We start from the raw sequence: 115,343 nt of genomic DNA on the forward strand, positions 1-115,343 counted from the left end.
GGCGAAAACCCAAATCCAAAATAGGCTCCCCTTTCAAGTAGTCAACCATGTGCTTATGTCCCTGCTCTTGCGATTGATGCGAGAAAAAAGCATACTCAACCACCAAGGGCTCAATGGCGTGTGCAGCCAACAACGCCGAGGTGGTTATAAAGCCATCGGTAATAATAACCATCCTCCGAGCAGCTGCCTCAAGCATTCCCCCCGCGATAGTGGCGATTTCCAAGCCTCCAAATCGAGCTAGGTTTTCAATTGGGTCTTCTGAGATACCGTGTTTATCAATGGCCGCTCTTATTACGCGTGTTTTATTCTGAACCCCATCAGGTGTTAAGCCCGAACCCGGGCCAACGGCATTCTCCAGATCTAACCCTGTTAAAACGGATAACAACGCAGAGGCAGGCGAAGTATTTCCAATACCCATTTCTCCAAACCCCAACACATTCGTCCCTTCTTTGGCCAATTGAGCAACAATTTTCCGACCATTATTCAATGCATGCAAACACTCATCAGAGGTCATCGCCTGCTCTTTTAGAAAGTTGCGCGTTCCTTTCCTCACTTTGGCATCAATAAGTTTAGGATGAGGCTTAAAATCATAATCAACACCCGCATCCACTACCCGAAGATCAAAACCAAACTCCTGCGAAAACAAGCCGATTCCTCCGCCTCCGTCGAGAAAATTAAGACACTGCTGCCAGGTTATTTCAACAGGACAAGGGCTAACTCCTTCTTCACAAATATGATGGTCAGCAGCCACTGTTAGCATCACGGGTTTGCTCAATGCCGGAGACAAGGTCCCCTGAATCATTCCAATCTGTCGGGCCATTCGCTCCATTTGACCCAAGGAGCCAATTGGCTTTGCTTTCTGATCGATTTTGTATTGAAGTGCCTCACCCATTTCATGATGAATGGGCTGTATATTCAAATTATCCAGCTTTATCATAGTTATATTATTAAGTACCTGATTACAATCCCCAATAAAACACTGCAAAGACAAACCAAATGATTCACCCTTGCAGCAATATATACATCTTGCTGAGTTAACAGGCGGTCGTTTTCTCCTATAAACGGCTTATCAACTAACTGACCATGGTACACGTTGGGCCCACCAAAGCGCACATTAAGAATACCTGCTAAGGCCGCTTCCGGATAGCCTGCATTGGGGCTACTGTGCTTGCTTCCAAATTTCACAATAAAGCGCAAGGCCCGGATAGAAAAAACAACCATTGCCATTAGAAATGCTGTTATGCGGGCTGGCACATAGTTTGCCACATCGTCGATATAAGCGGCTACCCGACCATATAGTAAGTAGCGCTCGGATTTATACCCAATCATCGAATCCAAGGTGTTGATCATTTTATAAGCCATCATACCCGGAATACCCAATAAGGCATACCAAAATAGGGGAGCTACCACGCCATCACTCAGGTTTTCGGCCATGGTTTCGAGAGCAGCCTTTTTAATTTCCTGTTCGGTTAATTGAGAAGTATCTCTCCCCACGATTCGACTAACTTGCTTGCGTCCCGCAGCAACACCTCCAAACTCAAGCGCTTTAAAAACATCTATGCACTCTGTTATTAGGGTACGATTTGCCAGGCCATAAAAGAAAAAGATGGCAGTTAGTAGTGCATACAACCAAAGACTTGCCTGGAGTGACCACATCATTAAAAAATGAAACAACAGGAAGACCGTTACTATTAAAGATATACTGGAGAGCATCCCCTTCACTAACCGACTCTTACCTCGATTCATTCGTTTCTCAGTAAAAGAAATTGACTTCCCAAAATACACTATCGGATGTGGCAGTTTAACCGGATCACCCACTAACAAATCAAAAATATAGCCCACCAACACCGCTATTCCCGATAGCAAACCAACATTCTCCATCATTAAAAAATTGATTTAAAAGCTTGCACGAGCTGCGTATTTTTTTCGCGAGAGAGTGTGGCCAGGCGGATATGGTAATCACTCAATGTTCTGAAATTACTGGCATCGCGCACCAGAAGCCCATATTTTTCGATTAGCAACAGCTTTAATTCAGCTGCCAGCATTGGCGTTTTTACTAAAAAAAAGCCGGTAGCCGAAGAGCCGACCTCCAGCCCTGCAATGCCACTAAGCTCGGTTCTAAACTCTTTTGACAAACTCAGGTAGGTTAACAAGGCCATCTCATCAATTAAAGGCTTACTCAGGGCAAACGCTCCTGCTTTAAGCGCCAGGCTGTTCACCGACCATGGTGGTCGACAGGCACGAAGCTGAGAAATGAGGCTTTGATGACCAAGTACATACCCCAACCTTAGGCCAGGCACGCAGAAATTTTTAGTCATCGACTTTAGCACCAGCAAATTCTTATACTTACCAATCATTGGAATCATCGAAACATCTTCGATACAGAAATCTGCATAGGCTTCATCGATTACAAAAGTGGTTTGTGGATTATTTTTCACCAGGCCCTGCAACAGTTCTTTTCCAAAGATCTCTCCGCTAGGATTATTGGGGTTGCAAATCCAGAATAACCCTTGAGGTGTATTCATTCCTTCAGACAAAAAGCCAGCACCACAAAAACTAACTTGGTGCCCATAAACCTGACAAGCATGCTCGTACTCTGAGAAAGTGGGCGAAATTATCCGGCTATGGGATTTGGTGTGCGACTGAGCTATGTAAAAAATGGCATCGGCCGTACCATTGCATACTAACACCTGATCACTGGCAACATGATGATGATCGGCCAGAGCTGCGGTTAAAGACTCGCTTTGAAGTTCAGGATAATTAGCTATACAACCGAGCTCCTCTTTCAAATAATCGAGCAAGGCCGGGTCCGGCCCCTGATACCAGGTGTTGGTACTAAAATCTGCAAAAATATCATGATGAAATCGATAAGCATCGTTTCCATGGGCAAATTGCCCTGCTTTATTGAGCTGCAATACCGGCATTTTTATATATAGCTTTTATATTAAGGTGTTGACGCAGGTGATTCGCCAGGCGATCATATTCCTGTTCTTTAAATTCATGATATGAAAATGCGTTTCCAGCAGCAGAAGTAAAACTGGCCACAAGGCTGTCAATAACTACCTGATTATCGAGTATGCCGTGCATATAAGTCCCCCAACATTTATCATCCAGATAAATACCATCAGAATGGCCATCTTGAGTTTTAACCAGGGGCACAACCGCATTTCTGGCAGTGCTTTGCCCCATATGAATTTCATATCCCAGGCAAGGCAGCTTCTCATCTAAAAAAGTAAACTGCTGTTGAACGGTTTTCTTCTCGGCTGTAATCACGGTTTCCATCGGCAATAAGCCAATACCTTCAATGGAGGAAGTGTGGCCTTCTATATTCTCAGGATCCTTAATCTGTTCACCCATCATCTGGTAGCCACCACAAATGCCGATAATTGCTTTTCCATCATTACGCATTTGTCTCAACAGCTTGGGAATGCCTTTTTCTTTTATAAACTGTAAATCTTTGATGGTACTTTTCGAACCCGGCAAAATTACAATGTCCGCCTTTTCAATTTGCCCCGGATCGGATGAATAGTAGACATGCACGCGCTCATCAAACTGCAGGGCATTAAAATCGGTGAAGTTGGACATCTGTGGCAACCTCACTACTGCCACATTAACTTTTCCTTCAAGGGCTGTTTTATTGCGCGTTTCGAGCACTACGGAGTCTTCATCCTCTATGTAAATATCTTTCAGGTAAGGAACCACGCCAACAACCGGAATTCCTGTCAATTCTTCAATAATTTGCCGCCCTTCATCGAATAAACGCACATCGCCGCGAAACTTATTGATAATAATCCCTTTAATCAGCTTGCGTTCTGCTTCATCCAAAAGCATTACCGAACCATACACACTACCAAACACGCCACCTCGCTCTATATCGGCCACCAAATACACATCGGCACCGGTTCGCAAGGCCATACGCATGTTAACAATATCCCGTTTTTTAAGATTAAGCTCCGAAATTGAGCCAGCTCCTTCCATTACAACAGGCGTATAACGACTTGCCAGGCGCTCAAAAGCGGCGTAGGCCTCATCAAAAAGCCGGGCATTATCCTCTTTGCGAAAATATTCGTAAGCCGAGCGGTTACCTATCGGTTTCCCATTTAGTATCACCTGCGACATCATTTCACCACTGGGCTTTAGCAACACCGGGTTCATATCCACATGGCAGGGAATTCCACAAGCCTCGGCCTGAACAGCCTGGGCGCGACCTATTTCGAACCCTTCGTGAGTAGCATAGCTGTTTAATGACATATTTTGAGCCTTAAAAGGCGCCGGTGCGTAACCATCCTGTTTTAAAATACGACAAAAGCCAGCATTTAAGATACTTTTGCCTGCATCGGAACAGGTACCAACAAACATTATCGGCTTCAGCTGTTTCATAAGAGAGGGGTAAAAATTTGGCCAAAGATAGCAATTAATGAAAAGGAGGACTGCTATTGGTTCAGCTAATATTTGATTTTTGAACACCGTATGTCATTTGTCAAAATGGCAATAAGATGTATTTTTATGGCCATTCTAATCCCTCTTACTTGAAACTATGACTGAATCTAACCAGCCAGTTGAGCCCGAATTCATCACTTGTAAAAACTGTGATCACCAGTTTAATGGTAAATTTTGTTCCAACTGCGGACAATCGGTTAAAGAGCTGGAACGCCCCATCCGTTTTATGATTGCCGACTTTATGGGAACCATCATCACCTTCGACACACGATTGATGAAAACCCTGGTGACCATCCTCTTTAAACCCGGTCGTCTAACGCTTGATTTTTTAGAAGGTAAACGCGCACGCTACATGCCTCCGTTTCGCTTTTACCTGTTTATTAGCTTCGTAATGTTTTTGCTCATGTCTGTTGTAACCAATAACTCCATTAGCAGCAACTACCACCAGGCAAAAAACACTCTGGAAACGGGAGGGAAAGAACTAGCCGCTCTTGTTGACTCCGTTAACACCAGTAACGACTCAATATACGTGGCTACAAGGGCTAAACTAAAGGCAGAACTGGATAGCACTGAGCTGGATTCAACCGATATAGACCAACTGGATAAACTGGTAGACAATTTCAAAAACACCCTGGAGAATGACCAATCTAAGTATGCCAAAACCTCAAAAATGATCAAAGACTATCCGGAACTGTACATCAATAAACTGTATCAGTTTACCTCATGGTCCCTGTTTCTTTTTATGCCCATTTTTGCCTTTTTTTTATGGATTAGCTTTTTCAGAACCCGAAAACTCTACATTGGGCACCTGATTTTTTCCTTAAACATTCATTCTTTTATTTTTACGATAACAGTCATTGTAATTGCCGTCAACCTTATTTTTAAGAACCAGTCTGTGAGCTGGATAGGATACCTTTATCTTTTAGTACCGGCCTACCAGATTATTGGCGCGAAAAAGCTCTACCACCGAAAATGGCTCAACACCTTCTTTAAAATGACACTGGTTTGGATGATGTATAGCTTTGTTTGGCTGGTGGGACTCATTGCTCTGGTAGCACTTACCTTCTGGGGACTGGTCTAGGCAGAAAAACAGCACAATGATAAGTCCCGGTAAAACGATATGAAATGACTTTAAGCTATTTTTCTATCTTTGCACCACTTTAATTTTAAAATGGCGCGATGATTCAGATTGATGATAAGATAATTAGCACAGATATTTTTGAGAAGCGATTTGTTTGTAACCTTGATAAATGCAAGGGGGAGTGTTGTGTAGAAGGAGAATCTGGCGCACCACTTGAAGAGGAGGAAACAGCCATTCTTGAAGACATTTATCCGCTTATAAAGCCTTATCTCCTGCCAAAGGCCATTGAAGAAATTGAAAAACAAGGCAAGTGGATTGTTGATTCGGACGGCGATAAAGTCACCCCAATTATCAATGGCCGAGAATGCGTGTATACGTATTTTGATGATAAAGGCATTTGCAAGTGCGCCATTGATAAGGCCTATCAGGATGGGCTTATCGATTTTAAAAAGCCTGTTTCTTGCCACCTCTACCCTATCAGGGTAACCAAATACCCCGATTTTGAAGGCCTTAACTACCACACCTGGCCTATCTGCCATCCTGCTCGTGAGTTAGGGAGTCACCTGGGAGTTCCTGTGTATAAATTCCTTAAAGAACCCATCATCCGTAAATATGGTGAAGCTTTCTATGAGGAAATGGAAGATGTTGAGGAAACTCTTCGGAAACAAGGGATGCTGAAGTAGCCTGCTCACAAAACAACTACCGTTTTGTGTAACTCATCTGCTACTGCAGGGCAACCATCAGGCTAATCACTTGCGTTCATCAGCCAGATAATCTGCGTACGAATGAAGAAAACGGAACACCATTTCAATACCTGAGTAATACAGGAGCGCAAATGGTGCCTTCTTCATTGTAGGCATTTAAAACAGTCACCCGTATCAAAAACTCCTCCGTGCTTTTCGACTGTCTTTTAGGCAGTTTATATTTTGATTTATAGCTCACATCGTAAATAAAATCAGGATTATCGGGTTGAAATGCATCTTTAGGGTGATATTTATAGATCAGATACTTCAAGGGCTCACCCTTGTTGTCTCCCACATATTTCCACTTAATTCGTCGTTTGTTGGCTTTAAGTTTTGTTACTTCGCCATTAACGGCCTTCGCCTCACCTGATGCGCCTGAAGGCACAACAGACTTGGATTTATAAAAGTTTGTCATTAACGAATCTTGCAGCCCCAAAAGGTTGCGCTTTAGATGTTTATAACTAAAGAAAATACTTCCGGAGAGATTGGACGCATTTCGCACCACCTCCATTTGTTTTGGCAGTTGCCGCTGGTCCTGCCAATCGGGCTTATCACTTCCAATCTTATAAATTCCGTGCCCAATATAAACTGGCACATCGTAGTGGTTATTATTCCACCAGGAAGCTAATACATTGTAGTTGGCCAGTGGATGTGATGTCCCCCAATAAATTTGCGGAGCGATGTAGTCCACCCATTTATTTTCCATCCATGTGAGAACATCGGCATACAAGCCATCGTAATTGGATGTACCAGCTTTTGTATCAGACCCACGTGGATCATCACTGCGATTGCGCCACACACCAAAAGGACTGATTCCGAACTGCACCCAAGGCTTAGTCGACTCTATAGTGGCATGTATAGAACGGATTGTATTATTAACATTGGCCCGACGCCAATCATTGATTTGGTCAAACGCTCCCTTACCATAGCGCTGATAGTAGGTTGAATCAGGAAATTGCTGCCCTTGAATAGGATACGGGTAAAAATAGTCATCCATGTGCAGACCATCAATGTCATAATTGAGCAACAGCTCTTTAACAACCCGGTTAATGTGGATATTGGCCTTAGGATGCCCGGGGTTGTAATACAGCTTGTTACCGTATTCAACAAACATCTCGGGTGTTGTATGATAAGGATGCTCCTGTGGCAAGTCATCTGTCAGGTTCATAGACGCCCGATATGGATTAATCCAGGCATGCAACTCAATCCCTTGCCGATGGGCCTGTTTCACCCAGTATTCCAGAGGATCGTAGCGGGGGTTTTTGCCTGCCTGTCCGGTTAATACCTTTGACCAAGGCTCCAAAACGGAGGAATAAAGAACGTCTGAAGCCGGCCTTACCTGAAGAAAAATTGCATTAAGTCCCAACTGCTTGCAATGCATTATTATTTCATTGGCTTCCCGTTTTTGTTGTTTAACAGATAGTCCCGGTTGACTTGGCCAGTCAATGTTAGCCACAGTGGCGACCCAAACACCTCTCATTTCATGCTTTGGCGCATTGGATTGCCCATGCACGTGGCCAATGGAGCAGAAAAAAAACAGGATTAAAAAAAAGCAACAGCTTCTGAAACAATTCATAGTAGCACTTAACAAGGTTGTTTAATACGGTTTTCAAAAATAACAAAGCCACATGAAGAACAAACTAATAAAAGCATAAACCGTTATAATCAATTAACCGTTTTTCAGGCGCTTAAATTGTTCGTATCTTTATGGGCCAAATATAAAAGAAAACTTTACCTCATGGGGCATCTTAATTTAGGGGGAGTGGCTAATTCAATACAAAAGAAAGTTGTAATTGCATTTGCCATTATAATACTAATAATGTCTGTAGTTTCCTTTCTCAGTATTAAGGGTATAAGGCGCCTTTCATTTGTTGTGGACAGCACAGAGCAAGTTAATCAACTACAAAATAATATCTTTCACCTTCGCTTAAATGAGAAGCGGGCCATCATTTCGGGCGACACAGCACTGATAAGAAATGTTGATTCATTAACCTATAACATCAGCACGCTTTTACAGAACATCAATCAGTCCGAAGCCAACCCGCAAACCAAGCAGATACTTAATCCCATGCTGGATTTAATAACTGCCTTCAATAAAGATTTTAAGCTATATGCGTCGCTTCACAGCTACCGGATCAAATTGACTGGAAAAACAGACAGCGTTTATAATGCCATTAAACAAGAAGAGCCTCAACGGCAAAAACTTATCGAAAACTGGGCTAAAAAAGTTAGAAAGCCAAAAAACAACACATTAGAACATTACAACCAGGCGCAGGCCCTGCTTGTGGCCATTCGCAATATGGAGAGCCGTATTGAGAATGATAATTTTGGGGTGGTTAAACGCGACTCCCTGGAAGTATGGTTCGACAGCATCCTGAATCAAACATTTATTATTGAGAACCACGTCAATAATATTGAGGCCAGAAGTGTCATGAGAGAATTCAGAGCTGACCTGCGCCATTACGAGCAAGGCATTATGCGAACACTTGATTTGATGAACAACATCAAAAATGTTCAACTCTCCCTGCAAAACAACGCCTTGACTCTGCTGCAAAATGCTGAAAAAGCAGCTGCCAGCCAATCGCAAATGCTCAGCAAATGGGGAGAATTAAGCCTCCGTTTTTTAGTGGTTTTAGTAGCTGTTGCAATCATTTCCGGCCTCTTGGTCATGCGCTTCTTTATTTTTACGATAACCTCCGATGAACGAAAAAGGCGCCAAACCGAAACAGCCATTGAAGATAACAGACGTTTGCTGGAAGACATCATCAACAACTCCAAAGCCTTAATTTATGTGAAGGATCTCGAAGGCCGCTACTCACTGGTCAACCAAAACTGGTGCGACGAGGTAGGCTTAAAAGAGGAAGAGGTAATCGGGAAAAAAGCCGAATCGCTGTTCCATAGAGAGCCTGTAGAGCAGTGGCGCGAAGTTGACCTACAAGTTACTAACAGCGGAGTACCGGTACATTACGAAGAGGAAATAGAGCTCAGAACAGGTAAACGCTATTTCTTATCGAATAAATTCCCCATTAGAAACAAACGCGGAGAAGTACAGGCCATCTGTGGGATATCGACCGATATTACGGAGCTGAACAAAGCCTTGCGGGATTTGGAAAAAAGTCGCGAAAACTATCGAAACATCGTGACCAATGTTCCGGGAATTGTATACACCGGGTTAGTTGACGATAGCCGAACCATGCTGTTTTTGAGCAGCGGATTCAGCAAAGTAACTGGCTTCGAACCAGAAAATTTCTTAGATGGTGTTCAATCATTTACCAACTTAATTTTTGAAAACGATCGCGAACGTGTATTGGACACCATCAAGCAGGCTGTTACAAAAAACCGCTCGTATGAAGTTGAATACCGCATTACCGATGTGCGGGGAGAAATGCGCTGGCTGCACGAGAAAGGCATGTCGGTTAAGCAGCGGGAAGGGGGTCATTATCTGCAGGGAGTAATGATTGATGTAACCGCCACCAAGGAAGCCATCTCTGAGGTGATGTTGCGCGACCGTTTTCTGGAAGGGGTTGCCGAAGCTGTTAAAGAACTCATCGCCAACCAGGATTCGGCAGAAGCCATTCGCAAATCACTGCGGATAGTTGCGCAAAGCGCCATGGTCGATCACTCATTTATTTTTAAAAACGAGGTCATCAATGATAATCAGCCAACAGCATCGCACTTCTATGAGTGGCAAAAAGATGAGATACAGCCAATTGAAAGAAACAACCTGAACGAGATAAAATACAGCCAAATTGGCTCTCGCTGGTTCCACTCTCTATCCGATAAAAAAGACATCAGTGGGTTTAAAGATGATTTTATTGAAGAAGAGCAATTCCTGTTTAATGAAATGGGCCTTGAAAGCCTGCTGGTAGTGCCTGTATTTGCCCGCAACACCTTCTGGGGATTTATTGGTTTTGGTAACACCGATAAGGGCATGCCATGGGTCGAATCCCACAGAGCTATTTTCAGAGCTTACACCGTAACGCTTGGGATTGCTATTGCTAAAGAAAAAGATGCCGCCCTGCTTAAAGAAGCTAAAGATGCCGCTGAAGCTGCGACTAAAGCCAAAAGTGATTTTCTGGCAAGAATGAGCCACGAGATAAGAACTCCTATGAACGCCATTGTAGGATGGACACACCTGGCAATTGAAAAAGAAGTTAACCCCGGCCAAACCGACTATCTTAAAAAAATACAGGGAAGCTCTAAATCGCTCCTCGGCATTATTAACGACATACTGGACTTCTCTAAAATTGAAGCAGGCAAGCTATCAATAGAAAACATTGGTTACGATTTAGAACAGGTATTTGACGACCTGAGCAACATGGTAGCCTATAAAGCACATGAAAAAGGGCTTGACTTTATTTATGCGCTGCATGCCGATGTTCCGCTTAACCTGATTGGCGATCCCCTGCGCCTTTCTCAAATACTGGTTAACCTGGTTAACAATGCGATTAAGTTTACTAATAGCGGTGAGATTATCACCAGTGTTCTGGTACTACAGGAAGATGATAACGAAGTAGAACTACTTTTTGAGGTAAAAGACTCTGGCATAGGCATTAAAGAGGAATTGCAGGAATACCTGTTTGACTCCTTCTCTCAGGCTGATGTTTCCACCACACGTAAATATGGCGGTACTGGACTGGGCCTCGCCATATGCAAGCGTCTGTCGGGACTAATGGGTGGCCGCATATGGGTTGAAAGCACCTATGGAGAAGGCAGCTCCTTCTTCTTTACCGTAAAAGCCGGTAAGCAGGCTGCTCAAAAACGCGACCTCCTTATTCCTCCTGCCGACCTCGAAAACAAGCACGTCCTTTTACTTGATAACCAACCAGTCACCTCATCCATCACCAAGGATATGCTGGAGCTGTTAAAATTTAAGGTGACCTTGCTCCGACGCTGTGACGCTGCAGTAATAAAGCTGGTGGAAAGTCATCAGGACGACTCAATAGACCTGATTATTGCAGATTGGAATATACCCGGGGATAAGTTTAAGCATGCCATTCAGGATTTGTACATCAACAATACCAAACAAATTCCGATTCTCGTGCTCATCAACGCCTTTGGGCAGGATAATGACCTCCAGTCGTTCATCAACAATAAAGACGTGGGCTCAATTATTAAGCCGGTTAATTTCTCCACCCTCCATGATGCGTGCCTGGAAGCATTTGGCAAAGAAAAAACCAAATCTGCCTGGCGTAAAAAAGAACCTGGGCTCTACCTCAATGAATTACGAAAACAGCAGGATGTGAAAGTTCTGCTGGTGGAGGATAATGAAACCAATAAGCAAATTGGGATTGAGCTGCTTGAACTGGCAGGCGTTCAGGTAGATGTTGTATCGAACGGCAAAGAAGCCATTGCTGCCGTTAAAGATAGTGGCCCCAACTACTTCGACCTGGTTTTAATGGATATTCAAATGCCAATAATGGACGGGTTTGACTCAACCAAAGGCATATTAGCCATGGAGGAACACGCCAGTTTGCCAATTATAGCCATGACAGCCGATGCTATTGGAGGAATCAAAAAGAAATACCTCAATGCTGGCATGGTAGATATGATTGCCAAACCAATCGATCCAGAACAGGTCTATAAAAAAATTCTTAAATGGGTTGAAAGACGAAGAGGGAGTGCTCAGCGAAAGCGAAAACCCATTACAATTGTAGAAAAGCCAGTGATTGAACTGCCGGTCTCAGCCAATAACCTTCCTGAAATTAAAGGAATTAATGTGAATGATGGCGTTAAGCGCTTCGCCAACAGGTGGGACTTTTTTAAACGACTGCTGCAACGCTTTTACTTCGACCACATTAATTTTATTGCTGAGTTCAACAATGTGCGGGAAGCAGATAGAGAAGTAGCAGAACGAATGCTGCACTCCTTTAAGGGCATTGCCGGCACCATCTCAGCTTCTCAACTCTACAAACTGGCCATTCAGGCTGAGCTGGATTTTAAACATGAAGCACCGGAGTTCAATGAACATTTTAAGGAATTATCGGTAGAATTAGAAACTATTTTACATGAATTAAGTACAAATAAAGCAGTTGATATTGAGGGATTTGATAAAACTAGATAAGCTATATGGTAAAAAACTTTAATTGGATACTAACAGGACTGCTGCTATTAGCGCTATCTGCGTGTCAAAAAGATGAACCCATCAGCAACCCGCTTATTGCTTATCACTTCAACAATACTCTAAAAAATGATGGAATGGTTAAAACAGCGATCTACGGACCACAAGCTGTTTCCTACGCCTATACCAAAAATGACACCTCACTGGATTTGTCAATTAATGCCACTACGCGTCAGCCACTGTCCATAAAACTCAAGAACAACTCACTCCTAAGCGATTACCAAGGCTATACCATTGCTTTCTGGGTAAAGAAATACCCTTCCGACCCAGAGAGTTACACCATTATCTCGCACACGAGTACCGACTCGGTTGGCACCCAAGGGTGGCAAATTAAAACACCAGCCAATGGAGCTTGGCAGTGGTGGTTGTCCGATAGCAATTCCACCTGGGACTATGCACCCACCCAAAAACAAACGATTAATGATGGCAACTGGCATTTGCTGGCTTTTTCCTACGACCTCAACCACGAGGAGGCTCGCCTTTATTACGATGGGAAAAATGTTGCTGTTCTATCACTGCAAAACAACCAGTTAAATATTCAAAGTCCGTTAATCCACCTGGGAGTTAGTAGCAATAATCAGCAGGCCAAAGATTTGTTTAACGGAGAACTGGACGACTTAATGGTTTGGTCAAGGGTTATTACCGCCAACGAAATAGAAGCTTTATATCGAAAAAGAGAACAAAAGTGCCTGAGCGCTCCAAAAGCAGGGGAGCAATTCAAGGTGATGACCTGGAATATTTGGGATGGCGGTAAGCAAGATGGCCGTTTTGTTGGCTTGCAGCGCATTACGAATGTAATTTCTCAGGAAGATCCTGACATTGTCTTACTGCAGCAAAGCGGTGGCAAAGCAGCTTTTATTGCTGACGCTTTGAACTACACACTCTATCAGAGAAACACAAACTTATGCGTATTGAGCAGGTACCCTATCATCAATACTTCTAACATTTTTCAGCCTGAAACCATCGGTTGCATCGAGATCGGTTTAGCTACTGACCAATCGCTTATTGTGTGTCCGATACAACTGTCGGCAACACCCGATTTATCGGCCTACATCCAGTCCGGAACAGCTGAAACCGATTCCATACTTGCGTGGGAATCAATGACCAGAGGAAAAGAAGCTCAATTTATTTTGAGCGAATTAAAACACCACATTGATAAAGCTAATGAAAAGCCAATAATTGTTGCCGGCGACTTTAATAGTGGCTCGCACCTCGATTGGACTAGCAAAAACGCCCGACACAACTATGGGCTCGCTATCCAGTACCCAACAAGTCTCCTCTTTGAAAGGAATGAGCTAACAGACACCTACCGAAGTATTCATCCTGATGAAACCCAACATTTCGGATATACCATCTCTCCCCGCTTCGACAGCATAATGAAAAACCGTACCAACTTCATCTACTATAAGGGCGAACGCTTGTCGCCGCAAATGAGCTACCTGATTGATGAGCATGCAAATGGGTTCCCCTCTGATCATGCAGCTTTAGTAACAGTTTTTGGTTGGCTACAATAATCTCCAGCAAAGCTATTTACACCCAGAAGCAAAAAAAGTTGTAAATTGAATAAGGGAAAAACCTGACAAACATGTCCTTTAATAAACTAGTTGCAGATGACCGGTCAATTGGATTCAAATACACAGGACAAAGTGCTTTTGAAAAGAATCAAAGCAGGTGATGAGCATGCTTTTGAATTAGTTTTCAAAAACTACTATCCGCATCTAGTACTATTGGCGCAGAAGTACCTGGGAGATCAGGATTTATCTGAAAGTATTGTTCAGAGTGTATTTGTAAAAATGTGGGAAAAACGCTCTGTTATGGACATCCAATCGTTGAGAGGTTTTTTGGTTGTAGCTGTGCGCAACCGCTGTACCAACGAACTAAAGCACCAAAAGGTAGTGCGCGAATACGAAAAAGCTCATATTGAAACCATTGAGCCCGTGCGGATGTCATTTAACGAAAATGTATATCTGCAAAAAATAAACAGCGTAATTGACGAACTGCCCGAGCAACGCAGGCGCATATTTAAAATGAGTCGCATGGACGGTTTAAAATACAAAGAGATAGCTGAGAAGCTCAATATTTCGCCTAAAACAGTTGAAGTACAAATGGGTAAAGCACTTAAGTACCTGAGAGAACAGCTGCATCCATTAAAAAAGCAATTGTTGGCATCCCTGATAATAATGATAATGCTTTAATTGTGAGAATGATGAAGAAAGAAAATGAACATATAAGCTGGAGCCTGTTGGCTAAAGATGTTTCGGGAGAGCTAAGCACAAAAGAGCATGAGCTTCTTCAAAAAGAGCTGGCCAACAACCCGGATATTGAAAAGCAGGTTAAAAAGCTATGGGGAGATACCCATTATGCCCAGGCACTTAAAAGTATTGATACTGATAAAGCATGGAGTAAGGTAAAATTACAAGTGCACGCTTCGAAAAAATCAATCGTATTTAAGAAATATGCCAGCATTGCTGCAACTGTGGCTATCATCCTGACATCGATTACACTCTTCAACATCTTTATCCAGCAAAGAGAGAACATTGTAACAACGGCTGAAACGGTAGAACAAATTCACTTGTCCGATGGCACATCTGTTGACCTTAATTTTGGCAGTACCCTCTCCTTTCCAGCTAAATTTAAAGGAAAAACCAGAGTGGTTAAACTCACTGGAGAAGCCTTTTTTGACGTACAAAGAGATGAAACTACGCCGTTTATCATAGAAACAGAACAGCTTACAATAAAGGTACTGGGAACCTCTTTTAATGTTAAAGCCTATAAAGGAGGTGCCATTACCGAAGTGGTTGTTAGCAGCGGCAAAGTGAAAGTCAACTCCAAACTAGGTGAAGATAACGTCATCCTCGAAGCCGGCGATGCAGTGAATTATTCCACTCTTTCGAACACCTTAAAAACACGGAAAATTACCACAGGCAACTACAAAGCCTGGAAAACAAAAGAGTTAGAATTCAATAACACAGCACTAAGTGATGTAATACGTTCAATTGAGGCTACCTATCACATTAACATTGAGATAAGTGCAAATGTTGAAACAAAAGATAAGGTATTAAATGCCACCTTCAGTCAGTACTCGCTGGATCATGTTTTAGAATCCGTATGCACATCATTTAATCTGCAATACAAAAAGCAAGGTGGTGTATACCTGATAGAAAACACCCAATAACCCAAACTCGATAAAGGATAAAAGCTGTTTTCCAGTGAAGGTTTGTTAAAATAAATCTATACATTGTAATGTAGTAACACAGACAATAACCCCAAAAAAACTTCACCAATGAATAAGCAAATTTTAAGTAAATACGGACTTACACTTTGCTTTATTTATTTACTATCCAACACCTACGGGCAAATTACATCCATCACACAAGAGCGCATTACTATCGAAGCCCTGTTCGATACATTAACCAATAAAACCGCAATAGATATTGCATACGACGTTAATGCGGTGCCACACGATAGTGTGGTGAAGGTGAACTACCATAATAAACATGCCCTGTTAATAGTGCAAGATGTATTACAGCTAAATGCTGTTGATATAAAATACCTGGATGGACAAATTATTATCAGCAAAAAGATACCTGAAGCGGGGCCATCGCGAAACATAGTTATCAGAGGAACTGTTTACGACCAAACAAATAAAAAAAACCTGCCTTTGGTTAATATTGCAGTGATCAATAAGCCGCTTGGCTCAATTACCAATTCAGAAGGGCAGTTTGAAATCAAGTTGCCCCGCCCTTACTCTGGCGAACAATTAGCCTTTTCATTTTTGGGCTATAGCACTAACTTCATCACTGTTCCACCAGCCGATACAATTATTAACATCCCCCTTTCACCTACCACAGTGCAGCTGAGCGAAGTGGAAATAACCTATAAAAACCCACAACACATAATTGACCTGCTCATTCGCAACCACAATAGCAATTACTTTGAGCAACAAGCCTTACTTGAAGGCTTTTTCCGTGAAACAATTCGCCAGGATGAAGTTTACGTGCAGGTATCGGAAGCAATCATCAATATCATAAAACCTGGCTATAGAAATCCGGCCAGCCTTGAGCGCGTGCGTTTTATAAAAGGGCGCAAAAAAAACGACCTGCGTTCCATGGATTTTATCGATTTCAAACTAGAAGGAGGCCCCTTTCAGTTTTCGCGAATCGACATCGCTCGCTATCAGGACTTTTACCAGGCAGACAGGTCACTCTATAAATACACCTACGATGGCATTGATATATTAAATGATGAAATTGTGTACAAAGTAAAATTTAAACCCATCCATGACAATGGCGACTTACTTTACAATGGCACTCTGTATATCCACTCTCAAAACTTTGCCCTTGTCAGGAGCGAATTTAAACTCACTAACAAAGCTTTGAAATCAAGTGGCAAAACGCTTATTAGAAAAGCCTCCAAAAAAATTAAGGTCAAACCTTTGGATGCTGTTTACTATATCGACTACCGGCTATTCAACAATAAATGGATCCTTAACCGTGTTAAAGGTGAGATTGTTTTGCGCATCAACGATAAAAACCAGAAAATCAACTCCCTGTTCACTGCTACCAGCGAACTGCTAATCAGTCACTGCGAAATCAACGAAAAGTACAAGCTAAAGCCATCCGAAACATATAAATCCAGATACATTCTGGCAGATCAAATAAAAGAAACAGACGAGGAATTTTGGAAAGACTACAACATCATCCGACCCGACGATGAACTTGAAAAAGTTTTTAAAAAAACAAAGGTTGTTTCCAAATAAGTTGATGGGACGATAAAATGAGTGGTTTTATAGTCTTGTTTGGAAACAACCTCATGGGATTGGTCATTGAAAAATTTCAGGCACAATGCTTCTGTAAATAATCAATCGTTGATTTAACAGAGGTCAATTGCGGTATCTCATCGTTTTGAATAGCCAAATCGAAACGTGTTTCCAGGTAAAATAAGAAACAATTCATATCTAAATCATCAACAAAAAGTTCATCACGTAGCGAGGCTTCTTCACTAATTCGGTTCTTTGGCACACCAGTTTTTCTTAAAACTTTGTACAAATTACGCCTTATCGCTTTAGCATTCATATCAATTTCATTTTTGTTTACACTAGTTAGACAAACATACCAGCCTGTGGACGTACATTTTTTTTGAATTTTTCCGAAAAAAATTCCATTCCATCAATAACATTACCATTAATCACTGAATAACAACACCTTACAATAGTAAGATTTTCTAATTTTTTCTCCCTAAATTTGTGATCAATACCATTACAGATAAACTACACTTGTGAAAAAGCTATTTCTATCCGCATTCATCATCGCTTCAATTACCATTCATGGTATTGCTCAAGTAGACTCGCTTGGTAATAAAATCCTAAATAATTTAGATTCGCTTCGGTTTGCAGAAATAAATAAACGCAGCTTTAAGCTCATGCCTTATTTAGCTCCCAGCTATACACCCGAAACCCAATTTTTGTTATCTGGCGGTGGCCTTATCACTTTTAAAACTTACAAAGACAAACTTCTGAATTTATCCTCAATCCCTTTCTCTGTTGGCTATAGCTCCAACGGCTCGTTCACTGTGCGTGCCGTTAATGTTATTTACTGGAAAGACGACAATATCCGTTCCATCGGAGAGTTTCAGTTAAGAGACATGCCAGACAATTACTGGGGTGTTGGCTACGACAGGGCTAACGAGTTATCAACACCAGATTCAACAACCGCCTATTCTCGCAATCATTGGCGCTTCTATCAAAGACTTCTATTTAGAACCAATGGTAAAATGTTTATTGGGGCTGTGGTTGACATAAATCAAACACAGGCCTCCAATGTCAGCGACTTTATGGCCAGTGATGCGAATATTATTGCCGATGGAACAGATATTTTTAACACCGGCATAGGGATTGAAGTAAGCTATGATACCCGCGACTTTGTTCAAAATGCCTACAAAGGCCTATTCATAAGTGGTATTTTTACCAGTTTTGCAACATTTTTGGGAGGCAATACCAATTACAACATTGTGGATTTGGACTACAGGCAATATCAAACAATTCGAAGAGAAAGAAGAACATTGGCCTGGCAAATAAAAGGGCGCTTTACATTAGAAGGCAAGCCCCCCTGGACGGATAAAGCCATGCTCGGAGGAGTTGATAATATGCGCGGCTACACAATTGGACGATTTAGGGACGACAATATGCTGTTTGGGACTCTCGAATATCGCCACATGTTTATGCGAAAAAAACTTAATAAAAAAAATAACTACAACAGCCGGTTTGGTTATGTAACCTGGCTGGGAGCAGGGGCCGTTGCTCCCTCTGTCGATTTACTTAAAAACTGGCTGCCAAACGCAGGAGTTGGACTCAGAGCTGAAATTCAACCCAGAATGAATATTCGGGTAGACTATGGCTGGGCAAAAGGAGAAAGTGGCATCTACATTACCTTTGCAGAAGTTTTTTAAGCCATTAACAACTCTATATCAATCATCAACAACACCTCTTCATAAAACATTTACCTTTTAACAAATATCGGTTTTGGCATGAGTCATTCTGTTTTATCTTTGTCTTATAAAAAAATATTGCCATGCAAAACTTATTTGAGTGTAAGGTCAAATACGAAAAAATTGACGAACAATCCGGAAAAGAAAAAAAAGTTAGTGAAACCTATTTAATAGATGCTGTTTCATTTACCGAGGCCGAATCCAGAATATACAAAGAAATGGAATCGATGATACGTGGCGAGTTTATGGTCACAAATATCCGCAAAGCCAATTATACCGAGATTTTTGAAAACGAAGATGGTGACATCTGGTATAAAAGTAAGATTTCATTCGCATCGGTTGATGAAAAATCGGGAAAAGAAAAAAAAGTAAGCAATCAGATATTAGTGCTGGCCAGCAATGTAAAAGACGCTTACGATAAAATACACCAAGGCATGGGAGGCCTCACGGTTGACTTCGACATCAATGCCATTGCAGAGAGCCCCATACTTGATTTCTTTCCTTATTTTAAGGGAGATGAGCTCAATGAGGACATCCCTTCGCACCTAAAGCCAATTGAATCAACCAATACCCAAGAAGAACTACCTGCTACCGACATTGAACCGGAAGTGGAGTAATCGCTCATGGCCTCAGCAGCACTAAAGTTTCTGAGGCCATTATTGTAATACCCCCTTGATTTTATTATCGAGCTGTTGCTGATCGCTCACAAAAGCATATAATCCGGCCTTGTTTAGTAAGGTGTCTATGCCTAGCTGATAATTTTCAATTTTTCCAGCCCACTTCATATGTAATGGAATTTTCCCGTCACTTTTAAGGTGGTTTAACTCATTCTCGTTCCAGTCTGGAAAAATATCATGGCAACCATACTCATGAAACTGCTCAACCAACTCACTCACAGAAATAGGCACCTTGTTTGACAAACGCATTGCAACGTCCTTTTCTTGCTTACTTGCCTGCCACAAGTGCTTCAGATTAAATTGCCTGGCGACATTTTCATCCACCCAATGAGTATTATGCACGATACCTGAACCTGATGGCATTGCCCCGTCGGCTTGAGCTCCTTCAACCACTTTTAAGGGAATGGTCAGCACATCTGTTCCTGCCAGTTTTATTAGCTGCTGCGGCTCTCTGATACTTGCGGCAATCAACTTGGTATTGGCATAGCCCCGTTCATTTACTTTCCGTAAACACTTTTGAGTTTCTGCGGTCACCTTCTCCCCAATATCCATGTCTCCACCTAAATTATTTGTTCTAAAGTAGGCGCTTATCCGACCAACAAAAACATTACAATAAGCTGGCTTAGCAACCAAACTGGCAATCACATTCTGCCGTACACTAAAGCCAAGGGTTAAATTAACTGGTATACCAGCTTCATGTAATTGACGGGCCCCAATCAGTCCTGCAGCTGTAAAGGGCACCTTAATAATAAAGTGTTGTTTACATAGTTCAAATAAGCGCTTGCCAGCTTGAAATGTTTCTTCTGCATCATCCGCATAATCGGTATGCAGCTCAACACTAACATTACAGTTAAAGAGCTTGGCCAGCCGTAAACCGTGTATTGCATTGATACAAAATGCTATCTCCTTAACAGTCTGCTGCTCATCACTGCTCTTAAGCTGGTCTGATAAAAGGGCAAACAGCTTATCATAGCTTCCTTTCTGCACCTCTGCATTGAGCAAGGTATTATTAGTTGTTAGAGCCGAAAATTCATTGGTCCATAACTCTCTTACACTTTCAATATCGCCGGTATCCATCCAGATATGACTTCCTGAGGATAAAAAGTGTGCCCAGTAACTGGAAGACACGGTTGCATGCGGGTGGCGATCAAAATTAGCAGCAAGGTCGTAAAGGAGTTGATTAGGAATTAGTTGTTTCATGATGTGGAGGATTGATTACTCTAAAATTAAGGCATAAATTTCTGTATTTCAAGGCTGATAATCACCCAAAACAATAAACATCAGTTATTTCCATAATAAAGTTATTGAGGATCTAATGATGCCAAGCTTTCACTACATTTGCACTTATAAACAGATAACGGTATGATGGAATCAATTAAAGAAATATATAAAATTGGCAGTGGCCCATCAAGCAGCCACACCATGGGCCCCAAAAAAGCGGCTGAAATGTTTATTAAACGCCAGCCTGAGGCAGCCAAATATAAAGTAACTCTATACGGAAGCCTCGCTGCAACAGGGAAAGGGCACCTCACTGACTACGCGATTGAGCAGGTTTTTAAAAAGAAGAATTTCCCGCTCTCGGTTGAATGGAAACCCAATGAATTTTTACCCCGCCACTCCAATGCCTTAACTTTTTATGCCTATGATGGAGAAGATAAAGAAATAGACAGATGGACTGCCTACAGTGTTGGGGGCGGCACTGTTGTGGATGACTTCACCAAAGAGGAAACCGTTTCTATTTACGAACTAACTACACTCGAAGATATTCTAAAATGGTGCGAAGTTAACGGCAAACAGTTATGGGAATACGTTGAAGAAGTTGAGGGCCCAGAAATATGGAAATACCTGGGAAAAGTATGGAAAACAATGAAAGCATCGGTTAGCAAAGGCCTCGATGAAGAAGGTGTACTACCAGGCTCTCTTAAGCTGGCGCGTAAAGCCGCATCCTATTATACCAAAGCCAAAAACTTTAGCGGTAAAATGGAACGACGCTCCATGATCTTTGCTTACGCGCTGGCTGTATCAGAACAAAATGCCTCAGGGGGTACCATTGTAACTGCACCAACCTGTGGCGCAAGCGGCGTATTACCTGCTGTATTAAAGTTTGTGGAAACTTACTATGGGGCCTCGGATAAAAAAATATTGCGGGCATTGGCAACTGCAGGATTAATAGGTAACCTTGTTAAATACAATGCTTCCATTTCAGGAGCCGAAGTGGGCTGTCAGGGAGAGGTAGGAACAGCTTGTGCAATGGCTTCTGCTGCAGCTACACAGCTTTTTGGTGGCACTATTTACCAGGTTGAATACTCAGCTGAAATGGGCCTTGAACACCACTTAGGACTCACCTGCGATCCAATTGCCGGCCTGGTTCAAATACCTTGCATTGAGCGCAATGCCTTTGCTGCCGCCCGGGCTTTAAATCATAACACCTACGTTCTGCTGTCCGATGGTCGCCACCGAATAACCTTTGATGAAGTGGTGAAAGCCATGAAACAAACCGGACATGACTTACCAAACATCTACAAAGAAACATCAACAGGTGGCCTTGCCATTTTTCACCAGGCAAGAGACATCATGAAGAACTCATAATAAGTTAATAACCAGAGAGGTCTCTAAACAGGCCTCTCTTTTTTTTATAATTCCATAATATAGTTTTGTTTGCGCTCACAATTATGTTTATATTTAATTAACTGAACCAACATAACACAATTATGGAAATCCTATCCAACGCAGCTGTCATCTGGTTTATAGCCGGTGCTGCCCTGCTCCTGCTCGAATTCATAATTCCGGGAGTTTTTATCTTATTTTTTGGCATTGGAGCCTGGGTAACAGCCTTATGCATATACCTTTTTGACCCGTCACTGCCCGTCCAGTTTATTATTTTTGCATTAACATCGGTCATATCGCTCCTATTATTGCGCAATTTTCTACTCAAGAAGATCTATAACATGCCCGATCTGGTTGATGACCCCGATGAAGAGTTTATTGGTGGTATTGGTCAATGCGTCGTCAATATCCGTCACGATTCGGATGGCAAGGTAGAATTTAAGGGGACTACATGGAATGCCTCCTCAACCACTGCCATTAACGCCGGGGCTAAAGTAAAAATAATCAGAAAAGTAGGCCTCATACTTAAAGTTGAGCCAATCTAATAATCGTATACTAACCCTTTACTTAAAAACTCATGGATGCACCTAGTATTATCCTGATTGCAATAATTGCAGTTATTATTATTGTTCTTTTATCCTGTATTAAAATAGTACCTCAACGCTCGGCATATATAATTGAGAGGCTGGGGAAATACAATGGGACCCTAACTGCAGGTTTTCACTTCCTTATGCCATTTTTTGATAAAGTTGCCTATAAGCATACACTCAAAGAAGCAGCTATTGATGTTGCTTCACAATCGTGCATCACCAAAGACAACATTGCCGTGGAAGTAGATGGCGTTTTATACCTTCAGGTAATAGACCCTAAAAAAGCCTCCTACGGCATTGATAATTATATTTTTGCTGCTATTCAGATAGCCCAAACAACCATGCGCAGTGTTATTGGCCGTTTAGATTTGGACAAAACATTTGAAGAAAGAGAAACCATCAATACCAGCATTGTGGAGGCTGTTGATAAAGCAAGTGAACCCTGGGGTGTAAAAATCACCCGCTACGAGGTCAAGAACATTACACCACCACAAAGCATTAAAGATGCCATGGAAAAGCAAATGCGCGCTGAACGGGAAAAACGCGCCATGATTGCTCAATCGGAAGGACAAAAACAGGCTAAAATAAACGTAGCTGAAGGTGACAGACAAGAGTTAATTGCACGCTCGGAAGGCGAAAAACAAAAACGAATTAATGAAGCCGAAGGTAAGGCGGCTGAAATTGAATTTGTGGCCACAGCAACCGCAAAGGGAATTCGTGAAATAGCAATGGCCATTAATGAAAAAGGCGGCATCGATGCGGTTAATCTGCGTGTGGCAGAACAGTATTTAAACGAATTTGGCAAGCTTGCTCAAACTAATAACACAATGATTATCCCATCCAATATGTCGGATATCTCGAGTATAATTGCTACAGCCACTTCCGTGCTGGAGCAATCTAAAAAATAATTCACCAATTATTTTATTTAGAAGGAGGCGGAGTCTGTTCGCCTCCTTTTATAATTTAAACAGCCGCCCTCACTTTCCACCTTTAGTAACTACCAGTAATCATTGCAGGGAACCAATTTCGACACAATACTTTTTAAACCAAGCCGCTAACAAGCCACAGTTATATACAAACCAGCCTTTTAAACCTTCAGTAGAAACTGATTATTAAAATAAACCTGCACCAATTGGCAACTACCCAGTATTAAGTCTAACCAACAGAAGAGACGATCAAAACCAGGTAAAGCTCAACCCTTTTAGATTTTTGTTTATATTTCGCGTTGGAAAGATTCTAAAAAGAGTGCCTTTCCACCCTTTAAACGATGGTACCAAACCAACAAGTAGCAACCACACAAAGAAGCGTGAACTGCCGGCTTACTTGAGTGAAACTGTATCTCAATATGAAGCAATTGACAATGCTACATCAGCCTGAATTATTTGTGACATTAAGAAATATTAAAACAAAACACAGTGAAACTACATCAGTATTTAAAAACAGTATTAGCGGCGTTAGCATTCAGCACAATGCTTACTTCGTGTGGTCAAAAATCCGCAAAACAACAACAGCAACAACAACCAAATATCATTTACATTCTGGCCGACGATTTAGGTTATGGTGATTTAAGCTGCTATGGCCAAAAAAAGTTCTCAACCCCAAATATTGACAAACTGGCGGAACGAGGTATGCGCTTCACGCAGCATTATTCAGGCAGCACCGTTTGTGCACCATCACGAAGTGCCCTAATGACTGGTCAACACACCGGACATACTTACATCAGGGGAAATAAAGAGCGACGCCCGGAAGGCCAGCATCCACTTAAAGCAGAAGCTTTCACCCTTGCCGAACTCTTTAAACAAGCCGGCTACACAACTGGTGCATTTGGTAAATGGGGCCTCGGCTACCCGGGTTCGGAGGGTGATGCCAACAACCAGGGCTTTGATACGTTTTTTGGTTATAACTGCCAAATGCTTGGCCACCACTATTACCCTTACTTTTTAAGATCCAACCAGGATAGTTTGGTGCTGGAAGCCAATGCCGGGCAACAGGCAGGAATCTATGCCCCCAACCTGATTCATGATAAAACCCTTCAGTTTATTGATGATAACAAAGATAAGCCCTTCTTTTTGTATGTACCATCCATCATCCCCCATGCCGAGTTATTTGCTCCCGAAGAATACATGGAACGCTTTAGAGGTAAGTTCGACCCTGAACATGCTTATAAAGGAGTCGATCAAGGCCCTGGTTTTAGAAAAGGTGGATACGGTTCTCAGCCCGAATCGCACGCAGCTTTTGCTGCAATGGTGACGCTCCTGGACGATCAGGTGGGCGAAATAATTGATAAAGTGGAAGAACTTGGCTTGAGTGACAACACCATCATCATTTTTACCTCCGACAACGGTCCGCACCTGGAAGGCGGTGCTCAACCTGACTACTTTGACAGCAACGGTCCGTTTAAAGGCTATAAGCGCGATTTATACGAAGGCGGTATCCGAGTACCATTTATTGCAAGCTGGCCTGGTAACATTCCGGAGGGCACAACATCCAATCACATCTCCGCTTTTTGGGACATGATGCCCACTTTTGCTGAGCTTATAAATACGGACACATCTCAGAATATTGACGGCATCTCCATGCTTCCGACTTTAACAGGAAATGGAACTCAAAAAGAACATGATTTTCTTTATTGGGAATTCCATGTGCTAGGCGGTCGAAAAGCTATCAGAATGGGAAAATGGAAAGCAGTTCAATATGGTGTCAGTAAGGACCCCAATGCCCCAATTGAACTGTATGACTTATCGGCAGACCCAGGTGAAACAAATAACATTGCCGACCAGCATCCTGAAATTATCAATCAGGTAAAAAGCATTTTCAAAACTTGCCGAGTGGAATCTAACATTTTTAAGTTTTAATTGGCCACAAGCAAACACCTGAACAATGTATTTCATATGATTTCACAATCAAGCAAAATGCAAAAATAAAAACATAACGAAAGTCATGTGATTTTCATTTCATTTTTAAATTTAAGTAATGTATTTTTACAACAAGATAAAAGTACTTTTTACTTTTAACAATCATGTTAGATCTGAAAAACTATGCTAAAATCTGGTATATCACTCATATGCATTCTTTTACTGGGACTATTTGCGGCCTGTACAAACATGGGGCAAAAACACCCGAATATTGTTATCATCTATGCTGATGATCTGGGTATTGGAGATGTTAGCTGCTATCAGGCAGGCACGCTCCACACTCCTGGTATTGACCAAATGGCGGCGGAAGGACTGCGTTTTACAAACGGATACGCTACCGCAGCCACGTGTACCCCAAGCAGGTACAGCCTGCTGACCGGAGAATATCCGTGGCGAAATAAGCGTGCAGCTGTACTGGCAGGAAATGCTCCCCTGTTAATAGACCCAGCAGCAAGCACCTTGCCAAAACTTATGAAAAAGAAAGGATACGCAACGGCTGTTGTTGGGAAATGGCACCTGGGCCTTGGCGATGGAAACATCAACTGGAATGCCCATATCAGCGAAGGTCCCCAGGAAGTAGGTTTCGACTACTCATACATTATGGCCGCCACCAACGATCGTGTTCCCACTGTTTTTGTTGAAAATGGACAAGTAGTCAACCTGGATGAAAACGACCCGATAGAAGTCGACTACAAGAAAAACTTTGAAGGAGAGCCTACTGGCAAGGATAATCCTGAATTACTAAAAGTTCACCCCAGTCATGGGCACAACATGAGCATCTCCAATGGAGTTTCGCGTATTGGCTATATGAAAGGTGGAAAATCAGCTTTGTGGGTGGATGAAGACATGGCCGATACTTTTTTACTTAAAGCCAAACAGTTCGTAAGCCAAAACAAAGAAAACCCATTTTTCTTATTTTATGCCCTCCATCAGCCCCATGTGCCAAGAGTGCCCAACCAGCGCTTTGCCGGAAAATCAGGAATGGGACCAAGAGGCGATGCAATACTGGAAGCGGACTGGTGCATCAGTGAGTTTTTAAAAACACTGGATGAGCAAGGCTTATCAGACAATACTTTAGTGATCTTCTCAAGTGATAACGGACCTGTTTTAGACGATGGCTACCAGGACCAAGCCGAAGAATTATTAGGGGAGCACACGCCTTGGGGGCAGTTCAGAGGCGGGAAATACAGCCTGTACGATGCCGGCACACACATTCCGTTTATTGCCAGATGGAAAGGGCAAATCAAGCCAGGAGTGTCTGATGCATTAATTTCACAGGTCGATCTCTATGCGTCCATAGCTGCTTTATTGCAAATTGAAAACACAAGGCCTGACAGTCATAACCTACTGGATGCTCTAACCGGGAAAGCTTCCGACGGACGCGACCATCACATTACCGAAGGCCTGCAAGGCCGGCTGGGCTACCGCGAGGGCCAGTGGATATTGATACCTCCGCATAAGGGTGGTAAAAAAATTAGCTGGGGAGTGGATATGGAAACCGGATTCTCTTTAGAGCCTCAATTATACAACATAGAAGAAGATCCTGCCCAGCAAAATAATCTGGCAGAAGAGAATCCTAAGAGAGTTGAACAGATGATGAAAAGCTTTGAGGTAATTAAATCGCATAAATAAATGGGACTATCTTATTTATTAGAGATAGTAATCCTAAAAAACTAACTAAAATGAAAAAACTCCTTTCAATTCTTCTGCTTTTCCTCGGTATTCATATCGTGGCCCAGGAAACTAAAAATAAACCCAATATTATCCACATATTGGCCGATGATGTTGGATATGATGATTTGAGTTGTTTCGGCTCAAAAGATATTTCAACGCCTAACCTGGATGCATTGGCAACCAAGGGCATGAAATTTACAAGCTTCTATGCGCCACATGGCACCTGTACGCCTTCAAGAGCAACCCTTTTAACGGGCCGTTACTCGCCCCGGATCAACAACAATGAAGGCTTGTTTGTCTTGTTTCCTCACTCCACGCACGGCCTTGAGGATGAAATGGAAACAACCATCGCGGAGCTATTAAAAGAGCAGGGATACACAACCGGTTTATATGGAAAATGGCACTTAGGTCACCTGCCTCAGTACCTGCCTTGCGTACATGGATTTGATAACTTTTTGGGCATTCCCTACCCAAATGATCATGGCCCTGAGCGCATTGGAAACAGTGGTTGGCGCCCCAATGGAATCAGCGATCCGGCCATACCTCTTATTGAACAGGCACAAATTATTAAGCGCTGTGACAATAATGATCTGGCTGAACTACCTGCTTTGTTTACACGCGAAGCCTGTAAGTTTATCTACAGGGCTGTTAAGGAAGATAAAAAGCCGTTTTACCTGCAGTATGCCAATATAGAAACACACACGCCCTGGTTTGTACCCAAGGGTTTTGAAGGACGCAGTAAAGCAGCTGCTTATGGCGATGCCGTTGAATATCTGGACACTTCTGTTGGCATCATTATGAATACGCTGAAACGTCTGGGGATCGAAGACAATACCATCATCGTTTTTTCATCCGACAATGGTCCGTTAGTGCATCGGGACGAGGAGCTGGAAAACTGCTACGGAAAATTCGGATTCACAGACCCCGACAGAACACATGTTTTGCGTGAAGGAAAATATCAGGAACGCTACGATGGTGGCATCCGCGTTTCATGCATCATGACCTGGGAAGGGCAAATACCAGCCGGAACCAGCTGCGATGAACCCATTGGTGCCATGGACTTATTCACCACATTTGCCGAACTTGCCGGGGCCTCAATTCCTGATGACCGCATAATTGATGGCAAAAACATCTGGCCACTAATGAGCGGACAAGCAGGAGCCAAATCGCCACATACTGCTATTTATGGCTTCAAACCCAAAGGTGGTATTTCAAGTGTGCGTTTTGAAAATTGGAAATTAGTATTGGCGGGCAAACACTGGACCGGTGATCTCAACGAACATCACCTTTTTGACTTATCAACAGACATTGGTGAAACAACCAACGTAGCCGATAAGCACCCTAAATTGGTGAAACAATTAGTTAAAATGGCCAATGAAGCTGCCGAAGCAGTGCAGAGCAATAAAGAATTAAAATAACTCCAAAATCGATAAAATTATGGCATCCAACAGACGAGCATTTCTAAAAAACATGGCCTTGGGAGCTGGCGTAGTAACAGCTGCTCCAATCGCAGGTTGTACAACCAAACCTAATGAAAATGAACAAGTCGCCTATATTAGGGAACGAGCCGAAAGAGTGCCCAAAATGCATTTCAACATGTGCGGGTATGCAGCACCTAAATTGAACACCGTGCGTGTAGGATTCGTTGGAATTGGCGATAGGGGAACCCCTGCTGTTAAGCGCATGACACATATAGAAGGTGTTGAAGTAACTGCTATATGCGACACCCGTCAGGCAGCTCTGGATGGAGCTCAGAAAATATTGAGTGAGGCAGGCTTACCCAAAGCAAAAGAATTCACCGGCAGCGATACCGCCTTCAAAGATCTGTGCAACAGTAACCTGGTCGATCTGGTATACATTGCTACTCCATGGGAATGGCATGTACCGGTAGCTATTGCTGCCATGAAAGGCGATAAGCACGCTGCTGTAGAGGTATCAACAGCCAAAACCATGGACGAATGCTGGGAAATGGTAGAAGTTTCGGAGCAAACTAAAAAACACTGCGTTATTCTTGAAAACTGTTGCTACGACTTCTTTGAGCTGCTGACTCTAAATATGGCTCGTCAGGGCGTATTTGGCGATTTAGTGCACGGCGAAGGTGCCTACATCCACGATCTGGACTACTGGCACTTCAACAAACCTCAAGATGACAAGCCGGGTGGCGATGGTGCCTATGACAAATTATGGCGTCTGCACGAAAATACCCGTAAAGCCAATGTATATCCAACACACGGCTTAGGACCTATCTGTCAAGCCATGGATATTAACCGCGGCGACCGGATGGATTACCTGACGGCCATGATGTCGGATGACTTTACGCTGGCCAGTCGCATTAAAGAGTTAGCCCCTGATCGTCCGGACCTGCAGCAGTTTGTAGGAAAGCAGATGCGCGGCAACATGGATATGCAGATGATTCGCACGGTGAAGGGACGAACCATCATGATTCAACATGACATTAGTTCGCCACGCCCCTATTCGCGCATTCACATGCTGAGCGGCACGAAATGTTTCGCACAAAAATGGCCACTGCAGCATATTGCATTCGGACACGATGTTGCCGATGATGCCAAAATGAAAGAGTTATGGGATAAATATACGCCGGAGATAGTGAATCGTGTTGGTGAAATGGCTAAAAAAGTGGGGGGCCATGGTGGCATGGATTTCATTATGGACTGGCGCCTTATTGACTGCTTGCGCAACGGCCTGCCTGTTGATATGGATGTTTATGACGCTGCTGCCTGGAGCTGCATTACGCCATTGAGTGAATGGTCAATCGCCAATGGCTCCAAACCAATTGATATTCCAGATTTTACCCGTGGAGCATGGAAAACCAATCAACCGATAGAAATAACCCTCAAAGGAGGAGGTACAACTGGCGTGAGAAATATATCTGACGCCGACGCTAAAGGACAGCTTTCTGTTCACTAAAACTTAATAGGCAGCAGGCTGTAATTAGCTTGCTGCACATTATTGATACACACAGTTTAAACGATTTTGTCCGGTTAATATTGGAAACCGGTAAACATAGCACAATGACAAAGCACTTATTAATAGTATTTGCCCTTGCAGCCTGCGCAAGCCTATGGTCTGCATCGGCTAAGGATTTAAAGGACTGGGAAAACCCAAAAATGTTTGACCAGAACAAAGAGGCGCCACATGCGTCTTTCATGACTTTTGCCAACATGAAGGAGGCCATGACCAAAAAACACCAGGCATCTGCTTTTTACAAAAGCCTTAACGGCACCTGGAAATTTAATTGGGTGAGAAAGCCGGCCGATCGACCAGTCGACTTTTACAAACCCTCTTTTGATGTCAGCCAATGGGACAATATTAAAGTTCCTTCCAACTGGGAGCTGGAAGGCTATGGCGTGCCCATTTACTGCAACCATCAATACGAATTTGCCAGCTACAAAGCGCCCGTTTCTGATGAAATCAAGTTTGTTGAAAAAATCTATCCGGCCAATCCCGGACAAGTGCCACACGATTACAACCCGGTTGGCTCCTATCGCCGCACTTTTACCGTTCCACAAAGCTGGGATGGCCGACAGGTGTTTATCCAGTTTGGAGCTGTTAAATCGGCCTTCTACATTTGGATTAACGGGCAGAAAGTAGGCTATAGCCAGGGCAGCAAGACCGAAGCGGAATGGGACATTACCAAATACCTTCAGAAAGGCGAAAACACAGTGGCCATTGAAGTGTATCGCTGGAGTGACGGCTCTTATCTGGAGTGTCAGGATTTTTGGCGCATCAGTGGTATTGAGCGCGATGTATTTATCTACTCAACCCCTAAAGTACGGGTGCGCGATTTCTTTGTTAAAGGTGATTTGGATGAAAAATACACCAATGGAATTTTGAAGCTGGACGTTGACCTGAAAAATCATACCAAAGGCCTTCGTTCGGGTAATTACAAACTCACTTATTTACTGTTTGACAGCAACAATAAAATAGTTGCTCAAGAAACAGCAAATGCGAAAATCAATAAGAAAGAAAATCTTCAACTACACTTTGAAAAACACATTGAAAATCCTTTAAAGTGGACAGCTGAAACGCCTAACTTATACACCCTGGTATTGCAACTGGAGGATGCAAAAGGCAATAAAGAATACGTTTCTACCAAAACCGGTTTCAGAAAAGTAGAAATCATTGATGACATCTTCCACATCAATGGGGTGGAAGTACTGATAAAAGGTGTGAACCGCCATGAGCATAATCAAACAACCGGCCACGTGGTTAATGAAGCAGACATGCTGCAGGAGATTAAACTCATGAAACAGTTCAACATCAATGCTGTTCGTAACTCTCATTACCCAACACACCCACGCTTCTACGAGCTGTGCGACGAATATGGCCTGTATGTCACCGATGAAGCGAACATTGAATCGCACGGAATGTATTACGGCAAATACTCACTGGCCAAAAAACCGGAATGGAAAGAGGCACACCTGGATCGCAACATTCGCATGGTGGAGCGCAGCAAAAACCACCCAAGTATCATTGTTTGGTCAATGGGCAATGAAGCGGGCGATGGCGAAAACTTCACCGCTGTTTATGACTGGATTAAACACCGCGACCCATCGCGCCCTGTTCATTACGAACGTGCCGAAATGCGCGAAAATACAGATATTTTCTGCCCTCAATACCCTGGCGTTCGCTACCTGAAGCAATATGCTTCGAAGCACCAAAAGAAACCGATGATAATGAGCGAATACTCACATGCCATGGGCAACAGCACAGGGAACCTCTCCGATTTGTGGGATGTGATTTACGATCGCAGCAACCGCCAGTTGCAAGGTGGCTACATCTGGGACTGGATTGATCAGGGACTCCTGGAGCACGATGAGGAAGGACGCCCCTACTGGACCTATGGTGGTGATTATGGAGAGAACATGCCTACAGATGGCAACTTTGTGTGTAATGGCATTATTTTCCCCGACATGACTCCTCAGCCCTCTTTATGGGAAGTTAAGTACGCCTACCAATACGTGCGTTTTTCTAACGAGGGATTACCTGTTGGTCAGTATAAAATCACTAACTACCACGATTTTATCACACTGGATAACTACGACATCCGTTATAGCATCACGGAAAACGGGAAAGAGATTCACCATGGATTCGTTGATGTAGAGCTGAATCCACACGATAGCAAGGTACTTGAAATTCCGGCAGTACCAGTAAAAGGTCAACCCAACTGCGAGTACTTCATCGACTTCTCGGTTCGTCTGAAAACAGGTGTGTCTATCTTAAAAGAAGGTTTTGAAGTAGCTCATGAGCAGTTTAGCTATCCGGTGCCCGTGCACCCATTAGCAACCTTTGAACAATACACTGATCTTCAGCTGAATGATCGTAATGAAGAAATCAGTGTTGACGGTGCAAATTTCAATATCGTATTCAGCAAAAAAGCAGGAACCATATCGAGCTGGACGGTTAATGGCACGAGCCTGATCCAAAACGGACCAGAAGTAAACTTCTGGCGCGCACCTAACGACAACGATAAGGGGAGCAACATGATTAAGCGTTTGGGCATCTGGCGCGAAGCAAGTCAATCGCTAAAAGTAGCCGATATTCAAGCCGAACAAGTTTCCAACTACAAGGCAGTGGTGAAAGTTACCTATGCCATCGAAGCCATCGCTTCTACCCAAACCATTAGTTACGAAGTATTGGGCAATGGCAAAGTAATGGTTACAAGCCAGATTCAATTAGGAAAAGAAGACCTTCCGCTGTTGCCGCGCTTTGGCATGCGCATGGAAATGCCGGTGGAATTTGATAACCTGAAATTCTTTGGCCGTGGCCCGCATGAAAATTACTGTGACCGTAACCGAAGTGCATTCGTTGGTGCTTACGAAAGTAAAGTAGCCGACCAATACGTTCCTTATGTACGTCCGCAGGAAAATGGTTACAAAACAGATGTCCGCTGGTTTGAACTGAGAAACAATAATGGTTGGGGATTAAAAATAAGCGGATTACCTACCTTAGGTTTCTCTGCTCTGCACAACCCCATTGAAGATTTCGATCAGGCAACACATCAGGAGTTCAAACACCTCAATGATATCGTTAAAAAGGACGGTGTTTACTTAACTTTTGACCTGAAGCAGATGGGGGTAGCAGGTGATAACTCATGGGGTGCAACACCATATGAGCAATACACTTTACCTGCTCAGAACTATGAATTTAAATTCAGCATTGAGCCTGTATTTTAAGAAATAGACAAACAGTTACATATTTCACAAAAGGGTCTGGTTTTATTAAAATCAGGCTCTTTTGCAATTATAAATAGGGGTTACACCCTTTGCAGGTGTTATACTGTGGGAGACTCTATGCAGATAAATAGTATTTTTGAACGGTACATAGATTAGTAAAACATGAGAAAAGGGGTGGTTCTATTAGTAATGACTGGCATGGTGCTCGGGCTGGTAAGTTTTTTAATGATAAAAGCAGACCAATACACCTCATCTGATGCCTATTGCAACAGCTGCCATGCGCATACACATGCCTATAGCTCGTGGAAACTATCTCCTCATAACCACACATGCGAGCAAAACGTTCATTGCATTGATTGCCATTTGCCCCCAAAAGAGCAGGGCTTTTACAAAGAAAAAGTCAAGGCTGGACTGCGTGATTTACATGCCTACTATTTTAAAGATTCCACCGATTTTAACTGGCAACAAAAGTCGCAGGTTGAATTTGCCAGACGACACACTTTTAAGGAGGCCTGTATCCACTGTCATCCAAAACTATTCCCTACCGGTCTGTCGGAAAGCGGCGATTTGGCCCATTGGCATTATCAACAAAACATGGAGGACATGCACTGCATTCAATGCCACCTGAATGTCGGGCACGGAACTGGGGAGAAAGCCAGTCAAAACCTCGCTTTGTTTAACAGCTACCACCCTACTGACACCACCTATACACATGCAGCCAACATCAAAGCATTCAAACCCTTTACAGAAACCATCCCGGGAAGCGACATTTCATTTAGAATGCTGCCCGTACAAGCACCATCACGTCAAAGCAAGGACACCACATCAATTGAGGCATTTTTTATAGGCGAAAGTGAAGTGAGTTGGGATGAATACCTGCTATTTCTCTCAGAAACAGAAGCAGAAGGCCGTTCTGAGCATGCCGATGTTGATGGCCTATCAGGCGCTACTCCTCCCTGGGGAAATCCTGACCAGGGCTGGGGACTGGGCCAACGTCCGGCGATTACCATGACGCACCACGCTGCCACTGTTTACTGCCAATGGCTATCGCACAAAACCGGTAAACACTACCGTTTGCCAAGCGAAGCAGAATGGGAGCACGCTGCCAGAGAGGCGATTAAAAATCACCCCCTGAACCATCAGCTGGTTAATACAAACAAAACACAAACCCTCGAACCCGATAAAATTCAACCCGATGCGATTGGTACCCGACACCTGTTTGGCAATGTTAAGGAGTTCTGCGCTGATAAGTTTGAAACAGGCAGCCCTGAATTTGTGATTAAGGGAGGCTCCTTCAAATCAGATATTAGTATGTTATCGCCCACGTTCCGCGAGTCAACCCAGCATCGGAAGTGGCTGAAAACCGACCCGCAAATTCCTAAAAGTATCTGGTGGTATTCCGATTGTAACGATGTGGGCTTTAGAATCGTTTTAAGCCATCAACCCAGTAAAACCAATTAGTTATGAGCAAGCATACACGTCGCGATTTTATTAATAAAAGTCTTTTGGCTGGCGGGTTAACACTGGCAGCCGGAGCAATTAGCTGTCGCCAGAAAAACCAGGCTCAGCCTCTGCGCCAATCGGCACCTGATGGTCCCGTTCTCAAAGCCGGGCTGGTAGGATGTGGCTCACGCGGAACAGGGGCTGCTCTCAATTTTTTAGATGCGGGCCCCTCGCTGGAACTGGTTGCATTAGGCGATGTGTTTGATGACAAGCTACAAAAATGTCGTGCCAATATTAAAAAAGAACGAGGGATTGAAATCGATTCAGAGAGGTGCTATGTGGGCTTTGATGCCTTTGAAAAGGTGATTGATGCGGGTGTGGATATCGTTCTGTTAGCCACCCCACCCTACTTTCGACCACAACATTTTGAAGCAGCCGTTAAAGCAGGAAAGCATGTGTTTATGGAAAAACCTGTGGCGGTGGATCCGGTTGGGGTACGCTCCATCCTGATTAACGGCATGCGTGCCCAAGAGATGGGACTTTCTGTTGTAACTGGCACCATTAAGCGGCACCAGGAAGACTACCTGGCCACCTACCAAAAAATTCAGCAGGGAGCGATTGGTGAAATTGTGGCAGGCAATTGTTACTACAACCAGGGCAAGCTGTGGCACGTTAACCCCAGAGCCGAATGGAGCGAACTGGAGGCCATGTTGCGCAACTGGGTAAACTGGTGCTGGCTCTCGGGCGACCATATCGTAGAACAACACATTCACAACCTCGACCTGATGAACTGGTTCATAGGGGCTCACCCCGATAGAGCCACTGGTTTTGGAAGTCGCCAGCGTCGCAGCACAGGCGATCAATATGATAATTTCAGTGTGGATTACATCTACCCCAACAATGTGCATGTTCACAGCATGTGCCGTCAGATAAACGGCTGCTCAACCAATGTAAGTGACAGCATCAGAGGTACACATGGCTACACCAATTGTGAAAACACCATTTTCGACACGCACGGACAAGTGCGATGGAAATACCCCTTAACCGAGGAGCAACAAAACGACCGCTGGTATTTCTTCTGGCGAGCCTTTGCCCAGGAACACATCGACTTGGTGACGGCCATTCGAACTCATCAACCAATCAACGAAGCACAACAGATTGCCGAATCATCATTAACTGCCATAATGGGACGTATATCGGCTTACACGGGTAAAATGGTGAGTTGGGACGAGCTCCTGAACAGTGAACTAAAACTCGGCCCCAAACACTTCGTAATGGGCCCGGTAAACATCAATAAGTCAATACCAATTCCAGGTCAGTAATGGACAAAATAAATCTAATTACCTGCGAGCAGTGTAAGGCCTGCTTAAATAAAGATGAGCTGTTACGCAGCTGCTGTAACTGCTTTTGTTGCACCGGCTGCGAAATATACATCTGCAGCAACTGCCAGCAGGAAATCGTTGTTCAGCCAAGGGGACAAGCACCTCAATACACTCGTGAGCGCGAATAGCCAAGCCAAAATCAGCCAGAAATCAAGTGCCCTTTTTCGCATTGCCTGAAAATAACTTACTTATTACATTTTTTTAACGTTTATCACCAAGCCAGTCATAAACTTAATTCCCAACCACACGTTATCTTTTAGGCAGTTAAATAAAGATGAATAGATAGGATGGAACCTTTTAATTTCCTGTTAATTTATCTATTTTTGCGCCGTTTTGTATGACGATTATCAAGTAAAAACAGAAAAAGATTAAAATATTATCACATGAGCAAGAAAACGATTTTGATTATCCTTGATGGATGGGGATATGGAGACCATTCAAAATCAGATGGTATCTTCACTGGTGAAACACCATATTTTGATAGTCTGGTAAAAAATTATCCAAACTCAAAGCTACAAGCTTCGGGTGAAAACGTAGGTTTACCTGACGGACAAATGGGTAACAGCGAAGTTGGCCACTTAAATATTGGTGCCGGACGCGTTGTCTATCAAGATTTAGTAAAAATCAATCGTGCATGTGCCGATGGTTCTATTGCTCAAAACCCTGAAGTGGTTAAAGCCTATTCGTATGCTAAAGAAAATGGCAAGCAAATTCACTTCTTAGGCCTGTTATCTAAAGGTGGCGTTCACTCAAGCCAGGAGCACCTTTATAAATTATTAGATATTGCCAAAGAATACGGTATTGAAGAGCGCGCGTTCGTGCATGCCTTCATGGACGGCCGTGACACTGACCCCAGAAGTGGAAAAGGTTTTATGTCAGAGCTGCTTCAGCACATGGAAAAATCAGGTGGTCAGGTAGCTTCTATGATTGGCCGTTACTACGCAATGGATCGCGATAAGCGCTGGGAGCGTGTAAAAGAAGCCTACGATTTGATGGTGAACGGAACAGGCAAAGCGACTTCTGATATTCTTTCTGCTATTGACGAGTCGTATGCCGAAGGTGTAACTGACGAATTTATCAAAGCAGTTAGCCACGTTGATGCCAATGGCAAGCAGGTAGGTACTATTCAGGAAGGTGATGTAGTGGTATTCTTTAACTTCCGCAACGACCGCGCTCGCGAAATTACGCAAGTTTTAACACAGGAAGACATGCCTGAGCAAGGTATGAAAACCATTCCGTTGCACTATTGCACCATGACACCTTATGATGCAACTTTTAAAGGTATGCACATCCTTTTCGACAAGAGCAACGTTACTAATACCATTGGTGAAGTAGTTGCCAGCAAAGGCTTGAAGCAACTGCGTATTGCCGAAACAGAAAAGTATGCACACGTAACCTTCTTCTTCTCAGGCGGCCGCGAGGCAGTATACGAAGGCGAAGACCGCATCTTGGTAAACTCTCCGAAAGTAGCTACTTACGATCTGCAACCTGAAATGAGTGCCCATGAGGTGAAAGAAAAGATTGTAGCTGAGCTCAACCAGAATAAATATGATTTTATTGCATTGAACTATGCCAATGGCGACATGGTGGGACACACCGGTGACTATGATGCAATTATGAAAGCCGTTAAAGCGGTTGATGACTGTTTGGAAGCTACCGTTGAAGCGGCTAAAGCCAATGGTTACGAAGCCATTATTATTGCTGACCACGGTAATGCCGATAATGCAATAAATGCTGATGGCTCACCAAACACGGCGCACTCTCTAAACCCTGTTCCATTTATCTGGGTAACTGAGCGCAAAGGAGAAGTAAAAGACGGTATCCTGGCCGACGTGGCACCTTCATTGCTCCATTTGATGGGTATTGAACAACCTGAGGAAATGACGGGTCAGCCTTTGATTGATTTGAAGTAATAGCCTAAATATTATACGATTAAAAGGGAGTTGTCTGAAAGCAGATAACTCCCTTTTTTATACCAATATCTACGGGTCGTTCTTACCCCTCAATGCCAAATAATATCTTGTTTGTATTTAAGGCACGAACCTTCTCAATGCACTGATGGACTGTCCATTAATCATATTTAACAAGCAACTCCAAACAATCCCTCTCCATTGGTGTTTCATACAAAAATAAATGATGAACCAGCATAAACGAAAAGCACTCAACGCTGTTAAGGTAATCAGTAACCAGCTGCTTACCGAAGGGGTGCACTACATACAACTTGAAAAACTGCATGAGTTCCAAGCCGGCCAAGTTATTGCTTTGGCTATGCACCCCAATGATGAGCCCCGCCTCTATTCAATTGCTTCAGGCACACAGCGGCCTTACCTGAGTATTCTTTTTGATGTTAAACCCGATGGCGAATTAACGCCTCCACTTTCCAAGGTGCAAATCAATGATACTGTTTACATATCGGAGCCTTTTGGTAAGTTTCTGTGTAAAGAGCAACCGGCAACCTGGATTGCTACCGGCACCGGCATTGCACCCTTCATTTCATTGGTTGAATCGGGCTTAGCGCAAAACATTCAGCTCCTGCATGGTGCCCGCACCATCGATAAGTTCTATTTCCAGGATGTATTTCAAAAAGAACTTGGCACCAACTACCTGCGCTTTTGCACCACCCAATCGGGGCAACACATTATTGAAGGGCGCCTAACTACCTATTTGAAAAACAGCACGAATCTGTCAACCAATAATAAATACTATCTTTGTGGCGGCCCGCAAATGGTAATTGATGTGCGAGAAATACTGATTTCCAAAGGCGTGTCTTATGACAATATTATAGCAGAAATTTATTTTTAGAGATGAGCAAAGAGGCACTATACGGTAAAACACTAAGTGAGTTAAAGAGTTGTGTGACAGAGTTGGGTTTACCCGCGTTCACCTCCAAGCAAATAGCCGACTGGTTGTATAAAAAACATGTCACCTCCATTGAAGACATGACCAACCTCTCCAAAAAGGCCAGAACACAGCTCACGGAGCATTATGAAGTTGGCTTAACCCCTCCCCAGTCTTTTCAGGAGTCTGTAGACGGAACAAAAAAGTACCTGTTTCAAACCAGCAACAATCAGTTTATCGAAGCTGCCTATTTGCCAGAAGAAAATCGTAACACACTATGCATCTCATCGCAGGTAGGCTGCAAAATGGGTTGCCTGTTTTGCATGACGGCGCGACAAGGCTTCCAAAAAAATCTGACAACAGGCGAGATATTGAACCAAATAGCCAGCCTGCCTGAGCGCGACACTTTAACTAACGTGGTGTACATGGGTATGGGCGAGCCAATGGACAACATCGACAATGTCCTTAAGAGCCTTGAAATCATCACCTCTGAATGGGGCTATGCCTGGAGCCCACGCCGCATCAATGTATCCACCATTGGCGTGGTACCTGCCATGCGCCGTTTTATAGAAGAGTCGGAAGCCCACCTGGCCATCAGCTTGCACTCGCCATTCAATGAAGAGCGCAAACAGCTAATGCCCATCGAAAATGTTTATACGGCCGAGAAAGTGATGGAAGCATTACGCGACTACGACTTTGGTCGTCAGCGCCGAATTTCCTTCGAATACATCATGTTCAAGGGCGTCAATGATTCACCGCAGCATGTCAAAGGGCTCCTTCAATTGCTTAATGGCATTAAGTGCCGTGTAAACCTGATTCATTTTCACCCCATCCCTAACTCGCCACTAAAAGGCAGCGACTACAAAACCATGGAAATGTTCAGGGATAAACTGACACAAAAAGGCATTACCACCACCATTAGAAAATCGAGGGGAGAAGACATCTATGCAGCTTGCGGTCTATTATCAACCAAAAAGCTGATACAGGAAGATACAGACAGTGACTATTAAACAATAGTTTTTACTGCTATTGACATTCAAAATAAAGCTTATTAGATTTATCAATAATTTTTTTCTTATAACTAAATCTAAACAAATGCTGAAACTTATTTTGAATGGAATGCTTGGCAAAGACGCTGAGGTTAAGGAGGTAGGAAACAGAACAGTCATCAACTTTGATGTAGCTGTTTCGATGGACTACAAAAATGCTAAAGGTGAAAAAGTTGAACGTACCGAATGGGTGAGAGCGGCGATGTGGCGGAACGAAAAGCAGAGCACGAAAATAGCAGATTTCCTGAAGAAAGGTCAAAAAGTACTGATTGAAGGTACCCCAGGCAGCGAAGGCTATCAATCAAAAGATGGCCAAGTTAAATCACAGATACACGTCAATGTAAAAGACCTGGAACTGCTGAACTAAAACATTAATAACAAAGGCTGCGATATCTTTCCTTCGCAGCCTTTGTTCGTATTTCATTACATCGGCCTGTAAGCATTGAATAAATCTTCGTATTTTTGGTGCAAAACACAATTTGATATGAAGCTATTTTCAACCATATTAATTACAGCATTGCTATGTATTTCGTGTGGGCCCAATAAGCAGGAACTAGCCAAGGCCAGATACAATAAAGCTGAGCAGCTATTTGCCGAAAAAAAATTCAATGATGCCAAACTGGAGATTGACTCCATAGCAGAGCTATATCCCGATCAGATTGAATTTATTACCCGCGCTAATGATCTCTTACGCCAGATTACAATTGAGGAACAAAACCAAAACCTGGTATTTCTCGATAGTATGCTCACCGCCAAACAAGCCGAGCTGGAACCACTCATGAAGAATTTCATTGTATCGGATGACTATGGTGAAAAACAGATTCTGATTCATAAGCGTCAGAAACCCGAAAACTCATATAGCCGTGTTTACTTAAGAGCTCACCTCGATTTAGAAGGAAACTTTTACATCTCAAGCCGATATACAGGTGCTGAAAGAATTTACCACGACCAGATAAAAGTTTATTTCAGCGGCAACGAAGCCCTTAGTGAGGTTGTTCCCGAAGATGGATTTAACAACCGCTACTTCGAAGATGGTGAAATGACATGGGAAGTAGTTAAATACAAAGATGGTAAAGACAATGGAGTAGTCGATTTTATTGCCCGCAATGCTAGTCAATCGCTCAAAGTCCAGTTCAGAGGTAAAAAATACTACTACATCGTAATGGAAAAGTTTGATAAGGAGGCCATACGCGATGGTTATGAAATTTCCTTTGTACTAAAAGAAATTAAAAAAATTGAGGAAGAATTGGGTAAGGTGAAGGCAGAGCTGAGCCGTCTAAATGTCTAAAACAACATCGTCACGCTTGGCAACGAAACTTTCATACCTCTTAAATAAACAGTAAACGAAGCATTATTGAAGAGGTTTAAAGGTGGTTACCATAAAAAATTAAATTTTCTTCTGGCGTCAGATAAAAAATTTTCCGCTGAGTCTAAGGAAGTTCCATCAAGAAACAAATTACATTGGTTCAATCTGCTAAAATTAACCGCTCTCTATTGAAAATATTAGCACGATTGAGTCGCCTATTTTATTACTTTTGCGGCAATGAATGAGTCGTTTTTAGTCTATCACGAGCCCGTATTCCGTCCTCCTTCAGAGGCGAATTCAGTTATTCTTCAAGTAACGCATGGATGCAAATGGAACCAATGTACTTTTTGCGAAATGTATACCAGCAAGAAGTACTCTGTTAAACCCTTTAGTACCATTACCAAAGAAGTTAGAATTCTCTCGGAGATTCATCCTACAGCCAAACGATTGTTTATTGGCGATGGAGACCTTTTTTCGGTGGAATTTCCACTCATCTTAAAAGTTCTTGAGTGCATTAAAAAAGGTCTTCCGCAGATTAATAGAATATCAACCTACGCTTCGACACGAACTTTAAGCAAGTTCACAAGCGAACAATTGCAGGCAATTAATGAGGCGGGCTTGGATCTGCTCTATGTGGGGTTGGAGTCGGGAGACGACAATGTGCTTTCACTCATCAATAAAGGGACAACAGCAGCCCTGCAAACCGAAGCCTGTTTAAAAGCTAAAAATGCCGGATTCAAACTGTCGGTAATGATATTGAGTGGATTAGGTGGTAAAGTACACACAGAAAACCATGCACTCAACTCGGCTAAGCTTCTGAATGCTATTCAACCCGATTTATTAGCCTTACTGGTAATATCGTTCCCATTTGGCTATGCGCATTTTCAGGAACGCACCAAGGCGCACTTTGAACCACTCTCCCAGCTGGAGATGTTAAAAGAGATGCGGCTCTTATTAAGTAACCTGAATCTTAAAAGCACGGTTTTCAGAAGCGATCATGCCTCCAATTACCTGGTTTTTAAAGGTGGGCTTAATAGAGACAAGGAAACATTTATTCAGCAGCTTGATGATATTATTGAGCATACGATACATGTACCCAGTCCGCACTTAAATGTAAGGCAGCATTTATAACTGACACTATTTACGAGGCATCTTCAACACAAAAGGAATCGATAACAAAGCGAAAACTCCTACAATTTTGTAGGTTAGCTCAAGGCTAAGGTAATCACCCATTAGCCCAACTAGCATTACCATTACGGCGCCGATAAGAAATGTAGTCGTCATAAAAACAGCATTAACAAAATTACTGTAGGCTGTTTTATACTCGTTAACTATGGCCAGAAAAACCGGTCCGGTTGCGAATACAAAAAAACCAGTAGCAATCAACGAAACCATTTGCAACCAGCCACTGGTATATAAAAAGACATAAAATAACACGGGCGCGCCAACAGTTGCAATAAGTAGAGTATTACGACGTCCAATTTTATCAGACATAGTACCCGCAAAAAAAGTTCCGACCACGCCGGCGGCCTGCAAAATAGATAGAGCAATGCCTGCAAACCACAGGGATTCGCCACGAGCCTTTAAAAAGACGGGTAAATAAAAGGTTAAAGCCGATTTCATTGCAGCTCTAAAAAACAAAATCAAGGCAATACTGCTAATTAAAGGGAAAAAGCTTTTGAATGTTTTAAGGTATTCTAAACTACCTCCCCCCTTAACACTCTCAGCAATTGAAATATCCTTCAACTTAAAATACAGCAAAGTAGAAGCCAAAACTCCTGTTGGTATAAAATAGGTTACACCCTGAAGCCCCCATAACTCAACAGCCCCCAGCACGGCAACGGGTCCGGCCGAACGAGCCAACTCTCCTCCAACCATATAAAAACTCATTCCCATACCAACCCGGCTGCCAGATACTTTGCGCATCATTACAGGTGAAGGAACATGAAAAAACGAACTACTAATACCGCTAAACAGCACTAAAATAACCAGAGTGACCTTATTAGGCGCCACCGGTACAAGACTCATTGCAACAGCCGTAAGAGCCGGTGTGAAAATAACAAAATACCGGGCTTTGGTGCGTTCTGCCAGTATCCCTACGAAAGGATTCAGTAAAGTTGGCAGGCGTTGCACAACCGATAAAAAACCAGCAAAAGTCAGGCTGATCCCCATCGTCTCGCGCAGAAGTGGCAAAAGAGGTGCAAGAAAGGCCGTATAGATATCGTGAAAAAAGTGGGCCACCGTCAACAGACTTACTTTGCCCAACTGAAATTTAGCTGGTTGCTTCATGTATTGATAGTCGCGTTTAATTATGAGGTGAAGACTGGAACATTGCTCTTAATCACTGCACGTTTATAAATGAACTGTGCCAGTCAAACAGGCACTAACTAATAAAAAAATCCCGAACACAGGGTTCAGGATTTTGAATATATTAGAATGGTAAATCTTCTTCGGGGCTTGCAGGTGGAATATCCGCTTCGTTAAACGCAGGAGCTGATGCATCTGGCGGTAATGCCGCCTCTTCCTTCTCTATTCTCCACGCTTCAAGATTAGAAAAATAGTTTACGCGTCCATCCTTTTCCCATTTACGGCCACGGATATTAAAGTTCACTTTAATTTGATCGCCCACTTGAATAGGGTCAAGTAAGTTACATCTGTCTTGAGTTAACTGAAACTTGATAAAATCATTCCAGTCTGAATTGCGCTCATTGAGCACCTCAATTACAAACTCCCTCTTTTTAAAGTTTGCACTAATATCCTGAACATCTTCTTTTACAATAACGTTTCCTGAAATTTCAAAATTCATTCCTTGCGTTCTATTCGTTTACAACAATTTTAATTATTTCATCGCCCTGGCGAATATCGTCTATTACATCCAATCCTTCAACTACTTTACCAAAACAAGTATGCTGACGATCAAGGTGCTGAGTATTTTCACGTCCATGACAAATAAAAAACTGTGACCCGCCAGTATTTCTTCCAGCATGTGCCATCGACAACACGCCTTTGTCATGGTACTGATTATCACCATCCAACTCACAATCAATACTGTAGCCAGGACCTCCGGTACCTGCACGAGGGCTGTTTCGATCGCGTGAATGCGGACATCCACCCTGTATCACAAAGTCAGGAATTACACGGTGAAAAGTCAACCCGTCATAAAATCCCTCTTTAGCTAATTTAATAAAATTATCAACCGTATTAGGGGCATCATTCTCATAAAACTCAACTTTCATTATGCCCTTCTCTGTATGAATTTCTGCTGTTTTCATCTAGATTAATTTTATAACTATTAACAACCGGATTACTTCGTTAACTATCTTATAACCAATACCCCTTAAATAGAGGACATGTCCAATCCGGATAGCTTTAATTCTATTTTATCAAACAAAAGTACGATAAATAGTTGAAGCATCACAACCGATCTTTTTGAAATTGTAATTAAGAAAGCTTGCTCTATAAAACACCCCATTCAGCATGTGCCACTCATACCGGCAGACACAGAAAGCAAGTTGATCGCCTGTTCACTTCCGTACACCACTTTGTTACGAGAGCGGTCAAATATAAAAGACCCAAATCTCCGTTAATATCTATATACATCTATTATTCAGCCTATTGCAATCATTGGCACGTCAATTGATAATTCATTAGCAACAATAATTAAAAAAAAATTGTCATGAAAACTTCTAGTCAACTTATCAACAGCAAATCAATAATAAGTGTATTTTTTATCACATTGGTTTTATCATTAGGCTTAACAGCTCAAACATCAATAAGTAATGAGTATTCCGAAGGTGATTCTGAACTTTATATCGAAGAATGGATGACCGACCTCGATGCATATACATTTGAAGAAAACCACATGGAAACAGAGCAATGGATGACCGATTTGGACGCCTATGTAACTGATGAATTTGAAATTTCAGAGGTAGAAAGCTGGATGTGTGACTTAAACGCTTTCCAAACTGAAGATTACAATATGGAAATCGAACAATGGATGACTGACCTGCAATCATTTAACACTTCAGATGAAGCGCCACTAGCCATTGAAGCCTGGATGACCAGTCTTGAAAAATTTAACCATGATTTATCATTTGATTTTTATGCCGATGCTGAAGACAGAATGAAAGTGGAAGCCTGGATGACTGGTTTAAACATCTTCAACCGAGCATCTGTAAAAGAAATTGAAAGTATTACAACAATTAATTTGGACATTGATTGCCAAAAGCTGATTGCCCTTAAAAACTAGGATTGATTTCATGACAATTAGGAATAACTTCATGCCGGTATAACAGCCGGCATTTTTTTTAGAACGAACGGATGGACTGAACGGCTTTGTTCCCCTCTTTCTTTTTCACTTTTTTCTTATTAAAACGCCTGTGTCGGTTGCGCCTAATTAGGTCTTCGCTATCGAATGTGAGCGAAACTTCATGGCTGCCCAGCCCAAAATTAACCTTTTCACCCACTGCAAAATCGTAGGAATACCCAATTGCCAGTTTCTCTGTCAATTGCACATTAAGAATGGCTGCAACCGTGCTATTTGTGCGGTATGAAGCCCCAACCCAGAAAAGATTTCGATACATCATTTGCAGGTTAAAATCGAATGCACTGCTGGCTGAGGCTCTCAGGCGACCGAGAAAGGAAGGTTTCAAATAAAAGTCGTTATTCATGCTAAACGTATATCCCGCAGCTAGATAAGCATTAGTAAATTGCTCTAGCACAACTCCACCTGTTTCTTCCAATGACAGTTTACTCTTTAGAATTTTGGGCGCCGAAAGGCCGATATAAAAGTGAGGTGAATACAGAAATACTCCGGCACCAAAATTAGGTTTAAAAGCATTTTCAACATTCTGGCTAAAGCTGGGATCATCACTATCAATTACATCCAAAGAACTTAGTCCGATATTAAAATGATTAACTTGCGCACTAATGCCAAGCGAGACAAACATATCATGACTCAAACGGAGCAGATAGCTGTAGGCAGCAGTGAGTTCACTTTGCTGAATAGGCCCGCTTTGATAATGTAACACACTGGCGCCCAATGAGGCCATTTTACGGTTTAGCGGGGAGTGAATACTTACAGCATAGGTCGACGGTGCATTATCAACCCCCATCCACTGCTGACGAGATAGTGCATTAATACTAAATGCATTTCGAACACCAGCATAAGCCGGATTAATCATCAGCTGTGAATTCATGTACTGTGACGACAGCATATCTCCTTGCGCTATCAGGGCCTGTGGGGCAAATAAGATACCAGCCAGGAGCGATAGCCTGCGCAGAACCTTTATATGCTTTATGTTTTCACTTAGCCACATACACAAATCCGGTTATTCTGTCTGATATACCATCTACAGAAATAATATAGTAATAGGTCCCAGAAGAAACCAGTTTCCCATTACTCGCTCCTGCATTAGCAATCCCATTCCAATCATTCTGGTAGTTGTTATTTTCATAAACCACACTTCCCCACGAATCGACTATTACAATGCGAATACCTTCATAAGTTGAAAAATCGGGAATATAAAACCTATCATTAATACCATCGCCATTGGGAGAAAAGCCCTCCGGTATATAAAAGTCGATATCACCACCATGGCGCACATCAAAATACATCCGCGCCTGACTACAGTCATTATCTATATCGCAAATAATGTAATCAAGTGAGTCTTTCCCAACAAATCGTCTTTCAAACTCCACTTCCAACTCATTATTACCATTTAGGTAGCACTCACCTTGCGCCAACTCTCCCAGCAGTGTAATAGTAACGGGGTCGTCCCCATCGATAGTATCGTTGGATAGAAAATCGATGACCATAGCGTTACCATGCAAGTAGGTGATTGAATCGTTGACGGCTTCAGGAATAAAATCAAAATCTTCAATTTCGACAAATACGGTAGCCTTGCCGCATTTCCCATCCACATTACACACTTCGTAAACAAACTTATCGGTACCAACAAACGAGCGATCGGGCGTAAAGGTAATGGTATGATCACTTTCGACAACGGCAACCCCATTACTGGCTTCATCAACAATTATTAAACTGGTAACGCCACTTAATAGTCCAAAGTCATTATTTAGTACAGGTATATTTTTTTGAGTGTTCTCTAATCCTTTGATTTTATCATCATAGGCATACACATCCTCCTGTCCTTTCAGGGAAAAAGAAAAGGTTAAATAAAGTAGAAATATTGCTGTGAAAATGCGCATGAGGCCTTATTCTGATATTCTCAGTCATCAAAAATAGCATTATTACACCTTTATCCAATAGAGTTAATACAAGCTCTATAGTTTTAATCGCCTAATCGCCTTGTTCCTTTTATTACGATCTCGCTCTGAACAAGGGATTGATCGCTTAGATTTATCCTTGCAAATACGGTACTTAAGAATTAGCTGATAGGCACTCCCATAATCCAGCTGAGCCCCGGTTAATCCGGCCTGATACTCCAGGCCAACCATAAAGTTGCTAATTTGTATACCTGCGGTGGCCCCCATGCCCAGGCTTTTTCCAAAATTATGGTCCATAGTTCGCCGGTAACTTATTAGGCCCCAAAATGACAAATTGGGATCCGGAGTTGGAAAAAACCCCTTAACACTTAAATCAACCTTACTGTCAACCAACATATTCCGTCGATACATCACCAATGGCTCCAGGTAAATATCGCGGTCAGACACCTTAAAAGTCGTTCCGGCATGAATATGAATGTCTGAAGTTAAAGCTGGTTCGTTCTCATTCAGGTACATGGGGTTATTCTGTGGCAAAATATTAGTTACCGAAAAGCCGGCATGATAATCGTTATACTTAAATAACAAGCCAGCATTGGCATTGAAGCCCCAACCACTCTCGTTAGCTCCGGTAAGTATAGGATCCAGAAGTGCCCCATCGGTTAACTCTGACTGATTAACAGAACTTTGCTCGGCATTTATGGACATTCCAAATGTTAATGAAGCAGTTCTTTTCCGTTTTTTCGAAAACATCACTTCGTAAGAGAGAGATGTTTGAAACCCCATCTCCGAATAGTAACCATTTCTATCGTTATAAAAATAGGTGCCAATCCCCAGGCTTTCGGTAAGCGGTCCCTGAAAACTAACAACCTGGGTAGTTGGCGCCTGTTCCATTCCAAACCACTGCTTCTGGTAATAGCCGCTAAACTCATAACACCCCTTATAAAAACCCGCACCAGCAGGATTCATTAAGTATAAATCATACAGGTACTGATTGGTGATATAATATTTTTGCGCATCCACACAGAATACAGTTGCCAAAAAACATGCTATACAGAATAATCTCTTCATATCTTACCAACTACCTCTTAAGCGTTATATGCCCTTTCAACATTTTCTCCAATGGCAACACTTCTATAACATACCAGTAAGCATCTGAAGGAACAGGTTTACCCAGGTACTCCCCATTCCAACCGGGCTCTGATGCTTTGTACTCAATGAGTAGCTTACCAAAGCGATCATAAATTTTGATAATTGAATCCGGAAACTTCTCCATTCCATCGATCTCCCACCGATCATTGAATCCGTCGTTATTAGGTGTTACAAAATTTGGAATATCAATATCAACTAGTGTATTTAGAAGAACCGTATCCATTGCCATACAGGCATTAACATCCTTAACCTGCACAATGTAAGTACCATTTTCCAACTTTTTAAACACATTTTCGTCTTGCCACTCCTCATCGTTGATGGCATATACATAAGGTTCTGTTCCTCCTTGCGCCAACACTCCTATTTGACCATATATTAGTGTATCCAACGTGGCAATTACTGGTGTTTCATTAAATATAACCGTGGTGGTATCCTGCAACCAGAAGCAACCATCCAGCACACTTACCCAATACTCTCCAGGCTCTTTAACTGTGTAGGTAGGCAATCGGCTATCGTCAAACCATCGATAATCGACATAATCGTAGCCGGCTTCAAGCAACAATGAATCACCCATACACACAGCTGTGTCAGGACTTAATTCATAGTCGGGCGCTGGCAAAGTATGCACCATCTTTGTATCAAAGCCCCAACAACCATTAGCATCGCGTACCGAAACAATATTCACCGTATCTGAAAAGTTGGCGTAGGTAAAACGGCCAACATCTCCGTTATGCCATTCGTAATATTCGAAACCGGCGGTGGCTTCAAGCGGAACCACATCAATGGGACAGATAGCCGTATCGGCACCAATACTTACATTGGGAACCGGATGCCAGTTGACCTTTGCCTGGGCAGTTCCTACGCAGCCTTCTGGGGTCTCGGCACTTAAAGTGTAAGTGCCTTTTGTAACAGTGATGGATGGTGTATTAGCTCCATTTGACCAACGGTAATTTGTTAAACCTGCAGGAGCTGACAAAGTACCAAGCTGCCCCGAACACTCAAAAACATCATCTACAGTAAAGCTGGGTATTGGGTTAACGGTAATCTGCACATCGTCCATTACAGAACATCCGAACTTATTAGCAACATCTACCTGATATCTGCCACTAGTTGTAGCAACTATATAAGGAGAGCTAAGATTAACATCACCATTCCACTGGTAATTGGTGTATGAAGGATCGGTTTTTAAGATGATAGAATCACCCTCACACATTTCCCGATCGGGTCCCAGCTCGATTTGAGGCACCGGCAATGTATTTATTGCCATGGTATCAGTCACCAAACAGCCGTTAACATCCGTAACAACCAGTTTATACAAACCTGCCTGATTAGTTGTCCAAGGGGCATCTGTAACGAGGTGCACATCGCTTGCAGCTGTAATGCGATACCAGTCATACTTCTGCGCTGTTGTTTCCGAGTTTGTTAATACAATATCAACATTTTCACATGTTTCATCGGCTGATGGTAATCCTAAGGAGGTCAGCGGATGTTCTGTTACTGTAACATTATCGGTTGCCGAACAGCCATAAATATCAACGGCTTCTACCGAATAGGTACCTGCTTTATCCACCTCCAGGCGCGCTGTTGTCCAATCGCTAAACCGTTGTGGTGAGGTGTTCCAAGTCAGGTAGGCAAAATCGCCAGCACCAACCACAAAGTCTTCAACTGTTATAATTTTAGTATCATTGGGACAAATGTATTCTCTATCAATAAGGCTAACAGAAGGCTTGGCATGCTCTTCAACAGTAATGGCACTCTCTTTAGTACATCCACTTATAGTTGCCTCTACTTCATACACTCCAGGCTCATCCACAACCAATTCGTGTTGTATCCCTGAGCTAATCTCAACTCCTAGTTTTGACCAGGTATAATTTGCATAACCACTTGTTACAAATAGCGTCACCTCTTCACCCGAACATAAATTTTCACTTAAGTTTAATTGAGGATCAGGTACATCAACAAACGTCACCATCACATCATCAGCTACCGCACAACCTTCCCTATCAATAGCTGTTACATAGTAACGTCCATTATCATCTGGACTGGCTGAACTAATTTCGTAGGCCCATTCGGGTGTCGGCTGCGGTAAAGTCTCAATGACGCCCGTACCATCTGGCTGAAAACGCCATTCGAAATTTGAATAATCACTTCCCTGTTCAATGGTTAAAGTGATACCCGCACACTCTTCTCTGTCTTCGCCCAAATCGAACGGTGCCGGAGGCAGAAAACCAAAATTAAATTCATCACGACTCGTACAACCATTGTTATCGGTAATTTCTAACCAATAATCACCAACCGTATTAATTCCTAAACTCGAATTGCTGGAGTTATCGGACCACAAATAGGTATAACCGGCTCCTGTAAGAGGTGCATCAACCGTTGTGGTAGCTGCCACACATCCCAATTGATCTGCTATTTCAAAATCGGGCAAATCATTTACCTGAACAGTAAAACTCTCTGACACAGGACAGCCTTCGTCTCCCCAAACGGTTAGAGTATAGGTGCCCGATCTCTTGGGTTCTATAAAGTTTTGAGTTTGATCTAGATTGAGCACCTCGCCATTATGTACCCACTCAAAACGAACAATGTCGGTATCATCGGCTACGATGCGCTCACCTGCACACACTTCTTTTGTATTTAGAACGATAACTGGTAGTGGATGGGTTGTAACTTGCTTTCTTTCCGTATTAGAGCAGTTTAATTCGTCAGTCACGGTCAACCATACGTCTTGCGTTGCTCCATCAGTTAAAACCACCGAGGTTGAATTACCGGTTGTTCCATCAAACCACTCATAACTACCTAAATTATCAGGCACCTGAAAAGAGACGGTTTCATCGGGACAAACAATCGTATCAGGTCCCAAATCAAATTCGGGCAACAAAAACTCCACCTCAATACTATCGGTTTGTACACAACCTCCAAAGTTAACTTCAGCCGTTACCCAATAAGTTCCTGACTCACTCACTGCAAATGTTGGAGCTGTTGACAGAACGGTTTCTCCTGTATGCTCAGAAAACCAATTATAGCTCTTCATTGGCTCTGTCGTGCTCAATACAATCTGATTTCCATGACACTCCTGCGTTGGTCCTTCCAGACGCAACTGCCCATATGACGAAAAGTAACCATAACTCGTACTTCCTTGATTTTCATCTAAGATACTCATATGAAACAGGCCACTGGTATTTTCAATGGTATGTGGCGATCCCGTAGTGATATCTAACTGAATAATACCACTGTACCAGGTTTGTTCAGGTGAACCACCATCGGTACCCTCCACCTTTTTCCATTCAACAGCATCCAGATCGTTTAAGACGTTTCCGTTTTGATCTCTGAATACAAAGGCATTCAGGTTTTGTTCTTGCGTTAGAAGCTGTACCCAAAACTCGAGTGTAAATGTTCTCACAAAACTAACAGTACGCGAACCGGTACAGTTGACACTTGGCAGAATAGCACTTCCCATCTCATTACCACTTCGGTTCCAAAGGCTACCTAATTGATAGGCATAGATGGGCTTATCTGCTTTAATGTACAAGGCATTCCCTTCTATATCCAAATCAAGCTGCTCACCCCTGTTCAGGTGCTTCACCATGGTTCGGGACTGGTAAATAAGCGTAACATAGGTATCATCTTGGGTGGCCAGTACATATACCTTATTTATAGTACGCTCATCGGGGTTGGTATTAACCGCTATATATTCTGTGCCAATCACTGATGTTGGAATTAACTGATCACCGATCAGATCATACGGACCAAAACCTTCTCCCTGCCAAATACTGTCGTCACTAATAGTTACGGCAATATCCTTGTCAGAAGAAATGTAGGTACCAGCTAAGGAAGAGACTGGAGAAGAATCGTTCCTGTTCTCAATACAGTAAGTTTGACCTCGGTTCAATGTAATGGTATAGGCCACATTAGCAGCATGCCCAACAACCGTCTCTGTTGGCACAATTGTTATCGTGGTATTATCCTCGGTTGCAACAATATCGACCTTTTCATCAGCAATTTGCCGGTGCGGCTTATTTTGATAGGTATTTTGTGAAGGGACGTAAAACTCTGTTCCTAACCCATTACTACCTTTAAGGGTAAATTTGTCGGGGTTAACGCCATTGGCCACCTCGTAGTACACCGAGATATCGGCATCTGAGGTGATCAGAATGCCTTTATTATTAATCCGGTCAGAAGGCCTGTTCTCAACCATGTCCTTACTCAGATCGATGCGCTCCTGAGTTTGAGCACTAATTCGTATATTTTCAATGACTCTTCCGCCATCAGCAGGCATGCTTACCGTTACATTCGCATCGGTATCAATAGCGGTAACCCTGAAAACAATCGGTTCATCTCCATGCTCATAAGTAACATCCGGGGCTACAAACCAAAACTCTCTTCCTACCTGCGAATATGCACAGATACAAAGAAATAATAACGTACAAAAAATAAATAAGCGCTTCTGCATGGTTTAAAAATTAGGTCCTACTTCTTAAAGCCTGTAAAAGAATACACGCGTAAAAAAACCAAAAGCCTTTGACAGTTGCCACTCTCAAATTTTGCTTTCTAACCTGATTTACTTTAATCAAAAAAACACTTATTGGCTAAATAATTTTTTTACGGCCTTTTTTGAGCTTAAGCTATTCTTTAATACTGTTAATATTTGAATAAGGTTGCAAAAAAGTCCAATTATTTAACTAAATTTTCATTTATAATTGAAAATTGAAATGTCTCCTTTTTTGAACATCTACTAAAAACAAACTGAACTTTTAGAATTCTTTCAATTCTACAATGATAAAAAATGCTACATTTAGGTCGAAAAAATTAGGAATGCACTCACAACCACCGCACTTCAATAACATAAATAAGTCTGGCAAAGGACTATACGAATGCTGGATCCATTAATTTCCTCCCCTTTGAAATTGAATAATCTTCAGCTAGCTGTTTGATTTATTTAACAAAACAGTATTGCTTGCCACATATGCATCACTTAGGGCATTAGGAATCTATTCAATCCTAAAAGAGTTATTACTTACATAATATTTCTATGTGGAAAGTATAATATACGTATACAAAGAGTAGTCATTACAAGCAAATTAAGTCAATACAATAAAAATCTACCCAATGTACAAACATTTAATGTGCCTAATAGTAGGCCTAATACTATTCACTGCGTGCAATAAGCATCTGGAAACACCCGAACAACTATTTAAGACATCAACCAGCATCTCTGTCCAGAACATTCCCAGTGATACTTCCCTTTACAATCAATCGTGGCTGCTTCTATTTGATCAGCCCATCGATCATCAGCACCCCGAAAAAGGCAGTTTCAAGCAGCGCATCTGGTATTCTCACAGAAGCATTGATGCACCAGTTGTTATGATCACGGAAGGGTATTCGGCAAACCGCAACTATACTTCTGAGCTGGCAAGGCTGGTTAAGGCTAATCAAATTATTGTTGAACACAGATATTTCTCAGAATCAAAACCAGACAGCCTAGACTGGCAATACCTGACTGTGGAACAAGCAGCTCATGACCATCACCGGATCATTCAGTTCTTCAAACAACTATACAAAACAAAATGGGCTACTAGTGGCATCAGTAAAGGTGGTCAAACAGCCATATTTCATCGTGCATTTTTTCCAAACGATGTGGACTTAAGCGTGCCCTATGTCGCACCAATAAACCTGGCAAGAGAGGACCAACGACTATTTGATTTCTTCCATACGGTTGGCAATGAAGCTGACAGAAAGCGCATACATAACTTTCAGGAGGCCGTGCTAAAAAAACGGGATGATATCATGCCGCTTTTTAAAGCATATGCCAGTGATAAAGGCTTGTCTTTTCGCATGGGATTGGATAAGGCGTTCGACCTGGTGGTACTCGAATATCCATTTTCATTTTGGCAATGGGGAAGTTCAACTGCTTCAATTCCACCTTCAACGGCGACGACCGAAGAGCTATTTAACCATTTAAAAAACGGCAGTGACATTGGCTATGTATCCGATCAAAGCTGGGAAAGCATTAAACCATTCTTCTACCAGGCCTACAAAGAGTTGGGATATTACGCTTATACACCTGGACGACTCAAGCCGTTATTGAAAGGGTTTCATGCTGATACCATAAGCAGCTCGATGTTTGCGCCAGGTGGCGACACCCTTCAGTTTATGCCAACCATGCAAGTTATAATGGCGAAACTTGAAGCAACAAACCCGAATATTATTGCAATTATTGGTGAAAAAGATCCTTGGGGTGCTACCTCGTTAAACAGCGAAAAACTGACTAAGACGATAAGAGCTGTTGCTCCTAAAGGCTCGCATAAGACCCGTATCAATACCCTTCCTGAAGGTATTCGAACGCAAGTAATTGATGAGATAAACAGGGCGCTTAAAGATTAAGTAACGCCTTGGAGCAGTTCTTTTTACCTGCTTTTCAAACTATATATACCAACCAAAAAAGGCTTCCTTATCGGAAGCCTTTTATTACTACGTGGTTTCTACATTTGGGTTAGGTAGTAATGGATATCTTTTATTTGCAAGAAATTAGATAGTTAGTCAACACGTCAACCGTTGCTTTACTATTTCCAACAAATATTTTATCATCAATTATGAAAACAGGCCTTTTTAAAAAGGTATACTCTTCTTCGAGAAACTGCCTGTAATCCTTCTCTGTCAGGTTTTTTTCTTTCAACACCAACTGCCTGTACTTTTGGGCTTGTTTATTGAAAATCTGCTCGTATCCACCTGCCTTCTCTGCTAAGTCATCTATTTCACTTTTACTCAAAGGCTCTTTCTTAATGTCCCGCACATCGAACTCGCGATGCGGTGCAACCTGCTTGAATATCCTTTTGCAGGTACTACAACTCTGCAGTAAATACACTTTTCCTTTCAACACACCTAATAGGGTTTTCGGTTTTGCAATTTCAAAGATAGTAAAGGTCTACAAAACAGCTGATTAAATTAATGAATATTAATTTGCAATTTGGTGAACGCTCGGATTTAATAGATGAATCCCCTCTTTTTATAGACAACGGTGTTTTTTGACCCAAAAAAGGTCCGCTAATAGCAGCGGACCTTCCAAAACGTTTCCGTTAATTTCTTTTTATTTAGAACCGGCAGAACCAAATACCCAACGGATGTTAAGCCCAAATGAGTCTGCACCAAAACGGGTATCATCGAAAAGCCAAAATGTTGGACGCCAATCAACGCCAAGGGCCAAGGGGACCTGAGAAAATTTGTATTCTAATCCGATTTCACCTGACGCACCCAACCAAAATTCATCTCCAATAAGAATTGAGGGGCCAACACCCACATACCAGTTAAAAGCTTCTTCACCGAGCGGACGGTAAATAAAATCCCATAAGGCATCAACGCCCATATAGCTATCCCAAAAAGCAAGATCCGCATGTACCCGGCTAAACTGGCCCATTGAAAATACTCCATCAATGGCAACTCCACCCAATCCGTTTGAACCGCCAAAACGTAATCCAACTTCTTGTGCATTACTACTTAATGCCATTCCTGCAACTAAAGCAACTACTAATAATAGCTTATTCATAATTTAGTTTTTAAAGTTATCAACATAATTGTTTTACAAAAGTAAAAACATTCGCTATACCAAATTATTAATATTTCCTAAAACTAATTGACCTGAATTATAACCGTTTTATTAGCAGATTGTTTCTCCTACAGGTAAATATTAGGACTGTTGGCTATGTAAATGCACACATCACACTCAATGGTCTATAACCTATCTGAGCATTAAACGAAATCTAAAAACAGGTTAAATAATTAGCTTAATCAGCTATTAAATTTAGCTGCTATTTATTTATATTTCAACACCTACACCTCATTTTCATAGAAATAATGCATTTACCATGCCGGCTCATCACTAAACATCAGCTTGCCAACTCCAATTGCAATGGCCACCTCATCTGTTTATTCATACGATCGAAGGCCACACTCGCGGAATCTCTAAGAATATTAATGCCTGCGAAAAGACACTCTTTAAAGTGAATTATATTGTTGCTGGTTCTGCTAACCCTAATTAAAAAAACGGCATGCAAGCCAATATCAAGACTTCAATATCAATAAAATAATAGTTACATTTGCACAGTACTTAATACATTAAATCATAATAATATGGCAAGTGTTAGAGAATTAAAAAAAGACATCAACTTCCTGGCATCAGAATTAATTACTGAGGCTTACGTTAAACAATTGGTGAAAGATGATGTGGACAATGATAAAATTGCCGAAGTGATGGTTAAAGCGATTGATTTCAGAAATGAGTTAGTAGCCAGAGCCAACCACCCTGATGCTAAAGATAATCCCCAAAAGGTAAAAGCTTATTATAGAAACTTACGAAAAGACATGATGGATAAGTTTTTAGCCATTGCGAATGATACCAATGCTTTGTAAGTAATTTACTAAACAAAGATTTAACTTCTGCTACTCTGTGGCAGAAGTTTTTCTACCAATATCTTGGGAGGTCATCGTCTCTCCCCTTCATGCTTTCCTTCACAAACCACTAACAGTCAAATCACAAAACATTCTTCCCACTGTTTTTTCACTGTTTTTCATTTGCAACATTTACCTACTTTTAGGGATTTCTGAAACTATACCAAAGAAGTAATTTTGTACCGAAACAATTAACAATTACTTCATCCATATGGTGTGGAGTATAAAAGGGAAATCAATTAAGCAATGAAAAGAATCTTTCTAATCGCAACCATGTTTGCGTGTATGACAGGTGCATTTGCACAAAGCGATATTAACGATGAGCAACAACAAAACTCAGCTCAACGATTGTTAAATTCAAATGCAGGGTTAACAATTGGAGGCTATGGTGAAGTACACTTCAACCAGCCACTTAGCTCCGATACCTATAACAACGGTAAGTTGGATGTACACCGCATCGTTATGCTGTTAGGCTATAACTTCAGCGAAAAAACACAATTTGTATCGGAGTTGGAGTTTGAACACGTGAGCGAAGTGTATGTTGAGCAGGCTTTTATTCAGCACAAATTAAGTAATGCATTTCAATTCCGTGGTGGATTAATGCTAATACCAATGGGCATTATTAACGAGTACCACGAGCCAAACACCTTTAATGGCGTTGAACGACCATTAATTGACAAGTACATTGCTCCATCTACATGGCGCGAGATAGGAGCTGGATTTACAGGAACTGTTTTGCCTGCATCTATTCGTTATCAGGCCTACGTTATGGGTGGATTTAATGGTTATGATGGCTCAGGTAAATTTGGTGGCAAAAACGGCTTACGCAAAGGTCGCCAGAAAGGAGCTGAAGCCTATGTTAGCTCACCTAACTTTACTGGTAAAATTGAATATTTTGGCATTCGCGGTTTAAACATCGGCCTGTCGGGCTACTTTGGCAATTCGCAAAGCACGCTGTATGACGGAATTAACAAAGACGATAAAAGCGCCGTAGCAGCAGCCGATTCATCAGTTATTGGCATGGCCATGATTGGTTTGGATGCTCGATACACATATGGCGGATTACAACTTCGCGGACAGTACTACCACACTTCTCTTTCCAATACCGATGAGTACAACCAGTTCACCGGCAATGATTTAGGAAGCGCTATGTATGGATACTACCTGGAAGCTGGTTATGACGTATTTAAGCACCTGGATAATGTTAAAACAGGGTTAATTCCGTTTGTACGCTATGAGGCTTATGACACTCACAGCAAAACAGAAGGTAACCTTGCTAAAAACGATGCGTACGACGTGAAAGCCATAACCACCGGCTTAACTCTGAAACTAACTCAAAATGCCGTACTCAAAGCAGATATGCAATTTGTTAAATCTGCTGCCAGTGATGAGTATGCAAAAACGTTTAATGCCGGATTTGGTATAATGTTCTAAAAAATATGAAGCAGACAGTATTAACACTATTATTGGTAACAATAAGTTGGATAGCAAATGGACGCGGTGACGTTAATTATGAACACAAAGCCGTGCAAAAAACACTTGAAAAAAGCTGTAACCTCATCAACCCAAGAGTATGCGAATTAGAGCTACCGGCTCAATACGCTGCTGATATAGATGGCAAGTTTTTTAATGTGAGCTGCGACAATACTGATGCTGAAATAAAATACATGTACATTGGTCGTGTGAACAGCTGCCGGGCCGGCGGTTGTTCCATGCCAAGTGCATTATCACAGGGGGGCGAGTCAGAATACTTTGACTACCTGATGGTGTTTAATGCCCGTTGCGAAGTTATGATGGTAAAAGTTTTTAACTATCAGGCAACGCATGGACACGAAGTTACTGCCAAGGGCTGGCTTAAACAGTTTATTGGCTACAATCCCAATGATAACAACCTGGAAGTTGGTAAAACCATTGATTCCATTTCCGGCGCCACCATATCGGTCAATGGCATTACGGACGATATAAAAAATAAAACTCAGATTATAGGTGAGGTGATTAACCTAAGCTCAATGCAAACAAGCTCAGGTTATTAGTAATCCTTAAAATCAATTTTTAACTGCAAAGCTTCCACAGCTGCTTCTTCTTTGAAATTGGAAATTGACAGGCCCAACAAACGGATAGGTCTGTTCAGGGGCGCCTCCCGAACTAGGTCAGCAGAGAGTGTATTCAGCAGTTTTTCCGTAATCCACTCATCAATTGTTTTTGAACGGGTAATCTGCTCGAAATTATCAAACTTTACTTTGAGCGTTAAAGTTTTACCTTGCTTCCCGCTTTTCGACACGCGCTGCTGCAAGCCGGCTTTTAAGCGATTAATTTCTGTCTGAATCTGCTGTTGATCAACTAAATCCTTACTAAAGGTGTTTTCAATCCCTACCGATTTACGCTCACGATGGGGGCGTACCGGCCGCTCATCAATTCCCCTGGCAATGTGGTAAAAATACTGTCCTGCCTTACCAAAGTATTGCACTAAACGGGGCAAGTCATAGCGCAATAAATCTTTTCCTTTATGAATATCGAGCTGATGCATTTTCTCAGCTGTTTTCTTTCCAACCCCAAAGAATTTTTCAATTGGCAACTGCTCAATAAATAAGCGCACCCCGCCAGGTTTAATAATAAACATCCCATTCGGTTTACGCTGATCGCTGGCCACTTTAGCCAAAAACTTATTAACGCTTACACCTGCAGAAGCAGTTAGTTGCGTTGTCTCAAAAATGCGCTGCTTAATTTCACGAGCCACCTGGGTTGCCGAATCGATGCCTTTTTTATTTTCCGTCACATCCAGAAATGCCTCGTCCAGGGAGAGCGGCTCCACTAAATCGGTGTATTCGTAAAAAATTTCCCTAATCTGCCGCGACACTTCTTTATAAACCTCAAAACGGTGCTTTTGAAAAATCAGGTGCGGACAACGGCGCAAAGCCACTTTCGACGACATGGCCGAACGCACTCCAAACTGGCGTGCTTCATAGCTGGCTGCCGCAATAACCCCGCGCTCACTGCTCCCTCCCACAACTACCGGCTTTCCTCTAAGCTCTGGAAAATCACGCTGCTCAACCGATGCAAAAAAGGCATCCATATCTATGTGAATAATTTTACGCTGCAAGCTTTTAAAATTTGAAGACGCAAGTTAATCAATATCGTTTCAATATTAATTTCTACAGGTTACAAACACTCAGCTTATATATTATTGCAATGCTAAAATCATCTGCCAAAAAGTGTCGTTTTTTACCTACTTAATCGTTGCCTATCGCATTTATCATTCCGGCAATATGATGTATCTTCGCGGCATAATGAATAAAACTGTTGACTTAACAAAAGGCCCCATATTTAGCCAATTGGTTAAATTGGCCCTTCCTATTATTGGCACCTCGCTAATGCAAATGGCCTATAACCTAACCGATATGATTTGGTTGGGACAACTGGGCAGTAATGCGGTTGCATCGGTGGGTGGAGCCGGCTTTTTTATCTGGCTGGGCATATCCGTTTTATTGGTTACCCGAATTGGTGCTGAAGTAGGAGTGTCGCAGGCGCTTGGCCGAAAAGAACCAGAAACAGCAGCCCGCTTTGCACGCCACTCCTTATTTTGGGCTGTGGTGCTGGCAACAGCAATAGCCATTTTGACCCTCGTTTTCAGCCCTGAGCTGATTGGCATCTTCCGCCTGTCTGAAGGCGTGGTGGAGAATGGCGCCATCAACTACCTGCGCATTGTATCATTAGGGTTTGTCTTCACCTTTGTAAACCCAACGTTTCAAGGTATTTATAATGGAATGGGCAACAGCCGGCTTCCATTTTACTATTTACTGATTGGGTTAGGGCTAAATATGTTGCTCGACCCCTTAATGATTTTTGGCATTGGCCCTTTTCCGGCCTTAGGCGTTGAAGGAGCAGCCTGGGCTACAGTATTCGCCCAGTTAGTGGTATTTTTAGTATTCTGCGTCCGTTTTATCTGGTTTAAAGAGGTGATGGATCCGGACTTTAAGCGTTTTAAACTCAACAAGGACATCTCTCTGAAAATATTTAAACTGGGGATGCCGGTAGCTGCCGAAAGCTCACTTTTTGCCTGTTTCGCACTCATACTGGCCCGAATGATTACTAAATGGGGGGATGTCCCCATTGCCGTTCAAAGTGTTGGCGCACAAATTGAGGCGATTTCATGGATGACGTCTTCGGGCTTTGCCACTGCATTGGGCAGCTTTACCGGCCAGAATTTTGGAGCCAACAATTGGAGCCGCATAAGAAAAGGCTATTTCACAACGCTGGGCATTGGTATATTTCTGGGCTCCTTTGTAACAGTGGCCTTTATTATCTGGGGCAAACAGATATTTTCGCTTTTTTTACGCGAACCCGAAGCCTTACAAATGGGCATCACCTACTTACAGATACTCGCCGTTTCACAGATTTTTATGATCATTGAAATCATTACCAGAGGAGCTTTTAACGGCATTGGACGAACAGTGCCTCCCTCTATTATAGGCATTGTTTTTACGGGCGGCCGTGTTCCGGCTGCAATGATTCTGTCTCTTGACAAGTATTTGGGCATGCTCGGTATTTGGTGGGCCATCAGCTTATCCAGTATTGCAAAAGGGCTGACACTAATGGCCTGGTACCTAAAAGTCCTTCGCCACTCTGAAGGTGGCAGCAGCACAAATATAAAACAACTCACCCTGCTCCCAACCCGACAGCGTCAACAGATTAAAATTGAAGAGATAAGTGATTAAACCCAGCCTAACATCTGGAAAACAGAACGTTATTTGAAACACCATCAAAACGGCTGACATCTATTTTATTAAACGGTAAAGCATGAGTAACAAGTGGCTAAAAGATAAATCCAGAAAAATAGAGATCAAGGTATCGGCAGATGGGTCACACACCTTATTTGTGCCCGAGCTTGATGAGCACTACCACTCGGTAAACGGAGCCTATAATGAGTCGATGCATGTATTTATTGAACCTGCATTACTGTTCTGTTCAAAATCCACTGTGCACATTCTGGAGATAGGACTGGGCACTGGCTTAAACGCATTTCTCACAGCTACGCACCAAGTTGATAAAACCATCTTTTACCATGCTTTGGAAAAATACCCGGTAACAACAGAGGCCGCTGCTCAGCTGAACTTTGCAAAAACAGAAGCAGAACAGCAAATCTTCACCCGGCTGCATCAACTTCCCTGGAATCAAGAAAGTGAGCTTCAACACAACTTTACAATCCTTAAGGACGAAGTAGATTTAACAGCCATTGACTTTGACCGGCATTATGATTTGGTATATTTCGATGCTTTTGCCCCCGAGAAACAACCGGAAATGTGGAGTGAAGCCATCTTTAAAAAACTGTATGACGCCATGAATCCGGGTGGCGTCCTTACCACCTATTGTGCCAAAGGTGTTATCAGACGCACCATGCAAGCGCTTGGTTTTACTGTTGAGCGCTTACCCGGACCAAAAGGGAAACGAGAGATGCTGAGAGCCGTTAAGAAATAAGTAATTATTGATCTTGCACCACCTTCATTGGCTGCGGTATTACGTTCACCGACTGCGCAACCAGAAAGTTCGCCACCAATCCCAAGATACCTATATACTTTTAGCTTCTTGTAATCTCAATTTCCTGCCCTTCTTTCATATCAACAACAATGATACCTGATGAAATGGTAAAATCACCTTTACTAATCTTAATGCATTCGCTCTCGAATGGATTATAAAGCTTTAACTTCCCACCTTTTTCGGACTTTACTTTTACGGACACCGTTATCCCGTTTTGTTTTTTCGCAGAGATTAGAAAGGCTCCTTGAGTACGCAAATTATCAAAACTAACATCAGACCAAGCACCTGGAATAGCAGGAAAAAGCTTTACAACACCAGTATGGCTTTGAATCAACATTTCCTGAATAGCGGCGGCAAAGGCAAAATTCCCCTCTAAGGTAAACGGGCGGTAAGTGAATTTTGAATGCCCTGCTTTACACTGGTCACCGTTTACATGAAAGGAGTTCTTTAGGCAAAAACACTCAGCAAAAATGCGAAGCACCTCGGCTGCTTTTTCTCCTTCAAATGCTCTTGCATACAAATTCCCCTGCCAACTAAACGAATAGCCTGTCCAATAGTCTGTACCTTGCTCTTGGAGGTTCTTCAAAGTATTTGAAATGATTTCCTTATCATCCTTTCCATTTGACATATCGATTATCCCCAAGGGATGGTATGCCATTAAGTGTGAAAAATGACGGTGAGATTCATTGTAGGGAAAGTCAGGTGCAAACATCAGTCCTGATTGAGAATCGACAGCCAATTCAGGCCACTCACTCAGTATTTTATCCCATTTGTTGGCCTCGTTATATAATCCTAACTCATAGGCTAATTCCGAAGCCTTTTCATATGTCCAGCGAATTAGTGCCAAATCAAAATTGGTTGTTTCAGGAAACCAAGCTTTGGCGGAGTTATTATATATTTCGGGACTGGAGCTGATTCTTAACTTCCTTTTTCCATCATTGCTTTGCACGGCCATATGATCTAGAAACACAGCCACATCTTTAATCCATGGATACGCACGACTTTCAAGAAAATCGCGATCCATAGAGTATTTCCAATGCAAATAAAAGTGATGCCCCAACCAAGCTGCAACTGTCTGTCCCATAGAATACTGAATCCATCCTCCCATAGGTTCACCTTCTAATGTTGTTACCCCAGGAACATTTATCCCATCTGCTTCAAAATAGTCTCTCGTGTATTTTTTGAAAGTTGGTCGATATTTCCACAGCCAGTTTAAAAAACCTTCTTCTAACTCAAGGTAATTACCCGTATATGCCGGCCAGTAGCTTAATTGAGTATTTAGATCGTGGTGGAAATCACCTTTCCACGGCGGTAATTTCCCATGATCGGCTGTCCAAACCGACTGCAAACAAATCGGAGGCGCATCGGCTCTGGCTGTTGCACCAAACTTATACATCTCCAAATCGTATTGTCGTTGTAACACCGAATCCGGAATATTTATATCCGATTTTGACCAATAGTTTTGCCACCAATTGACATGAGTTTGGTAAGCCATTTGACTCCCCGATTTCATATTCTCAGAAACTACTTCCACAGCATTAGGTGCTGCTTCCCAATTTTTATTTGCAGACGAAACAGACCAGCACCCACTCAATTCGTTGTTGGTTTTGCTCCACGAAGTATGTATCTGATAAGAGAAATCGCCCCACCCTTTTTGATTATATGTCAAGGAATTTTGTCCTCTTGAGATTATACCCTGTTCATATCCTAGTTGGTTTAAGTCATTTGTTGATTGATTTGTATAGCCTTCAGCATTTTCTCGATTGTAAGCAGGCGACACCAAATCTATATCAATGTTAACCGGAAGATTTTCAAACTTATACCATCCCAATGGTTGTTCTGCATGTACAAAGGTTGTTAGCTTTGTTCCATTTTCCCACTCCAGGACACAAGTAGCTGTTTCCACATTGAGGCTTACCTGCTTTACTGTTCCCAGCTTCTCAATATTAAACTCAATTGCTCCGGCAGGAATTTTAGATGGAGCAGGCAATTGGTTATACGGAACATCAAATACCTGTTGAACCGCCTTATAATTTCCCGATTCCCATTGTTTATAAACATCTTGAAACTTCCATGTATCAAAATCTATATTTTCCATTGGGCGTAGATCCCACAAATCGGCCCGATCAAGGGAAAAGCGAAGCTTGCCTTCTTTTTGCCAAACCAGCGCTCCGACAGTGGCATTACCTAAAGGCATTGCTTCATCCCATGTGTTAGCCAGATTATTAAATACTAGGCTATTCTTCGTACTTTGTTTTAACTCCTTATTAGCAACGCATGAGACAAATAATGTCAACATTAAAAGTGCAAATATTCTTAAATTAGCTATAGTTATAGAAAGTAAAGATTTCATTTTAATTAATTAGTGGGTTCAAAATATATAGTCCTTATTATTCAGTCTCAATTTTCGCCATTGGAAGCACGAACTTTTGGTAAGAAAATTGCCCATTAGCTAAATCACCGTTGCATTCTTTAGTTAGAATTGATTTTAGTTCTTCAACCTTTTCAGGAAACTGATCAGCCAAATTATTTTCTTCCCGGTAATCATCTGGCAAATAGTACAATTGGAAAATATTTTTAGAATAGTAGTTGCGAAGCTTCCACCCTTCTTTTGTTACTATTGTACCACCATACATGGAGGCATTAATGATATAATCGTGTTCAACATTGGTACCTTTACCACTAAATAGCGGTAAAAGGGAAATTCCATCTTTTTCTTCTGCCAACTCTACATTTAACAAATCAGCAAAAGTAGTTAGGATATCATAATTGGCTACTAAGTTATTCAACACTGTGTTTTCGGGCGTTTTACCTGGCCATTTAACAATTAAAGGCACTCTCAAACCACCTTCCCAGTTATCATATTTAAGCCCTGCCATACCATCATTTCCATTAAATACGTCACCACCCAATTCTGAGTAATACTTCGTACTAATATTATCGAATCGCTCACCGGTTTGCATATTCCTAACAGGCTTAAGAATTCGTCCTTCCTGTGAGTAGTATATTTCATGACCATTATCTGAGCTGAAAATAATCATAGTATTATCCTCCAAACCTAACTCACTCAACTTCTGCCGAATAATTCCAACGTGATCGTCCAGCATTTTAACCATAGAGGCATATTCCTTCTCAATTTGCGTTAAGCGATCATCTTTCTTAAAATCGTCATGTACTTGAGGAATAGCAACCGGTCCGTGTGGCAATTGTGTTGGATGAAACAGAAAAAACGGCCGGTCTTTATTATCTTGAATAAAAGAAAGGATTTTATCTAAAAAGAGATCCTGAGAATAAACACTTTTCCCTTCCATATTCCAACGATCCTTATAAGTTTCAGGAGTTTCTCGCTCTCTGGTTTTACCACAATCCTTTCGAGTATTTCCTGGTATGTCTATTTTTTCACCATTTTCGTACATATAAGGAGGGTAAAAACCATGGGCCATTACGTGATCCAAAAAGCCATAATAGTAGTCCCAGCCATGTTGCTTCATTTCTTCAAAAGAAACAGAGAAGCCCCACTCCAGTTTTCCAACCTGCCCGGTAGTATAACCTGCCTGTTTAAATACTTCGGCCAACGTTATAATTTGCTTCTCCGTATCAGCCGTTTGCTTGTAAAGTGCTGCTGATATTTCATTCGAATGGATTTCACCATCGAAGGCGTTTTTATAAGCGCCTCCACTTGTTATTTTCCATTTATTGGCATGTCCATCATGATAACCTGTTAACAGACTTGCCCTTGCCGGCGCACAGAACATACAACCACGAACATTCTCAAAGCGTAAACCTTCGCTTGCCAAGCGATCAATGTTCGGCGTTTTTACAATTTTCTGACCTTCATGGGATAACATACCACGCCCCATATCATCGGCATATATAAAAACGACATTGGGCACTTTTTTGGGCATCTTATCTTCAGATCTACATCCTAACAATAAGGATGAGAGTATCATGCAAGAAATTATTTTTTTAAGCATAGAAAATACGTCTTTACAATTAATTAATACGCGTTAGTTCTTAATAAATTTTTATTGCTTGATAAACTTAGAAGTAACTGTCGTTTTGCGATCTGACAATCTGATGAAATACAGTCCGGAAGTTAACTTTCTAATATCAATACTTTGTGGTTCTAAGGAGAATGTCCGTTTATACTTTTCTACTATTTTCCCTGTACTATTTAAAATCTCAATAATAAATTCTTTTCCTGAGACATCAGCAACGGAAACATATAACTCATCCATGACAGGATTTGGATATAAACTTATTGCATACGGAGAGTCACTATTGCTTAATTCACCAATATCTGTCGAAATATTGGTTACAACAAAGGTTTGAATATTACTATAGTAAGTTTTTCCGTTAACACCTAATTTAATTCGATATTGATACTTAGCACCTAATAATGAGGTCGTCAAAGTGGTATGAATGACAAAGTCTGTGCTCTCTGCATAAGAAGAAGGGTCGAAATCAACCTTTGTACTAAAGTCACCATTACCATATTCAATTGATAGTTCATCCAAAGTGTTATTTTCTGGAAAAACCAGCCCTTTCAATTTCCACTGACCACTTCCAAGTTCCTCTACCATCAGACATTCAGCCAGAGGTATATTGTATAACACAGGTGATAAACTCTTCTTTTCCCCATAATGAATACCATTTACATCACGAATAAAAGGCCTGTAATAATAGGCCACATTATAATCCAGGTCTGTTAACGTATTTGTATAGGTATCGCTGTTCCCAAACACTGCAGGAGACTCCAGAGCAACTACATTTGCATTATCAATATTCAAATCTCCATCAATCGCTGCATAAATAAATCCAACTTCTTTAACATTATCCGCTCCGGAATAGCTAGCAGATAAATCTATTTTATTATACGATAAGTTATTATGAGACACATTACTGAAACTTATATTTGACCCCAGTATTTTGATTTTAAAATCAATAGTTTGTCTTTGTCCTGTTCCTATGTCATTGCATGGTGCCGGAGGAGTATTATCTTCAAGCGCAGCAACACGCATAAGCAAAGGTTCATTAAGAATTGCTGTAGCAGGAATAGTGAAATTACCAGTAAAGTTATCTACCTTTCCATTAGAGTTAGCCACTTCCTCATCTGCATCATCAAAATCACCATCATTATTAAAATCAATCCAAACCTTGGTATAAAAATTATATCCAGGGTTATAATTATCCTGACAATAAAGTGATATTTGGTCTTCTGCATTAACCTCAAAAACCTTATCAGCCTTAAAATAGTTAGCGCGAGAAGGAGCATCGTAGGTATCTCCATTTACACTTAACTTTTTAATTCCTTTATACCACACCAGGTCATATTCATAATTCGGTGCACACATAGGCGATACACTAGACGCTGTTTTGACTGTAATGTATTGGTCTTTTGTTAATACACTAGTTCCATTAGCATTAGTAGCGGTCAAAGTAACTTTGTAATATCCTGGTGTTGTCAGTGTCACACTTGGAGAAGATTCATCTGAAATACGAATCACATCACTACCATTCTCCAGTGTCCATTGTAATCCGTTAGCATTGGATGATTGATCCAAAAGTGTTACAGTTTCACCAACATTGATGACATCAGCACTCCCACCATGAATTGTGAAATCAACGACGGGCATACCCACATTGTCATTGAGGGCAGATTGCAGGCTTGAAAACCATACACCCCTTCCATATTTTGATACATATAACCTACTATCATTATTAGGATAATAGGCTATGCGCATGTCGGTCAAACTTTGCAAAGGTAAGCCTTGATTAAACTCTTGCCATTCTGTTAATGTCTCATCAATATAATAAACCGTAAGGCTGGTCATCACATATATTCCCTCAGAAGTGTTTTTATCAATCAATATTGCCATAGGATTATTCTCCGGAAAAATCCCTCTCAAATTCCAGGTTTCACCCTTATCTTTAGATATATAAACACCAGCATCGGTAGCTAAAGCAATTATATTTTCATTGTATTGATGGGTCGCTATCCTGTAACGCGATGCTTGCGGAGCATTTTTCAGATGAATCCACTCAGGTGCATCAGCAGACAAGTTCTCAGTGTAAAACAATCGAAGCCCAACTTCATCGCCTAAGAATGCCAATTCTCCATTAGCACGAGACTGCTCAAAGGTACCCGCATGTAATTCTGAAATTCCGGCAGACAGAGTGGGTACAGTTGTCCAGTTGTTATATATAGGAGTCCACGCATGCCCTGTAATATGCGGAACGTTTTCTCCTTTAAAACTATTTACAAGCCACCCATCCTGACCGTAAGGAGAACGCACTAATCGAACATCTTTTGTGCCTTGAGTCCTATTATTTCTGGTAAAACCATAAAGTCTTTTGTTATCAAAATGATCTGGCTCTATGCTATTGTACACAAAAAAATCATCTGTTCCACCGTCATTAAGTTTGACAACAAGTCCGCCGGTAATAAACTTTGTGTCATCCTCTGATTTAATTCTCCCCCTGTAAACATCGGCAGAAGCAACATGAGAGGTTCTGCCATTTCGGGTAAAAATCTGTCCGATATCTTGTCCGCCTGTAATAAACACCCCTTTATTCAATAGACTTACGTCCATCTGACTTCCTTCCGCAATGCATATATCGCCATTTTTAGAGACGACTTTACTGCAAATGTAATTTAGCTTTGACATACCTGAAGCTGAAACTGTTGCTTCTGTTGGAAATAAATCATCCTCTTTAATAGCCCAGATACCTCCATCATTGCACCAAAACACAGTATCTTTTGTAGTATTGGTGGTAACATAACGGTTATCCGCCCAAGTACACTTGCCATAGGAAGGTTTTAAACCCCATATGATACCTCCGTCTTCACTACCCCAAAACTTCTCTCTCAAAAGCAGCAAACGGCTAGAATTATTGGGACTTATATAAAAATCACTTATCCAAGTTGCAGTACTGTATGGATTAACACTTCCATAATAATCTTCAGTTTCTGCCTTAAAGCCATCGGCATTATCAGCTTCTTCTAGAGGCACCGGACCATTGGGATAAGAATAAGTAGGATGTTTAACCTGCGTAAAATTAAAATAAGATTTGCCGTCATTCGGAGTAGGGTTGTATTCTGATTTCCATAAACCAATAAACCGGGTTGGCATGTTTCCATCTACAATTCCATATGCATACACTAAAGTAGAACCTATTACTGGCTTATAAATACCTAAATAAAAGCGATCTACCTCCTGCCGATGTGTTATTATACTTCTTTCAATAAAAGTATCTCCTTTATCATTAGAAAAGTTAAAAACCGGAGCTATATCAGCATCATCACAAGACACAACAATAAGGTCCCAATTGTCAGTCAAATCGATATCGGTATATCTGCCTCTTAGCTTTTGAGTCCAGCTTAATCCAGAATTGGTTGTCAAGTATATTCCTGACGCTGTTGCTGCAATCGCTCGGGCAGCATTGTTCGGATCTGAGTGGACATCAAATATTTTACCCTCTATCCCGGAACTTCTGTCTTCCCAGTTGATTCCGAAATCATGGGAGTAATATATTTTTTCATCCTCTGCTGTTCCTAGGTATAATATTGACGCATTAGCTGGACAAACCTCTATACAAGAGGTGTTATTAGTCGCAAAATGATCCGTTTCAGGAGTCCAGTTCTTACCATAATTAACAGTTTTCCAAAGCCCCCCGTTTCTGGTACAGGCAAACATTATTGCTGGATTGGATGGATGCATTTCGATGTATTGAACGGCTCCATTACCGGTTGCTGACCAATGTACATCAGGGTCACCGAAAGGACCTATATTCTTCCACTGCCCTAAATTGCCATTATTAGGGATCTCTTTGGTATAAGAAGTTGGCATCGAACCGGACTTTAACAATGGCTCTTCATTGCCAGGTACCGGATTTCTAAAGGCCAATAAGTTCTTATATTGCCCACATTCATTAATATAATAACCGTCGCTATCCAAAGCCCCTGTTATCCTTTTTTCCAACTTTTCAAAATGTTCCAATGTCTCTGTGTCCAATTCATGATTAGAAGCATAGGCATTAAATGCCAATACTACATCTGAGAACATAACTTTATCTTGCTGTAACATTTCTTCCCAAACAGGATAGTCATATGCATTCTTTTGTAGAAAAAAGAGTTCTTTTTTGGACGTTACATTACATGAAATTAATAATAGTGAACAGGTTATAAGGAGTAATAATTTTTTCATAGATTTTGTTTGGATTTTATCATTTTAGATCGAGCCACTATTGCACCTTGATAGTATCTGGTGTATGTCCGGCGCAATTGCTAATTTGGAACATAAGAGTCTAAAACACCTTATAAACATAACCTTAAGCCCGTGTATTTTCTCCAGGCAATAATTCAATTGCACCTTTAGTCAACAACCAATGAAGCTTTCCATGTTTTTTGGAACATTAGCGCATAGCTTCTATTGAATAACTGGATAAATCTTATCATCGGACAGTTACTTTATATTAGCGTACCAGAAAAACGGCAACATATTAAGATAATCTACATTTTAAAATGTAACTAACCAGTATTAATTAATGCAGTGCTGAATGTTAACAAGTGCATTCGTTCGATGTATATTCTTGATAAATAAATTTATAAAGAATATACATTATAGCGACCTGACCAACTAACAATCAGCACATAGCATTAATTCTCTAAAATATACTTTGATTATTCTACTCCCAACCAGGATTTTGTTTCAACTCTTCATTTAGAATCAATTGAGTCTTAGGTATTGGATTAAGGTTATAATACTCCTTCCATCCTTTCCCCTGACTAACAAAATCACCAACACAGACCACACGACCAACATCATTGGCCGATACAGAAGCTGCTGGATTAACATCTCCACTGGTTACAAAAATAGATGCGCTCCCAAAATAATCTTCTCTTTCTGATTCCGCAACACGCACACCCAATGGGCGCTGATTCATGTAATATTCACCTCTGTTCCAGCGTCTGATATCATAAAAACCGAACCCTTCACCTAGTAACTCTACCATTCGCTCTCTACGTATTTCCCAAGCAATTGGCTCCACAACCGGGTCTCTGTCAGGATCAAAAGAAGCATTTATTTCACCCACATTCATTGGGGCTACATTAGCACGAGTCCGTAACTTGTTAATAGTCAAATCGGCCACCGCTTGATCAAATTTACCCAACTCGTAAGTAACCTCTGCATAGTTCAGCAGAACCTCTTCAATATGGAAAATTGGAAAGTCCGATACAGCAAACCTTGCTCCGGCCTGGATATTCGCCTCATTATATGTATTGTAATACATATAAAAATAGTAGCCTCCATAATTACGCATCGGTCCCCACGAATGAGAAGAAGTTTGAATCATAGGCACCCTTGACAAAAACTGTGGCTGCCAAGTGTGTAATGGAAACTGATGATTGGCATCGTTAATACTGTTCATATAATCAATATAGTAACGATCTTTTGGATCCATTCCTTCAGTCCACCATGAGTCTTTGTTTTGATCGGTAACAGGTACAGCATTACCTTTATTGGTTTTATATGGAGGAATGCAACGCCAATACAAACGGTGGTCGCGATTTTTAAATTCATCATTAACAGTGGCAGCAACTCCGCTTCCTTCATATAAGGAACTTGTTCCAATAGGCTTTCCATCCTGGCACAAATAACGACCTACCGTACGAGCATGCAACGACACCTTCTGACTTCCTCCTCTTTCCATACGTGGAAGTCCTGACATTTCTAAATCTTCCTTACACTCTTTGTACAAAATAATACCCGGAACTTTAGATAAGTCATCTGATGACCAGATATCAACATAGTTGTTGGCGATTGAAGGATAAGCTCCGATTAAAAGTTTTGACACACGCTCGCACTCATTTAAATAAACTTCGGCATCGGAGAGCGAATGGTATTTCCGCCAAGTACCTTCAAATAGAGAGAAACGAGACAAAAGTGCCCTTACAACATTTCTGTTTATCGTATTGGAATTGGGCCCTTCACCGTTTTCCTTTATATTCTCCTCAGCATATTTAAGATCGCGTAAAATATTACTTGCTACCTCATTACGAGGGGTTCTTTTCCCATACAGAATCTCCAGGTCATCATCCTCCACCACATCTTCTAACCAGGGTACATCGCCATAGCGAGCCAATAAGTCATAATAACGATACGAACGAAAGAACAGACCAACTGATCGCCAGTGCTTTTTATCGATTTCACTCATTTGTGAACCATCAATATTACGTAGCATGAGATTCACTTTACGCATATAATCAAAATTCCAGGCATTATCTGTATTTGTGGTAGAACTAATATTATTCCACTGCCAATGGTTATTCTGAACATTAGCACCAGAACTCTTGTACAAGTAGTTAGCCAAAACATCTCCAGAGGCATGCGATTCTGCGTATTGCCGCATTGAGGTATTCGCAAAAATACCATACATGCCCCACGCGTATGTTTTAAAATTATCGTAAGTAACAAAAGCTGTTTTTTCACTCACCGATGTTTTAGGCGAGTACTCCAGAAAATCATCGTTACACCCAACCGATGTTACTATTGCTATAAGAAATATATACTTAATGAATTTCATGGTTTTATAAGTTTAAATTTACACCAAACGAGAAAGTTCTGTATTGCGGATATGTCCATGTCAGGTTCTCCGGATCAATACCCTGCGGAAGGTGGTCGAATGTGAATAAGTTCTCTCCACTAAAGAAAACTTTGGCATTTTTTAAATGAATCCTGTTGAGGATGTTTTGAGGAATACTATAGCTAACCGTAATATTTTTAACACGTAGATAAGCAGCGTTACTTAAGAACTTATCAGACACCCGTTGATTTGATCCTTGCGAACTGCCTGCGTTCTCGTAGATACGCCCGTAATAGGCATTTTCCTTATTTTCCGGTGTCCAGATTTTACCAATCTGATCGGCATAAACAGTTCCATATTGGTCAGACATAGGAAATATAATATTACCACCAATCCAAGCATCACGCTTACCAACTCCCTGTAAAATAAAGGATAACCCTAAGTTCTTCCAGTTCATTGAACCATTTACGCCATACTGGTAACGAGGACGACTATTCCCGATAATTTTTCGGTCGCCGGGATTATCCACTGTATTATCTCCTGTATCTATCCTGTTTTCGCTATTTTCGTCATCCATTAAATTTTTATACTTAATATCCCCCTCGTGAGATGTTACCCCGTTTATACTTACCACATCACTGTTTAAAGCACCGTTTGCATCAAAGTCATTTTCAGTATAAAAACCGTCAGTAACATAGCCCCATATCTCACCTATTTCTTTTCCTTCGTAATAGGAGGCTGATAGCAACTTAGTCTCATTTTTGTACCTTGTAATTACCGAACGTGAATCATAGATATTAAATCCAATATCGTATCTTACTGTTCCAATATTATCCTTCCATTTAAGAGACAACTCCCACCCATTGGTCTTCATATCAGCTGCATTTTGTTTGGGTGCTGCTGCTCCAGCTACAGCTGGCAATTCTTCGGCTGGTCCAAGCATACCGAGTGTATTTCGGCGATAAATATCAAATGAACCATTCAGTCGGTTATTCAGAATGCCGAAATCGATACCTCCGTTAATAGTACTAACCTCTTCCCAGGTGTAGTTGGCACGTACCATTGGTAAACCTCCCATGGTTTGCGGAACCAGCCCATTGTAAATCCAGTTACCATTCACAACCGGAAATGTTGGCAAAAACCCATAGTTGCCAATATTTTGGTTACCTAGTGTTCCATACGAGCCTCTTAACTTTAACATAGAAATAACTTTTTCCATGGGCTCCATAAATGATTCTCTTGCTATGTTCCAAGCCGCGGATACAGAAGGAAAGAAACCGCCACGATAATCCGTAGGAAATTTAGAAGACAAATCATAGCGACCATTAAATTCTAGGAAGTACTTCTCTGCATAATTGTAATTAAGTCTGAAAAAGCCACCTCTAAGCGCATATTCATTATAATCATCAGTCGTCTCAGGTGGTGTGAGGCCATTTGTACCACTCAACGAAGGCAACTCATTATTAATCATATTGAATGCCCTCGATTGTAAGAAACGGTAATCATTATACTCCTGGTTATACCCTAATACACCTGATAAATTATGTGACTCACCAAATGTTTTTTCGTAATTAACAAAGGCATTGATGGTTGAATATTTTGTTGTAGCTCTCGATGTTGAAAACGGATTAGTCTTAGTTGATGGTTTAATGCTTTCGGCCAATCCCTGGTGAACCTCAAAATAATTAGCATAATCCTGGTAATCGGTTAAGCCCATTTGATATGAGTATTCGAATATCGCCTTTAAGCCTTTAAGGGGTTTTAGCTCTGTTCTTGAAAAAATACGTGTATTATCCGTCACTCTTTCTGAGATATCAACTTGTTTAATCACGTTAGACGGTGTCATCACTAAGTACTCTTCCCCATCAGTTCCATACGGCAACGTGCCATCCGGGTGATAAGAGGGGAGGTTGGTTTTCCATATTCTTAATTCACTACTTCCATCTAAAAATGGATATTTCTTATTCCCTGTATTGTACTTAACATCCAGAGAAGTTGTTAACCAATCTGTTATATCACCGCTCACATATGTTGAGACGTTGGTTCTCCTAAACGCATCCTTATTTGTAACCAAAATTCCATCTTCGTCGGAATAGCCCAAAGAAATGCGGTAATCAATTTTTTCGCTTCCTCCATGTACAGAAATATTGTGCGTTTGCTTCCACGATGGTTCAAACATATCCCCCATTACATCAGTTTGCTTCAAAAAGTACTTAGTCCCGTTGGCTTCTGTCCATCCCAATGGATAGGCTGCCTGATTATTTTGATAATCTTCCAACAGATCGACATAAGTGTCAATATTCTGTCCTGACCAAATGGATGAATATTCACCATCTTTGAGTGTCCGAATCATATCAGAAGGTGAAGCTAATTCAGGAAGGCTGTTAACACTTGATATCGCAAAGTTATTATTATAACTAATAGAAAGGTTTTCGTTTCGTTTCCCCTTTTTAGTTGTTATTAAAATAACACCAAAGGATGCTCGAGCCCCATAAATAGCTGCTGATGATGCATCTTTCAAAACTGAAATACTCTCAATATCATCAGGATTAATCAGGTATAAGTCATTATATACAACATTGTCAACTAAAACAAGAGGTGCTCCACCATTAATAGATTCCAAACCCCGGACATTAAAATTATTTCCACCTCCTGGTATTGCCGATGAAGAAGTTGTAAATCCGGGTACTGAACCTTGCAAGATAGCACCTAACCCGGTAACAGGACGATCTCCCAATACTTCTTCCATTTTTACCGCTGATACAGCACCGGTCAGATTCACTTTCTTTTGAGAACCATAACCCACTACTACCACTTCATCTAAATCAGTAAACTCCTCAACTAAGGTAATACCAATGTTGGTGCGATTTGCGGCATTTACTTCCTGCGGTACAAAGCCAATGTATGAAAAAGTTAATATCGCATCAGGTGAACTAACCTTAATTGAATAAGTGCCATCAATACCAGTAATAACGCCATTGGTTGGACTCGATTTCTCGTACACATTAACGCCCGGCAAAGGTTCGCCATTTACATCAACCACCGTACCTTTGACACTAAACTCCTGTTGAACCGGCGTTTGTATGCTTACTGTTTTGGTGGTTAAAATCACCTGGTTATCAATAATACGATAGGTCACATTGCTCTGCCCAAAGAGCTCATCCAACACATCCTCAATATTTTCATTTTTAGCATCGATGCTGACGGTTTGATTCACATCCATGCTTTGAGGGCTGAAAAAGAACTTGTAGTCAGACTGCTCCTCCAATGCACTGATTACTTGAATAAGCTTTACATTATTGAACTTCAGGTTTACCTGTTTCTCTTGCGAGTAGCCACTTGCCGACCAGGCCTGAACGATACCGACTAATAATAGAACAACAATTGCTTTCATAATCCGCAATACTCGTTTATGGGTATGAAGAGCCCATACCCATGGTTTTTGTTTTTTTTTCATAAATTTGTATTGTTTGTAGGGTTCTAAAAAATAACGCTTTGAACACTCTGCACTCTAAACAGGATTGTGTGCCACCACTTTCCTGTTTTCTTTTATATAGTTACTGATTACTAGTAATCACCACCTTTCTTTTTGTGAACGAACCATCGCTCAGTTGTTTTGGCCGCTCAATCTTATATGCTATTGGTAAAATCATCCGGGTTAACTCGAGTACCTCCTCCAGCCGCTCATTCTCTATTTTTGCATAAACAGGCAACAACTCCAGTTCTTTGTCCTTTATCTCGATGTCTACATTATAAAACTGCTCCAGCTTTTTGGCTGCATCCAGCAGGGGCTCGTTCTTCAATACCAGCACACCTTCTATCCAGGCTGTTTGCTCGTCAGCACTTGAATGCTTTACCTTAAAGGTGCCTTCTGATCTGTAATAGGCATATTCCTGTCCGGGCTTCAGCAAGGTCTGGTGCTCATTATTACTCCCCAGCATCTCTACACTGCCTTCCTCCAAAAATACGCGCGACACTGCTTCAGCTTCGAAGGCCTCCACATTAAAACGGGTACCCAGTACTTTAACTTTAAAATGATTGGTTGATACAATAAACGGGTTGCTTTCATCTTTAGCCACTTCAAAGAAAGCCTTCCCTTTTAGAGCAACTTCCCGTCTTCCTGCAGCTTGCGAAAACTGCAAAACAGAACCGGCCTGCAGCCATCCCGATGAGCCATCGGGCAGAAAAAACCTGGTTTTACTTTCTGCAGGCGACTCAATAGTCAGGCGGTTATCAGCCAGGGCTTGTGGCTGCTGCCTATGAATGTAAAGCGCAGTTACCACCAGTAGCGGCAGCAATAATATAGCAGCAATGCGCTGCACCCACCAGCCTATGCTTCTCGTCGATACATTAGACGGTTTGTCCTGCGCTTGTGCCTTATAGAATATTTTATAATATAAATCATCAGGTTCGGTAAGCTCCAAATCCTCGCTATTACACACGTCCTCCCAGTGATTGGCCAGCGCCTGCTTAAACTCCTGCTCCTGCTCTTCGCCTTGCAGATACTCATAAAGCATCCGGTAGTCACCTTCAGAAAGAGGTACTCTGTTCTTTAGCTTAGCTATGATTTGTTCAAACTGCATCATAAATTACACGGTACTTTTACTTCTATTATCCGTCGGAAAATAAAAGGTCCTATTATTATTTAATTTCTTTTGATTAAAAATGTATCATTCACCTGCAAACTGACAAAACAGGCCTTACCGATAGACAAATCCACGACACAGCTTTACTGAAACAACGCCAGAAAAAGGACCACAGGTAAGCCGCCCTTCATCTGCTCACGTATATGGCGATAGGCCGCCGTCAGTTGGTTCTTTACCGTTTTTTCTGAGATATTAAGATGAGCGGCCACCTCACTAACAGTCAACCCTTCCTTTTTACAAAGCAGATAAACCATTTTGCGCTTATGAGGCATCTGCTCAACAATGGTGTCCACCTGCCGGGCTAATGCTGTGTAATCTATCTCATAATTTTCATCCGCAGCATTGAGCCCATTCTCCTGTACATAGGACTGCATTAACTCATTCTCGCGCTTTCGTCTGATGAATGCTTTTCGTATCTCGTTATAGGCAATGGTAAAAATATAGCCTTTCACCGACTCGTTGAGCTTAAGCTCACGACGCCTGTGCCACAACTTGATAAACACCGTTTGCACCACCTCTTCAGCATCGTCTTTGGAGGGCATATAATGGTTGGCAAACTCTAAAAGCCTGCGTCCATACCTGAGGTACAATGCTTCAAAAGCCTTGGACTCATCGCGGGCCAAAGCCTTCATCAATTCGGTATCTGGTGTATCTGGCATTACCTGGATAGGATATTTTTTGAGCCGTTAAAATAAGTTAATAAAGCAGAGAAATGCAAAAGAAAGAGAAACACAATGAGCTTTCGTTTCTTTTGCAAGAGCTCGTATGAAAAATCATTTATGCCAATTCGAAAGTTTAAGCAGGTACCGCTGAATGCGACAGCCCATTGCCTTATACTTACTAACCAATGGGCACAACAAATATGATGAGCATTATCCTTGTCAGCCAATGGCAATATTTGTATTTTCACTGACCTAACGGAATGTTTCATTCAAATAAAACCTCTATGAAAAAGTTATTATTGCCATTAGTGGCTCTTGCAGGGCTGGTAGCTTGCCAGCCAAAAGTAACTTACACCAGTTCTGACCCAAATATCAAAGACAAAGTGGAAGAGTTTATTCCATTTAAGCTCACCACTGATTTATCGGTGTTAAGCGAACAGGAGAAACAGATGTTACCGCTGCTGTTTGAAGCTGCTCAGATAATGGATGACCTGTTTTGGAAACAATCCTGGGGCGATAAAAATGAGCTTTTAGCTAACACATCAGATGAGTACGTGAAGAAATTTATGCTGATTAACTATGGCCCTTGGGAGCGTTTAAACAACAACCAATCGTTTATTGAAGGCATTGGCGAAAAGCCCAAAGGCGCACAGTTTTATCCTGCAGACATGACCAAAGAGGAGTTTGAGGCCTTTGATCACCCTAAGAAATCGGATTTATACACCATCATTGAGCGCAATGAAAAAGGTGACCTGGAAGCGGTTCCTTACAGCGAAGCTTATAAAACCGAATTAACCAAAGTAGCTGATTTACTAAGAAAAGCAGCTGCGTTGGCCGAAGACGAAGGCCTGAAAACTTACCTGACCTTGCGTGCCGATGCTTTGTTGAGCAACGATTATCAGCCAAGCGATATGGCCTGGATGGATATGAAAACCAACACCATTGACTTTGTAGTTGGTCCTATTGAAACCTATGAGGATGCCCTTTACGGCAGCAAAGCCGCCTTCGAGGCCTACATCCTGATTAAGGATAAAGAGTGGTCGGACAAACTCACGCGCTTTGCCGCCTTGCTGCCAAAGCTGCAAGAATCCCTGCCGGTTGAGGCCGAATACAAGAAAGAAGTACCTGGTACCGACAGTGACCTGGGCGCTTATGATGCATTATACTATGCAGGCGACTGCAACTCAGGCAGTAAAACTATTGCCATCAACCTGCCTAACGACCCTCAGGTGCACATTGAAAAAGGCAGCCGTAAGTTACAGCTGAAAAACTCAATGCGTGCGAAGTTCGATAATATTTTAGTGCCAATCAGCAAAGTGGTGATTGCTCCTGAGCAGCAGCAACACGTTAAGTTCGACGCCTTCTTCGAAAACACCATGTTCCACGAGGTAGCACATGGTCTGGGTATCAAAATGACATTGGATGGCTCGCAGAGTGTGCGCGAAGCCATGAAAGAAACCGCTTCGTCGATCGAAGAGGCCAAGGCTGATATTCTGGGACTCTACATGGTGACTAAACTGGCTGAAATGGGTGAACTGCCCAATAAAGACCTGATGGACAACTACGTGACATTTATGGCTGGCATTTTCCGCTCAGTACGCTTTGGTGCTGCGAGCGCCCACGGTAAAGCCAACATGATGCGTTTCAACTATTTCCAGGAGCAGGGTGCCTTTAGCTACGATGAAGCAAGCGGCCACTACACCGTTGATTTCGATAAGATGACGGAAGCCATGAACAAGCTGTCGGCCGACATATTAGTGATGCAAGGTGATGGCAACTACGAAAAGGCTAAGCAAATGCTCGCTGAGATGGGCACTATCCGTCCGGCTTTGCAGGCCGACCTTGACCGCATTGCAAAGGCTGGTATCCCCCGCGACATTGTATTTGAACAAGGAGCGGATGTTTGCGGACTATAAGCAAATAAATTCAACTCTAGATATAAAGAGGCTGTCCAAAAAGGGCGGCCTCTTTCTTGTAATAAATCTAATTGTACTTAAATCTTTACGAAATAATTCGTTGCTTTCTCCCAATCATAAAATATAAGATTGAGCCCAAGAATGGGATTAATAGTATAACCAAAACCCAAACAACCTTATTACTGCCTTCAAAATTATTCTTTAAAACACTTATCAAAGCTAATAGTGGCATAATAAAGACTAAGAATGCAACCATTAGAATTATAATCCATTCTGGTCCACCCGGCATTGCCCATAATAATAACATATCAATTGATTTAAGTTAGTAACTTGCACAACAAAGATAATTATTAATGAAGGCCATAGAGCACAGATCGTTAGTAAACCTGTGAGTTATCCTAAAAAGGTGATAGCCCCAAACAGACCACCACCTTTTAAACCTAACCCATTATTCAAAATATTTTTAAGCCCGTTAACTTGATTATGGCACCAGCGCACCTAACATCAAATAGTGGAGACTTTATGCCTTAGCTGTTCAACCAGCGATCGAGCTTATGCCAGCCCCCGGCGTTGTGTACCTCTGCAATGCCATTTTGCAGCAGCATGCCTTTAGCCGAAGCACTGCGCATACCCGAAGCACAACACAATACCAAAGGTGCGTTCATCTTTTTAAGCTTTTTAATGGCTGTTTCGTTCAAACGCTCCAATGGAATGTTCATTGAGCCATCAATATTTCCATATTTAAATTCCTGAGCGGTTCGCACGTCAATAATGCGAGCTCCGCGCTCAAGTGCCTCCAATACTTCCTGTTTTCTTTTTCCAAATAAAAAATCAAATAGCCCCATGTTGTTATTGGTATTTAATAGTTTGTTAGTTTTTTTAGCCAGTTGTATTTTAATGAGATGTGAGTAGTGAGATTGATTTACATGATGTCAAAACTTCATATTTCGTATTACACTACTATTAAAAAAACAACCGCCCAACCAGCATAGCAGAACCACCAGCATTAGATAAACACTGGTGGCCGGTTTTGGTTTTTAGCAGATAATCTCTTTAAGCATGTGACATCATGGCGGCGATACCACCCCCGTTTTTCACATTGGTATAACCACGCTGCTGTAGTACCTGCATGGCATAGGCCGAGCGGGCTCCCGAAGCACAGTAGACGATGATTTCACGCTTGGTATTACCCAGTTCACATTTACCCGACATGATGTCGTCTAATGGTATATTAACGGCATTTGGGAAAGCGCCGGTCATAAATTCACCAGGCGTGCGCACATCCACTACCAGGCGTTCCATCTCATCGCGACTCACCTTCTGGTTGCTTTCCACCTCCACAACTTCCTCTTTACTGTCAATGCTTCTCTTTTGGAGCGGTAACAGTGTTACTTCAAAATTCTCAAAGCCAACCGCCATGGCATGACGCTGTAACGAGGTATGTCCACCCGAAATATTATACACCTCATCAAAACCAGCTCCCTTTAAGGTGCGTAAAGCCTGATGCCCCTTTTTACCAATCTCATCGTATACCAAAATGGCCACATCTTTTGGAATAGCCTGCAAGTTCTGCGACAGCATTTCTAGGGGCAGGTGATGAGCGCCTTTGAGGCTGCTCTTCTGGAAGGCAAATACATCGCGCACATCCAATACCACCAAACGCTCTTTATTTTCGATAAACGCATCCAACTCAGACACCAGCAGACTTGGGCTATAGCCCGAGATCTTATTTTCGGCTGCATAAGCGGCCATGTTCATGGCATCGTTAGCCGTACCGATAGGCGGCGAATAAGCAAAGTCCATATCGGCAATCTCGCTTACCTTAATTTTGGCTGCTGCCGCTGTTGCCAGCACATCCAGTCGTTTATCAGCTCCTTTGTAGCCTGCTGTTTGTCCACCCAGTACCACACCTGTCTGGCGATCATAAACCACCATCACAGATACGGTTTCGGCTCCCGGATAGTACGAGGTATGGTGCTCTTTATGAACCACCACTGCATCGGCATCGATACCGGCCGCTTTAGCCTGTTTGAGCGACATGCCGGTGATACCTGCCACTGCTTCGAACACGCGCACCACCGATGTACCAATGGAACCTTTGTAGGCATGTTTGCCACCCAACGCATTTTCGGCAGCGATGCGCCCCTGACGGTTAGCCGGTCCGGCCAATGGAATACGTACCTTCTTCCCGCTCACCCGGTGCTCAATCTCCACCATATCACCCCCGGCATAAATATCCGGATCGGATGTTTGCAGGTATTCATCCACCAATAAGCCGCCTGCTTCGCCTATTTTTAAGCCGGCATCAATAGCCAGCTGTAGAGTTGGGCGCACACCAATGGATAGCAGCACCATGTCGGCCTCCAATGTTTGTCCATTATCCAGCTCTACTGAATCACCATTGATTTTCACCACACCGGTTTCGGTATGCACACCTACGCCATACTCCTTGAGCTCGCGGGTGATAAAACCAGCTGCTTCGGCATCCATCAGCGACATAACGTGTGACATCTTCTCCACCACATGCACTTTTAAGCCACGCTTAACGAGGGCTTCCACCATCTCCAAACCAATAAATCCACCTCCTACAACAACCGCTGTTTTTGGCGCTTCCTGCTTCAGGTAATTATCTATTTTGTCCATGTCCCCAAGGGTCCACAAGCTGAACACGTGGTCGTTATCGGCACCCGGCAGATCGGGTTGAACGGGACGGCCACCCTGGGCCAGAATCAGTTTTGTATAGGCATATTGTTTTTTGGTTCCGTCGCGTGTATCCAGTGTATGAACCACGTGCGCTTCTTTATCGATAGATGTAACCAATGTATGAATGTAAACATCAACATCGTACTGTTCCTTAAAGCTCTCGGGGCTTTGTAAGATTAACTTGGAGCGGCTGTCGATATCGCCGGCAATATAATAGGGTAATCCACAATTGGCAAATGAAACATCGGGTCCGGCCTCCAGCATCGTGATTTGTGCATTGGGCGATAAGCGTCTCGCCTTTGCCGCTGCGGTAGCACCGGCAGCAACTCCTCCGATAATTACAATCTTTTCCATATTGATGACTATTTATTGTTTTTTGTTTGCTATCTGTTTATGGCGGCAAAACTAATGTCATCAAAAAAGGTACTTTGTGCCTATTGTCACATAAGCGAGGAAATTTAGGATTTTTAAGAAATATGGTGTAGTTGTGAGTTTTGAGTTGTGGCTTATTTGTATATACTGCCTTTGTATTGGGTTGACGAGAGGTACTTTATCAGATTCGTTAATTTACCGCCAACATTATCCAGTTGACTATATAACTTATCAAATACCTCTTGACTTATATAACCATTATCAAGGGCTCGGTATAATTGAGATTTTACTTCTCCTGCAGAACCTTTCGAGTAGGACAAAAACAATTTAAACTCCTTACTCCCTCATCTGTCAAACCCTTCGGCAATATTATCCATAATGGAACCGGCGGCTCGTCTGATTTGATCCTTCAACTCAAAACAGAGAACCCGAAACTCTAAACACAGAACTGTAAACTATTAACTAGCTCAAATCCACAATCTCAATTTTATTCCTCGACAAGCTGATCTTGCCCAATTTCTCAAGCTGCTTCAACAGCCTTGAAATAACCTCACGTGACGTGTGTAAATCGTCGGCAATTTCCTGGTGCGTGCCCAACAAAACAAGCGTATTACGCTCTTCTGACAACTGTGTAAGGTAATCAATTAAGCGCTCATCCATTTTTTTAAAGGCGATGTTATCGATGGTTTGCAGCAGCTCCTCAAAGCGCATTCGGTAGGACTGCATAATAAAACTGCGCCAACCGGCATACTTCTTCATCCAGTCATCCATGCAGTTAATGGGCACCATGATGGCTGTCACCGTTTCGAGCACAGTGGCCCGCACCTCACTTCTGGCCCTTTCCATACAACACGAAAGTGTTGATGCACAAGTATCTCCACCATTTAAATAGTAGAGCAGTAATTCGTTCCCATCATTATCTTCGCGCACAACCTTTATCACACCTTCGATTAAGAGCGGCATGGCTACCACATCGTCGCCAATTTCAATAAAGTTATTGCCTGCTTCCAGCGTTTTGGTGGTGCAGTAGCGTTCCATCTCACCCAACAGAGCCGCCTCCATCAGTATTGGGAACTTAGCACGTATTGTATCTTTTAGGTTCATGTCAGGGTTTTAATCCAACGTGAAAATAAGGGATAAATACGGTCTGACCAATATTGCTTAAAAATTAAATGCCATGTTAAAACTAAAGTAGTGCCCCTCTTTAGAATAGGAATAATAGGGCTGCAAAATAAACTGCCCCAGCACATCCATCCAAAGCCCAACAGTTTGGCTGTGGTGCCAGGTATTGGAATGCTCGCCATGGAGCCACACCCGTCCGATATCTAAACCACCCAACACACCTATATCCATAGGTAGATAGCGGTTATTCCATTCGGCGAACCGCAGCCTTACATCCAGATTTTCGAAGATGGCTTTCTCCCCTCTGAAACGGTTATTTCGATAGCCCCGCAAGTTGCTTTTGTTACCCAAACTGGGGTATTGATAAAACTGTGCACTCCCGTTAATGGACCGATAGCCAACATTATTAGCCAACACCACCTGTGGATGATTCATAACTGTCAGGTAGGTTTGCAGACTGGTTCCGAAGCTCCACAGGTCACCGGCCTGTGTCACATCGTTTTGATAGGTTACCATGGCATTAAACCGAATACCATTGCCCGGCCTTATTTCGTTATCGACATAGTTAATAAGGTAGTGCGCTTTAGCCCCAACAAAGGTGTGACGCTTCAACTCCTCATCGGAGAAACCCAGCTCCGGATCCTGAGCAACACGTCCCTCTGTGTTTTCGATGCGCACCGATTCAAAGGTGGGCCCAAACCTAAAACAAGTATATTGATTGCGGCTTTTCAAACTCACCAGAGGTTCCACTGTAATGGCCCGCTTGCGCACCCAGTTATACTGCTTCCGAAGGTTCTGGTTGACCGATTCATTTCCATAACCAAAATAGTTCTCGATACTCGGATAATCCACATTCACAAACGGGTAGAAATGCAGATTCCCCAATAGCTCCGGAAAATGACCTGCGTAGCTTATGATAAAAGCATCCTGACTGCCGGGCGCTACAATGGCTGACATTTTTTGTTTGGAGCGGTAGGGCTCTTTGCGCCACCCATGCTTTGTCCAGCTGTGCTGCAAGCCCAGCCAAACGCCATCATCGTGCGTGTATCCACCATTTAATAAAGGCAGGCTGGCATTGTACCTAAAGCCCTCCCGGTCGTACTCATTAATGGCTAAATCACTCGATGTTTTATCCTTAATCCCTTCGCCCATTAGTTGCGCCCCATCCATGTTATCGTAAGCCCAAAGCGCTTCCCCCCCTGATTTATTAACGATCACATCAGCATCCTCACCTCCGATAATGCGCAATTTTATGTGTTCGTTGGCAGCGCCCATAACCGTAAATTCATCCTTCCCGCGGAGCCCATACAGTCTTACTTCCTGCGTTTCATCCGGATGAAATACCCGATGGTACTTAAGCAAATCGCCCTTCGTGTTGCGCAACACATAATGTGTGACCTCAATGCGGCCATCCTCAAAGCGAAACACCTCAAAACGATCATCGTTATCGGTAGCCACCACCTCCACTTCCTTACTGATATAATCGTACAACTTACGTCCTATGCCCAGCAAGTTTTCTCTTCTTTCCTTCAGCAGTTGCACCAGTTCCTGGTTATGTTCCCGCACTTCCTCTGGCAAATCCATTAAAGCGGCTTCAATCACCTCATCAGTTAACTGAGTCTGTAGCTGCTGAATGGTCTGCGCCCATGTCTCCCATTCCAGTTCATTTAAAAAGTGCCGATCGAAATGGCGAGCATTAAAGGCCAGGTGCTTCACATCGCGCACATCGCCCTTCATGGTTTTTAGCTTTTTCATTAAAAAGGTAGAGACGTAAACCGGTATAATGCCCTCAAACTTATAAAAGGCCTGGTCGCGATCCCGCGGGATGGGCCGGTAAATCGTGCGGTCATCCTGCTCAAACGAAGCCCATCGCCACTGGTCATCATGCCGGTCCCAATCGTGTATCCACAAGTCGAATAAGCGTGATTTCAGCACCCATGGCTGATCTACAAAATGGCTTTTCTTTTCGCGTAACACCTCCAGCAAATCGGTATACCCTATAATTTCTTCAGAAAAGCCAAAATAGGCAGCATCTTTCCAATCGCCATCGGGGCGTTGTTCCAATAAATAGGGTTCTTCAGAAAAAACAGCATTGTAATCGCCCAGGCATGGCTGATGCTTAAGGTACACCATCTCTGGCTGGGTTGAATAAATACCGGCTGCCTCCGAAAGGGACGGAATTATGAGCGCTCCAAATGGGTGACTGGCTGAATTTTGATCCTTCAAAATATTTAGCACCTTCAGGTTAGCATATTCATCATCGAGCAAGCGGGTGTAATCTTTCTTTATTGAGCGCAGAATATATTGCTTACCATCCGCTTTTTTGAGCCGTAAGGAATTGGATGACATACCTCCGCCTTTCTTTACGGGCGTTAAGCCGCCATGTTTGGTCTGCAAATCAATCAATGGCATATGAACATTGGTAGCCCACATTTCGCGGTACTGCTCTCCTAGCCACAACTTCATAAACCCACTACCTTCAAATGCTGCATTGACAGCAACCGTTGTATCACGCCCTGTGAAAGGCGGACACACCCTGTTTTGCTTCAACGCACCCACTTTGGGCTGGCGCATCTGTCGCCTGTATTCCAGTACGGGTTCGGCACCAAATCCACTGACGGTATAGAACTCAATCCATGCTTCTGACTTCTCATAAAAATCAATTTTTGCATAGCCTCTGGCCTCACGCGCATAGCTGACCTCGCCACCCGCCGCAGCATAAGTCACCTTACTGGCTGAACCACTTATCACCTGTTTGATTTCCTTATCATCGAAGTATTGCAGGTTGTGCTCATGCCCCGATATAAAGGTCACATTCACCTCCCATTTTTCAGCAGCCTTGGTTATTCCATTAATAAAACTCTGATACAGATGATTGCTTACATCCTGCACCGAACCCGTTGTTTGCCGGTATACTGGATAGACCGAACCAATGATGGGTAATGGAATCCACAGGTGGTGATTCAACTCGCGAAGCGGAAACAGGTGGTGATGAAAGGAAAAATGCCCGCCATGCTTTCCATTGCTTTTTAGTGGGTGATGCATAAACACCAACACCTCATCGTTTTTATAATTCATAAAAACTTCTTCCATCCAAACCAGAAAATCTCCCCTGGTTTGGATATCGCAACCCTGATTAATTTTCTTCTCATTATCCCAGTTGTGCAGCCACCACTGCGAATCGATAAATACATATACCAAATCCTTGCTTACCTTCACCACCTTGGGCTCTCCACAGCCCTTTCCCGGATAGAATTTCACCCTGTTTCGTTCATCGCTATCAAAAGCTTCGACCATTTTCTCTTGCTGCTTAAGCCGCTTCAGCCCCCCCACTTTGCCTTTTTCCCAGTCGTGGTTACCGGGAATAAAATAGGTCGTGCCATTGACAACCTCACTCAACTTTAGCTGCGACATCAAAATCAACTCACTCAGCGATCTGGTTTCGTGGTTCTCAGCTGGCAGACCTAAGGGATAAATATTATCTCCTAAAAACACCAAATCTGTTGGCGACTCAAGCGTGCTTAACTGCTGCTTTACGGCTGTCAGCACATAGTTTGAGCCATTTGCCTCATTATCCAACTTGCCGGCATCCCCCAATAAAAAGATAGTGCGCAACGGTGTATCGGGCTTTGGGTTAGAATGCTCAGCCCATTCAAGATGTTCAGCACTGTAGTAAGGCTTTTTCACCGTTGAACAACCTCCCAGCAAAAAAAGCCACATTGGTATGGTAAAAAGCGACCACTTCATCATTGCGCTGCATTATATTTTAATAGTTTGCCCTTCCCTGATTTTCCTTCTGAAGCGATATACAGGTGATAGGCATTATCAAAAGTGATTCCTTCTGGCTGTGGCAAAGCAAGCATATCTAAAAAAACCAGGTGCTGAATGCGCTTATCTGCACTTAGAACCATTAGCAGGCTGCCGCGGGCAGAGAGCAAATAAAAAGCACCGGTACCAGGATGAATGGCGATGCCGGACGGCGAAAAACGTCTGAGCCGCCATATTTGCTCAGCCGATAATTGATTAGCCATTGCCATTTGTTCCAACTCTTCCAGATGAATGACCAAAGCCGGATCGCTGTCAAACGTATTAGTATCCAGTCTGTACCGATAAACGGCCTTTTCACTTTTATTTTCATTTAGCGGGATGCCTTTACAAGCCACCAAAATACTATGAGTAGAGGGCTCGTAACACAAGCCTTCCGCATCATTATCGGCCGACAAATCCGTATCGATTACGTCCGTTTTGCCCTTATCGGTATCGTAACGATATAACTTTCCATTACTCTTTAGGACAAAAACCTGCTGTTCAACCCGCACTATACCTTCGTAATCGCCCCCTTTACTGAAGTCAAAAAGCTTGTGTACCTCCCCTGTCAGCTTATCGATCTGATAAATATTTCCTTTCTCATCGTTAACGGCAAGCAAGCTGCCCGACTCCACGTCATACCCGAGCCCCGATATTTCATGCATGGAATTATCAAGTTGCCACGCAGCGGCCGGCTTGGAATAGTCATACTCCACCTTGGCCTGTTTATCTACCTTCCACACCTGGCTTCCCGTTTGGGTGCAGGATGTAAATAACAGGACAACAACCACTATCTTAAAGGAAAAATAATTCATAATACCAGCCAATTAAAGCACAATATACCAAATATTTACATACCTATTTCACTTATATCTCTACCTACAAAAGCCCGTAAATTAATATGCCGATACTGATGAAAAATGCAATCAGAAATAAATTATAAGACCACTGTAGCAGCTGATACTTGCATAGGGTATAGTGGCTAAGCATGAAAGAGGCACGCACCTGGTTCCCTATTTGTAAATCCTGATTACGCACCACGGCATCCATTGATTTTTCATACTCATCCAGCCCCACGCGTTTCATCATCATAAAACTGTTGTGCTTAAAGTTGGGGTATTTTTGTTTCATCTCGCGATGATACTTAAACAGGCGATGTACATAGGCTCCGATTGGACTAGCCGTAAGCAGTGACAACACCAACGAAGTACCACTGCCAATCAATAGTATAATGGCAATGACATTTCCGTTTTCGACATACACCCCCATCTTTTGGTTAAACACAATGAGCAAGGAGATGATGGTCGTATTGATGCGAACCATAATCATCGCTTTGCGATCAGCCATGGCCATTCGGTTGACCAGCATTTTAAAATGGTTTCTGAAGAAGGTACTCAAAGCCTTTCGGGGCTCCTGCTTGGTGTCATATAGCTTCTTCTTTTTTTTCTTTTTGACTGTACTTTCCTTTTCCTCCTCTTCGGAAGCAATAGAATTCCCAAACTGCTCATTAACCAACAGTTCTTGTACTTCCACCTCTAAATTCATCCCTGTATCCATATTTTATAGTTTTATACATCTAGATATATAGATGCAAAGATATTTAAAATACTTTTATTAGCAAATAATGTTGAATCAGGCCGATTATCTCGGCAAACTTCTCTACTTTTGCACTTGACACAACTAGCATAACACACTCATTCAATGCAGATTCCACATCAATACAAATTCATAGTCCAGCTTGGCAAGGCGCTGCACATTTATGGCGTTCCATCTTACAAATCGCAGCTCTACCTGACCGAGATATCTGAAAAAAAGGATATTAAAGGCAGCTTTATGGATACTCCAACCTGGATTAATTATGTATTTTATGAGGGAGACGAACACTCCTACAGCCATGTGGAATGTGTACCCCCCGGAGAACTTAACCTGGGGGCCTTATCTGAGGTGGTTGAAATTACCAACAATGTGATATCGAATAAGCTTTCGTTTACAGAAGCAAATAGTCAGTTGGCAGGGTTGCAAAACACACAGAGTGGCTATGGCAAACTCGTCGAATTATTGTCATTCATGGTTTCGGCCGGCTCATTTTGCATATTACTTAACACCAACTGGTTATCTGTAATAGTAGCAACGCTCATTGGCTCCCTTGTTTATGGCATCACATTAATGGCTCGCTATTCGAGTTACCTGCGCAGCACTCTGGAGTCAATGGTTGCGTTTATGGCCACCATCATCACCGGTTTGCTTTCGATGGTGCTCCCTGAGCTGAACCTGTCGATGACCGTATTGGCTTCAATTATTGTATTTATACCCGGCCTGTCGCTTACCACTGCCCTGGAAGAAATCACCTCAAAAAGTCTGGTTTCCGGAACAGCTAAACTATTTGATGCACTGGTATCCTTATTTAAACAGTTTTTTGGCGTTGTTTTGGGACTGGCTCTTCTTCCCTTATTCATCGATATCCAACCGCCTGTCATCACCGATGATATTCCGGCCTGGGTAGATCTGATTGCCATTTTATTACTGTCGCTAAGTCTGATGCCGGTGTTCAAGGTACGCCCCAAAGATATTCCCCTCGGCATTGTAACTGGTTTTGTGTGCTTTTACACAACGCTGCTACTCGACTTCACCGGAATTCTGGTTAGTATCTTCTTTGGCACCATTGTAGCAGTGGCCGTAAGTAAGCTATTCACGCACCTGACCAAGGTACCTCGACTGGTTTACCTCATACCAGGCATCATAATGCTGGTACCGGGCAGTAAAGCATTCATCGGACTAAGCTCTTTGTTTCTGGATACGCAGATAAGCAATAGCGATATGGGCGCTCAGGTGCTCTATATTTTTATGGGCATCATTGGTGGATTAATCTTTTCAGGCACCTTTATGGACAAACGGTTGAGCAAGAAGATGGCTACACCAACAGATATTCTTAAAAGCTGACTCACAAATAACGTTAAGAATTGTAAAAAATAAGGCCTGAATCAAACTATTTAAGGCAGATGTTGAACTAAGTTTCGTACCTTTGCAGCTCTTTTTAAGATAGAGTAAAAACAACAATTCATCTGTTATAATAATCTGTTATTAAATGAATAACAGACAAAACGTATTTATTGAAAAACGTGTTCGCATGAAGTTATTAGTTAAAACCTTTCATGGTTTAGAAGAAGTATTGGCTGACGAATTAAGGGAAATTGGAGCCAATGATGTAACACCCGTTAAAAGGGCAGTGACCTGCACAGCCGATAAAGAAGTGCTTTATAAAGCCAACTTACACTTGCGAACCGCTTTACGAGTGCTTGTTCCGGTTTTAACCTTCAAAGCCAAAAACGAAGAGGAACTCTATCAGAATATTTACAAGTTTGATTGGTCGGCGTACATTTCAGAAAAAAACACCTTTGCTATTGATGCAGTTGCATTCTCCGACTTTTTCAAGCACACAAAATACCTTGCGCTCAAAACCAAAGATGCCATAGTTGACCAGTTCAGAGCAAAAAGCGGCGAACGCCCATCTATTGACATTGAAAACCCCGATTTGCAGATAAATGTGCATGTATCGCACGACCAGTTCACTATTTCGCTGGACAGTTCGGTTGAATCGCTTCACCGCCGAGGCTATCGTAACCCGCTTCACAAAGCTCCACTTAACGAAGTATTAGCTGCGGGCATGCTTAAAATCGCCAAATGGCACAAAGATATTCCTTTGCTCGACCCCATGTGTGGTACCGGCACCATTCTTATGGAAGCCGCTATGATGGCCTGTGAGATGGCTCCTGGCCTAAAACGCAAACATTTTGGCTTTATGTCGTGGGCCGATTTCGATAAAGCACTCTGGGAAAAAATACACACCGAGGCCGAAAATAAAGTACGCTATCCAAAGGTGAACATTGTTGGTGGCGATAACAACCCTCAGGCCGTGGACATGGCCAAAACAGCCTCGCTGGATTTTCGCCTGAATCGCCAGATTAGAATCATTCGCTCGAACATGGATGACAACATGCCTCCTGCACCTCGTGGCATGATGATTACTAACCCGCCTTATGGGGAACGACTGACCAAGGATAACATCAATGAGTTTTACAAAAAGATTGGTTCGCACCTGAAGAAAAACTTCACTGACTGGCAAGCCTGGATCATCACTTCCAACTTTGAGGCATTGAAATACATAGGGCTCCGACCAGATTCGAAATACACCCTTTACAACGGCCCATTGGAATGTAAATATGTGGCCTACGATATGTTCGAAGGTGAAATGAAAGCTTTTAAAAAGAAAATTAACCGAACCAAACGCCGAATTGATAGTTGATATAGGAAGTCGGATTCTGATTTCAAACATATAACTATGCAAAAAACAATTACAGAGCTTTTTAATATACAATACCCGATAATTCAGGGAGGAATGGTTTGGTGCAGCGGATGGCGTCTCGCGTCCGCTGTTAGTAATAATGGCGGATTGGGCCTTTTGGGGGCCGGTTCCATGTATCCGGATGTGCTGCGCGAACACATCCAAAAAATGAAAAAAGCAACCAACAAGCCTTGGGGCGTTAATGTGCCACTGCTCTATCCTAATATCACCGAGCTGATGGATATTATTGTGGAAGAAGGCGTGAAAATTGTTTTCACCTCGGCTGGTAACCCAGCTAAATGGACCGGGTTTCTGAAAGAAAAAGGCATTACAGTGGTGCATGTAATTGCCAATGGGCGATTTGCAAAAAAATGCGAAGAGGCGGGTGTTGATGCCATTGTAGCCGAAGGATTCGAAGCGGGCGGTCACAACGGCCGTGAAGAAACCACAACGCTTACCCTGATTCCTGCTATTCGACAACAAACCTCACTGCCTCTTATTGCCGCGGGTGGTATTGGAACCGGCAAAGGCATTTTTGCAGCTCTGGCTTTAGGTGCCGACGGCGTACAAATTGGCTCACGGTTTGCCATTACAGAAGAGTCATCGGCCCATGAAGCATTTAAAAAGCTGGTGGTTGAAACAGGCGAGGGTGGCACCATGCTGTCACTCAAAAAGCTGGCTCCGGTGCGCCTGATAAAAAATGCATTTTTCGAGCAGGTACAAAAGGCCGAACAAAATTGTGCATCAATACTGGACCTGCAGAAATTATTGGGCAGAGGACGAGCTAAAAAAGGTATATTTGAAGGTGACCTCACCGAAGGGGAGCTGGAAATTGGCCAGGTAGCCTCTTTAATTAGTGACATCAAGCCTGTTAGCGAAGTTTTCAAAGCCCTGCTCTATGAGTACCATCAGGTAAAAGAAGAAACAACATCTCATCAACGATTTAATTTTTAATGATAAACATACAAAAGCTGACACTGTCCAACGGACTGCGTGTGGTGGTGCACGTTGACAAAAGCACCCCACTGGCAGCCATTAATGTTTTATATAACGTAGGCTCAAAAAACGAGCATCCTGACAAAACAGGCTTTGCCCATCTTTTTGAGCACCTGATGTTTGGTGGCAGCAAGCATATCCCTTCATACGATACACCCTTGCAAAATGTAGGTGGTGACAACAATGCCTGGACCAGTTGCGACATCACAAATTATTACCTGACGCTGCCGGCAGCTAACCTCGAAACAGGTTTCTGGCTGGAGTCGGATCGAATGCTGGAACTGGATTTCTCGGAAGCCAGTCTGGAAGTGCAACGCAAGGTAGTGGTTGAGGAGTTTAAGCAACGCTACCTGAATCAACCATATGGCGACATCCCCTTGTTAATAAGTCCACTGGCCTATAAGGTTCACCCCTATCAGTGGCCAACCATTGGCAAAGAAATAGCGCACATTGAGAATGCCACATTGGACGATGTCAAGCAATTCTTTTTTAGCCATTATGCGCCTAACAATGCTGTGCTATGCGTGAGTGGCAATGTGGATCCTGACCAAGTGTTTAAGCTGGCTCAAAAATGGTTTGGTGATATTCCTTACCGCTCGCTGGAGAAGATGATAATTCCTGCCGAACCAGTTCAAACAGAAGCACGCCATCTGGATGTTGAACGGCCAGTGCCGGCAGATATGATTCATAAAGTGTATCACATTGGCAGCCGCACTGATGACGATTTCTATTCGGTTGATTTAGTGTCGGATATTCTATCAAACGGGCCATCATCGCGCCTGATACAAACGCTTACCAAAGAGCAACAACTCTTTAGTGAAGTGAACGCCTATATATCAGGCGATCATCATCCGGGCTTATTCACTGTAACAGGCCGTTTATTGCCCGGCACAACGATGAGCCAGGCCGAAACGGCGATTAACCAGCAGCTAGATAAGATAAGTAGTGAAATGGTTAGTGAGTATGAACTGCAAAAAGTGAAAAATAAGATAGAATCATCACTGGTTTTTTCAGAAATCAACTTCCTTAATAAAGCCATGAACCTGGCTGCTTTTGAGCTGCTGGGTAAAGCAGAAGATATTAATGAGGAAGTGAATAAATACCAGGCTGTATCCAGAGAGGCTATTCTTAATGCAGCACAGGCCACATTCAACCCGAATAACTGTTCCACTTTGTACTATCGCTCAAAACAATAAAATGCAACTAAACAGAAGCACAGCTCCCGAATTTAAAACCATCAATACGTTTGAGCTTTTACCTATAGAAACCTTTCAGCTGGATAACGGCATTCAGGTGCATTTGATGCAAGCCGGCTCACAGGAAGTTACTAAACTCGACTTTCTGTTCCCCGCAGGCTCGGTGCAGGCCAATAAGCCACTTCTATCATCTATCACCGGCAAAGCTCTTACCGAAGGAACCAGCCAATTCAGTGGGGCCGAAATATCTGAGAAAATAGACTACTACGGGGCCTTTATTGGTCAGCAGGCCCAGTTTCATCATTCCATTGTGACACTGGTTACCCTCTCCCATTTTCTGCCTGAAACGCTGGCTTTACTGGAAGACATTATTAAGAACCCCAGCTTTGAGCAAAAAGAAATTAATACGCTGATAAACAAGCGCAGGCAAGAGTTTCTTATTGAAAGTGACAAAGTAAAAACATTGGCCACCAGAGCCTTTACCCAAAATTTATACGGTAAAGAACACCCGTATGGCAACTACCTAAATTTGGAGGACTTTGAGCAGCTTACGCGCGAAGACATTGTTGCATTTCACCAAAAAGCTTACATCCCACAAGGCACACACATAATTGTGTCGGGGCAGCCGGGCAAACAGCTGAAACAGTTGCTAAATCAGCATTTCGGCCAACACTGGTACAATGGCCATCCTCTGCCTGATAATGAGCCTCCACAAAATATACAACCCGAAAGGGAATTGTTTGTGCCGAAAGCTGACGCTGTGCAATCGGCCATTAAAATAGGCGTTCCCCTATTCAACAAAACACATCCCGATTTTCATGGGATGCAAATATTGAATACGATTTTAGGTGGTTATTTTGGCTCGCGCCTGATGACAAACATTCGTGAACAAAAGGGGCTCACCTACGGCATCTCCTCGTTTATTATGACCTATAAACATGCCGGCTTTTTAATTATCAGTTCTGATGTTAAAGCCGAAAACCGGGAGCTGGCGGTTAAAGAGATTCACCATGAACTCCAAAAGCTAAAAGATGAAAAAATTGGAGATGAGGAGCTTCAACTGGTGAAAAACTTTTTGATCGGTGATATGATTCGGAATTTTGACGGTCCTTTTGCGACATCGGATAATTACCGTGGCTTAATCGACCTGAATCTTTCACCTGATTATTTTAAGGACTTCTTTAAGGTGCTAATCAATATTACATCGGATGAATTACAGCGTTTGGCCCAAAAATATTTTAAAGAGGAGCGCATCATAAGCGTTGTGGCGGGAAAATAATTGGCGGTTTCAAAACCCATCCGAAGACAACCCGTACCTGTTAGAAAGCTAAAATAGTTATATAACAAAAACCATGTGCAACAAGTCATTCCGATCCTTTGTTACAATGAAAGGAAATAAGTATTTTAGATGGCTTAACGAATACCTGCATGACAAAAGCTGATTGGGAAGAAGAAGATAAAATGATACGTGAGCAGTTTAATGCGCTCATCAACGCTTGTCCGCGCTGTCAAACCCCGGAAAATAAAAAGCTGGTAACAAAAGCTTTTGAGCTGGCTAACGAAGCCCACATGGGAATGCGACGCAAATCAGGAGAGCCTTACATTTTACATCCCATTGAAGTAGCCCGCATTGCTGCCGAGGAAATAGGCCTTGGCACCAAAGGCGTTATTGCGGCTTTGCTCCACGATGTGGTGGAAGACACTGACTACACCGTTGAAGATCTTCAGAATATTTTTGGCGAAAAAATTGCTTCCATTGTGGCCGGGCTGACCAAACTGGAAGGAGTATTCGATCAGTCATCATCTATCCAGGCCGAAAACTTCAGAAAGCTGTTGCTCACGATGGTTGAGGATGTTCGGGTTATTCTCATTAAGCTGGCAGATCGCCTGCACAATATGCGAACCCTCAATTCGATGCCAGAACACAAACGGCTCAAAATTGCGGGCGAAACCCTATACTTCTACGCGCCACTGGCGCATCGACTGGGGCTGTATGCCATTAAAACAGAACTCGAAGATTTAAGCTTGAAATACGAGCTGCCTCAGGTTTTTACCAGTTTAAGTCAAAAAGTAAAAATCAGCGAAGAGCAGCACATAGAGTTTATCAACAACTTTAAAGCGCCTATTGAACAGCGCCTAAAAGCAGAAGGCTATGAGTTTGATGTGGTGGGCAGGCACAAGTCGGTCTACTCCATCTGGAGCAAAATGCAAAAAAAGGATCTCCCTTTTGAGGAAATATACGATGTGCTGGCCATTAGAGTGGTGTTTAAGCCCAAAAGTCATTTGCCTGAAAAAACGCAGTGCTGGGCCATCTACTCAATGATTACAGACATTTACAAGCCAAAACCGGATCGTTTACGCGACTGGGTTTCAACACCCAAAGCTAATGGCTACGAAGCCTTGCACAGCACCGTGATGGGTCCTGATGGTAAATGGGTAGAGATTCAGATTCGGACCACCCGCATGGACGAGATTGCTGAACGCGGTTTTGCGGCTCATTGGAAATATAAAGGTTCTAAAGAAAAAGAGTCGGAGTTGGACAAGTGGCTGGAGATGATAAAAGAGCTCTTGGACAATCCCGATGCCGACTCTCTGGAGTTTCTTGACGACTTCAAACTCAATCTGTTTGCCTCTGAGATAATGATTTTCACGCCCAAAGGCGATGTCAGAGTATTGCCGAAGGGCGCTACCGCACTGGACTTTGCCTTTGATATACACACCGACATTGGCTATAAATGCATTGGTGCCAAAGTCAATTTTAAGCTGGTTCCATTAAGTCATCAGCTAAAAAGTGGCGATCAGGTCGAAATCATCACCTCCGAAAAACAACAGCCCAAGTACGACTGGCTAAGTTTTGTAACAACCGCCAAAGCAAAAACGCGCATCAAAAGTGCTTTTAAGGACGAGCGAAAAGCCATTATTGCGAAAGGAGAACGCCTGCTGGAAGAAGAGCTTCACAAGAAGAAACTGACCATTAATTCGCGTATCCTGAAGAAGATTCTCGATTTCCATAAAATTTCGAAAAGAGACGAGCTCTACTTCAAAATTGGAAAAGGAAGCATCAAGCTAAACAACCTCCATAAAATACTGAGTACCAAATCGCGCAATAAATGGATCCGCTACTGGAAGCTCAACTTTGGCATGTCGAACAACAAAGCCGAAGAGCTGCCTAAAGAGAAGCCTGAAAAGAAAAAGCAGCTGGTCCTATCTGATAATGACGAGCAGGACCAGTTTAGCATTGCCCAATGTTGCAACCCAATTCCCGGTGACGATATTCTGGCTTTTCTGGATGATAGCGACAAAATAATTCTCCACAGCCGCAAGTGCCCCATCGCTTTGAAACTGATGTCGAGCCAGGGCAACCGAATTGTATCGGCGCAATGGGAATCGCATAAAATATTATCTTACCTGGCCCTGATTAACCTGTCAGGCATCGACCAGATGGGTATTGTGAGTAAGATCACGAAAGTTATTTCTGAAGATCAGAATGTAAATATGCGCTCCATCAACGTAGAGAGCCACGATGGCATTTTTGAGGGAAACATTTATCTGTACATCCACAATACAGAAGACCTCAACAACCTCATACTTAACATTATGAAGATAAAAGGCGTGCATAATGTCACCAGGCAGGACAGGATTAAACCAGACTTATCGAACTAAAAACATCGTATTGTTTACAAGCTCGCACATAAACATGCCGCTGGAAGACTGATATGGTCATTGAGGCCGCTAGTGGCCTTTGCTTCTAACAAAACAAAAGCTATTAAAAACAAAAATCCCGTCTATAACGGGATCTTTGCATTTAACCTATCTCTTGAAGATACTCTTAGTGTCAAACAAGCAGTGTTTGTTTGCCTCCTGTTATACCATTTGCAGAATATCCCACACAAAAGCTTTTACGCCCACTTCGTGGTTGATATTATCGAGCTTTTTAACGGCATCAAGCAGCACTTCAACCTTGCTATCCTCAACAATGGCCATCACTGCCGAGTTCATTTCGGGCCAGGTATGCGTTCCCATTCGCGGCTCCCCACTGTCGCTACCTCGTCCTTTCACCTCATCCCACATGGTAAAACCTCTTATCTGCAGGTGATCCAGCATATACTCCACTCGTTCGGTATTTGCCTGATTATATACTATAAAAACTGATTTCATTGTAAATCTCTTTTAACGGTGTACCATTATACCTTTCAGCCAGCCATTGCAAGCCCGAAGGCTTGCAATCAACTCACCAATTTTATTTATCCAGGAATTTGAATTTTTTATAAACCTGTGCTTTCTTATTTCGACTGCCCTTCACCGCCATTAACACATAAACCGAAGGGATAATGATGAGCGTAATAATCGTTGAAAACAGCAAGCCGCCAATTACAGTGATACCCATTGGTGCCCACATTTCTGACCCTTCACCCACGCTCAACGCCATTGGCAACATACCCAACACCGTGGTCATGGCGGTCATTAGAATAGGGCGCAAGCGGCTCTTACAAGCCGTTACCACCGCCTCATGCAACTCAATACCCCGTTCGCGCAGCAGGTTAATAAAATCAATCATCACAATACCATTTTTCACCACAATACCCACCAAAAGGATAGCTCCCAAAATGGCGACCATCGAAGCTGTGGTATTGGTTAGAAGCAAAGCAATAATTACCCCTGAAAATGAGAAAATAATCGATGTCATAATAATTAAAGGCATGGCCAAAGACTCGAACTGAGAGGCCATCACCACAAACACCAGCATCACAATTATGAGAAACAACAAGCCCAAATCGGCATTATTCTCCTGCATATCTTTGTAAGCACCACCAATTTCTATAGACACGTTATTGGGTATATCAATGTCTTCAAGCTCAGTAGTTACCGCGGCTGCCACGTCCGAAAGCACTTTTCCTTTTGCCGGAGCCGCCGATACAGTCACAATGCGCTGGCGGGTTTTTCTCTCAATGGTTGGAGTGGCCCAGTATTCTTCCACATGTCCTATTTCGGTCAGCTTAATAAGGCTACCGGTCAGTGGACTCTGGATACTAATATTCTCAATATCAGCAATCGATGTTCTGTTGGCATCGTTGTACCTCACCACAATATCGTATTCCTCACCTTCCTCTCTGAACTTAGAAGCTGTAAGTCCGCGCATGGCGTAGTTAACAGCCGTGGAGGCCGAGGCGGTTGTCAGCCCATATTCGGCCAGCTTATCCTGGTCGAACAGCACTTGTAACTGGGGCTTTTCGCGCTCACGCGATATGGAAATATCATCGGCTCCTTCGAGCGTTTTTAGCCGTTCAGCAACCTGATTGGCAAAAGTAGTGGTGGTTTGAAAATCGTAGCCATAAATTTCAACATCCACGGTATTGGATGCACTCATGCCCTGCGATTGAGTCGAAACATTGTAGCTGACGATTTCGGGCATTGACGCCATTTTTGAACGAATCAGGTCGGCCAACTCCCAGATTGATCGTTCTCTATCGGCCAAATCGACCAGTTTAACACGCATTTCCACAACGTGGCTACCCGATGCGCCGAAAATAGCCGAAATTCCCCCGTCTTCATCAGAGCCGGATGATATAAAAGTCATTTTCAGCTCATCTTCCATTTCATTAAGAATGTATGACTCGACTTCCTCGGCCACTTCATTTGTTTTTTCAACCCGCGTACCGGTTTGGCATTCAAAGTTAATCGTCATCATGCCCAAATCCTGCTCAGGCATGTTTTCAAACTTCACAAAGCGGGCCAGCAGCATTGTTCCAACAAATACCAGCAGCATGGCAGGAATAATGACTTTTTTATGGGAGATGCTCCAGCGAACCACACTTCCGTATAGCTCATCAATTTTATCCAATACAGGTATTACAGTACGATCGTACCACGAGGTTTTTCCATTGACTTTTTCTCTGAGCCTTAACATTTTTGCACTCAGCATGGGCGTAAGGGTAACAGCTGCCAGGGTAGATGTGACTACGGTTATTGTAACAATCCAGCCTAACTGCTTAAAGAGCACTCCGGGCTGCCCACCAACTAATGTTAGTGGAAAGAATACGGCTACCACAACAAGGGTTGTTGCGATTACCGATAGCCACACTTCTTTAGTTGCATAAATGGCCGCTTCGCGTGGTGAACTGCCACGTTCAATGTGCTTTATAATATTTTCAAGCACCACAATAGCATCGTCCACCACCATACCAATGGCGATAGAAAGGGATGATAGTGAAATAACATTAATCGACCCTCCTGACACATAAAGGTAGATGAATGCCATGATTAGCGATATTGGAATTGTTAACGCAATAATAAACGTGGCCCTCCATCGCCCTAAAAACAACAGCACAACCATCACAACAAATATCAAAGCAAACATAAATGTTTGAGACAGGTTGTTGATGGATTTCTGAATATCATTGGAAGAGTCGTATAGCAGGTGGAATTTGACATCAGGAGGCAAATCGCCCGCCGTTGCTTCCACAACACGCTTAACCTCATTTCCCACTGCAACAGTATTGGCTCCTGATTGCTTCATAACCATTAAACGCATGCCATCGCTGCCTTTAAAGCGGTTAATCATTTCCACTTCGCGCCCTTTATCTTTAACTACTGCAACATCCTTAATTTTGATTGTTTTGCCATTAACCCGACTCACAACCAGGTTTTCGATAATGTCAGAACTTCTAAATTCACCCTCGATGCGCAACTGGTAGTCAAAGTTGCCCATTTTGATATGCCCTGATGGCATATTCAGGTTTTCAGCAGCAATCACTTGTCCTATTTGGGCGGTTGACAAGCCGTAAGCTTCTAATTTTTGCGGGTCGCAATCAACATAAATACGGCGCCCCGGTGCACCCAGCACACTCACACTACCGATGCCATCCACACGGTTAAGTGTGTTGATGAGCTTTTCGTCAATAATTTTTTCGAGTCCGCTAAAACTCTCATCAGCGCTTACGGCATAGAAGAGTACAGGCATCATACTTGTTGACATTCGGAAAAGCAATGGTGTATCACAACCATCGGGCAGCTGATCTTTCACTGGATCCAATGCATCACGCACATTGTTCATTGCTTCGGTAATATCAATCTCCCAACTAAACTCCAGTGTGACGATCGACATGTTATCGCGTGATACAGATGATATCTCTTCAAGGTCATCAACGGAGTTCAAGCCATCTTCGATGGTCTTGGTTATGTTAGTTTCAATCTCTTCCGCATTAGCCCCTGCATAAACGGTCATTATTGTTACGTAGGGCGGATCCACTTCGGGATACATATCGATAGGAAGATATTTTAACGAATAGAACCCGAATAAAATAACGGCCACAAATATCATGACCGTTGTTACCGGCTTCTTAACCGCAGCACTATATATTGCCATAGTTTAATTTTTTTTTAACAGGCAGAGTCATCAAACAATGAATTAATCAAGCTCTTATCGACACAATAAGAGCTATCTGCTTTTTGCAATTAGTTCAAAAAGCGTTTCAGCTCGTCCTTCATCTCTGCTCCCTACTGAATAGCAGGAGGAGTGAGTTAGTATCGTTAAATACGTAAGTATGCACTGATAATGACAGACCGCTGCCCTAATTAATTTTTAAAAGTGAAGTTCGAGCTGCCTTAGCTTTTAATCTCAACTAAGTCCCCATCATTAAGATTAACCTGCCCGGCCACCACCAGATTGTCTCCTTCCTCTATCTCATCGGAAATAATTTCCAGCCGGTCATCAAAACGAGCACCAACCTCTACCCTCACAAATTTTGCGGTTCCGTTTTTCTCCACAAAAACATAGCGCTGATTCGTTCCGTCGAGTATCATAACGGTTGAGGCAGGCACAACAATGGTTTCTTTTTCGCCCAGCTTCACATCCACTTTTGAAAACATGCCAGGTCGCAACTTACCATCGCCATTAAGTATGGTAATCTCCACTGTAAAAGTTCTTGTTGACGGGTCGATGGTGGGATAAACCAAAGACACCTGTCCCTGAAATTTTTCGTTGGGATAGATATCTGTTGTCAAGGTGGTTTTCAATCCTCTTTTAACAACCGGAAAAAACCGTTCCGACATATTTATTTCAACTTTTAAGCGATCGATGGACTCGATTGTTACAACTGCAGCCTTACCATTTGCAATGGGCGATCCGCTGTAAATCTCGTTATCATCGTAATAGCGCCCTGTAACTATTCCTGAAAAAGGAGCGTTAAGAACCGTGTTCTCGCGCAAGTTATTGAGGCTGGCTTTGGCTGCCGCATAGGTGGCTTTAGTTTGGTCGTATACCTGTTGAGAAATAGACCCATACTTAATAAGCGTATCCATGCGGGCCATTTCCTTTTTAATATTGGCAAAGTTCACCTCCTGTTGAACCAGTTGTGTATTATCCATATCAATCACACGCTGTCCCTTGCGCACGTAATCATTCACCTCCACTTTAATATCTTTGATGCGTCCCGGTGTATTCGGTGCCAGGTATACTTTATCATAAGCATTTATGGTTGCGGTATAATTTTCTCCAACCTCAATGGTTTCCCGCACAACAGGTGTAGTTTTAATCGGTTTTTTTATCACTGCAGCTCCCTTCTCAGCAGCCTGATCTTTTGTGCCGCACGAAGCGATAAGCAATGAGGTCACTCCCAAAAGCAAAATCTTTCTCATTATATCCTAATGTTATTGTTTTTAAAATTAGATGTTGTTGTAGAATCGCTCCAACTCAACAAAGGCTTCCAACACGTCTAGCATGGCCTGAATGTAGCTGGATTCGGCGTTCAGATAGTTGGTGTTGGCGGTAGTTAGATCCAAACTGGATACCATACCCGCCTCGTATTTTCGGTCGATGTTATCAAAAACACGCTTGGCCACTTCCACATTCTTCCGTTGCGCATCGTACTGATCCAAAGCCGTTTTTAGGTTTGTTTTAATGGTTCGGTCTTTAGCAAGCAGGGCATCATTTAACTGCTGCTTATTGTTTTCGGCTGTTTCCAAATCTATTTTTGCCTGATTGACTTTCGCCTTGCGCTGTCCCGATGAGAAGATTGGAATGTTCATATTCAGCGTGAGCGTGTTCTTTGGATTCATGTTAAAATTTGGTGCCAGTATTTGCTCCAGACGGTTATAAGCAGCTCCTATTGTTGGCAAGTACTCCATTTTGGCCAGTTTTACCTGCTTATCCGAGACTTCTACCTGCTGGTCCATCAACTGATAATCAACATGCTCCTCAACATTAAACGCCCGAAGCAAGGATGAGTAAAAACTTTCAGGCTCGAAAAAATCATCGATAGTCTGCGTTAATTCCACTCTGGCATTTGGCGTAATACCCATTTGCAGTTTTAAAATATCATAGGCAAGTGAAGTATTTCTGGCCGTTGCTCTGAGTGAACTTTCCAGCATGGTTACCTGTATGGATAGCTGATCCACATCCGTCAATTCGGCAACACCCGTTTTGTACATCATCTCCGTCTTACTGCGGATCTCAATCACATTTTCGAGATTTTGTTCCAGAATGTCCTTTGTTTTTTCAGCCAGCAATATGGCATAATAAGCACTGGCTACTTGCTGCTTTACATCCAACTCCGACTTTTCGGCACTCTTCACCATCATTTCTTCATACAGCTTGGCCGATTGCAAACCAACAATGTAAGCCCCACTAAAAATCAGCTGCGAAACAGTGGCATTAAGGTTGCTCGTATTGTTAAATTCGATAGTCGTACTTGCCCCCGGAGCCATTTCTATTGTATTAGAAGCACCAAAGAACGTCGTGTAATCAACTGTGGCATTCACTTGTGGTAAGCCCTGTGCAATAGCCTCCCACTTTGCCGCATTGGCTTTCTGAATGGATAAGCCGGCGTTTTTAAGTGTTATATTATACTTTAAAGCCAGCTCTTTGGCCTCATCCAAACTCAGCACATACGCTTCATCACCATTTGGTTCAACACCATCATCGGGCAGTAGCCTATCCCCTTGATTTATGGCAAAAGCACTCAACCCCAGCATAAACAATGCTGAACACAACCATCCTCTTATTCTCATATTATAACAACCTTTTATTTAGTTTTCACACGTAATTATTGCGCCTCTCCTATTCAAAAAAGCGCTTCAGCTCCTCAATTCCTTTGGGCGTGCATATCCCTCGAAAATGGTATTTATAAACATGATTAATCAGGTTCCGATCAATCAAATCAGGTCCTTTAATCATGTCATTGGACGGATCAAACAAATAGTTTTGAATCACAATCTGAAGGTTCGAGATAATATCGGAGTCGATATCGGACTGATAAAAACCTTCCTTTTTCCCTTTCTCAAGGTTGGCCACATTCGCCGAATGCATCAAGCCCTGACGTGTTTTATCGGCCTTAGCCAGCAATGCGGGATAAAATTTTCGCAGATCAAAATGCATCGATGGATTGATTTTTGGAAAATAGTCATCAATGCCTTTGGTATACTGATAAAACTGCTCAATTGCATTAAACCGATCATTATGAAACACCCCTAAGAGTTGAGCAAACAAGTCCAGGTTATAGTCCAAAACACTTTCTACTACATCATTTTTGTCCTTAACAAACTGGTACAGGGTCCGCTTCGACATACCAAATTCCCTTGCAATGTCTTCCATGCTGACACTTTTGATTCCATATTGATGAAACAAAGATGCAGCATGCTGAATTATTTCTTTTCGTTTTGTTTCCATGGCACGGCAAATATATAAAACCAAGGTCACACAGAAAACTTTTAGTGTTCTTTACGTTTTATAGTTTCTTGTTTTTAACCTTTTTTATGTTTCGTTTAGCCTCAAACCAACAATCCAATAACGAATCAACACCAGCTCATCTCAACATGTGCATTGATTACTGATTATCAAGTATTACTGCATATTAAGAATAACTTCCAATCCAGCATCACCAATTGAGGCAGACACTCCTTAATAGGCTGTAAACAGTGAGCTGCAACACTTCATCCACCTCACCTATATGAAGCGTTTCGTAATAAATTAAAAGCAGAAATAAAGTTTAATTTGAAAAATAAAATGTAGGGAACTATCAAACAGATTACTAAAAGCAATATATTTGTTACTCTTGACTTTTCGTCCTCCTGCAAGTTGAATGATGATTATTCTGATCAAGTGTTTTTTAATCACACGATTTTAATTATTTTTAGGCTCTATTTTAATTGAGACTACATATGAATAAGGTCGAAGCCAAAGATGTGGTAAAACAGTTATTCACTGAATACCTGCAGCGCAACGGACACAGAAAAACACCAGAGCGCTATGCGATTTTAGATGAAATTTATAGCCGTGAGGGCCATTTTGATATTGAGTCGCTCTATATCTTCATGAAAAATAAAAACTATCGGGTAAGCAGAGCTACTCTATACAATACTATTGATTTGCTGCTCGACTGTAAACTGGTTATCAAACACCAATTTGGCAAAAACATTGCCCAATTTGAGAAGGCCTTTGAATCGAAACAGCACGACCACCTTATTTGTACTAGCTGTGGCAAAGTCATCGAATTTTGCGACCCGGGCATTCAAACAGTCCTGAACAATGCGGCATCCTTTAATGAGTTTACGGTGTCACACCATTCACTATATGTGTACGGAACATGTAAAGAATGTGCCACAAAAGAAACCAACGAATAGGATTATTCAATAAAAAAACAGAGCGATACAATAGCTTTTAACCGGATAATGTGTACTTTTACAAATCGGAATTCTGAGGCAATCGGAAGTCCGATTTTTCATGTTAAGACTTTGATTTTTTAGCGCTTGACATATCTATAAACCAATATTATAATTGGTTTTGTTTAGTAACAACAAGCTTTAGGGCGAATAAAAACAAAAGATAATGAAGGTTGATGTTTTACTAGGCCTCCAATGGGGGGACGAAGGCAAAGGAAAAGTTGTTGATGTACTGACTCCTCAATACGATGTCATTACACGTTTTCAGGGAGGCCCCAACGCTGGGCACACACTGGAATTTGATAATTTCAAGCACGTACTTCACAATATTCCATCAGGAATTTTCCATTCAGACAAGGCCAACATTGTTGGTAATGGAGTGGTTCTTGACCCAATTACTTTCAAGAAAGAGATTGACTCACTGAAAGAAAAAGGGTTTGACATCTCAAAAAACCTTTATATTTCTAAGAAAGCGCACCTAATATTACCAACCCACCGGATTTTAGATGCCGCCTCTGAAGCTTCAAAGGGAAAAACCAAAATTGGCTCAACGCTAAAAGGCATTGGCCCAACATACATGGATAAAACAGGTCGTAACGGTTTACGCGTGGGCGACATCCTGCATAACTTTGAGGCCAAGTACACCGCACTCAAAGAAAAGCACATGCGGATGCTGGAAATGTATGATTTCGAATACAGCATTGAAGAGTTTGAACAAGGCCTGCAAGAAGGAATTGAAGCACTTAAGAAATGCATCCTGATTGACAGTGAGCATGAGCTTAATAAATACCTGAAAGCTGGCAAAAGCATTTTGGCAGAAGGCGCCCAGGGAACACTGCTGGATATTGATTTTGGTTCTTATCCATTTGTGACCTCATCAAATACTGTATGTGCAGGAGCTTGTACCGGAATGGGGATTGCACCCAATAAAATTGGCGAAGTATATGGTATTTTCAAAGCCTACTGCACACGTGTTGGAAGTGGCCCTTTCCCGACTGAACTATTTGATGAAACAGGTGAGAAATTGCGTAAAGCCGGTCATGAGTTTGGTGCCACAACTGGTCGTCCGCGCCGCTGTGGCTGGATTGACCTGGTAGCCTTAAAATATGCGGTGATGATTAACGGAGTGACGCAACTGATTATGACAAAAGGAGATGTACTCAGTGACTTCGATACCATCAAAGCAGCTACGGCCTATAAACTAAGTGATGGAACTGTAACCGAAGAGTTTCCGTTTGAATTAACCGATGATGTAGAGCCTGTTTACAAAGAGTTGAAAGGTTGGAAGGAAGACTTAACCGGACTGAAATCGGAGGATGATTTCCCTCAGGCACTGAAGGACTACATTTCGTACCTCGAAAAAGAACTGGAAGTACCCATTAAAATTGTATCTGTTGGTCCGGATCGTGAACAAACAATTATCAGACAATAGATAATACCTTATTAATATAAACCGGTTCGTATTGAGCCGGTTTTTTTATTTCATTACCTCGCGACGAGCTGCACACAATAACTATTTTTGCATAAAATCAATAACAATGTTGACACAACCTACATTATTACTCGATAAAAGCAAATGCCTGGCTAACATCGAGCGCATGGCTCTGAAAGCAAAAAACACCAACACCATCCTACGCCCACATTTTAAAACGCATCAATCAGCAGAAATAGGCAATTGGTTTAAAGATTATGAAGTGGAATGCATCACTGTTTCATCGGTTAAAATGGCCGCCTACTTCGCCAATAATGGCTGGAAAGATATCACCATTGCTTTTCCGGTAAATATTCGCGAGTGGGTCACAATCAATGAGCTGGCGGCACGCATCAACCTTAACATTGCTGTAGAATCTGTTGAAAGCATTGAGTTTCTTGAAAAGCACCTGAGCAACCCGGTTGGTGTATTTATAAAAACCGATACCGGCTATGCACGAACAGGGGTTGATGCCGAAGACTATGAAGCCATGCAGGCGCTGCTCAAAAAGCTTAAAACCAGCAAAAACCTGATTTTCATCGGCTTTTTATGCCATGCTGGTCACACCTATAAAGCGCAGACCAAAGAGGAAATCCTGAAAATAATGGAGGAATCGCGCCAACAGTTGCTCGCATTAAAAACATTCATGGCAAGCGATTTTCCACTGATTCAAATCTCGTATGGCGACACGCCTTCATGTTCGGTGGGCAATAATTTTGATGGGTTTGATGAAATACGACCAGGCAACTTCGTTTTTTATGACGACATGCAAGCACAAATTGGCTCCTGTAATCAGGAGGATATTGCGGTTGCCCTTGCCTGTCCGGTAGTAGCCAAGCACCCCAATCGCTTAGAGGTGATTGTGCATGGCGGAGCCGTGCACCTTTCAAAAGATTCGCTGCAGCTAAACCACGGGCCACATTTTGGAACAGTATTGCCTTTATCGGGAACCAATTGGCACACAAACACCCCATTGGGCTATGTAAGTAAACTATCTCAGGAACATGGCACTATTCAAATGCCTCAGGCAGCTTTTGATAAGGTGAGTATTGGCGATATGCTGGCCATACTTCCAGTTCACTCCTGTTTAACGGCTAACCTTTTAAAGAAATACTTAAGTACCGATGGTTCAACCATTAGCATGATGGATTAATGCTTATCAGCACCCGACAAAAGACGACCAACAAGTAACGCCATAATAACAACCAGGTAAAACTGACCACATAAGGTAACCATTAAGGCAATGGATTTTGCAGCTGGTGTAACCGGCAATAAATCACCATACCCAAGGGTTGTCATAGACACAAACGTGTAGTAAAATGCATCGAATAAATGACTTGCAGAATCGCCAACCGAAAAATTAAATGCAGCAGGAAACTGGGACGAGAACATGTTCACCAACAAGGCAAAACCAACTCCAATTAACAAATACCCGTTGATGGCCTCTACAATTACAAGAACATTCACATCCGATTTGCGCGACAACTGGACGATAAAGCGAAATACACGCAATAAAAAGAAAATAACCAGCCAAAAGGAGGATATAAAATGGATGATCTGAAGCTTTGCAATAGCGGCAATCCACACGGCAATCACCGACAGCAGAACCTGCACAATTACCTTTGGTTTATTTCCTTCACTGGTGGCATAAGATGATACAACAACTATGAGTGTAATGAAAATTTCAAATAACGGAACCTCTATAAAAGTAGTGATGATTGGCAAGCCAAAAATAGTAAACACTAACAGTAACAACAAGCCCCAATTACTCGTTAACTGACTGATATCCTGTCGCCAATCCAAAGACTTAATTAAACCCATAAATCATCCTTTACATTGAGTTATATACAAATCTAAATTAATCTAACTTAAATCGGAACACTTTTGGTTTATTCTCGTTCAACACCACAAAAAACACACTATAGCATAATGAAACAACTATTACCAATTCTGATTATCACCTTTTTAATGGCAGGGTGCGCCAGTAAGCGCAATTATAACAAAGCACAAAAATTTGATGAGGCCGGATTGTACACCGATGCAGCCAGCTTGTATTTCAAATCACTAAGTGCCAACAAAAATAACATCGATGCCAAACTAGGGCTTCAGCGCACTGGTCAACTCGTTCTGGAAGATAAAATTGATGCATTTAAATCTAAATATAATAATGGCAGTGCCAAAGATGCGGTTTACGCCTACCGGGAAGCCGAAAACTATTTTAAGCAATTAGCTTCCTTGGGAGTTAAGCTTATTCTGCCCGAAGAGCAGAAAGAATATTATCAGGAAGTAAAAGATCGCTATTTAGATATATTGTATCAACAATCTATGAAAGCCTTATCGTTGGATGAGTTTGTGACTGCTGAAGCCCAGTTGAAAGAAATTATTTCCATCGATAAAAATTTTAAAGATGCCCAATCACAATGGGTTATAGCGAAGTACGAACCCGTCTACCGACATGGTAACCAACTAATGCTAAGCCAGCAATACCGAAGTGCATACGACCGTTTTTCAACAATCAACAAAGCCACCAAAGGCTATAAAAACAGCATCGAGCTTCAAACGCAATGCCTGGATGAAGCCACTGTTACAATCGCCGTTTTACCCTTTGGCTATAAGTACAGAGGATCGAGAAACTACACAACAATGATGAAAGAGCGCGTTGTAAGTGAACTATCACAGCTTAAATCACCTTTTTACAAGATAATAAGTGATGAAGCTATTAACTCGGTACCCGGCTGGACACAAACTAAAGATCAGGCCATGGCCTTAAAGTATGCCCGCCATCAGGGTGATAATTTTGAAGCCAAAGCTATTCTGGCTGCCAGAATAGATAACTACCAAAAAATGGCCGGAAAACTCAACAAAAATGAAAAAAGAGGCTATTTAAAACAAACCGTTGAAGTCATCAACCCGCAAACCAAGGTAAAAGAGCAAAAAGTAAAATACACCAAGGTGAGGTACTATGAGTTTGAACAGGAAAATACGGTTTCAATTTCATTGAACTATGAACTAAACCGTGTGGACAGGGATGAACTGGCTTTTGCCGATAACTTTTATGGCAGCAAAAAAGACCACATACACTATGCCCGCTTTGATGGGGACTACAAAAAGCTGGTAGCCGGAACCTGGAAATACATTGATAAAGAGTCGGCAGAAGATAAAGTTTATGATTCAGAAGCTTCGAATAGTCGCCTACACGAGCTGTTTACCAACAAAAAAGACATACAGTCAATCACCACCTTGGAAAATCAGGTGCTGAAAGAATGTATGGAGCATGTAGCCAATAGCATGGTAAAATACCAACCTGAAAATTAAACATATAGCATGAGAGGATTAGCATTTTTGGCACTAGCACTCACTTTACTGTGCAGCTGCTCATCTAAAAAGAAAGAAGCTGAGCTACTGGAACTGTCCAAACCCGAATGGCTCAAAAACAGGCCAATGTCATCCACTTATTTTTATGGCATTGGGATAAGCCCTAAGGTAGGAGGTGCTGTATTTTATGAGGGAAAAGCAAAAGAAAAGGCTCTGGCCGATCTCTCGCAACAAATCAGCACTAAAATCAGCAGCGAACAAAACCTGTACCGGATGGAAGACAACAGCGGTGTTTACGAATATTATCAGAGCCGTGTTAAAGCCCAGTCTCAGCAGTTTTTAGAAGGTTATGAACTGTTAGACTCCTGGGAAGATCTAACAAACTATTACACCTTCTATCGCCTGTCGAAAAGTGAGTTTTATGCCCGTAAAAAACAACGCAAAGCAGAGGCTCTGCAACTGTCTCTTCAAAAATATGAATTGGCGCAAGCCGCCCAACAGCAAAAAGACTTTATACTGGCTCTAGAACAATATGCGGCCGCCATTGATGCGATAAGCGACTACCTGAACGAACAAACAACCATTGAAACGGCACAGGGAAGCATTGACTTATTTGAAGCGGAAAAAGAGGCGATGTGCGACATAATAAATGGATTTCAAATTGATTGTCAAACCAGCACCATGCACTCGCTTGCAAATACCAATATCGCAGAAGGCAAGACCTCTCTAATTGTTAAGTGCGAGAACATGACAGCCCATAATATCCCGGTCCGCTTTAATTACAGTGGCGGTTTTTTAGTGGCAGACCGCTTCCAGAGTGATACGCAAGGCCTTATCAAATCACCAGCTTTTAAAACAACTGGTTCCACACAGGAAACACTTACAGCAACAGTTGATTTGAAAGCATTAGGAAGACTCATGACTAAAAACCTTATCGTGCGTCAGATTGTAGAAAAACAAAAGCCAGCTGAATCAAGCATAACGATTCAGCTGGCCCAATAACTTTCATAACCCGGATTAGCCAATAATCCGGGTTATACCCTACATATTGTAATGCAATACACCTGTTGGTCCAAGCGGCAGGCCTATCAATAACCAAAGCGCCAACATCACCATCCACGAAAGTAGAAATACCATCGAATAGGGCAGCATAGTTGATACAATGGTTCCTATACCCGCATTCTCATCGTATTTCTGAAAATAGACAATAATTAAAGCAAAAAAGCTCATCATGGGTGAAATAATATTGGTGGCACTGTCGCCAATTCGGTACACCACCTGCGTTAGCTCGGGTGAGTAACCCAACATCATAAACATTGGAACGAATATAGGTGCCAGAAGCGCCCACTTAGCTGATGCACTGCCCATTACCAAATTAATAAGCCCGCAAAACACTGCAAACAACAACATCAGAGGGATAACGCTTAAATTTAAACTCTGAATAAAATTTGCTCCATTAACAGCCATCACCAGCCCAAGATTACTCCAGTTAAAATAGGCAACAAATTGAGCAGCAAAAAATACCAAAACCAGATATGGCCCTAAGGATTTGGCAGCTTCGCCCATGGCCCCCATAATGTCCTTATCTGTTTTAAAGGTGCCTGTAATTTTACCGTAAACCACCCCACAGGTACCAGCCCAAATAAACAAAACGGCTACCACACCTTTCAGTAAAGGAGAACTTAACAAACGGCCATCTTCACCTCTTAAAAAGCCGCCTTCAGGAATCAACCCCCAAGCCATGATGGCCAAAAAAACCATGGATACAATACCAACCCATCGCAAACCTTTTTTCTCGGTTTTAGTTAGCTTGTCCAAGCGGGTTTCTTCTTCTGTTACTTCACCTTTATACTCGCCAAAGCGGGGCGCAATAATTTTTTCAGTTACCCAGGTACCAACCAGGGCCACCATAAAAGTTGAAACCACCATAAAATAGTAGTTACTCACCGGATTAACCGTGTAGGCTTTATCAACAATATGTGCCGCTTCTTCGGTTAAGCCAGCCAGTAAAGGATCAATTGTACCAATAATAAGGTTGGCGCTGAATCCACCAGACACACCGGCAAAAGCAGCTGCCATGCCAACTATAGGATGGCGTTTGGCCACCAAGAAAATAACACCTCCAAGGGGCACCAGCAATACATAGCCCACACTTGATGCTACATTTGATATAACACCTGCCAATATAATTACAAAAGTGAGTAAACCCTTGGGAGCTGCCAATACGAGCTTGCGGATTAGGGCACCTATTAAATCAGATTTTTCTGCCAGCCCAATACCCAACATGGCAACAACTACAATGCCCATTGGCGCAAAGCTGGTAAAGTTTTTAACCATCTCGGTTAGTATGCGGTTAAGCCCTTCAACAGATAAAAGATTAATAACATTGATTGTTTCCCCAGTGGTTGGATGCGCAGCAGTTGCTCCTATCCAGGCAAACACTCCGGAAAAAAGTAATACTGTAACGGCAAAAATGCCGAAGAGTAAAGCGGGATGTGGCAGAACATTCCCTACTCGCTCAACTCCATTTAAAAAAATATCGACAAATGACTTCTTCTTTTTTGAGGCGGTACCCATAATATAAAAGTTTTACTATTATAAGACGCCGAAAATATAAAAAAATAGAAAGTCATTCACTTATCTGACCAATAAGCTAAGTCTGTTATATAACATATTACTATTTCACAGCAACCAATACCATTCGCAAACTCCAACAGTTCAAACACATGAGACTGGCCACGCGTATAAAAGACAATTACGTATTGGCACCACTAAACCAATTCTTAAAATGTGGCACCTTTTCCCGGCTCACAATCACCTCCCGATCAAAAGGCTGTTCAAACTGTATTTTCAAACGGCTGTTAGAGTGCACCAGCACATCCTGTATGTGGTTAATATTAACAATAAACGATCGGCTAATACGATAAAAAACACTGGGATTTAGCAGCTCTTCCAGCTCCTCCAGCTTATAATCAATGATATAACGATTCCCTTTAGAAGTGAGAATAAAAGCATTTCTCCCCTCCGCATAAAAAAGCACTATTTTATCGCTTGTTACCGATTTGATGCGCTCGCCCAGCTTTACCAAAAACCGCTCTTTATAGGTTTTTCGATAATGCAACAACGCTTCGTTGAGCTCTTCCAGCTTAATTCGCTGACTGGCCGATGATAAGTTCTCGCGAAGACTCTCCAACTTTTCCATACTGCGAAAAAGGTCATCATAATCCAATGGTTTCAGCAGGTAGTCAATGCTATTTACCTTAAACGCCTGAATGGCGTACTCATTATAGGCCGTTGTAAATATAACCGGCTGATTTAACTGCGTCTTGCTAAATATTTCGAAACTCAAGCCATCAGACAGATGGATATCCATAAAAACTAAATCGACTGTATTTAGTGGGTTCGACAGCCACTCAACACTGCCTGCAACCGAATCTAATACACTCACCACTTCTATGCTGCTATCATAGCGTTGCAGCAGGTGGGTGAGGTTTTTAACAGCCGGTTTTTCGTCTTCAATAATAAGTACTCTCATAGGGGCTAAGATTATTCTTCCTCTATTTCAAAAAGAGGAATGTTGATATGCAAATACTGTTGGTTTTGAACCACCTTCAATTGTTTATTATCGTTTAAAAAAGCATGGG

Annotated in this window: 83 protein-coding genes and 2 pseudogenes (2 of these 85 cut by a window edge); 44 read left to right on the plus strand and 41 right to left on the minus strand. The window is 42.3% G+C overall.

Translation table 11 applies throughout. The features are described 5' to 3' along the window. The 4 genes in view from cobT to ACSX1H_RS12030 are tightly spaced (at most 2 nt apart) and all read right to left on the minus strand, a layout consistent with a single transcriptional unit that may run on beyond the window. A protein-coding gene (gene cobT / locus ACSX1H_RS12015; protein ID WP_439184236.1) for a nicotinate-nucleotide--dimethylbenzimidazole phosphoribosyltransferase crosses the window boundary here: on the minus strand, window positions 1-937 show its 5' portion. 131 nt of this gene lie to the left of the window's left edge; only the first 937 of its 1,068 coding nucleotides appear in the window; it begins with the start codon at window positions 935-937; its stop codon lies off the left edge, out of view. Between the two features lie 2 nt (window positions 938-939). Then, window positions 940-1,884 carry an adenosylcobinamide-phosphate synthase CbiB gene (gene cbiB / locus ACSX1H_RS12020; RefSeq protein WP_439184238.1) on the minus strand — a complete coding sequence of 315 codons (945 nt, stop codon included), beginning with the start codon at window positions 1,882-1,884 and terminating at the stop codon, window positions 940-942. Next, on the minus strand, window positions 1,884-2,924 hold the full coding sequence (locus tag ACSX1H_RS12025; RefSeq protein ID WP_439184239.1) for a pyridoxal phosphate-dependent aminotransferase: 1,041 nt from the start codon (window positions 2,922-2,924) through the stop codon (window positions 1,884-1,886). Before ACSX1H_RS12025 ends, cbiB begins: the two co-directional genes overlap by 1 nt. Beyond that, window positions 2,902-4,380: a cobyric acid synthase gene (locus tag ACSX1H_RS12030; RefSeq protein ID WP_439184240.1), complete on the minus strand. Its 1,479-nt coding sequence runs from the start codon at window positions 4,378-4,380 to the stop codon at window positions 2,902-2,904. The genes ACSX1H_RS12025 and ACSX1H_RS12030 overlap by 23 nt, the downstream gene beginning before the upstream one ends. Window positions 4,381-4,537: 157 nt before the next feature. Between ACSX1H_RS12030 and ACSX1H_RS12035 the strand changes: the two genes are divergently transcribed. After that, window positions 4,538-5,521 carry a DUF3667 domain-containing protein gene (locus ACSX1H_RS12035; RefSeq protein ID WP_439184242.1) on the plus strand — a complete coding sequence of 328 codons (984 nt, stop codon included), beginning with the start codon at window positions 4,538-4,540 and terminating at the stop codon, window positions 5,519-5,521. Window positions 5,522-5,619: 98 nt separating this feature from the next. Then, window positions 5,620-6,204 (plus strand): DUF3109 family protein, encoded by a 585-nt coding sequence (locus ACSX1H_RS12040; RefSeq protein ID WP_439184243.1) that lies wholly within the window; start codon window positions 5,620-5,622, stop codon window positions 6,202-6,204. Window positions 6,205-6,328: 124 nt separating this feature from the next. Here ACSX1H_RS12040 and ACSX1H_RS12045 read toward each other — a convergent pair whose 3' ends face one another. Beyond that, entirely contained in the window at window positions 6,329-7,744 is a 1,416-nt protein-coding gene (locus tag ACSX1H_RS12045) for a glycoside hydrolase family 10-like protein (protein WP_439184244.1), read from the minus strand. A gap of 258 nt (window positions 7,745-8,002) precedes the next feature. On the opposite strand from ACSX1H_RS12045, the gene ACSX1H_RS12050 reads away from it, so the two are divergent. From ACSX1H_RS12050 to ACSX1H_RS12070, 5 genes are all read left to right on the plus strand, one after another. Next, window positions 8,003-12,328, plus strand: a complete 4,326-nt coding sequence (locus ACSX1H_RS12050; protein ID WP_439184245.1) for a response regulator — start codon at window positions 8,003-8,005, stop codon at window positions 12,326-12,328. Window positions 12,329-12,333: 5 nt separating this feature from the next. After that, on the plus strand, window positions 12,334-13,899 hold the full coding sequence (locus ACSX1H_RS12055; RefSeq protein WP_439184247.1) for a LamG-like jellyroll fold domain-containing protein: 1,566 nt from the start codon (window positions 12,334-12,336) through the stop codon (window positions 13,897-13,899). Between the two features lie 96 nt (window positions 13,900-13,995). Then, entirely contained in the window at window positions 13,996-14,580 is a 585-nt protein-coding gene (locus tag ACSX1H_RS12060; RefSeq protein WP_439184248.1) for an RNA polymerase sigma-70 factor, read from the plus strand. 8 nt (window positions 14,581-14,588) lie between these two features. Next, window positions 14,589-15,560 carry a FecR family protein gene (locus tag ACSX1H_RS12065; protein WP_439184250.1) on the plus strand — a complete coding sequence of 324 codons (972 nt, stop codon included), beginning with the start codon at window positions 14,589-14,591 and terminating at the stop codon, window positions 15,558-15,560. Window positions 15,561-15,668: 108 nt separating this feature from the next. After that, complete coding sequence (locus ACSX1H_RS12070) at window positions 15,669-17,144, plus strand: carboxypeptidase-like regulatory domain-containing protein (protein WP_439184252.1); 1,476 nt, start codon at window positions 15,669-15,671, stop codon at window positions 17,142-17,144. A gap of 76 nt (window positions 17,145-17,220) precedes the next feature. Here the strand turns inward: ACSX1H_RS12070 and ACSX1H_RS12075 are convergent, their stop codons facing one another. Beyond that, on the minus strand, window positions 17,221-17,460 hold the full coding sequence (locus tag ACSX1H_RS12075) for an acyl carrier protein (protein ID WP_439184254.1): 240 nt from the start codon (window positions 17,458-17,460) through the stop codon (window positions 17,221-17,223). A gap of 202 nt (window positions 17,461-17,662) precedes the next feature. On the opposite strand from ACSX1H_RS12075, the gene ACSX1H_RS12080 reads away from it, so the two are divergent. Together ACSX1H_RS12080 and ACSX1H_RS12085 are read left to right on the plus strand one after the other, a co-directional pair. Beyond that, complete coding sequence (locus tag ACSX1H_RS12080; RefSeq protein ID WP_439184256.1) at window positions 17,663-18,832, plus strand: BamA/TamA family outer membrane protein; 1,170 nt, start codon at window positions 17,663-17,665, stop codon at window positions 18,830-18,832. Between the two features lie 122 nt (window positions 18,833-18,954). Then, window positions 18,955-19,488 carry a DUF4494 domain-containing protein gene (locus ACSX1H_RS12085; protein WP_439184258.1) on the plus strand — a complete coding sequence of 178 codons (534 nt, stop codon included), beginning with the start codon at window positions 18,955-18,957 and terminating at the stop codon, window positions 19,486-19,488. A 39-nt stretch (window positions 19,489-19,527) separates the two neighbouring features. On the opposite strand, the gene ACSX1H_RS12090 is transcribed toward ACSX1H_RS12085, so the two are convergent. Then, entirely contained in the window at window positions 19,528-20,748 is a 1,221-nt protein-coding gene (locus ACSX1H_RS12090) for a transaldolase family protein (RefSeq protein ID WP_439184260.1), read from the minus strand. Between the two features lie 162 nt (window positions 20,749-20,910). Between ACSX1H_RS12090 and ACSX1H_RS12095 the strand changes: the two genes are divergently transcribed. From ACSX1H_RS12095 to ACSX1H_RS12170, 16 genes are all read left to right on the plus strand, one after another. Then, complete coding sequence (locus tag ACSX1H_RS12095; protein WP_439184262.1) at window positions 20,911-22,137, plus strand: L-serine ammonia-lyase; 1,227 nt, start codon at window positions 20,911-20,913, stop codon at window positions 22,135-22,137. Between the two features lie 122 nt (window positions 22,138-22,259). Next, complete coding sequence (locus ACSX1H_RS12100; protein WP_439184263.1) at window positions 22,260-22,700, plus strand: NfeD family protein; 441 nt, start codon at window positions 22,260-22,262, stop codon at window positions 22,698-22,700. A 32-nt stretch (window positions 22,701-22,732) separates the two neighbouring features. Further along, window positions 22,733-23,653 carry an SPFH domain-containing protein gene (locus ACSX1H_RS12105; protein ID WP_439184265.1) on the plus strand — a complete coding sequence of 307 codons (921 nt, stop codon included), beginning with the start codon at window positions 22,733-22,735 and terminating at the stop codon, window positions 23,651-23,653. Window positions 23,654-24,160: 507 nt separating this feature from the next. Continuing rightward, a complete protein-coding gene (locus ACSX1H_RS12110; protein ID WP_439184267.1) occupies window positions 24,161-25,600 on the plus strand; it encodes an arylsulfatase in 1,440 nt (479 codons plus the stop codon). A 183-nt stretch (window positions 25,601-25,783) separates the two neighbouring features. Then, the gene (locus ACSX1H_RS12115) at window positions 25,784-27,292 is read left to right on the plus strand and encodes a sulfatase family protein (RefSeq protein WP_439184269.1); all 1,509 of its coding nucleotides are present in this window, start codon (window positions 25,784-25,786) and stop codon (window positions 27,290-27,292) included. Window positions 27,293-27,342: 50 nt separating this feature from the next. After that, complete coding sequence (locus ACSX1H_RS12120) at window positions 27,343-28,752, plus strand: sulfatase family protein (protein ID WP_439184271.1); 1,410 nt, start codon at window positions 27,343-27,345, stop codon at window positions 28,750-28,752. A 19-nt stretch (window positions 28,753-28,771) separates the two neighbouring features. After that, window positions 28,772-30,262 carry a Gfo/Idh/MocA family protein gene (locus ACSX1H_RS12125; RefSeq protein ID WP_439184273.1) on the plus strand — a complete coding sequence of 497 codons (1,491 nt, stop codon included), beginning with the start codon at window positions 28,772-28,774 and terminating at the stop codon, window positions 30,260-30,262. Window positions 30,263-30,366: 104 nt separating this feature from the next. Continuing rightward, entirely contained in the window at window positions 30,367-33,531 is a 3,165-nt protein-coding gene (gene lacZ / locus ACSX1H_RS12130) for a beta-galactosidase, LacZ type (protein ID WP_439184275.1), read from the plus strand. Window positions 33,532-33,693: 162 nt separating this feature from the next. Next, window positions 33,694-34,992: an SUMF1/EgtB/PvdO family nonheme iron enzyme gene (locus tag ACSX1H_RS12135; protein ID WP_439184277.1), complete on the plus strand. Its 1,299-nt coding sequence runs from the start codon at window positions 33,694-33,696 to the stop codon at window positions 34,990-34,992. Between the two features lie 2 nt (window positions 34,993-34,994). Beyond that, on the plus strand, window positions 34,995-36,296 hold the full coding sequence (locus ACSX1H_RS12140; protein ID WP_439184278.1) for a Gfo/Idh/MocA family protein: 1,302 nt from the start codon (window positions 34,995-34,997) through the stop codon (window positions 36,294-36,296). Window positions 36,297-36,739: 443 nt separating this feature from the next. Next, window positions 36,740-38,269 (plus strand): 2,3-bisphosphoglycerate-independent phosphoglycerate mutase, encoded by a 1,530-nt coding sequence (gpmI, locus tag ACSX1H_RS12145; RefSeq protein WP_439184280.1) that lies wholly within the window; start codon window positions 36,740-36,742, stop codon window positions 38,267-38,269. 220 nt (window positions 38,270-38,489) lie between these two features. After that, a complete protein-coding gene (locus ACSX1H_RS12150; RefSeq protein ID WP_439184281.1) occupies window positions 38,490-39,158 on the plus strand; it encodes a ferredoxin reductase domain-containing protein in 669 nt (222 codons plus the stop codon). 2 nt (window positions 39,159-39,160) lie between these two features. Next, a complete protein-coding gene (rlmN, locus tag ACSX1H_RS12155; RefSeq protein WP_439184282.1) occupies window positions 39,161-40,204 on the plus strand; it encodes a dual-specificity RNA methyltransferase RlmN in 1,044 nt (347 codons plus the stop codon). 85 nt (window positions 40,205-40,289) lie between these two features. Further along, window positions 40,290-40,610: a single-stranded DNA-binding protein gene (locus ACSX1H_RS12160; RefSeq protein WP_439184283.1), complete on the plus strand. Its 321-nt coding sequence runs from the start codon at window positions 40,290-40,292 to the stop codon at window positions 40,608-40,610. Window positions 40,611-40,727: 117 nt separating this feature from the next. Then, window positions 40,728-41,531, plus strand: coding sequence for an outer membrane protein assembly factor BamD (locus ACSX1H_RS12165; RefSeq protein WP_439184285.1), 804 nt, complete (start codon window positions 40,728-40,730; stop codon window positions 41,529-41,531). Between the two features lie 255 nt (window positions 41,532-41,786). Continuing rightward, a complete protein-coding gene (locus ACSX1H_RS12170) occupies window positions 41,787-42,680 on the plus strand; it encodes a radical SAM protein (protein WP_439184286.1) in 894 nt (297 codons plus the stop codon). Window positions 42,681-42,686: 6 nt separating this feature from the next. Here ACSX1H_RS12170 and ACSX1H_RS12175 read toward each other — a convergent pair whose 3' ends face one another. The 3 genes from ACSX1H_RS12175 to ACSX1H_RS12185 form a co-directional block, all read right to left on the minus strand. Next, on the minus strand, window positions 42,687-43,838 hold the full coding sequence (locus tag ACSX1H_RS12175; RefSeq protein ID WP_439184288.1) for an MFS transporter: 1,152 nt from the start codon (window positions 43,836-43,838) through the stop codon (window positions 42,687-42,689). A 142-nt stretch (window positions 43,839-43,980) separates the two neighbouring features. Continuing rightward, on the minus strand, window positions 43,981-44,355 hold the full coding sequence (locus ACSX1H_RS12180) for a DUF3127 domain-containing protein (RefSeq protein WP_439184290.1): 375 nt from the start codon (window positions 44,353-44,355) through the stop codon (window positions 43,981-43,983). A 10-nt stretch (window positions 44,356-44,365) separates the two neighbouring features. Next, a complete protein-coding gene (locus tag ACSX1H_RS12185) occupies window positions 44,366-44,821 on the minus strand; it encodes a peptidylprolyl isomerase (RefSeq protein ID WP_439184292.1) in 456 nt (151 codons plus the stop codon). Window positions 44,822-45,225: 404 nt separating this feature from the next. Here ACSX1H_RS12185 and ACSX1H_RS12190 point away from each other — a divergent pair, with 404 nt between their 5' ends. Beyond that, on the plus strand, window positions 45,226-45,798 hold the full coding sequence (locus ACSX1H_RS12190; RefSeq protein ID WP_439184295.1) for a hypothetical protein: 573 nt from the start codon (window positions 45,226-45,228) through the stop codon (window positions 45,796-45,798). A gap of 58 nt (window positions 45,799-45,856) precedes the next feature. Here the strand turns inward: ACSX1H_RS12190 and ACSX1H_RS12195 are convergent, their stop codons facing one another. The 4 genes from ACSX1H_RS12195 to ACSX1H_RS12210 form a co-directional block, all read right to left on the minus strand. Then, window positions 45,857-46,867 (minus strand): PorP/SprF family type IX secretion system membrane protein, encoded by a 1,011-nt coding sequence (locus tag ACSX1H_RS12195; RefSeq protein WP_439184297.1) that lies wholly within the window; start codon window positions 46,865-46,867, stop codon window positions 45,857-45,859. Continuing rightward, a complete protein-coding gene (locus tag ACSX1H_RS12200; RefSeq protein WP_439184298.1) occupies window positions 46,854-47,759 on the minus strand; it encodes a T9SS type B sorting domain-containing protein in 906 nt (301 codons plus the stop codon). Before ACSX1H_RS12200 ends, ACSX1H_RS12195 begins: the two co-directional genes overlap by 14 nt. 75 nt (window positions 47,760-47,834) lie before the next feature. Continuing rightward, window positions 47,835-48,845, minus strand: coding sequence for a PorP/SprF family type IX secretion system membrane protein (locus ACSX1H_RS12205; protein ID WP_439184299.1), 1,011 nt, complete (start codon window positions 48,843-48,845; stop codon window positions 47,835-47,837). 10 nt (window positions 48,846-48,855) lie between these two features. Next, entirely contained in the window at window positions 48,856-53,379 is a 4,524-nt protein-coding gene (locus ACSX1H_RS12210; RefSeq protein ID WP_439184301.1) for a T9SS type B sorting domain-containing protein, read from the minus strand. 656 nt (window positions 53,380-54,035) lie between these two features. On the opposite strand from ACSX1H_RS12210, the gene ACSX1H_RS12215 reads away from it, so the two are divergent. Beyond that, window positions 54,036-55,310 (plus strand): S28 family serine protease, encoded by a 1,275-nt coding sequence (locus ACSX1H_RS12215; protein ID WP_439184302.1) that lies wholly within the window; start codon window positions 54,036-54,038, stop codon window positions 55,308-55,310. Window positions 55,311-55,440: 130 nt separating this feature from the next. On the opposite strand, the gene ACSX1H_RS12220 is transcribed toward ACSX1H_RS12215, so the two are convergent. Further along, window positions 55,441-55,806, minus strand: a complete 366-nt coding sequence (locus ACSX1H_RS12220) for an arsenate reductase family protein (protein ID WP_439184304.1) — start codon at window positions 55,804-55,806, stop codon at window positions 55,441-55,443. A gap of 207 nt (window positions 55,807-56,013) precedes the next feature. Next, a complete protein-coding gene (locus tag ACSX1H_RS12225) occupies window positions 56,014-56,469 on the minus strand; it encodes a hypothetical protein (protein WP_439184305.1) in 456 nt (151 codons plus the stop codon). Between the two features lie 584 nt (window positions 56,470-57,053). Here ACSX1H_RS12225 and ACSX1H_RS12230 point away from each other — a divergent pair. From ACSX1H_RS12230 to ACSX1H_RS12240, 3 genes are all read left to right on the plus strand, one after another. Further along, window positions 57,054-57,332, plus strand: a complete 279-nt coding sequence (locus tag ACSX1H_RS12230; protein ID WP_439184307.1) for a hypothetical protein — start codon at window positions 57,054-57,056, stop codon at window positions 57,330-57,332. 285 nt (window positions 57,333-57,617) lie between these two features. After that, entirely contained in the window at window positions 57,618-58,805 is a 1,188-nt protein-coding gene (locus ACSX1H_RS12235; protein WP_439184308.1) for a putative porin, read from the plus strand. Window positions 58,806-58,810: 5 nt separating this feature from the next. Then, on the plus strand, window positions 58,811-59,404 hold the full coding sequence (locus ACSX1H_RS12240) for an FMN-binding protein (protein WP_439184310.1): 594 nt from the start codon (window positions 58,811-58,813) through the stop codon (window positions 59,402-59,404). Here ACSX1H_RS12240 and dinB read toward each other — a convergent pair. Next, window positions 59,401-60,471 carry a DNA polymerase IV gene (dinB, locus tag ACSX1H_RS12245; protein WP_439184311.1) on the minus strand — a complete coding sequence of 357 codons (1,071 nt, stop codon included), beginning with the start codon at window positions 60,469-60,471 and terminating at the stop codon, window positions 59,401-59,403. The two genes, ACSX1H_RS12240 and dinB, sit on opposite strands and share 4 nt — an antisense overlap. Window positions 60,472-60,658: 187 nt before the next feature. On the opposite strand from dinB, the gene ACSX1H_RS12250 reads away from it, so the two are divergent. Both ACSX1H_RS12250 and mnmC2 read left to right on the plus strand, forming a co-directional pair. Continuing rightward, window positions 60,659-62,086, plus strand: coding sequence for an MATE family efflux transporter (locus ACSX1H_RS12250; RefSeq protein ID WP_439184313.1), 1,428 nt, complete (start codon window positions 60,659-60,661; stop codon window positions 62,084-62,086). An 82-nt stretch (window positions 62,087-62,168) separates the two neighbouring features. Beyond that, window positions 62,169-62,846: a tRNA (5-methylaminomethyl-2-thiouridine)(34)-methyltransferase MnmC2 gene (mnmC2, locus tag ACSX1H_RS12255; RefSeq protein WP_439184315.1), complete on the plus strand. Its 678-nt coding sequence runs from the start codon at window positions 62,169-62,171 to the stop codon at window positions 62,844-62,846. 100 nt (window positions 62,847-62,946) lie between these two features. Here the strand turns inward: mnmC2 and ACSX1H_RS12260 are convergent, their stop codons facing one another. The 7 genes from ACSX1H_RS12260 to ACSX1H_RS12290 all read right to left on the minus strand — a co-directional run bounded on the left by ACSX1H_RS12260 (window position 62,947) and on the right by ACSX1H_RS12290 (window position 78,798). Next, window positions 62,947-65,205: a glycosyl hydrolase family 95 catalytic domain-containing protein gene (locus ACSX1H_RS12260; RefSeq protein ID WP_439184316.1), complete on the minus strand. Its 2,259-nt coding sequence runs from the start codon at window positions 65,203-65,205 to the stop codon at window positions 62,947-62,949. A 91-nt stretch (window positions 65,206-65,296) separates the two neighbouring features. Next, window positions 65,297-66,811, minus strand: coding sequence for an arylsulfatase (locus ACSX1H_RS12265; protein ID WP_439184318.1), 1,515 nt, complete (start codon window positions 66,809-66,811; stop codon window positions 65,297-65,299). Window positions 66,812-66,931: 120 nt separating this feature from the next. Continuing rightward, window positions 66,932-71,113: a GEVED domain-containing protein gene (locus tag ACSX1H_RS12270; protein WP_439184320.1), complete on the minus strand. Its 4,182-nt coding sequence runs from the start codon at window positions 71,111-71,113 to the stop codon at window positions 66,932-66,934. Between the two features lie 481 nt (window positions 71,114-71,594). Beyond that, complete coding sequence (locus ACSX1H_RS12275) at window positions 71,595-73,493, minus strand: RagB/SusD family nutrient uptake outer membrane protein (RefSeq protein WP_439184322.1); 1,899 nt, start codon at window positions 73,491-73,493, stop codon at window positions 71,595-71,597. 4 nt (window positions 73,494-73,497) lie between these two features. Then, entirely contained in the window at window positions 73,498-76,950 is a 3,453-nt protein-coding gene (locus ACSX1H_RS12280; protein WP_439184323.1) for a TonB-dependent receptor, read from the minus strand. Window positions 76,951-77,050: 100 nt separating this feature from the next. Then, complete coding sequence (locus ACSX1H_RS12285; protein ID WP_439184325.1) at window positions 77,051-78,079, minus strand: FecR family protein; 1,029 nt, start codon at window positions 78,077-78,079, stop codon at window positions 77,051-77,053. Window positions 78,080-78,222: 143 nt separating this feature from the next. Further along, a complete protein-coding gene (locus ACSX1H_RS12290) occupies window positions 78,223-78,798 on the minus strand; it encodes an RNA polymerase sigma factor (protein WP_439184327.1) in 576 nt (191 codons plus the stop codon). A gap of 287 nt (window positions 78,799-79,085) precedes the next feature. On the opposite strand from ACSX1H_RS12290, the gene ACSX1H_RS12295 reads away from it, so the two are divergent. Next, complete coding sequence (locus ACSX1H_RS12295) at window positions 79,086-80,717, plus strand: dipeptidyl-peptidase 3 family protein (RefSeq protein ID WP_439184329.1); 1,632 nt, start codon at window positions 79,086-79,088, stop codon at window positions 80,715-80,717. An 85-nt stretch (window positions 80,718-80,802) separates the two neighbouring features. Here the strand turns inward: ACSX1H_RS12295 and ACSX1H_RS12300 are convergent, their stop codons facing one another. The 8 genes and pseudogenes from ACSX1H_RS12300 to ACSX1H_RS12335 form a co-directional block, all read right to left on the minus strand. Then, window positions 80,803-81,024: a PLDc N-terminal domain-containing protein gene (locus ACSX1H_RS12300; protein WP_439184330.1), complete on the minus strand. Its 222-nt coding sequence runs from the start codon at window positions 81,022-81,024 to the stop codon at window positions 80,803-80,805. Window positions 81,025-81,244: 220 nt separating this feature from the next. Next, on the minus strand, window positions 81,245-81,562 hold the full coding sequence (locus ACSX1H_RS12305; RefSeq protein ID WP_439184331.1) for a rhodanese-like domain-containing protein: 318 nt from the start codon (window positions 81,560-81,562) through the stop codon (window positions 81,245-81,247). Between the two features lie 208 nt (window positions 81,563-81,770). Next, window positions 81,771-83,774 carry an FAD-dependent oxidoreductase gene (locus tag ACSX1H_RS12310; RefSeq protein ID WP_439184333.1) on the minus strand — a complete coding sequence of 668 codons (2,004 nt, stop codon included), beginning with the start codon at window positions 83,772-83,774 and terminating at the stop codon, window positions 81,771-81,773. A gap of 152 nt (window positions 83,775-83,926) precedes the next feature. Beyond that, a pseudogene (locus tag ACSX1H_RS12315) lies at window positions 83,927-84,205 on the minus strand (four helix bundle protein). A gap of 49 nt (window positions 84,206-84,254) precedes the next feature. Further along, entirely contained in the window at window positions 84,255-84,896 is a 642-nt protein-coding gene (locus tag ACSX1H_RS12320; RefSeq protein ID WP_439184334.1) for a Crp/Fnr family transcriptional regulator, read from the minus strand. Between the two features lie 57 nt (window positions 84,897-84,953). Next, window positions 84,954-88,664, minus strand: coding sequence for a metallophosphoesterase (locus tag ACSX1H_RS12325; protein ID WP_439184336.1), 3,711 nt, complete (start codon window positions 88,662-88,664; stop codon window positions 84,954-84,956). Then, the gene (locus ACSX1H_RS12330; RefSeq protein ID WP_439184337.1) at window positions 88,661-89,536 is read right to left on the minus strand and encodes an SdiA-regulated domain-containing protein; all 876 of its coding nucleotides are present in this window, start codon (window positions 89,534-89,536) and stop codon (window positions 88,661-88,663) included. The genes ACSX1H_RS12325 and ACSX1H_RS12330 overlap by 4 nt, the downstream gene beginning before the upstream one ends. 64 nt (window positions 89,537-89,600) lie before the next feature. After that, window positions 89,601-90,278 (minus strand): Pycsar system effector family protein, encoded by a 678-nt coding sequence (locus tag ACSX1H_RS12335; protein WP_439184338.1) that lies wholly within the window; start codon window positions 90,276-90,278, stop codon window positions 89,601-89,603. Between the two features lie 144 nt (window positions 90,279-90,422). On the opposite strand from ACSX1H_RS12335, the gene ACSX1H_RS12340 reads away from it, so the two are divergent. From ACSX1H_RS12340 to ACSX1H_RS12365, 6 genes and pseudogenes are all read left to right on the plus strand, one after another. Continuing rightward, window positions 90,423-91,661, plus strand: a complete 1,239-nt coding sequence (locus ACSX1H_RS12340; protein ID WP_439184339.1) for a threonine/serine exporter family protein — start codon at window positions 90,423-90,425, stop codon at window positions 91,659-91,661. Window positions 91,662-91,848: 187 nt separating this feature from the next. Continuing rightward, window positions 91,849-93,024 carry a THUMP domain-containing class I SAM-dependent RNA methyltransferase gene (locus ACSX1H_RS12345; RefSeq protein ID WP_439184340.1) on the plus strand — a complete coding sequence of 392 codons (1,176 nt, stop codon included), beginning with the start codon at window positions 91,849-91,851 and terminating at the stop codon, window positions 93,022-93,024. Window positions 93,025-93,048: 24 nt separating this feature from the next. Continuing rightward, window positions 93,049-94,017: pseudogene (locus ACSX1H_RS12350) on the plus strand (NAD(P)H-dependent flavin oxidoreductase); the annotation flags it as partial. Continuing rightward, entirely contained in the window at window positions 94,017-95,255 is a 1,239-nt protein-coding gene (locus tag ACSX1H_RS12355) for a M16 family metallopeptidase (protein WP_439184343.1), read from the plus strand. The pseudogene ACSX1H_RS12350 and the gene ACSX1H_RS12355, both read left to right, overlap by 1 nt. Window position 95,256: 1 nt before the next feature. Next, window positions 95,257-96,534, plus strand: coding sequence for a M16 family metallopeptidase (locus ACSX1H_RS12360; RefSeq protein WP_439184344.1), 1,278 nt, complete (start codon window positions 95,257-95,259; stop codon window positions 96,532-96,534). 149 nt (window positions 96,535-96,683) lie between these two features. Next, window positions 96,684-98,918, plus strand: a complete 2,235-nt coding sequence (locus ACSX1H_RS12365) for a RelA/SpoT family protein (RefSeq protein WP_439184345.1) — start codon at window positions 96,684-96,686, stop codon at window positions 98,916-98,918. A 201-nt stretch (window positions 98,919-99,119) separates the two neighbouring features. On the opposite strand, the gene ACSX1H_RS12370 is transcribed toward ACSX1H_RS12365, so the two are convergent. The 5 genes from ACSX1H_RS12370 to ACSX1H_RS12390 all read right to left on the minus strand — a co-directional run bounded on the left by ACSX1H_RS12370 (window position 99,120) and on the right by ACSX1H_RS12390 (window position 105,921). After that, the gene (locus ACSX1H_RS12370; RefSeq protein ID WP_439184346.1) at window positions 99,120-99,413 is read right to left on the minus strand and encodes a PG0541 family transporter-associated protein; all 294 of its coding nucleotides are present in this window, start codon (window positions 99,411-99,413) and stop codon (window positions 99,120-99,122) included. A gap of 82 nt (window positions 99,414-99,495) precedes the next feature. Next, window positions 99,496-102,621 carry an efflux RND transporter permease subunit gene (locus ACSX1H_RS12375; RefSeq protein WP_439184347.1) on the minus strand — a complete coding sequence of 1,042 codons (3,126 nt, stop codon included), beginning with the start codon at window positions 102,619-102,621 and terminating at the stop codon, window positions 99,496-99,498. Between the two features lie 239 nt (window positions 102,622-102,860). Beyond that, entirely contained in the window at window positions 102,861-103,892 is a 1,032-nt protein-coding gene (locus tag ACSX1H_RS12380; RefSeq protein WP_439184348.1) for an efflux RND transporter periplasmic adaptor subunit, read from the minus strand. A 27-nt stretch (window positions 103,893-103,919) separates the two neighbouring features. After that, window positions 103,920-105,263: a TolC family protein gene (locus ACSX1H_RS12385; protein ID WP_439184349.1), complete on the minus strand. Its 1,344-nt coding sequence runs from the start codon at window positions 105,261-105,263 to the stop codon at window positions 103,920-103,922. A gap of 49 nt (window positions 105,264-105,312) precedes the next feature. After that, complete coding sequence (locus ACSX1H_RS12390) at window positions 105,313-105,921, minus strand: TetR/AcrR family transcriptional regulator (RefSeq protein WP_439184350.1); 609 nt, start codon at window positions 105,919-105,921, stop codon at window positions 105,313-105,315. Between the two features lie 491 nt (window positions 105,922-106,412). Between ACSX1H_RS12390 and ACSX1H_RS12395 the strand changes: the two genes are divergently transcribed. From ACSX1H_RS12395 to ACSX1H_RS12405, 3 genes are all read left to right on the plus strand, one after another. Next, window positions 106,413-106,874 carry a Fur family transcriptional regulator gene (locus ACSX1H_RS12395; RefSeq protein WP_439184351.1) on the plus strand — a complete coding sequence of 154 codons (462 nt, stop codon included), beginning with the start codon at window positions 106,413-106,415 and terminating at the stop codon, window positions 106,872-106,874. A gap of 205 nt (window positions 106,875-107,079) precedes the next feature. Next, a complete protein-coding gene (locus tag ACSX1H_RS12400) occupies window positions 107,080-108,345 on the plus strand; it encodes an adenylosuccinate synthase (protein WP_439184353.1) in 1,266 nt (421 codons plus the stop codon). Between the two features lie 106 nt (window positions 108,346-108,451). Then, on the plus strand, window positions 108,452-109,537 hold the full coding sequence (locus ACSX1H_RS12405; RefSeq protein ID WP_439184354.1) for an alanine racemase: 1,086 nt from the start codon (window positions 108,452-108,454) through the stop codon (window positions 109,535-109,537). Here ACSX1H_RS12405 and ACSX1H_RS12410 read toward each other — a convergent pair. After that, entirely contained in the window at window positions 109,534-110,205 is a 672-nt protein-coding gene (locus ACSX1H_RS12410) for an ion channel (RefSeq protein ID WP_439184355.1), read from the minus strand. The two genes, ACSX1H_RS12405 and ACSX1H_RS12410, sit on opposite strands and share 4 nt — an antisense overlap. Window positions 110,206-110,313: 108 nt before the next feature. Here ACSX1H_RS12410 and ACSX1H_RS12415 point away from each other — a divergent pair, with 108 nt between their 5' ends. Beyond that, complete coding sequence (locus ACSX1H_RS12415) at window positions 110,314-111,699, plus strand: hypothetical protein (RefSeq protein WP_439184356.1); 1,386 nt, start codon at window positions 110,314-110,316, stop codon at window positions 111,697-111,699. Between the two features lie 9 nt (window positions 111,700-111,708). Then, window positions 111,709-112,701 carry an LPP20 family lipoprotein gene (locus ACSX1H_RS12420; RefSeq protein ID WP_439184358.1) on the plus strand — a complete coding sequence of 331 codons (993 nt, stop codon included), beginning with the start codon at window positions 111,709-111,711 and terminating at the stop codon, window positions 112,699-112,701. 39 nt (window positions 112,702-112,740) lie between these two features. Here the strand turns inward: ACSX1H_RS12420 and ACSX1H_RS12425 are convergent, their stop codons facing one another. From ACSX1H_RS12425 to ACSX1H_RS12435, 3 genes are all read right to left on the minus strand, one after another. Beyond that, window positions 112,741-114,276, minus strand: a complete 1,536-nt coding sequence (locus tag ACSX1H_RS12425) for an AbgT family transporter (RefSeq protein ID WP_439184359.1) — start codon at window positions 114,274-114,276, stop codon at window positions 112,741-112,743. A 178-nt stretch (window positions 114,277-114,454) separates the two neighbouring features. Beyond that, window positions 114,455-115,234, minus strand: coding sequence for a LytR/AlgR family response regulator transcription factor (locus ACSX1H_RS12430; protein WP_439184361.1), 780 nt, complete (start codon window positions 115,232-115,234; stop codon window positions 114,455-114,457). An 11-nt stretch (window positions 115,235-115,245) separates the two neighbouring features. Further along, window positions 115,246-115,343, minus strand: partial view of a histidine kinase gene (locus ACSX1H_RS12435; protein ID WP_439184362.1) — the final stretch only. Its footprint extends 997 nt past the window's final position; the window shows 98 of its 1,095 coding nt (coding positions 998-1,095); its start codon lies beyond the right edge, outside the window; it ends in the stop codon at window positions 115,246-115,248.

The organism is Carboxylicivirga taeanensis, from assembly GCF_051851475.1.
Taxonomy (GTDB): domain Bacteria; phylum Bacteroidota; class Bacteroidia; order Bacteroidales; family Marinilabiliaceae; genus Carboxylicivirga; species Carboxylicivirga taeanensis.

Bases quoted from the DNA above. Each gene is read 5' to 3' on its own strand.
- cbiB (WP_439184238.1), bottom strand. From the start codon at position 1,884: ATGATGGAGAATGTTGGTTTGCTATCGGGAATAGCGGTGTTGGTGGGC.
- ACSX1H_RS12025 (WP_439184239.1), bottom strand. From the start codon at position 2,924: ATGCCGGTATTGCAGCTCAATAAAGCAGGGCAATTTGCCCATGGAAAC.
- ACSX1H_RS12030 (WP_439184240.1), bottom strand. From the start codon at position 4,380: ATGAAACAGCTGAAGCCGATAATGTTTGTTGGTACCTGTTCCGATGCA.
- ACSX1H_RS12035 (WP_439184242.1), top strand. From the start codon at position 4,538: ATGACTGAATCTAACCAGCCAGTTGAGCCCGAATTCATCACTTGTAAA.
- ACSX1H_RS12040 (WP_439184243.1), top strand. From the start codon at position 5,620: ATGATTCAGATTGATGATAAGATAATTAGCACAGATATTTTTGAGAAG.
- ACSX1H_RS12045 (WP_439184244.1), bottom strand. From the start codon at position 7,744: ATGAGAGGTGTTTGGGTCGCCACTGTGGCTAACATTGACTGGCCAAGT.
- ACSX1H_RS12050 (WP_439184245.1), top strand. From the start codon at position 8,003: ATGGGGCATCTTAATTTAGGGGGAGTGGCTAATTCAATACAAAAGAAA.
- ACSX1H_RS12055 (WP_439184247.1), top strand. From the start codon at position 12,334: ATGGTAAAAAACTTTAATTGGATACTAACAGGACTGCTGCTATTAGCG.
- ACSX1H_RS12060 (WP_439184248.1), top strand. From the start codon at position 13,996: ATGACCGGTCAATTGGATTCAAATACACAGGACAAAGTGCTTTTGAAA.
- ACSX1H_RS12065 (WP_439184250.1), top strand. From the start codon at position 14,589: ATGATGAAGAAAGAAAATGAACATATAAGCTGGAGCCTGTTGGCTAAA.
- ACSX1H_RS12070 (WP_439184252.1), top strand. From the start codon at position 15,669: ATGAATAAGCAAATTTTAAGTAAATACGGACTTACACTTTGCTTTATT.
- ACSX1H_RS12075 (WP_439184254.1), bottom strand. From the start codon at position 17,460: ATGAATGCTAAAGCGATAAGGCGTAATTTGTACAAAGTTTTAAGAAAA.
- ACSX1H_RS12085 (WP_439184258.1), top strand. From the start codon at position 18,955: ATGCAAAACTTATTTGAGTGTAAGGTCAAATACGAAAAAATTGACGAA.
- ACSX1H_RS12090 (WP_439184260.1), bottom strand. From the start codon at position 20,748: ATGAAACAACTAATTCCTAATCAACTCCTTTACGACCTTGCTGCTAAT.
- ACSX1H_RS12095 (WP_439184262.1), top strand. From the start codon at position 20,911: ATGATGGAATCAATTAAAGAAATATATAAAATTGGCAGTGGCCCATCA.
- ACSX1H_RS12100 (WP_439184263.1), top strand. From the start codon at position 22,260: ATGGAAATCCTATCCAACGCAGCTGTCATCTGGTTTATAGCCGGTGCT.
- ACSX1H_RS12105 (WP_439184265.1), top strand. From the start codon at position 22,733: ATGGATGCACCTAGTATTATCCTGATTGCAATAATTGCAGTTATTATT.
- ACSX1H_RS12115 (WP_439184269.1), top strand. From the start codon at position 25,784: ATGCTAAAATCTGGTATATCACTCATATGCATTCTTTTACTGGGACTA.
- ACSX1H_RS12120 (WP_439184271.1), top strand. From the start codon at position 27,343: ATGAAAAAACTCCTTTCAATTCTTCTGCTTTTCCTCGGTATTCATATC.
- ACSX1H_RS12125 (WP_439184273.1), top strand. From the start codon at position 28,772: ATGGCATCCAACAGACGAGCATTTCTAAAAAACATGGCCTTGGGAGCT.
- lacZ (WP_439184275.1), top strand. From the start codon at position 30,367: ATGACAAAGCACTTATTAATAGTATTTGCCCTTGCAGCCTGCGCAAGC.
- ACSX1H_RS12135 (WP_439184277.1), top strand. From the start codon at position 33,694: ATGAGAAAAGGGGTGGTTCTATTAGTAATGACTGGCATGGTGCTCGGG.
- ACSX1H_RS12140 (WP_439184278.1), top strand. From the start codon at position 34,995: ATGAGCAAGCATACACGTCGCGATTTTATTAATAAAAGTCTTTTGGCT.
- gpmI (WP_439184280.1), top strand. From the start codon at position 36,740: ATGAGCAAGAAAACGATTTTGATTATCCTTGATGGATGGGGATATGGA.
- ACSX1H_RS12150 (WP_439184281.1), top strand. From the start codon at position 38,490: ATGATGAACCAGCATAAACGAAAAGCACTCAACGCTGTTAAGGTAATC.
- rlmN (WP_439184282.1), top strand. From the start codon at position 39,161: ATGAGCAAAGAGGCACTATACGGTAAAACACTAAGTGAGTTAAAGAGT.
- ACSX1H_RS12160 (WP_439184283.1), top strand. From the start codon at position 40,290: ATGCTGAAACTTATTTTGAATGGAATGCTTGGCAAAGACGCTGAGGTT.
- ACSX1H_RS12165 (WP_439184285.1), top strand. From the start codon at position 40,728: ATGAAGCTATTTTCAACCATATTAATTACAGCATTGCTATGTATTTCG.
- ACSX1H_RS12170 (WP_439184286.1), top strand. From the start codon at position 41,787: ATGAATGAGTCGTTTTTAGTCTATCACGAGCCCGTATTCCGTCCTCCT.
- ACSX1H_RS12175 (WP_439184288.1), bottom strand. From the start codon at position 43,838: ATGAAGCAACCAGCTAAATTTCAGTTGGGCAAAGTAAGTCTGTTGACG.
- ACSX1H_RS12180 (WP_439184290.1), bottom strand. From the start codon at position 44,355: ATGAATTTTGAAATTTCAGGAAACGTTATTGTAAAAGAAGATGTTCAG.
- ACSX1H_RS12185 (WP_439184292.1), bottom strand. From the start codon at position 44,821: ATGAAAACAGCAGAAATTCATACAGAGAAGGGCATAATGAAAGTTGAG.
- ACSX1H_RS12190 (WP_439184295.1), top strand. From the start codon at position 45,226: ATGAAAACTTCTAGTCAACTTATCAACAGCAAATCAATAATAAGTGTA.
- ACSX1H_RS12195 (WP_439184297.1), bottom strand. From the start codon at position 46,867: ATGTGGCTAAGTGAAAACATAAAGCATATAAAGGTTCTGCGCAGGCTA.
- ACSX1H_RS12200 (WP_439184298.1), bottom strand. From the start codon at position 47,759: ATGCGCATTTTCACAGCAATATTTCTACTTTATTTAACCTTTTCTTTT.
- ACSX1H_RS12205 (WP_439184299.1), bottom strand. From the start codon at position 48,845: ATGAAGAGATTATTCTGTATAGCATGTTTTTTGGCAACTGTATTCTGT.
- ACSX1H_RS12210 (WP_439184301.1), bottom strand. From the start codon at position 53,379: ATGCAGAAGCGCTTATTTATTTTTTGTACGTTATTATTTCTTTGTATC.
- ACSX1H_RS12215 (WP_439184302.1), top strand. From the start codon at position 54,036: ATGTACAAACATTTAATGTGCCTAATAGTAGGCCTAATACTATTCACT.
- ACSX1H_RS12225 (WP_439184305.1), bottom strand. From the start codon at position 56,469: ATGAATAAGCTATTATTAGTAGTTGCTTTAGTTGCAGGAATGGCATTA.
- ACSX1H_RS12230 (WP_439184307.1), top strand. From the start codon at position 57,054: ATGGCAAGTGTTAGAGAATTAAAAAAAGACATCAACTTCCTGGCATCA.
- ACSX1H_RS12235 (WP_439184308.1), top strand. From the start codon at position 57,618: ATGAAAAGAATCTTTCTAATCGCAACCATGTTTGCGTGTATGACAGGT.
- ACSX1H_RS12240 (WP_439184310.1), top strand. From the start codon at position 58,811: ATGAAGCAGACAGTATTAACACTATTATTGGTAACAATAAGTTGGATA.
- ACSX1H_RS12250 (WP_439184313.1), top strand. From the start codon at position 60,659: ATGAATAAAACTGTTGACTTAACAAAAGGCCCCATATTTAGCCAATTG.
- mnmC2 (WP_439184315.1), top strand. From the start codon at position 62,169: ATGAGTAACAAGTGGCTAAAAGATAAATCCAGAAAAATAGAGATCAAG.
- ACSX1H_RS12260 (WP_439184316.1), bottom strand. From the start codon at position 65,205: ATGTTGACATTATTTGTCTCATGCGTTGCTAATAAGGAGTTAAAACAA.
- ACSX1H_RS12265 (WP_439184318.1), bottom strand. From the start codon at position 66,811: ATGCCCAAAAAAGTGCCCAATGTCGTTTTTATATATGCCGATGATATG.
- ACSX1H_RS12270 (WP_439184320.1), bottom strand. From the start codon at position 71,113: ATGAAAAAATTATTACTCCTTATAACCTGTTCACTATTATTAATTTCA.
- ACSX1H_RS12275 (WP_439184322.1), bottom strand. From the start codon at position 73,493: ATGAAATTCATTAAGTATATATTTCTTATAGCAATAGTAACATCGGTT.
- ACSX1H_RS12280 (WP_439184323.1), bottom strand. From the start codon at position 76,950: ATGAAAAAAAAACAAAAACCATGGGTATGGGCTCTTCATACCCATAAA.
- ACSX1H_RS12285 (WP_439184325.1), bottom strand. From the start codon at position 78,079: ATGATGCAGTTTGAACAAATCATAGCTAAGCTAAAGAACAGAGTACCT.
- ACSX1H_RS12290 (WP_439184327.1), bottom strand. From the start codon at position 78,798: ATGCCAGATACACCAGATACCGAATTGATGAAGGCTTTGGCCCGCGAT.
- ACSX1H_RS12295 (WP_439184329.1), top strand. From the start codon at position 79,086: ATGAAAAAGTTATTATTGCCATTAGTGGCTCTTGCAGGGCTGGTAGCT.
- ACSX1H_RS12300 (WP_439184330.1), bottom strand. From the start codon at position 81,024: ATGTTATTATTATGGGCAATGCCGGGTGGACCAGAATGGATTATAATT.
- ACSX1H_RS12305 (WP_439184331.1), bottom strand. From the start codon at position 81,562: ATGGGGCTATTTGATTTTTTATTTGGAAAAAGAAAACAGGAAGTATTG.
- ACSX1H_RS12310 (WP_439184333.1), bottom strand. From the start codon at position 83,774: ATGGAAAAGATTGTAATTATCGGAGGAGTTGCTGCCGGTGCTACCGCA.
- ACSX1H_RS12320 (WP_439184334.1), bottom strand. From the start codon at position 84,896: ATGAACCTAAAAGATACAATACGTGCTAAGTTCCCAATACTGATGGAG.
- ACSX1H_RS12325 (WP_439184336.1), bottom strand. From the start codon at position 88,664: ATGATGAAGTGGTCGCTTTTTACCATACCAATGTGGCTTTTTTTGCTG.
- ACSX1H_RS12330 (WP_439184337.1), bottom strand. From the start codon at position 89,536: ATGAATTATTTTTCCTTTAAGATAGTGGTTGTTGTCCTGTTATTTACA.
- ACSX1H_RS12335 (WP_439184338.1), bottom strand. From the start codon at position 90,278: ATGGATACAGGGATGAATTTAGAGGTGGAAGTACAAGAACTGTTGGTT.
- ACSX1H_RS12340 (WP_439184339.1), top strand. From the start codon at position 90,423: ATGCAGATTCCACATCAATACAAATTCATAGTCCAGCTTGGCAAGGCG.
- ACSX1H_RS12345 (WP_439184340.1), top strand. From the start codon at position 91,849: ATGAAGTTATTAGTTAAAACCTTTCATGGTTTAGAAGAAGTATTGGCT.
- ACSX1H_RS12355 (WP_439184343.1), top strand. From the start codon at position 94,017: ATGATAAACATACAAAAGCTGACACTGTCCAACGGACTGCGTGTGGTG.
- ACSX1H_RS12360 (WP_439184344.1), top strand. From the start codon at position 95,257: ATGCAACTAAACAGAAGCACAGCTCCCGAATTTAAAACCATCAATACG.
- ACSX1H_RS12365 (WP_439184345.1), top strand. From the start codon at position 96,684: ATGACAAAAGCTGATTGGGAAGAAGAAGATAAAATGATACGTGAGCAG.
- ACSX1H_RS12370 (WP_439184346.1), bottom strand. From the start codon at position 99,413: ATGAAATCAGTTTTTATAGTATATAATCAGGCAAATACCGAACGAGTG.
- ACSX1H_RS12375 (WP_439184347.1), bottom strand. From the start codon at position 102,621: ATGGCAATATATAGTGCTGCGGTTAAGAAGCCGGTAACAACGGTCATG.
- ACSX1H_RS12380 (WP_439184348.1), bottom strand. From the start codon at position 103,892: ATGAGAAAGATTTTGCTTTTGGGAGTGACCTCATTGCTTATCGCTTCG.
- ACSX1H_RS12385 (WP_439184349.1), bottom strand. From the start codon at position 105,263: ATGAGAATAAGAGGATGGTTGTGTTCAGCATTGTTTATGCTGGGGTTG.
- ACSX1H_RS12390 (WP_439184350.1), bottom strand. From the start codon at position 105,921: ATGGAAACAAAACGAAAAGAAATAATTCAGCATGCTGCATCTTTGTTT.
- ACSX1H_RS12395 (WP_439184351.1), top strand. From the start codon at position 106,413: ATGAATAAGGTCGAAGCCAAAGATGTGGTAAAACAGTTATTCACTGAA.
- ACSX1H_RS12400 (WP_439184353.1), top strand. From the start codon at position 107,080: ATGAAGGTTGATGTTTTACTAGGCCTCCAATGGGGGGACGAAGGCAAA.
- ACSX1H_RS12405 (WP_439184354.1), top strand. From the start codon at position 108,452: ATGTTGACACAACCTACATTATTACTCGATAAAAGCAAATGCCTGGCT.
- ACSX1H_RS12410 (WP_439184355.1), bottom strand. From the start codon at position 110,205: ATGGGTTTAATTAAGTCTTTGGATTGGCGACAGGATATCAGTCAGTTA.
- ACSX1H_RS12415 (WP_439184356.1), top strand. From the start codon at position 110,314: ATGAAACAACTATTACCAATTCTGATTATCACCTTTTTAATGGCAGGG.
- ACSX1H_RS12420 (WP_439184358.1), top strand. From the start codon at position 111,709: ATGAGAGGATTAGCATTTTTGGCACTAGCACTCACTTTACTGTGCAGC.
- ACSX1H_RS12425 (WP_439184359.1), bottom strand. From the start codon at position 114,276: ATGGGTACCGCCTCAAAAAAGAAGAAGTCATTTGTCGATATTTTTTTA.
- ACSX1H_RS12430 (WP_439184361.1), bottom strand. From the start codon at position 115,234: ATGAGAGTACTTATTATTGAAGACGAAAAACCGGCTGTTAAAAACCTC.